The sequence below is a fragment of the Streptomyces albireticuli genome (assembly GCF_021228125.1).
Lineage (GTDB): Bacteria > Actinomycetota > Actinomycetes > Streptomycetales > Streptomycetaceae > Streptomyces > Streptomyces albireticuli.
In genome coordinates this window covers 57672-173014 of the sequence record NZ_JAJQQS010000008.1, presented here as the reverse complement: position 1 = coordinate 173014, position 115343 = coordinate 57672, and the positions used below count along the sequence as shown (strand labels likewise).

Annotated in this window: 41 protein-coding genes and 1 pseudogene (2 of these 42 cut by a window edge); 18 read left to right on the top strand and 24 right to left on the bottom strand. The window is 74.0% G+C overall.

The window, feature by feature from the left end:
* The 5 genes and pseudogenes from LUZ64_RS37160 to LUZ64_RS17035 all read right to left on the bottom strand — a co-directional run.
* Positions 1-53: pseudogene (locus LUZ64_RS37160) on the bottom strand (type I polyketide synthase); its annotated part reaches 4708 nt to the left of the window's first position; the annotation flags it as partial.
* A 98-nt stretch (positions 54-151) separates the two neighbouring features.
* Positions 152-11791: a type I polyketide synthase gene (locus LUZ64_RS17050; protein ID WP_232389827.1), complete on the bottom strand. Its 11640-nt coding sequence runs from the start codon at positions 11789-11791 to the stop codon at positions 152-154.
* A 157-nt stretch (positions 11792-11948) separates the two neighbouring features.
* Complete coding sequence (locus LUZ64_RS17045; RefSeq protein ID WP_232389828.1) at positions 11949-17918, bottom strand: type I polyketide synthase; 5970 nt, start codon at positions 17916-17918, stop codon at positions 11949-11951.
* A gap of 46 nt (positions 17919-17964) precedes the next feature.
* On the bottom strand, positions 17965-31089 hold the full coding sequence (locus LUZ64_RS17040; protein WP_443728957.1) for an SDR family NAD(P)-dependent oxidoreductase: 13125 nt from the start codon (positions 31087-31089) through the stop codon (positions 17965-17967).
* A 305-nt stretch (positions 31090-31394) separates the two neighbouring features.
* Entirely contained in the window at positions 31395-32453 is a 1059-nt protein-coding gene (locus tag LUZ64_RS17035) for an NAD-dependent epimerase/dehydratase family protein (RefSeq protein ID WP_095582810.1), read from the bottom strand.
* Between the two features lie 411 nt (positions 32454-32864).
* On the opposite strand from LUZ64_RS17035, the gene LUZ64_RS17030 reads away from it, so the two are divergent.
* From LUZ64_RS17030 to LUZ64_RS17000, 7 genes are all read left to right on the top strand, one after another.
* Positions 32865-34073, top strand: coding sequence for a cytochrome P450 (locus tag LUZ64_RS17030; protein ID WP_095582809.1), 1209 nt, complete (start codon positions 32865-32867; stop codon positions 34071-34073).
* Positions 34064-34663, top strand: coding sequence for a sugar 3,4-ketoisomerase (locus LUZ64_RS17025; RefSeq protein WP_267897189.1), 600 nt, complete (start codon positions 34064-34066; stop codon positions 34661-34663). The genes LUZ64_RS17030 and LUZ64_RS17025 overlap by 10 nt, the downstream gene beginning before the upstream one ends.
* Positions 34660-35823 carry a DegT/DnrJ/EryC1/StrS family aminotransferase gene (locus tag LUZ64_RS17020; protein WP_095582808.1) on the top strand — a complete coding sequence of 388 codons (1164 nt, stop codon included), beginning with the start codon at positions 34660-34662 and terminating at the stop codon, positions 35821-35823. The genes LUZ64_RS17025 and LUZ64_RS17020 overlap by 4 nt, the downstream gene beginning before the upstream one ends.
* Before the next feature lie 26 nt (positions 35824-35849).
* Positions 35850-36728 carry a glucose-1-phosphate thymidylyltransferase RfbA gene (gene rfbA, locus LUZ64_RS17015; protein ID WP_095582814.1) on the top strand — a complete coding sequence of 293 codons (879 nt, stop codon included), beginning with the start codon at positions 35850-35852 and terminating at the stop codon, positions 36726-36728.
* Positions 36712-37743: a dTDP-glucose 4,6-dehydratase gene (gene rfbB / locus LUZ64_RS17010; RefSeq protein ID WP_095582807.1), complete on the top strand. Its 1032-nt coding sequence runs from the start codon at positions 36712-36714 to the stop codon at positions 37741-37743. Before rfbA ends, rfbB begins: the two co-directional genes overlap by 17 nt.
* Positions 37744-37824: 81 nt before the next feature.
* The gene (locus LUZ64_RS17005; protein ID WP_095582806.1) at positions 37825-39255 is read left to right on the top strand and encodes an NDP-hexose 2,3-dehydratase family protein; all 1431 of its coding nucleotides are present in this window, start codon (positions 37825-37827) and stop codon (positions 39253-39255) included.
* A gap of 168 nt (positions 39256-39423) precedes the next feature.
* Positions 39424-39816: an SgcJ/EcaC family oxidoreductase gene (locus LUZ64_RS17000; protein WP_232389831.1), complete on the top strand. Its 393-nt coding sequence runs from the start codon at positions 39424-39426 to the stop codon at positions 39814-39816.
* 88 nt (positions 39817-39904) lie between these two features.
* Here the strand turns inward: LUZ64_RS17000 and LUZ64_RS16995 are convergent, their stop codons facing one another.
* Entirely contained in the window at positions 39905-41038 is a 1134-nt protein-coding gene (locus tag LUZ64_RS16995) for an acyltransferase family protein (protein WP_170116839.1), read from the bottom strand.
* Between the two features lie 413 nt (positions 41039-41451).
* Between LUZ64_RS16995 and LUZ64_RS37800 the strand changes: the two genes are divergently transcribed.
* On the top strand, positions 41452-42606 hold the full coding sequence (locus LUZ64_RS37800; protein ID WP_095582804.1) for an IS701 family transposase: 1155 nt from the start codon (positions 41452-41454) through the stop codon (positions 42604-42606).
* Positions 42607-42713: 107 nt separating this feature from the next.
* Here LUZ64_RS37800 and LUZ64_RS16980 read toward each other — a convergent pair whose 3' ends face one another.
* From LUZ64_RS16980 to LUZ64_RS16965, 4 genes are all read right to left on the bottom strand, one after another.
* Positions 42714-44666: a helix-turn-helix domain-containing protein gene (locus LUZ64_RS16980; RefSeq protein WP_095582803.1), complete on the bottom strand. Its 1953-nt coding sequence runs from the start codon at positions 44664-44666 to the stop codon at positions 42714-42716.
* A gap of 240 nt (positions 44667-44906) precedes the next feature.
* Complete coding sequence (locus LUZ64_RS16975; RefSeq protein ID WP_095582802.1) at positions 44907-45989, bottom strand: transaldolase family protein; 1083 nt, start codon at positions 45987-45989, stop codon at positions 44907-44909.
* Between the two features lie 52 nt (positions 45990-46041).
* A complete protein-coding gene (locus LUZ64_RS16970; RefSeq protein ID WP_095582801.1) occupies positions 46042-46650 on the bottom strand; it encodes a dTDP-4-dehydrorhamnose 3,5-epimerase family protein in 609 nt (202 codons plus the stop codon).
* A 103-nt stretch (positions 46651-46753) separates the two neighbouring features.
* Complete coding sequence (locus tag LUZ64_RS16965) at positions 46754-47968, bottom strand: macrolide family glycosyltransferase (protein WP_170116838.1); 1215 nt, start codon at positions 47966-47968, stop codon at positions 46754-46756.
* Positions 47969-48299: 331 nt separating this feature from the next.
* Here LUZ64_RS16965 and LUZ64_RS16960 point away from each other — a divergent pair, with 331 nt between their 5' ends.
* From LUZ64_RS16960 to LUZ64_RS16940, 5 genes are read left to right on the top strand one after another with little or no spacing between them, the layout of a single operon-like run.
* A complete protein-coding gene (locus LUZ64_RS16960; RefSeq protein WP_308251409.1) occupies positions 48300-49184 on the top strand; it encodes a 3-hydroxyacyl-CoA dehydrogenase family protein in 885 nt (294 codons plus the stop codon).
* The gene (locus LUZ64_RS16955; RefSeq protein WP_095582799.1) at positions 49181-49504 is read left to right on the top strand and encodes an acyl carrier protein; all 324 of its coding nucleotides are present in this window, start codon (positions 49181-49183) and stop codon (positions 49502-49504) included. Before LUZ64_RS16960 ends, LUZ64_RS16955 begins: the two co-directional genes overlap by 4 nt.
* A 40-nt stretch (positions 49505-49544) precedes the next feature.
* Positions 49545-50624 (top strand): acyl-CoA dehydrogenase family protein, encoded by a 1080-nt coding sequence (locus LUZ64_RS16950; protein WP_095582811.1) that lies wholly within the window; start codon positions 49545-49547, stop codon positions 50622-50624.
* A gap of 47 nt (positions 50625-50671) precedes the next feature.
* On the top strand, positions 50672-51796 hold the full coding sequence (locus LUZ64_RS16945; RefSeq protein ID WP_232389832.1) for an HAD-IIIC family phosphatase: 1125 nt from the start codon (positions 50672-50674) through the stop codon (positions 51794-51796).
* Complete coding sequence (locus LUZ64_RS16940; protein WP_095582797.1) at positions 51793-53025, top strand: class I SAM-dependent methyltransferase; 1233 nt, start codon at positions 51793-51795, stop codon at positions 53023-53025. Before LUZ64_RS16945 ends, LUZ64_RS16940 begins: the two co-directional genes overlap by 4 nt.
* 338 nt (positions 53026-53363) lie before the next feature.
* Here the strand turns inward: LUZ64_RS16940 and LUZ64_RS16935 are convergent, their stop codons facing one another.
* Together LUZ64_RS16935 and LUZ64_RS16930 are read right to left on the bottom strand one after the other, a co-directional pair.
* Entirely contained in the window at positions 53364-54362 is a 999-nt protein-coding gene (locus tag LUZ64_RS16935; RefSeq protein WP_232389833.1) for an aldo/keto reductase, read from the bottom strand.
* A complete protein-coding gene (locus LUZ64_RS16930) occupies positions 54359-55354 on the bottom strand; it encodes an NAD-dependent epimerase/dehydratase family protein (RefSeq protein ID WP_232389834.1) in 996 nt (331 codons plus the stop codon). Before LUZ64_RS16930 ends, LUZ64_RS16935 begins: the two co-directional genes overlap by 4 nt.
* Positions 55355-55686: 332 nt before the next feature.
* Between LUZ64_RS16930 and LUZ64_RS16925 the strand changes: the two genes are divergently transcribed.
* A complete protein-coding gene (locus tag LUZ64_RS16925; protein ID WP_095583258.1) occupies positions 55687-56055 on the top strand; it encodes a nuclear transport factor 2 family protein in 369 nt (122 codons plus the stop codon).
* On the opposite strand, the gene LUZ64_RS16920 is transcribed toward LUZ64_RS16925, so the two are convergent.
* Positions 56045-56857, bottom strand: coding sequence for a helix-turn-helix transcriptional regulator (locus tag LUZ64_RS16920; protein WP_095583259.1), 813 nt, complete (start codon positions 56855-56857; stop codon positions 56045-56047). The two genes, LUZ64_RS16925 and LUZ64_RS16920, sit on opposite strands and share 11 nt — an antisense overlap.
* A gap of 310 nt (positions 56858-57167) precedes the next feature.
* Positions 57168-59834 (bottom strand): FAD/NAD(P)-binding protein, encoded by a 2667-nt coding sequence (locus LUZ64_RS16915; RefSeq protein ID WP_095583260.1) that lies wholly within the window; start codon positions 59832-59834, stop codon positions 57168-57170.
* A 154-nt stretch (positions 59835-59988) separates the two neighbouring features.
* On the opposite strand from LUZ64_RS16915, the gene LUZ64_RS16910 reads away from it, so the two are divergent.
* Positions 59989-60456, top strand: coding sequence for an RrF2 family transcriptional regulator (locus tag LUZ64_RS16910; protein ID WP_095583261.1), 468 nt, complete (start codon positions 59989-59991; stop codon positions 60454-60456).
* 115 nt (positions 60457-60571) lie between these two features.
* On the opposite strand, the gene cysN is transcribed toward LUZ64_RS16910, so the two are convergent.
* Genes cysN through LUZ64_RS16890 form a run of 3 tightly spaced genes read right to left on the bottom strand, consistent with a single transcriptional unit; the run spans position 60572 to position 64208 of the window.
* Complete coding sequence (gene cysN / locus LUZ64_RS16900) at positions 60572-62479, bottom strand: sulfate adenylyltransferase subunit CysN (protein WP_095583262.1); 1908 nt, start codon at positions 62477-62479, stop codon at positions 60572-60574.
* Positions 62479-63414 (bottom strand): sulfate adenylyltransferase subunit CysD, encoded by a 936-nt coding sequence (cysD, locus tag LUZ64_RS16895; RefSeq protein ID WP_267897198.1) that lies wholly within the window; start codon positions 63412-63414, stop codon positions 62479-62481. The genes cysN and cysD overlap by 1 nt, the downstream gene beginning before the upstream one ends.
* Complete coding sequence (locus LUZ64_RS16890) at positions 63411-64208, bottom strand: 3'(2'),5'-bisphosphate nucleotidase CysQ (RefSeq protein WP_232389835.1); 798 nt, start codon at positions 64206-64208, stop codon at positions 63411-63413. The genes cysD and LUZ64_RS16890 overlap by 4 nt, the downstream gene beginning before the upstream one ends.
* Before the next feature lie 348 nt (positions 64209-64556).
* Between LUZ64_RS16890 and LUZ64_RS16885 the strand changes: the two genes are divergently transcribed.
* Together LUZ64_RS16885 and LUZ64_RS16880 are read left to right on the top strand one after the other, a co-directional pair.
* The gene (locus LUZ64_RS16885) at positions 64557-65348 is read left to right on the top strand and encodes a thioesterase II family protein (protein ID WP_095583263.1); all 792 of its coding nucleotides are present in this window, start codon (positions 64557-64559) and stop codon (positions 65346-65348) included.
* Between the two features lie 8 nt (positions 65349-65356).
* Entirely contained in the window at positions 65357-66403 is a 1047-nt protein-coding gene (locus LUZ64_RS16880) for a sulfotransferase family protein (RefSeq protein WP_095583264.1), read from the top strand.
* 77 nt (positions 66404-66480) lie between these two features.
* On the opposite strand, the gene LUZ64_RS16875 is transcribed toward LUZ64_RS16880, so the two are convergent.
* The 5 genes from LUZ64_RS16875 to LUZ64_RS16850 form a co-directional block, all read right to left on the bottom strand.
* Positions 66481-77460 (bottom strand): SDR family NAD(P)-dependent oxidoreductase, encoded by a 10980-nt coding sequence (locus tag LUZ64_RS16875; RefSeq protein ID WP_372471953.1) that lies wholly within the window; start codon positions 77458-77460, stop codon positions 66481-66483.
* Between the two features lie 414 nt (positions 77461-77874).
* The gene (locus LUZ64_RS16870; RefSeq protein WP_095583402.1) at positions 77875-79134 is read right to left on the bottom strand and encodes an alanine racemase; all 1260 of its coding nucleotides are present in this window, start codon (positions 79132-79134) and stop codon (positions 77875-77877) included.
* Positions 79131-82259 (bottom strand): AMP-binding protein, encoded by a 3129-nt coding sequence (locus LUZ64_RS36895; protein WP_248288545.1) that lies wholly within the window; start codon positions 82257-82259, stop codon positions 79131-79133. Before LUZ64_RS36895 ends, LUZ64_RS16870 begins: the two co-directional genes overlap by 4 nt.
* Positions 82260-82304: 45 nt before the next feature.
* A complete protein-coding gene (locus LUZ64_RS16855; protein ID WP_095583401.1) occupies positions 82305-82565 on the bottom strand; it encodes a phosphopantetheine-binding protein in 261 nt (86 codons plus the stop codon).
* Positions 82566-82615: 50 nt separating this feature from the next.
* A complete protein-coding gene (locus tag LUZ64_RS16850; protein WP_211305114.1) occupies positions 82616-83503 on the bottom strand; it encodes an ACP S-malonyltransferase in 888 nt (295 codons plus the stop codon).
* Positions 83504-83733: 230 nt separating this feature from the next.
* On the opposite strand from LUZ64_RS16850, the gene LUZ64_RS16845 reads away from it, so the two are divergent.
* Positions 83734-84633 (top strand): proline iminopeptidase-family hydrolase, encoded by a 900-nt coding sequence (locus LUZ64_RS16845; RefSeq protein ID WP_232389836.1) that lies wholly within the window; start codon positions 83734-83736, stop codon positions 84631-84633.
* Positions 84634-84750: 117 nt separating this feature from the next.
* Here the strand turns inward: LUZ64_RS16845 and LUZ64_RS38090 are convergent, their stop codons facing one another.
* Positions 84751-99477, bottom strand: coding sequence for a type I polyketide synthase (locus LUZ64_RS38090; RefSeq protein ID WP_095583398.1), 14727 nt, complete (start codon positions 99475-99477; stop codon positions 84751-84753).
* Positions 99478-99607: 130 nt separating this feature from the next.
* On the bottom strand, positions 99608-115343 hold the 3' portion of the coding sequence (locus tag LUZ64_RS16835) for a type I polyketide synthase (protein ID WP_232389837.1). It continues 10079 nt past the right edge of the window; 15736 of the gene's 25815 nt are visible here — the last part of the coding sequence; its start codon lies off the right edge, out of view; its stop codon occupies positions 99608-99610.

Genomic DNA, 115343 nt, shown 5'->3' with positions numbered 1-115343 from the left:
CGGTCCTCGACGGCGCGCAGCCGCTCGGTGGCCCGGTGCAGCTCGGCCGTCACGTGCTTGAGGTAGGCGCGCAGTTTCTCTTCATCCGCCACAGTGGTTCTTCCCTTCGGGGACGGCGCGGTTCCGGGGCGATCCGGTTCCGGCCGGAGGTTCAGGAGGTGCCGTAGCGCTCGTCGATGAACGCGAAGATCTCGTCGTCGTCCGCGCCCCGGAGGGCGTCGGCGATGTCCTCGGCGGGCCCGTCGTCCGGGTCCCCGGGGCCGCCGGGGGCCGCCGCCGGGTCGTGGAGGCCGCGCCAGCGGTCGGCGAGGGCGTCCAGGCGCCGGGCGACGCCGGACCAGCCGTCGTCGCCGTCCGGTGCCGGCGCGGTGGTCGCGAGGGCGTCCGGGGTGAGGGCGGCCAGGGCCGCCTCGATCCGGTCGAGTTCGGCGAGCAGCGGTGCCGCGGCGCTCGGCCGGGCGGCCGTCAGGAGGCCGTCGAGGTGACCGGCCATGGCGGCCGGGGTGGGGTGGTCGAAGACCAGGGTCGCGGGGAGCCTGAGCCCGGTGGCGGCGCCCACGCGGTTGCGCATCTCGACGGCGGTCAGCGAGTCGAAGCCCGCGTCCTTGAAGGGCCGGTCGGAGCGGATCCCGTCGGCGGAGTCGTGGCCCAGGACGGCGGCGACGTGCTCGCGCACGAGGTCGAGGAGCCGGTCGTGGCGCTCCTCCGGGGAGAGCGCGGCGAGGCGCGCGGCGAGCTCCTCGCCGGTGCCGGCGCCCGGGCCCGTACCGCCGGCGCGGGCTCCGGCCCGGTCCGCGGGGGCGGCGGTGACCAGCTCGGACAGCAGGGGCGGGACGGTTCCGGCGGCGCGCAGCGCGGCCGGGTCGAGGCGCATGGGGACCTGCACGGCCTCGTCGAGGGCCAGGGCGGCGTCGAGGAGGGCGGTGCCCTGACCCGCGGACATGGGCGGGAAGCCGTTGCGGGCGAAGCGGCGGCGCAGGTTCTCCTGATCGAGGGTGCCGGCCATCCGGCTGGTGTCGGACCACAGGCCCCAGGCGAGGGAGACGGCCGGGAGGCCGGCGGCGCGGCGGCGGGACGCGAGGGCGTCGAGCGCGGCGTTGGCCGCCGCGTAGTTGCCCTGGGCGGGGCTGCCGAGCAGGCCGGAGCTGGAGGAGAAGAGGACGAAGGCGGTGAGGTCGAGGTCGCGGGTGAGCGCGTCCAGGTGTGCCGCCGCGTCGAGCTTGGGTGCCAGGGCGCGGCGCATCCGGTCGGGGGTGAGGGCGGTCAGGACGCCGTCGTCGAGGACGCCCGCGCTGTGCACGACCGCGGTCAGCGGGTGTGCGGCGGGTACGGACGCGAGGAGGCGGCGGAGCGCGCCGGGGTCGGCGACGTCGCACGCGGCGACGGTCGCGGAGGCGCCCATCGTGGTGAGCTCCTCGACGAGTTCGGGGGCGCCGGCGCCGTCCGGGCCGCCCCGGGAGGCGAGCAGGAGGTGGCGGACGCCGTGCCGGGCGACGAGGTGCCGGGCGATACGGGCGCCGAGGGTGCCGGTGCCGCCGGTGACGAGGACGGTGCCGTACGGGCCGAAGGCGGGCGGCATGGTCAGGACGAGCTTGCCGACGTGCCGGGCCTGGCTGATCGTCCGCAGGGCCTCGGGGGCGCGGCGGACGTCGTGCGGGGTGACCGGGAGGGGGTGCAGCGCACCCCGGGCGAAGAGGTCCATCAGTTCGGTGAGCATCCGGCCGAGCGCCTCGGGTCCGGCCTCGTTGAGGTCGAACGCCCGGTAGCGGACGCCAGGGTGGTCCTCGGCGACGCGCGCGGGGTCGCGGACGTCGGTCTTACCGAGCTCCAGGAACCGGCCGCCGGGGGCGAGCAGTCCGAGGGAGGCGTCGGTGAACTCCTTGGTGAGCGAGTTGAGGACGACGTCGGCGCCGGCCGCGCCGTTCGTACCGGCGAAGGCGGTGGCGAAGTCGAGGGTGCGGGAGGAGGCGAGGCGCTCGGCGGGAACGCCCAGGCCGCGCAGCGTCTCCCACTTGCCGGGGCTCGCCGTCGCCAGTACCTCGGCACCGAGGTGGCGGGCGATCTGGAGGGCGGCCATGCCGACGCCGCCGGCGGCGGCGTGCACCAGGACGGTCTCCCCGGCGCGCAGCCCGGCCAGGGTGACCAGGCCGTAGTAGGCGCTGAGGAACACGGCGGGCACGGACGCGGCGGTGGCGAACGTCCAGCCGTCCGGTACGGGTGCGAGGAGCCGGTGGTCGGCCACGCACACCGGGCCGAAGCCGCCGTCCCACATGCCGAGGACGCGGTCGCCGGGGGCGAACCGGGTGACGCCGGGGCCGGTTTCGGTGACGATGCCGGCGCCTTCGGTGCCCATCTCGGCCTCGCCGGGGTACATGCCGAGGGCGATGAGGGCGTCGCGGAAGTTCACCCCGGTGGCGCGGACGGCGACGCGCACCTGGCCGGGTTCCAGCGGGGCGTCCGCGTCGGGGGCGGGGACGAGCGCGAGGCCGTCGAGGGTGGCGTCGGCGCCGCGCCGGAGCCGCCACGCGCCGGGCCCGTCGGGCGGGGTGAGGGACCCCGACGGTGTGCGGCCGGGTCCACCGGGGCGGGTCAGCCGGGGGACGTGGACGGTGCCGGCGCGGACGGCGGTCTGGGGTTCGCCGGTCGCGAGGGCGGCGGGCAGGGCCCGTACGGAGGCCGGGTCGTCGTCCAGGTCGACGAGGACGAACCGGCCGGGCTCCTCGGCCTGCGCGGAGCGCAGCAGGCCCCAGACGGCGGCGGCGGCCGGGTCGGTGACATCGGCGTCGCCGCGTACGGCCACGGCGCCGCGGGTGGCGACGACGAGGCGGGTGCGCTCCGGCGCCGAGGGGCTGCCGAGCCAGTGCTGGACGGCTTCGAGGGTCCGGGAGACGACGGCGCCGACGCCGTCGGCGAGGGCCCGCGCGTCCCGCTCGGGGTCCCCGGTGGGGTCGATGGCGCCCGCGGGCACGCCGAACACGACGGCGTCCGGGGCGGGTCCGTCGGCGAACGCCCGCGCGTCCCGCTCGGGGTCCCCGGCGGTGTCGCCGTGCCCGTCGGGCGCACCGGGCACCACGGCGCCCGGGACGGACACGCCGGCGGTCTCGGGCGCGGGCTCGCCGGGTGCGGTGAGCAGGCCGGGCAGGTGCGCGTCGGCGGACCCGGCGAGGCCCAGGGCGTCCGGCCCGGCGAGGATCCAGCGGGCGGGCGGGGTGGTGGTGCCGGGCAGCGCCCGCCAGGCGACGTGGAACAGCGCGTCGGCGCTCACCGGGCGGCCGTCCAGGAGCTGTTCGGCCTCGACGGTCCGCATGAGGATGGAGCCGATCTCGGCGACCGGCCGGCCGTCGGGGTCGGCGCACTCGACGCGCACCGCGTCCTCGGCGACGGGCGAGATCCGTACGTGGAGCCGGTCCGCGCCGGTGCGGTGCAGCCGTACGTCCCGCAGCGCGAACGGCATCCGGACGCGGCCGTCCTCGGGGAAGAACCCGCCCAGGCTCATGGCCTGGAGGGCGGCGTCCAGCAGGGCCGGGTGGAGGCCGAAGCGGGCGGCGTCGGCGCGGGCCCGTTCGGGCAGGGCGACCTCGGCGTGGAGGTCGGCGCCGGAGCGGTGCGCGGACACGAGGCCGCGGAAGTACGGGCCGTAGCCGTAGCCCAGTTCGGCGAAGCGTTCGTAGAAGTCGCCGGTGTCCAGGGGTTCGGCACCGGGCGGCGGGGCGATCCCCGTGCCGTCCGCGTCCGCCGTGCCGTCGTCGCCGGTCAGCAGGCCCTCGGCGTGCAGGGTCCAGGCGGCGGCACCCTCGGCGCGGCCGTGCACGGTGAAGCGGCGGGCGTCGTCGGCGCCCGGGGCGCCGACGGTCAGCCGCAGCCGGCGGCCGCCGGTGCCGGGCACCACCAGGGGCGCGGCGAGGGTGAGTTCCTCGATCCGGCCGGTGCCCGCCTGGCGGCCGGCCCACAGGGCGAGGTCGGCGAAGGCGGCGCCGGGCAGCAGCACCGACCCCATGAGCGCGTGGTCGGCGAGCCAGGGCGCGCCGTCGACGCCGACACGTGCGGTGTAGACGTGCTCGCCGGAGCCGGGGAGTTCCACTCCCCCGCCGAGCAGGGGGTGGTCGGCGACGTCCAGGCCGAGGGAGGCCGGGTCGCCGCCCCGGGCCGTGGGGCTGTACCAGTAGCGCTCGCGCTGGAAGGGGTAGGTGGGCAGGGTGACCTGGCGGGAGTCGGGGCCGAAGACCGCTTCGGCGTCGATCTCCACGCCGTGCGTGTAGGCGCGGCAGACGGCGGCGCCCAGCCAGCGCGGCCCGCCCTGGCCGCGGCGCAGGGTGCCGAGTACGGCGGCGGAGGCGCCGGCGTCGGTGATGGTCTCCTGGAGCGAGACGGCCAGCATGGGGTGCGGGGCGGTCTCCAGGAACGCGTCGTGGCCGTCCTCCAGGAGGGCGCGGGTGGCCTGCTCGAACTCCACGGGTTCGCGCATGTTGCGGTACCAGTAGTCGGCGTCGAGCTTCGCGGTGTCGAGGAGTCCGCCGGTGACGGTCGAGTAGAAGGGGATCGCGGAGGACCGGGGCGCGACGGGGGCCAGGACCTCCAGCAGGTGGTCCTGGAGGGCGTCGACGTGCGGCGAGTGGCCGGCGGTGTCGACGCCGGGGATCGGGCGGGCGTGCACGCCCTCGGCGGTCAGCTCGGCGACGAGTCCGGCCAGGGCGTCGGGGTCGCCCGCGACGGCGCACGTCTCGGGGCTGTTGACGGCGGCGACGGCGAGCCGGTCGCCCCAGGCCGCGAGCCTGGTCCGCAGGTCGGCGGCGCGCATCGGCACGGCGACCATGCCGCCCTTGCCGGCCAGCCGCAGCCATGCCCGGCTGCGCAGGGCGACGATCCGCGCCGCGTCGTCCAGGGAGAGGCCGCCGGCGACGTAGGCCGCGGCGATCTCGCCCTGGGAGTGGCCGACGACGGCGGCCGGTTCGACGCCCAGGGAGCGCCAGGTCGCGGCGAGCGAGACCATCATGGTGAACAGCACGGGCTGGACGACGTCGACGCGTTCGAGCGAGGGGGCGCCGGGCTCCCGGTCCAGGACGTCCAGCACGGACCAGCCGAGGTACGGGCGCAGGGCGGCGTCGCAGGCGCGCACGCTCTCCCGGAACGCCCGGGAGCGGTCGGCCAGTCCGTCGGCCATCTCGGCCCACTGCGAGCCCTGGCCGGGGAAGACGAAGACGACATGGTCGGCGGTGCCGCCGGCGGTGCCCTTCATCACGAGCGGGTGCGGGCGGCCCTCCACGAGGTCGTCGAGCGCGGCGATCAGCTCGGTGAAGTTCTCGCCGACGACGGCGGCCCGCTGCTCGAACCGGCTGCGGGTGGTGATGAGGGTGTAGCCGACGTCGGCGGGGTGCAGTTCGGGGTGGGCGAGCAGGTCCGCGCGCAACCGCCGCGCCTGGTCGCGGAGTGCCGCCTCGTTGTGCGCGGACATCATCAGCGGCACGGTCACCCCGTGCCACCACTCCTCGGACCACACGTCACCGGCGGTGTCGGGGGCGGGCGGGAGGAGTCCGGGGGCGGTGGGCGCGGGCGGTTCCTCGACGACGACGTGGGCGTTGGTGCCGCTGATGCCGAAGGAGGAGACGCCGGCCCGGCGCGGGCGGTCGTCCCGGGCGGGCCACGGCCGGGCCTCCGTCAGCAGCTCGACGGCGCCCGCGTCCCAGTCCACGCGGGACGAGGGGGCGTCGACGTGCAGCGTCCGGGGCAGGAGGCCGTGCCGCATGGCGAGGACCATCTTGATGACGCCGGCGACCCCGGCGGCGGCCTGGGTGTGGCCGATGTTCGACTTCACGGACCCGAGCCACAGCGGGTCGCCCTCGCGCTCGCCGCCGTATGTGGCGAGGAGGGCGCCGGCCTCGATGGGGTCGCCGAGGGAGGTGCCGGTGCCGTGCGCCTCGACGGCGTCGACGTCGGCCGGGGTCAGCCCGGCGTCGGCCAGCGCCTCCCGGATGACCTTCTGCTGGGCGGGGCCGCTGGGCGCGGTCAGGCCGTTGCTGGCACCGTCCTGGTTGACGGCGGTGCCGCGGACGACGGCGAGCACCGGGTGGCCCTTCTCCTGGGCCTCGGACAGCCGCTCGACGAGGAGCACGCCCGCGCCCTCGGCCAGGCCGACGCCGTCGGCGGCCTCGGCGAACGCCTTGGAGCGGCCGTCCGGGGAGATCGCCCGCTGCCGGCCGAACTCGACGAGCATCTCCGGCGTGGACATCACCGTGGCGCCGCTGACCAGCGCCATGTCGCACTCGCCGCGGCGCAGCGACTGCACGGCGAGGTGCAGGGCGGCGAGCGAGGCCGAGCACGCGGTGTCGACGGTGACGGCGGGGCCTTCGAGGCCGAAGACGTACGAGAGCCGGCCGGACATCACGCTGGCCGAGTTGCCGGTGGCGATGTAGCCGTCGAAGCTGTCGTCGCCGTCCTGGAGCAGCGGCACGTAGTGCTGCCCGTTGGTGCCGACGAACACGCCGGTGCGGCTGCCGCGCAGTTCCACCGGGTCGATGCCGGCCCGCTCGAAGGACTCCCAGGCGGTCTCCAGGACCAGGCGCTGCTGCGGGTCCATGGCGAGGGCCTCGCGCGGGCTGATCCCGAAGAAGCCGGGGTCGAACTCGGCGGCGTCGTGCAGGAACCCGCCCTCGCGCACGTAGGTGTGGTGGCCCGGGGAGTCGGGGTCGGGGTCGTAGAGGGCGTCGTTGTTCCAGCCGCGGTCGGTGGGGAAGGGCGTGATGGCGTCGGTCTCGCCGGTCAGCAGGTCCCAGAGGTCCTCCGGTGACCGGACGCCGCCGGGCAGCCGGCAGGCCATGCCGATGATGGCGACGGGCTCGTCGGCGCGGGCCGGGGCGGTGGGGCCGGTGGCGGCGGTGTCGCCGCGGCCGAGGAGCTCCTCGCCGAGGTGGCGGGCGAGAGCGGCCGGGTTGGAGTGGTCGAAGACCAGGGAGGCGGGCAGGGTCAGGCCGGTCGCGGCGGCGAGCCGGTCCCGGAGCTCGACGGCCGTCAGCGAGTCGAAGCCGAGGTCGCGGAAGGCCCGCGCGCTGTTCACCGCCTCGCCGGAGTCCTGGCCGAGGACGGCGGCGGCGTGGGTGCGGACCAGCCGCAGCAGGGTGGCGTGCCGCTTGTGGCCGGACTGCGCGGACAGTTCGCGGACGAGCTCGGAGGTGGACGGGTCGGCGCCGGCCGCGGCGCGTTCGGCGGCCCGCAGCCGGCGGACGTCGGGGATGTCGTCGAAGAGGACGGCCGGGCGCACGGAGGTGTAGGAGGCGGCGAAGCGGTTCCAGTCGACGTCGGCGACCGCGCCGGTGGCACTGCCGCGCTCCAGCGCGCGGCGCAGCGCGCGGACGGCGGCACCGGGGTCGAGCGGAGCCAGGCCGCGCCGGTTCATGAACGCGGCGTCGGCCCCCTGGGCGGGCACGGCGCCCGCCCACGGACTCCAGGCAACCGAGACGGCGTGCAGCCCTTGGGCGCGGGCGCGTTCGGCGAGCGCGTCGAGGTGCGCGGTGGCGGCGGCGTAGCACCCCTGGGAGGCGCCGCCCCAGACGCCGGAGACGGAGGAGAAGAGGACGAGGGTGGGGAGGGGGGAGGGGAGGGGGGTGGCGTCTTGGGGGTCGGGCGAGCCGGCGGCGCCGATGGTTCCGGCCGGTCCGGCGGGGTCGGCGGCCTCGGTGAGCAAGTCGGTCAGGTGGTCGGCGGTTGTCGTTTTGGTGGCTACGGCGGCGGCGATGTCGGCCGGCGTCGTGGCGGTGAGGGGTGTCAGGGGCACGAGGGGCGGGGCGTGCATGACGACGGTGGGCGCGTACGTGTCGAGGAGTCCGGCTAGGGCGGCCCGGTCGGTGACGTCGCACCGGACCGGCACGACGGTGTCCGTACCGGCGATCCCGGCCGCCTCGACGGCCTCCGCGTCGGCCTCCGGTCCGGCGAGCACCACGCGTTCGGCGCCGTCCTCCAGCAGCGAGCGGACGAGCGCACCGGGCACTGTCGTGAGGTCGCCGGCGACGAGGACGGTGCCGCGGGCACGCCAGGCGGGCCGGTCCGGCCCGGCCGGGGTCCGCAGGACCCGGCGGCCGAAGACGCCGGACGTCCTGATGGCGATCTGGTCCTCGGCGCCGGGGTCGGCGAGGACGCCCGCGAGCCGTTCGTAGACCCGCGCGTCGGGGCGCTCCGGCAGGTCGACGAGGCCGCCCCACCGGTCGGGCAGTTCGAGGGCGGCCACCCGGCCGAGGCCCCACAGCTGGGCTCCCGCGGTGGACGGCACCTCGTCGGGCGAGGTGGCGACGGCGCCCCGGGTGACGGTCCACAGCGGTGCGGTGCCGCCGAGGCCGGCCAGCGCCTGGACCAGGGCGAGGGTCGCGGCGACGCCGGTGGCCACGGCGGGGTGGCCGGGGTGGGCGTCCGCGCACAGGCCGAGCAGGGACACGGCGCCGGTCACGGCGGTGTCGCCGTTGACGGCGGGTTCGATCAGGGTGCGCAGGTCGTCACGGGTGGCGCGGGCGGCGTCCACGGTGACGCGGCGGACGGTGCCGCCGAAGGAGGCGATGGCCTCCTCCACGGCGTCGGCGACCGCCGTGTGGGCGCCACCGGCCGGTACGACCAGGAGGCGGAGCCCGGGGCGCCAGCCGCCGGTGGCGGGGCGCAGGCCCTTCCAGGCGACGTGGTAGCCGAGGCGGTCGTCGGCGGTGGCGGGCGGCTCGGGGGTTGCGCCTGTGGACGTGAGGGCATCCGTAAGGGCCTCAGCGGCGGCGGAACGTTCGGGCGCCGGGGCGGCGTCGTGGTCCGCCGGCGCGACCCAGTAGCGCTCGCGCTGGAAGGCGTACGTCGGCAGGTCCACCACGCGTCCGCCGGGGTGGAGCGCGGACCAGTCGACGGGTACGCCCGCGACCTGGGCCTCCGCGGCGGAGGTGAGGAAGCGCCGCAGGCCGCCCTCGCCACGGCGCAGGGAGCCGACGGCCGGTACGGCGGGGGCGTCAGCGGGGCCGTCGACGACGGTAGTGGTTCGGGCCCCGGTTCCGGTTCCGGTCTTGCTTCCCGCTCCGGTCCCGGTTCCCGTTCCGGCTCCGGCTCCGGTTCCAGCTCCGGCTCCGGTTCCGGCTCCTGCCGCCGGGCTCTCCACCGTCTGGCGGATCCCGACCGTGAGCACGGGGTGCGGTGAGCACTCGACGAACGCGTCGACCCCGTCGGCGAGCATCGCCCGCACCGCGGGCTCGAACCGCACCGTGCGGCGCAGGTTGCGGTACCAGTAGGCGGCGTCGAGCGTGGCCGTGTCGACAGGTGCCGCGTCGACGGTGGAGTAGAAGGGGACGTCGGCGCGGCGCGGCCGGACGGGGGCGAGCGCGGCCAGGACCTCGTCCTGGATCCGCTCGACGTAGTGGGAGTGCGAGGCGTAGTCGACGTCGATGCGGCGGACCCGGGCCCCTTCGGCCTCCAGGGCGCGCAGCAGCGCGTCCAGGGCCTCGGGCTCCCCGCAGACGACGGTGGACTCCGGGCCGTTGACGGCGGCGATCTCGACGCCTGCGAGCTCGGCGGCCCCGGCGGACAGCCGTGCCTCGACGTCGGCGGCGGGGAGTGCCACGGAGGCCATGCCGCCGCGGCCCGCGAGCTCCCGGGCGATGATCCGGGAGCGCAGGGCCACCACGCGGGCGGCGTCGTCCAGGGAGAGCGCACCGGCGACGCAGGCCGCGGCGATCTCGCCCTGGGAGTGGCCGACGACGGCGGCCGGTTCGACGCCGAGGGAGCGCCAGAGCGAGGTGAGCGCCACCATGACGGCGAAGGTCGCGGGCTGTACGACGTCGACGCGGTCGAGACCGGGCGCGCCGGGGACGCCCCGCAGGACGTCGGTGAGCGACCAGTCCACGTAGGGGGCGAGCGCGGCCGCGCAGCGTTCCAGCTCCGCCGCGAAGGCGGGGACGGTGTCGAGGAGTTCGGCGCCCATGCCGGCCCACTGCGAGCCCTGGCCGGGGTAGACGAAGGCGACCCGGCGTACGTCGGCGGCGGTGCCGGTGACGGCGTCCGGGGTGATCTCCCCGGCGGCCAGGGCGGCGAGGGCGTCCACAGGGGCTCCGTGGCTCCGGTCGCCGAGCAGCACGGCCCGGTGGGCGAGCGCGGCGCGTCCGGTGGCCAGGGAGCGGCCGATGTCGGCGGGCGGGACGCCGGGCGTGCGCCGGAGGTGGGCGCGGAGGCGGGCTGCCTGCGCCCGGAGGGCGGGGGCGGTGGCGGCGGACAGAGGCCACGCGACGACGGAAGGGGCCTCGGCGAAAGGCGTGAAAGGTGCGAAGGGGGCGGACGGGGCGCCGGAGGCGGGGGCTTCCGGTGCCCCCGGTGCTACCGGCGCTGCCGGTGCCGCCGGCGCCTCCGCTGTCCCCACTGTCCCCGCCGTCCCCGCGGCAGGTGCCCCCACCGCGGGCGCCTCCTCGATGACCACATGGGCGTTCGTCCCGCTGACGCCGAAGGCCGAGACCGCGGCCCGGCGCGGCCGGTCCGCCCGCTCCGCCCACGGCTGATCCTCCGTCAGCAGCCGTACGGCGCCGGAGTCCCAGTCCACCTTGGCGGACGGGGCGTCGACGTGCAGGGTGCGGGGCAGCAGGCCGTGCCGCATGGCCTGCACCATCTTGATGACGCCGGCGGCGCCGGCGGCGGCCTGGGTGTGACCGATGTTCGACTTCAGCGAGCCGAGCCACAGGGGCTCGCCCTCGCGCTCACGCCCGTACGTCGCCAGCAGGGCGCCCGCCTCGATCGGATCGCCCAACGGCGTCCCGGTGCCGTGCGCCTCGACGGCGTCGACGTCGGCCGGGGTCAGCCCGGCGTCGGCCAGCGCGTCCTGGATGACCTTCCGCTGGGCGGGACCGCTGGGCGCGGTCAGCCCGTTGCTGGCACCGTCCTGGTTGACGGCGGTACCCCGTACGACCGCCAGGACCCGGTGACCGTTGCGGCGGGCGTCCGAGAGCCGCTCCACCAGCAGCACCCCGGCGCCCTCGGACCACGCCGTGCCGTCGGCGCCCTCCGCGAACGCCTTGCACCGCCCGTCCGCGGCCAGGCCGCGCTGGCGGGAGAACTCGACGAAGACCGTCGGCGACGCCATGACCGTGACGCCGCCGGCGAGGGCGAGGTCGCACTCGCCGCGGCGCAGCGACTGGACGGCGAGGTGCAGGGTGACCAGGGAGGACGAGCAGGCCGTGTCCACGGTGATCGCGGGCCCCTGGAGGCCCAGCGTGTAGGCGACGCGGCCGGAGGCGACGCTGCCCGCGGTGCCGAGGCCGAGCTGGCCACTGGGGTCGGCGGCGCTGCCGACCTGGTGGCTGCCGTAGTCGTGGTACATCACACCGGTGAAGACTCCGGTGCGGGTGCCGCGCAGCGACTCCGGCACGATCCCGGCCCGTTCCAGCGCCTCCCAGGAGGTCTCCAGGAGCAGCCGCTGCTGGGGGTCGGTCGCGGCGGCCTCGCGCGGGCTGATCCCGAAGAAGCCGGGGTCGAACTCGGCCGCCTCGTGCAGGAATCCGCCCTGGCGCACATAGCTCTTGCCGGGTACGCCCGGGTCCGGGTCGTAGAGCCCGTCGGCGTCCCAGCCCCGGTCCGTGGGGAACGGGGAGATCGCGTCGGTGCCGGCGGCGACCAGGCCCCACAGGTCCTCGGGCGAGGCCACCCCGCCGGGGTACCGGCACGCCATGCCCACGATGGCGATCGGCTCCCGGTCGGCCGACTCGGCCTCGCGCAGCCGCTCGCGGGTGCTGTGCAGGTCGGCCATCGCGCGCCGGAGGTACTCCCGCAGCTTCTCCTCGTTGGTTGCGGACACGGTTCTCCTCTGGGTCGTTCTCGTGGTGATCAGGGCTGGGCGGGACCGGCCGGGGCCGGGTGGTGCGGGTACGGCTACCGCGGGTCGTACGGACGATCCGGGGTGGAGCAGCAGCGGTCCGGTGGCGGCGGGCCGCCCGCGGGCGGCGCGGCGCGGCTCAACGGAAGTCGCTGTCGAACAAGTCGAAGAGTTCGTCGTCGGAGGCGGACCGGAGCCGGTCGGCGACGAGTTCGCCGCCGGGAGCGACTGCCGGGGCCTCGGTGCCCGGCGCGGGGCGGCCGGACGGGTGGGGCGGGGAGGGCGGGGAGGCGGGGGCCGCGGTGAGCCCGGCGAGCAGGCCGCGCAGCCGTTCGGCGGCGCGGGCCCGGCCGGGGGCGTCGTCGGGGGCGGCCGTGAGACTGCGCTCCAGCCGGTCGAGGGCGGTGGTCAGGTCGTCGGCCGGGCCGGTGGAGCCCGCGCCGGTGACGGCCGGGGCCGCCTCGTCCAGCTCGGCGAGCAGGAGTTCGGCGAGGGCCAGCGGGGTCGGGTGGTCGAAGACGAGGGTGGCGGGGAGCCGGAGGCCGGTGCGCGCGCCGAGCCGGTTGCGGAGGTCCACGGCGGTGAGGGAGTCGAACCCGGCGTCCTTGAAGGACCGTCCGGCGCCCACCGCGCTCCGGTCGCCGTGCCCCAGCACGGCGGCCACCTCGGTGCGGACCAGGTCGAGCAGGAGGGCCGTCCGCTCGGCGGCGGAGCGGTGCGCGAGGCGCTCCGCGAGGGCCGCGGCCGGGTCGGCGGGCACGGGGGACGGCAGGTGGCCGTCGGCGCCCGGTTCCGGGCGGGCCGCCGTCGCCGCGGTGGCGTCCGGTTCCCCGGCCAGGTCGCGCAGGACCTCCGGAGGCGCCACGCCGTCACGGGCGGCGGAGCGCAGGGCGGGCAGGTCCAGGCGTACGGGCAGCAGCGCGGGCTCCGGCCGGGTGAGCGCCCGGTCGAGGAGGTCCAGGGCGGTGCGGGTGTCGACCGGGGCGACGCCGGAGCGCCGGATCCGGGCGGCGTCCGCGCCGTCGAGCCCGGTGGCCATGCCGGCACCGGTCCACCAGCCCCATCCGAGCGAGAGGGCGTGGTGGCCGTCGGCGCGGCGCCGGGCGGCCAGGGCGTCCAGGAACGCGTTCGCCGCCGCGTACCCGGCCTGGCCCGCGCTCCCGAGGACCCCGGAGACTGAGGAGAACAGCACCAGCGACACGGGGGACCCCGGCTCGCGCGTCAACGCGTCCAAGTGGACGGCGGCGTCGGCCTTGGGCCGCAGCACGGCGTCGATCCGCTCGGGCGTCTGCGCGGGGAGCACACCGTCGTCCAGGACGCCGGCGGTGTGCACCACGCAGGTCAGCGGGTGCTCGCCGGGTATCCCCGCGAGCAGCCGGCGGACGGCGTCGCGGTCGGCGACGTCGCAGGCCCGGATCTCGGCCTCGGCCCCGAGGCCGGCGAGTTCGGCGGCCAGGGCGGCGGCGCCCGGCGCGTCCGGGCCGCGCCTGCTGACGAGCAGGAGGCGCCGTGCGCCGTGCCGTGCCACCAGGTGCCGGGCCGTCTCAGCGGCGAGCGCGCCGGTGCCACCGGTGATCAGCACCGTGCCGTCCGGGGCCGGCGGCCACGCCGCCCCTTCGCCGACGGGACTTCCGGGGTGCGCGGGTTCGCCGGTGACCCGTACGAGGCGGGGCACGGTGGCGCGGCCGGCACGTACCGCGATCTGCGTGGCGCCGGTGGCGAGGAGACCGGGCAGGGCACGGAGCGACTCCGGCCGGTCGTCGACGTCGACCAGGACGAACCGGCCGGGCTGCTCGGTCTGCGCGGTACGGACCAGCCCCCAGGCGACGGCCGCCGCGGGGTCGGTGACCGGGGTGGCTGCGGGGGAGGCCGCGGGGGCGGTGACCGGGGTGGCTGCGGCGGAGGCCGCGGGGGCGGCGCCGGCAGCTCGGGCACCGGCGGGTCCGGCGAGCGCGGCAGAACCGGCGCGTCCGGCGGGGCCGACGGGGCCGGCAGGCCCGGCCGCGCCCCGGGTGAGGACCACGAGCCGTGGCGCGTCGGCGGTGTCGGCCGCCCCGCCCGCCGGAGGTGACTGCACCGCGTGCAGCACCCGGCCCACGACCGTACGGACGCGGTCGACGAGTTCCTGGGGCGATTCCCCGTTCGGGGGCGGGGCTGTCAGGTCGAGGACGGCGACGTCGACGGGCGGCTCCGTGGACAGGGCCTCGTGCGACGCGCTCGCCCCTCCGTCCCTCGGGAGGACGCGTACGTCCACACCGGCGGCCCGCAGCCCGGTGAGCGTGGCGGCGGCCACGGGCCCGGTGACTGCCCAGTTCCCCCCGACGGCGGCGGCCGTGGTCGCGGTCACCAGGAGGGGCTTCCAGTCCACGCGGTGGAGCGGGGCGGCGGGGGCGGCGGGAAGCCGGTCGGCGGCGATACGGCGCAGCGCCAGCGAGCGGACGGTGAGGACGGGGGTGCCGTCGCGGTCGGCGGCCGTGATCGACACGGTCCCGCCGTCGCCGCCGTCGCCGCCACCACCCTCGGCCTCGCCCGCCACGACGCGTACACGCAGGGCGTGTCCGGCACCGGACGCCTGATGGCGCACCACGTCGGTCCAGGAGAACGGCAGCAGGCCGTGCCCGCCGCCGGCGCCCGGGCCGAGGAGCGCGATCGGGTGGAGCACGGCGTCGAGCAGCGCCGGATGCAGCCCGTAGAGGGCGGCGTCGGCGGCGGACTCGTCGGGCAGCCGCACCTCGGCGAAGACCTCGGCGCCGCGCCGCCACGCCGCGCGCAGCCCGCGGAAGGCGCCTTCGTACCCGACCCCGGCGGCGGCGAAAAGGGCGTACTGACCGGAGACGTCGACGGGGTCGGCACCGACGGGGGGCCAGGACCCGGTGAGGTCGGCGAAGGCCGCGTCGTCGGGGCGGTCGTCGCCGGGGCCGTCGCCGCCGGTGGGCGGGGCAAGCAGGCCGGAAGCGTGCCGGACCCAAGGGGCGCCGGTGCCCGCGCCCTGGGCGCCGCCCGCGCCGGGTTCCGGGCGGGCGTGGAGGGTGACTTCACGGGCTCCTCCGGCACCGGGGGCGCCCACGACGACCCGGAGCTGCGCCGGGACGTCAGGGTTCCAGACCAGCGGGGTCTCCAGGACCAGCTCGGCGACTCGTGGCAGGCCGATGCCCGTACCGACATGCAGGACGGTCTCCAGCAGGGCCCCTCCGGGAACGACTCCTCGGTCCCACACCAGGTGGCCCGCGAGCCAGGGAAGTTCCGAGGGCGCGAGCCTGCCGGTCCAGACGGTCGTGTCGGCACCGGGGAGTTCCACGGCGGCGGCGAGCAGAGGGTGCGCGACGGCGGTGAGACCGGCGGCCGGGAGGTCGCCGCCCGTGACGGGCTCCGGCGGAGCGGCCAGCCAGTACCGGTCCCGCTGGAAGGGGTAGGTCGGCAGATCGAGGCGGGGGCCGTAGGGGGCGTCCGGGACGGGAGGGAGAAGGGATATCCGGTGGCCACGGGTGTGGAGGGTAGCGAGGGCGGTGGCGAGGGCCTCCGGCTCGGGGTGGTCGCGACGAAGGGCCGGTACGAGCAGGGGGGCTTCGGGCTCGTCGTCGAAGCAGTGACCGGCCATGCCGGACAGGACCGCCTGCGGGCCCACCTCCACGAACACGTCCGCACCGGCGGCACGGACCGCACGTAAGCCGTCGGCGAAACGGACCGCCTCACGGGCGTGACGCACCCAGTAGCCGGGGGTACGGAGCTCGCCGGGAGCGGCGACTTCACCGGTCAGGTTCGAGACCACGGCCAGACGCGGCTCATGGAACTCCACCGTCGAGGCGATCTCGCGGAAATCGTCCAGCATCGGGTCCATCAACGCGGAATGGAAAGCGTGGGAGACCGGCAGCCAAGTGCACTTCACCCCACGATCGGCAAGGTGCCCGGCCATCGCTTCCAGGGCTTCCTTCTCGCCCGACAGGACCACCGAGGAAGGGCCGTTGACGGCTGCTGTCGACACACCGGCCGGAAGATCGGGCAGATCGCCTTCCGCCGCCCGCACCGACAGCATCGCCCCACCGGACGGCAACGCACCCATCAACCGGCCACGCGCCACCACCAACCGCGCCGCATCCCCCAACGAGAACACACCGGCCACACACGCAGCGGCGATCTCCCCCACGGAGTGACCCATGACCACATCAGCCCGGAGCCCGCGCGCTTCCATGGCCTTGAACAGGGCCGTTTCCAGGGCGAACAAGGCGGGCTGGGTGAACTCGGTGCGGTCCAGCAACCCCGCGTCATCCCCGAACATCACATCCCGGAGCGAACGACCGCCCACCGGACCCAGCTCACCGCACACCTCGTCCAACGCCGTCGCGAACACCGGATCCGAGGCGTACAACTCCCGCCCCATGCCCGCACGCTGAGCGCCCTGCCCCGTGAACAGGACAGCGATACGGCTTCCCCGCACGACCGTCCCCCGCACGACACCGTGCGTCTCATCACCGGCGGCGAGCACGTCCAGTCCCGCCAGCAACTCCCCGCCGTCGCGCCCCAGCACCACCGCCCGCTCTCCGAACGACGCACGCGTGGCGACCAGCGCGTGACCGACGTCGAGGGGCGAGAAGGACGAGAGCCCTTCGAGGTGTTCGCGCAGTCGCACCGCCTGGGCCCGTAGGGCCGGTGCGGTTCGCGCCGACAGCGGCCAGGCGAGCACGGCGGGCGGTCCGGCGTCGGGAGCCTCGGCGGCTTCCTCGACCGGCGGCTCTTCGACGATGACATGGGCATTCGTCCCACTGACGCCGAACGCCGAGACCCCCGCCCGGCGCGGCCGGTCCGCCCGCGCCTCCCACGGCCGGGGCTCACGCAACAGCTCCACCGCGCCCGAGGCCCAGTCCACTCGGGACGAGGGGGAATCGGCGTGCAGGGTGCGGGGCAGCAGGCCGTGCCGCATCGCCTGCACCATCTTGATCACACCACCCACACCCGCCGCGGCCTGCGCATGCCCGATGTTCGACTTCAACGACCCCAGCCACAACGGATCACCCACACGCTCCCGCCCGTACGTCGCCAGCAGCGCCCCCGCCTCGATCGGATCACCCAACGCCGTACCCGTACCGTGCGCCTCCACCGCATCGACATCGGCCGCGGACACACCCGCATCGGCCAGCGCCTCACGAATCACCCGCTGCTGAGCAGGGCCACTCGGCGCCGTCAGCCCATTACTGGCACCGTCCTGATTCACCGCCGTCCCCCGCACGACCGCCAGAACTCGATGCCCATTACGCCGCGCATCCGACAACCGCTCCACCAACAACACCCCGGCACCCTCCGCCCACGCCGTACCATCCGCACCCTCCGCGAACGCCTTGCACCTCCCATCCACCGCCAACCCACGCTGACGCGAGAACTCAACAAAAACCGTCGGCGACGCCAACACCGTCACCCCACCCGCCAACGCCAGATCACACTCACCCCGACGCAACGACTGCACCGCCAAATGCAACGCCACCAACGACGACGAACACGCCGTATCCACCGTCAAAGCAGGCCCCTGCAACCCCAACGTGTAAGCCACCCGACCCGAGGCGATGCTGCCCGCGCTGCCGTTCACCAGGTAGCCCTCGAACTCGGCGGGCGGCGGGGCGAACCTGGCCCCGTATTCGTCGTACATCACGCCGGTGAAGACTCCGGTGCGGGTGCCGCGCAGCGACTCCGGCACGATCCCGGCCCGTTCCAGCGCCTCCCAGGACGTCTCCAGGAGCAGCCGCTGCTGGGGGTCGACCGCGGTCGCCTCTCGCGGGGACATGCCGAAGAACTCCGGGTCGAACCGGGCCACGTCGTGCAGGAACCCGCCCTCGCGCACGTAGCTCTTCCCCGTCGCGTCCGGGTCCGGGTCGTAGAGCCCGTCCACGTCCCAGCCCCGGTCCGCCGGGAACGGGGAGATCGCGTCGGTGCCGGCGGCGACCAGGCCCCACAGGTCCTCGGGCGAGGCCACCCCGCCGGGGTACCGGCACGCCATGCCCACGATCGCGATCGGCTCCCGGCCGGCCGCTTCCAGTTCGGCCAGCCGGGACTTGGTCCGGTGGAGTTCGGTGGTGGCACGCTTCAGGTAGCTGCGGATCTTGTCGTTCTCGGTGCTCATCGCTGCCACTCACTCCTCGGCGTGCGGTCGTCGGTCCACGGGGCGGTCACAGCTGCTCGTCCAGGAAGGCGAAGATCTCGTCGTCGGTCGCCTCGTCGATCCGGTCCGCGACGGTCACGGGTGCCCCGTCGGCCCCGGTGTCCGAGGAGGCTCGGGCCGCCACCGCCGTCGGCCGCGGTGCGTCGAACGCGGCCAGCAGGCCGGCGAGCCGTTCGCGCACGTCGGTGCGCAGTCCGTCGTCCGCGTCCATAAGGGCCACGGTCCGCGCCAGCCGCTCGATGTCGGACAGCAGGGATCCGGTAGCGGGTGGTGCCGCGGGGGCGGTGATCCGGGGCAGTTCGCCGTCGATCCACTCCGCCGTCTCCTTCGGCGTGGGGCGGTCGAAGACGAGCGTGGTCGGCAGCCTGAGGCCGACGAGGCGGCCGAGCCGGTTGCGGAGTTCCACGGCCGCCAGGGAGTCGAAGCCGATCTCCCGGAAGGAACGTTCCGGGTCGACCTCGGCGGCCGACGCGTGGCCGAGGACGTCGGCGACCTGTCCGGTGACGAGTTCCAGCAGCGCGGCCGCCCGCTCCTCGGCGGGCAGGGCGGCGACGCGCGCCGCCTCCCCGGCCCCGTCGTGACCGGCGGCCCCGCTCCCGGCCCCGCTCCCGCCCGTCGGCGCCGCGTCCGTCCGGCGGGGGCCGGCCGGGACGAGGGCCCGCAGCAGGGGCGGGACCGCGCCCGGGCCCCGCTCGGCGGCCAGGCGGCGCAGCGCGGGCCGGTCCAGCAGCAGCGGTACGAGGACGGCGGGGCCGTCGCCGTCCCGGTGCGCGGCCAGGGCCCGGTCGAGCAGGCCGAGGCCCTGCGCCGGCGGCATGGGCGCGATGCCCTCGCGGCGCAGCCGGTGGCGGGCCACGTCGTCCAGTCCCCCGGCCATGCCGTCCCGTTCGTCCCACAGCCCCCAGGCCAGGGACACCGCCGGGAGCCCGGCGGCCCGCCGGGTCCGGGCGAACGCGTCGAGGACGCCGTTGGCGGCCGCGTAGGACGCCTGCCCCGGGCGGCCGAGCAGCCCGGCGGCGGCGGAGAACAGGACGAACGCGCGCAGCGGCAGGCCCGCGGTGGCCTCGTGCAGATTGCGGACGGCGTCGGCCTTGGACCGCAGGACGGTGTCGATCCGTTCCGGGGTCAGACCGGCGAGCGCGCCGTCATCGAGGACGCCGGCCGTGTGCACGACGGCGGTCAGCGGGTGCTCGGGCGGCACGGCGGCGACCGTCTTCGCGACTTCGGCCGGGTCGGCCAGGTCGCACGCGGCGAAGGTGACGGAGACGCCCAGTTCCGTCAGCTCCCGCTCCAGGGCGGCGGCTCCGGGGGCGTCCGGGCCGCGCCTGCTGACGAGCAGCAGGCGGCGGACTCCGTGGTGCCGGGCGAGGTGCGGGGCGACGCGGCGCCCGAGGGCGCCGGTGCAGCCGGTGAGCAGGACGGTGCCCTCGGGGTCGAAGGCCGCGCCGGGCCCGGTGGCGGCGCCCGTCACCGGCGGGAGTGCGGGCAGCGGTACGAGCGCGGGTGCGAGCAGGGCGCCCGCGCGCAGCGCGAGCTGGGGCTCGCCCGATGCCAGGGCCACGGGCAGCGCGGACCGGGACGCCGGGGACCCGTCGAGGTCGACGAGGGTGAAGCGGTCCGGGTACTCGGCCTGGGCGGAGCGCAGCAGCCCCCACAGGGCGGCGCCCGCGAGGTCGGGCACATCGGAGTCCCCGGCCTCGACGGCGTCCCGGGTGAGGACGACCAGCCGAGCGCCCGCCAGGCGTTCGTCCCCGGCCCACTCCTGGACGAGGGACAGGCCGCGGTGGAGGCAAGTCCGTACGGGATCGAGGCCGACGTCCGGGCCGGGACCGGTGCCGAAGAACGGGAGGACGACCACATCGGGTACGGGCGCTCCCCCGTCCAGCGCCTCGCGGAGGGCACCGAGACACGCGTACGGGACGGTGTCCGCGCCCGGCAGCGCCCGCAGGGCCGCCGCCGTTCCGTCGGTACCGGCCCCTACGATCGCCCAGGCGCGGGCCGCCGCACCGGCACCGGGCACCGGTGGCACCGGCCGCCAGCCGACGCGGTACACGGGGGCGGGCCCGGCCGCGTCCGGGGCCGGGGCGACCGGGCGCAGCGTGAGCGCGTCCAGGGCGAGGACGGGCGCTCCGGCCCCGTCGGCGGCGTGCACCGAGAAGGCGCCGCCGTCCCGCGCCGGGGCCAGCCGGACGCGCAGGGCGTCGGAACCGGTCGCGTACAGGGAGAGGCCCTGCCACGAGAACGGTACGAGGGTGCCGTCGTCCTCCGCGCCGGGCAGCGGCCCGCCCGCGCGCCAGGGGTGCAGGGCGGCGTCGAACAGCGCGGGGTGGATGCCGAACCCGCCCGTGCCGCCGGCCGCGTCCGGCAGCCGCACCTCGGCGAAGAGCTCCGTACCCCGGCGCCACACCCCTGTCAGCCCGGTGAACGCCGGACCATAGCCGTAGCCCCCGGCCGCGAACCCCTCGTACAGCTCCTCCACGTCGACCCGCTCGGCGAGCGGCGGCGGCCAGGCGCCCGCGGCCCACTCCGCCCACGCGGCCCCGGGCGCGGCGGGCCGCACGGGCGTGAGGACACCGCCCGCGTGCTCGGTCCACTCCGGCTCCTCGCCGTACGGGCCCGGTCGGTCCGGGCGCGCGGCGACGGTGACGGCCCGCAGCCCGCCCTCGTCCGGGGCGTCGACCAGCACCTGCACCTGTGTCACACCGTGTTCGGGAAGCACCAGGGGCGCGCGGAGGTCGAACTCCTCGACGGCGCCCGTGCCCACCTCTTCGGCGACGCGCAGCAGCAGGTCGGCGAAGGCGGTGCCGGGGAGCAGCACCGAGCCGGACACGGCGTGGTCGGCCAGCCAGGGGTGGTCGGCGAGCGACAGCCTGCCGGTGAACAGCGTCGCGCCGGAGCCCGCGACGGGGGTCTCGCCGGTGAGGAACGGGTGGTCCTTCCAAGCCAGCCCGAAGTGGGCCGCGGCGGCGGTGCCGATGCCGGAGGCCGGGCCGGAAGCCCAGTATGTGCGGTGCTGGAAGGCGTACGTCGGCAGGGGCACCCGGCGGGCGCCGGAGTGCCCGTACACGGCGGCACCGTCGAGCTCGGCGACACGGGTGTGGAGGGTGGCGAGGGCGGTGGCGAGGGCCTCCGGCTCGGGGTGGTCGCGACGAAGGGCCGGTATGAGCAGGGGGGCTTCGGGCTCGTCGTCGAAGCAGTGACCGGCCATGCCGGACAGGACGGCCTGCGGGCCTATCTCCAGGAAGACGTCGGCGCCGGCCGCGCGGGCGGCACGTAACCCGTCGGCGAAGCGGACGGCCTCACGGGCGTGACGCACCCAGTAGCCGGGGGTGCGGAGATCATCGCCGGAAGCCAGCTCACCGGTCAGGTTCGAGACCACGGCCAGACGCGGCTCATGGAACTCCACCGTCGAGGCGATCTCGCGGAAATCGTCCAGCATCGGGTCCATCAACGCGGAATGGAAAGCGTGGGAGACCGGCAGCCAAGTGCACTTCACCCCACGATCGGCAAGGTGCCCGGCCATCGCTTCCAGGGCTTCCTTCTCGCCCGACAGGACCACCGAGGAAGGGCCGTTGACGGCTGCTGTCGACACACCGGCCGGAAGATCAGGAAGATCGGCTTCCGCCACCCGCACCGACAGCATCGCCCCACCGGACGGCAACGCACCCATCAACCGGCCACGCGCCACCACCAACCGCGCCGCATCCCCCAACGAGAACACACCGGCCACGCAGGCAGCGGCGATCTCCCCCACGGAGTGCCCCATGACCACATCGGCACGCACACCACGCGCCTCCACGGCCCTGAACAGCGCCACCTCCAGGGCGAACAAGGCGGGCTGGGTGAATTCGGTGCGGTCCAGCAGCCCCGGGTCATCCCCGAACATCACGTCGCGCACGGAGTGCCCGTCCACCGGACCCAGTTCCGCGCACACCTCGTCCAACGCCGCCGCGAACACCGCATCCGAGGCATACAACTCCCGCCCCATCCCCACACGCTGCGCACCCTGACCCGTGAACAGGACAGCGATACGGCTTCCCCCCACGGCCGTCCCCCGCACCACCGCACCAGGCGCCTGACCACCGGCGGCGAGCACGTCCAGTCCCGCCAGCAACTCCCCACCGTCACGCCCCAGCACCACCGCCCGCTCACCGAACGACGCACGCGCGACGGCCAGCGAGTGGCCGATGTCCCGGGGGTCGGCGTCCGTGTGCTCCAGGTGCTCGCGCAGCCGGGCCGCCTGGGCCCGTAGGGCCGGGGCCGTACGGGCAGACAGCGGCCAGGCGAGCACGGCGGGCGGTCCGGCGTCGGGAGCCTCGGCGGACGCTTCTGCGAGCGCCTCGGCGGGCGGTTCCTCGACGATGACATGGGCATTCGTCCCACTGACGCCGAACGCCGAGACCCCCGCCCGGCGCGGCCGGTCCGCCCGCACCTCCCACGGCCGGGGCTCGGTCAGCAGGCGCAGCGAGCCCGTGGACCAGTCGACGCGGGACGAAGGGGCGTCCACGTGCAGGGTGCGGGGCAGCAGCCCGTGCCGCATCGCCTGCACCATCTTGATCACACCACCCACACCCGCCGCGGCCTGCGCATGCCCGATGTTCGACTTCAACGACCCCAGCCACAACGGATCACCCACACGCTCCCGCCCGTACGTCGCCAGCAGCGCCCCCGCCTCGATCGGATCACCCAACGCCGTCCCCGTACCGTGCGCCTCCACCGCATCGACCTCACCCGCGGACACACCCGCATCGGCCAGCGCCTCACGAATCACCCGCTGCTGAGCAGGACCACTCGGCGCCGTCAGCCCATTACTCGCACCGTCCTGATTCACCGCCGTCCCCCGCACGACCGCCAGAACCCGATGCCCATTACGCCGCGCATCCGACAACCGCTCCACCAACAACACCCCGGCACCCTCAGCCCACGCCGTACCATCCGCACCCTCCGCGAACGCCTTGCACCTCCCATCCACCGCCAACCCACGCTGACGCGAGAACTCAACAAAAACCGTCGGCGACGCCAACACCGTCACCCCACCCGCCAACGCCAGATCACACTCACCCCGACGCAACGACTGCACCGCCAAATGCAACGCCACCAACGACGACGAACACGCCGTATCCACCGTCAAAGCAGGCCCCTGCAACCCCAACGTGTAAGCCACCCGACCCGAGATCACGCTCGCCAGGGTGCCGGTGAGCATGTGGCCGCCGTACTTGTCGGCGGAGTCGTGCATCCGCCCGGCGTAGTCCTGCTGGGAGATGCCGGCGAAGACGCCCGTACGGGTGCCGCGCAGCGAATCCGGCACGATCCCGGCGTCCTCCAGGACCTCCCAGGACGTCTCCAGGAGCAGCCGCTGCTGGGGGTCCATCGCGGCGGCCTCGCGCGGGCCGATCCCGAAGAACTCCGCGTCGAAGTCGCCCGCGTCGTGCAGGAATCCGCCCTGGGTCACGTACGTCTTCCCCGGCGCGTCCGGGTCCGGGTCGTGCACCCCGTCCACGTCCCAGCCGCGGCCGGACGGGAAGGGGGAGATCACGTCGGTCCCGGTGGCGAGCAGGTCCCACAGGGCGTCCGGTGTGGCGGCGCCGCCGGGGTAGCGGCACGCCATGCCGACGATGGCGATCGGCTCGTCCGCACCGGCCCCGGGCCGGTGCGCCGTGCCGTTCGCTCCCGGTGCCCCGCCCGTACCCGTGTCCGTTCCGGCGCCGAAGAGTTCGTCGTGCAGGTGCCGGGCCAGGGAGGTGGGGTCGGGATAGTCGAACAGCAGGCTGCTGGGCAGGGCGAGGCCGGTGGCGGCGGTGAGCCGGTTGCGCAGTTCCAGGACGGTGAGCGAGTCGAATCCGCCGGCCTTGAACGCGGCCCTCGGGTCGACGGACGCCGCCGACTCCCGCCGGAGCACCAAGGCGGCCTCCGTACGCACCAGGTCGAGCAGTTCCCGCCGACGTTCCGTCTCCGAAAGCCTCCCCGGAAGCCTCTCCGACAGCCAGGCGTCTGCCGCGCCTCGTTCGCCTTCCAGGCCCCGCACGGCCGGGGCGGTGCCGCGCGCCGTACGGGCCGTCCCCGCGGCGGCTGAACGGGCGGCGCGGACCGCCGGGATCCCGTCGAACAGCGCCCAGGAGCCCCGGGGCGCCGACGGTCCGGCGAAGGCCGCCCAGTCCACCGCGGCGACGATCACCGAGGTCTCGTCGGCGCGTACCGCCCGGTCCAGCGCGTCGAGTGCGCGCTCCGGGTCCAGCGCCTCGACGCCGTCCCGGGCGAAGGCCGCGGCCGCTCCGGCACCGGCCGCCATCCCGGCTCCGGCCCACGGCCCCCAGGCGAGGGACGTGGCGCGCAGCCCTCGTGCCCGGCGCCGGTGGGCGAGCGCGTCGAGGGCTGCGTTGGCCGCCGCGTACGACGCCTGTCCGCCGTTGCCCCACACCCCGACGATCGAGGAGAACAGCACGAAGGCGTCGAGGTCGAGCCCGGCGGTGAGGTCGTCCAGGTGGGTGGCGGCGGTGACCTTCGCTCGCAGGACGGCGTCGATCCGCCGGGGGGTGAGCGCGTCGAGCACGCCGTCGTCGAGGACCCCGGCCGCGTGCAGCACGGCGATGAGCGGGCGGTCTCCGGGGATGCCGGCGAGGAGCGCGGCGAGTTGTTCGCGGTCCGCGACGTCGCAGGCGGCCACGGTGACGCCGGCGCCGAGCGCGGTCAGCTCCTCGGCCAGCGCGGCCGCGCCGGGGGCGTCCGGGCCGCGGCGGCCGGTCAGGAGCAGGTGCGGCGCCCCGGCGCGGGCGAGCCTGCGCGCCACCCGGGCGCCGAGCGCGCCGGTGCCGCCGGTGATCAGGAAGGTGCCGGAGGGGGTCCGGTCGTGCCGGACGGCCGGTGCGGGGGCGGGTACCACCCGTCGGACGTGCAGGCCGGAGGCGCGTACCGCGATCTGGTTCTCCGGGGCGTCGGCGCCCGTGGGCGTGTCCGCGGCGACCGCCCGGCCGAGGGTGCGGAGGACGGCGGGTGTGGGGTCGGCGGGCAGGTCCACGAGGCCGCCCCAGCGGTGGCCGAGTTCGACCGCCGCGACCTGTCCCAGCCCCCAGAGCCGTGCCCCGGCGGGCGACGGGGACTCGCCTGGCGTGACGGCCGCCGCGCCACGCGTGGCGATCCACAGGGGGGCGGCGTGCGGCCCGGCCTCGCCCAGGGCCTGGAGGAGCGCCACGGCGTCGGCCGTGCCGGGCTCGGCGGGGGCCTGCCACAGGACGCGCGCGCATCGCGCGGCCGCGTCACCGGCCTCGCGCAGCAGCCGGACGAACGTGTCCCGGTCGGCGCCCCCGGGGAGCAGGAGAGTGTGGACGTCCGCTCCCCGTACGGCGAGCTCGCGCGCGACACCGGCGGTAAGGCCCGCGTCGGCGGGGTCGTCCGGGGCGAGCAGCAGCCACGGCCCCGGCGGGCGTGCGGGCTCGGTGGGACCGGAGGCGGCGGGGTGCCAGGTGACGCGGTACCACAGGTCGTCCGCCTCCCGGCCGGTTTCCGCGCCCGTACGCGCGTCGGCCCGGGAGCCGGAGGCGGGGGTGCCCAGCCAGTAGCGGGTGCGCTGGAAGGCGTACGTCGGCAGGTCGATCCGCCGCGCGCCGCTTCCCTCGTGGAGCGCGGCCCAGTCGACGTCGACGCCCCGGACACCGAGGGCGGCGAGGGCCTCGATCACGGTGTCGGTCTCGGGCCGGTCGCGGCGCAAGGCGGGTACGAGGAAGGGGGCTTCGGGGTCGCCGTCGAAGCAGTGGCCGGCCATGCCGGACAGGACGGCCTGCGGGCCTATCTCCAGGAACACACTCGCACCGGCCGCGCGGGCGGCACGGACACCGTCGGCGAAACGGACGGCCTCACGGGCATGACGCACCCAGTAATCGGCGGTGCGGAGATCATCACCGGAAGCCAGCTCACCGGTCAGGTTCGAGACCACGGCCAGACGCGGCGCGCGGAACTCCACCGCCGACGCGACCCGGCGGAACTCCTCCAGCATCGGATCCATCAACTTGGAATGGAAAGCGTGCGAGACCGGCAGCCAGGACGTCCGCACCTCACGGCCGGCCAGGTCCGAAGCCAGGTCCTCCAGAGCGGTCTTCTCCCCGGACAGGACGACCGAGGAAGGGCCGTTGACGGCGGCGACCGACACACCGGCCGGAAGATCGGGCAGATCACCTTCCGCCACCCGCACCGACAGCATCGCCCCGCCGGACGGCAAGGACCCCATCAACCGGCCACGCGCCACCACCAACCGCGCCGCGTCCGCCAACGAGAACACACCCGCCGCACAAGCGGCGGCGATCTCCCCCACCGAATGCCCCAGGACCACATCAGCACGCACACCACGCGCCTCCACAGCCCGGAACAGCGCCACCTCCAGCGCGAACAACGCAGGCTGCGTGAACTCCGTACGGTCCAGCAACCCCGCTTCGGCGAACATCACATCGCGTATCGAGTGCCCGCCCACCGAACCAAGTTCCGCGCACACCTCGTCCAACGCCGCCGCGAACACCGCGTCGGAGACGTAGAGTTCCCGCCCCATTCCGACGCGCTGCGCGCCCTGCCCCGTGAACAGCATCGCCACCCCGGTCCCCGGGTCGGCCGTGCCCCTGACCACCTGGGGCGCCCGGTCCCCGGCGGCGAGCGCGTCGAGACCGGTCAGCAGTTCCCCGCGGTCGCGGCCCAGCACGACCGCCCGTTCGCCGAAGGAGGAGCGGGTGGCGGCGAGCGAATGGGCGGTGTCCAGCGGATCGGCCCCGGTGCGCTCCAGGTGCTCGCGCAGCCGGGCCGCCTGGGCGCGCAGAGCCGTTCCGGAGCGGGCCGACACCGGCCACGCCATGACCGCGGGGGGTTCGAAGTGCTCGTCGGCGACCCGCTCCCCGGCAGGTTCGGCGGGCGGCTCTTCAAGGATCACGTGGGCGTTGGTGCCGCTGATACCGAAGGAGGAGACGCCCGCCCGGCGCGGGCGGCCGTCGCGTACGGGCCAGGGGCGCTCCTCGGCCAGCAGTTCGACGGCGCCCGACGCCCAGTCGACGTGCGGGCTGGGGGTGGCGGCGTGGAGCGTGCGCGGCAGTACGCCGTGCCGCATCGCCTGGAGCATCTTGATGACGCCGCCGGCTCCGGCGGCCGCCTGGGCGTGCCCGATGTTCGACTTCAGCGACCCCAGCCACAACGGGTCGCCGCTCCGGCCCCGGCCGTACGTGGCCAGCAGCGCGTCCGCCTCGATGGGGTCACCCAGCGCGGTGCCGGTGCCGTGCGCCTCGACGGTGTCGACGTCGTCCGGTGCCAGGCCCGCGTCGGCCAGCGCCCGCCGGATGACGTCCTCCTGCGCCGGGCCGCTGGGCGCCGTCAGGCCGTTGCTGGCGCCGTCCTGGTTCACCGCCGTGCCCCGCACGACCGCCAGTACCCGGTGGCCGTCGCGCCGCGCGTCCGAGAGCCGTTCGAGCGCGAGCACGGCGACGCCCTCGGACCAGGCCGTGCCGTCGGCGGCCTCGGCGAAGGGCTTGCACCGGCCGTCCGGGGCCAGGCCCAGCTGGCGGGAGAACTCCACGAACATGCCGGGCCCGGACATCACCGTGGCGCCGCCGGCCAGGGCCAGCGCGCATTCGCCCCGGCGCAGCGCCTGTACGGCGAGGTGCATCGCGACCAGCGACGACGAGCAGGCGGTGTCCACGGTCATGGCCGGGCCGCGGGCCCCGAGGACGTAGGCGATGCGTCCCGAGGCCACGCTCGGTGTGGTGCCGGTGAGCAGGTAACCCGCGTATTCGTCGTCCCCTTCGTGGAGCCTGGGCCCGTACTCGGGGGCGACGGCGCCGATGAACACCCCGGTGTCGCCGCCGCGCAGTGACGCCGGGTCGATCCCGGCGTCCTCCAGGGCCTCCCAGGACGTCTCCAGCAGCAGCCGCTGCTGGGGGTCCATCGCGAGGGCCTCGCGCGGGCTGATCCCGAAGAAGTCGGAGTCGAACTCGGCGGCCCCGTGGAGGAACCCGCCCTGGCGCACGTAGGTCCTGCCCGGCGCCCCGGGGTCGGCGTCGTACAGGGCGTCGAGGTCCCAGCCGCGGTCGGTGGGGAAGGAGGAGATCGCGTCGGTGCCCGTGGACACCAGGTCCCACAGGCCGGCGGGCGAGTCCACGCCGCCGGGGAGGCGGCAGCCGGCGCCGACGATGACGACGGGGTCGTCGTCCTCCGCGGTGTGGCGCGTCACGGCCGGAGCGGCGGCGGGCGCGGTGGCCGGGTCCGCCGCCGGCACGCCGAGCTGGGCTCCGGCCAGGTGATCGGCCACGGCGCGCGGGGTGGGCAGGTTGTAGACGAGGCCGGGGGCGAGGGGCACGCCGGTGGCGGCGCTCAGCAGGTCGCGGAGTTCGACCGCCGTCACCGAGTCCATCCCCTGCGAGGTGAAGGGGCGGTCGAGCGCGATCCCGGCGGGGTCGTCGTGGCCGAGGACGGTCGCGGCGGTCTCGCGGACGAGCCGGAGCAGCCGGCCGCGCGACATCGGATCGGCCGTCGGGCGGGGGCCGGGGGCCGGTGTCTCCCGGACCGTCTCCGCGGCGTCGGGTGCCCGCGGCACGGCGGGGGCGGGCTGCCGGGGGTCGAGCCCCTTCGCCCAGTGGGTGCGGCGCTGGAAGGCGTACGTCGGCAGGGGCACCCGGCGGGCGCCGGAGTCCCGGTACGCGCCCGCGAGGTCGAGGCGGGGGACGCGCGTGTGGAGTGCGTCCACGGCCGAGGAGAAGGCTTCGGCTTCGGGACGGTCGCGGCGCAGGGCCGGTACGAGGAGGAGGGCGGGGTCGTCGTCGAGGCAGTGACCGGCCATGCCGGACAGGACCGCCTGCGGGCCTATCTCCAGGAACACACTCGCACCAGCCGCGCGAGCGGCGCGGACTCCGTCGGCGAAACGGACGGCCTCACGGGCGTGCCGCACCCAGTAATCGGCGGTGCGGAGTTCAGCCGGGGTGGCGAGCTCACCGGTCAGGTTCGAGACCACGGGCAGACGCGGCTCATGGAACTCCACCGCCGAAGCGATCTCGCGGAACTCCTCCAGCATCGGATCCATCAACGCGGAATGGAAAGCGTGCGAGACCGACAGCCACGCGCACTTCACCCCACGGGCGGAGAGGACCGGCTCCAGGCTCTCCAGGGCCTCCCTCTCGCCCGAGAGGACCACCGAGGAAGGGCCGTTGACGGCCGCGATCGACACACCGGCCGGAAGATCGGGCAGCTCACCTTCCGCCGCCCGCACCGACAACATCGCCCCACCGGACGGCAACGCACCCATCAACCGCCCACGCGCCACCACCAACCGCGCCGCATCCCCCAACGAGAACACACCCGCCACACACGCAGCGGCAATCTCCCCCACCGAATGCCCCAGAACAACATCGGCACGCACACCACGCGCCTCCACAGCCCTGAACAGCGCCACCTCCAACGCGAACAACGCAGGCTGCGTGAACTCCGTACGGTCCAGCAACCCCGCTTCGGCGAACATCACATCGCGTATCGAGTGCCCGCCCACCGAACCAAGTTCCGCGCACACCTCGTCCAACGCCGCCGCGAACACCACGTCCGAGGCGTACAACTCCCGCCCCATGCCCGCACGCTGAGCGCCCTGACCCGTGAACAGCATCGCCACCCCGGCGCCCGGCTCGGCGGTGCCGGTCCGTACGCCCGCCGGTGTCACGCCGTGGGCGAGCCGGTCGAGCCGGGCGGTGAGTTCCTCGCGGTCGTCGCAGCGCAGGGCGGCGCGGTGCTCGAAGAGGGTGCGTGTGGTGGCGAGGGAGTAGGCGACGTCGAGCGGTTCGGCCCCGGTGCGCTCCAGGTGGTCGCGCAGCCTCGCGGCCTGGGCCCGTAGCGCCTGTTCGGAGCGGCCCGAGAGCACCAGCGGGACTCCCACCGGCTTCGCGGTCCGTGTTTCGCGTACGCGTTCGCGTCCCGCGTCCGGTGCCGCCTCCAGCACCACATGGCAGTTGGTGCCGCCCATGCCGAACGAGCTGACGCCGGCCGGCAGCGGTGCTCCGTCCCGCACGGGGCGGAGCTCGGTGCGGGACGTCGCCACCTTGAGCCGGAGCCGGTCCAGTGGGATGGCCGGGTTGGGGGTGGTGAAGTTGAGGGAGGCCGGGAGGGTTCCCTCCCGGAGGCACAGCGCGGCCTTGACCAGGCCCGCGATGCCCGCCGCGCCTTCCAGGTGGCCGATGTTGGTCTTCACGGAGCCCACGAGCAGCGGGTCGTCGGCGGGCCGTTCCCGGCCGTACACCGCGCCGAGGGCGTGGGCCTCGACGGGGTCGCCGACCGGGGTGCCCGTGCCGTGCAGTTCGACGAACCGCACGTCCGCGGGGCGGACCCCCGCCTGCGCGCAGGCCGCCCTGATGACGGCCTCCTGGCCTTCGCGGTCGGGGGCGGTGAGCCCGGGTCCGCCGCCGTCGTTGCCGAGGGCGGCGCCGCGTACGACGCAGTGCACGCGGTCGCCGTCGGCCAGGGCGTCGGCGAGGGGCTTGAGGACGACCGCGGCGCCGCCCTCGCCCCGTACGTAGCCGTTGGCGCGGGCATCGAAGGTGTGGCAGCGGCCGTCGGGCGACAGGGCGCCGAGCCGTTCCATGGCGGCCGAGCCGTCGTCGGCCAGGATCAGGCTGACGCCGCCGGCGACGGCCAGGCGCGAGGTGCCGTTGCGGAGGCTCTCCACGGCGAGAGTCACCGCCGCCAGCGAGGACGACTGCGCGGTGTCGACGACCAGGCTGGGGCCGCGGGTGCCGAGGAAGTAGGAGAGGCGGTTGGCGAGCATGGCGCGCTGGAGGCCGGTGGCCGTGTGCGCGCCGACGGGGGCTCCGGTGCGGTGCAGCAGGGTGGCGTAGTCGTCGCTCATGGCGCCGATGAACACGCCCGCCCGCGTGCCGCGCAGGCTCTCCGGGAGGATCCCGGCGTCCTCCAGGGCCTCCCAGCCGAGTTCGAGGACGAGGCGCTGCTGGGGGTCGGTGTCCGCGGCCTCGCGCGGTGACATGCCGAAGAAGGCCGCGTCGAAGTCGGCGACACCGTCGACGGTGCCGCGGCGGCGGCCGTCGGCGGCCCGGCGGACGGCTTCCGTCCCGGTGCTCAGCAGCTCCCAGAACGCGTCGAGGCCGGGTGCGCCGGGGAAGCGGCAGGCCATGCCGACGACGGCGATCGCATCGGCGGTCAAGGCCTCGGCCGTCATTGCGTCGACGGCGGTCCCCGCCGGGGCGGGTACGGAGGAATCGGCTCGGCCGTCGTTCCGGTCGCCGCTTTTCGAAATCGCGAGATCTTCAGACACCAGCATTCCCCATGTGCTCGCCGTGCCATGTCATGTGAATTCCTGATTCCCCAAGATCGTACAGCGGGGCAGCACTCGGCCGGCGAAACGGTCAACAACCGAGAAGTAATTGTGTCAGGTCAGGAATACGTGAATTGATTTCCGGAATTCGCCCGGGAATTGTGTCAGGTCCGCCTTGCCGGCGCGTCGGGCCGCCGCCGGGCGTCCCAGGCGGCGAGCAGTTCGCGCTCCCGCTCGGTGGCGAGGCCGCTGAGGTGGCCGTGGGTGTTGGCCAGGGGCGGTTCGGGGGCGGGGCGGTCGCGAAGGACGGCCCAGGTGTCGCGCACCGTCTCGGCGGGCGGGCGGCAGACGAGGCCCGCGGCCTCGGCCCGGGTGGCGGGGGTGGCCCACATGCACGTGTGTTCCGGGGCGTCGGGGATCCACATCGGCAGGTCGGTCCAGGGCGTCACACCGTGGTCGAGGAGGAAGGCGTCGTCGACCCACTCCAGTTCGGGGTCGGTGCCGGTGGCCGCGGCGCACGCGGCGAGCCACCGGCCGTAGGTGGTGTGGCCCTCGGGGGCGGCGACCACGAACGGGCCGGTGCGGCGCGCGTCGAGGCAGCGCAGGCCGAACGCGGCGATGTCCCGGGCGTCGATCACGCGCATGGCGAGGTCCGGGTTGCCGGGCGCGAGGACGCGCCGGCGCTCGCCCCCGGCCGCGTGGAGGCGCCACAGCCAGGCGTCCAGCTGGCCGACGTTGTCGTACGGGCCGGTGATCACCCCGGCCCGGAAGAGCAGGGTGCGGCCGTCGAAGTGGCGGGTGACGGCCCGTTCGCAGCCGGCCTTGAGGACGCCGTAGTCGCCGTCGTCGGGGCCGGCGTCCGGGGCGCAGTCGTGGGCGGGGGAATCGTCGTCGACCGACGGGGCGGTGCCCCAGTCGCGTAGGGCCGCGAGGCTCGACACGTAGAGGTAGGCGTCGGCGTGGCCGGACAGGACGCGGGCCCCCTCGCCGACGACGCGGGGCACGTATCCGCAGGTGTCCACGACCGCGTCCCAGTGCCGGCCGGCGACGAGCCGTTCGAGGTCGGCGGTCACCTGGCGGTCGCCGCGGACCGCCTCGACGCCGGCGAGGTCGGCGGCGCTGACCCCCCTGTTGAAGGTGGTGACCTCGTGGCCGCGGGCCAGGGCCTCGGTGACGAAGGCGCGTCCCACGAACTGTGAGCCGCCGATGACAAGGATCTTCACGGTGTACGTCCTCCTGTGGTCCCGGAGAAGCCGTGGCCGGGGCGGGCCCCCGGCCCGGGGAGGGGCGGCGCGGCTTCGACGGCCGGCGCTCTCGCGCGCCGCGCGCGGTGCGCTCGGCCTCCCCCGGTTCTCGCCGGGAGACGCCCCCGGCGGGGCCGGGATCCCGCCCGCCCGGCGGAAAGGAGACCTGCGGTCCGTGCCCGGCGCACGCCTCGCCGCCGCGGCCCGAACAGCGAATTGAACAGGACCGGGATTTCCGGGGCAATGATCCTCCCGGCATTGTGTCAAGTTCTCGCGGACCGGTGGATTTCGCGCCGAATGCATGGTGTGTCAGGTCCGCCTTGTCGGCGATCTTGGCGATTCGTAGGGTCGGCCGGCGTCGCACCACTACTTTCCCAAGGAGAATGGCCGATGACCGAGGCCGTGACAGAGCCGTTGGAGCTCAGCAAGGAGGCCGACGCCCAGGAGCTGCTGGCCTGGTTCGCCTTCAACCGGGCCCACCACCCGGTCTTCTGGGACGAGGGCCGGCAGGCGTGGCAGGTCTTCCGCTACGACGACTACCTGACCGTCTCGACCCATCCGGAGTTCTTCTCCTCCGACTTCAACCAGGTCATGCCGACCCCGCCCGAGCTGGAGATGATCATCGGGCCGGGCACCATCGGCGCCCTCGACCCGCCGGCCCACGGGCCGATGCGCAAGCTGGTCAGCCAGGCGTTCACGCCCAAGCGGATGGCCGCCCTGGAGCCCCGGATCCGGGAGATCAACCAGGAGCTGCTGGACCAGGTGCGGGGCCGGGAGACGATCGACGTCGTCGGCGACCTCTCGTACGCGCTGCCGGTCATCGTGATCGCCGAGCTGCTGGGCATCCCGGCCTCGGACCGCGATGTGTTCCGCGAGTGGGTCGACACGCTGCTGACCAACGAGGGGCTGGAATACCCGAACCTGCCCGACAACTTCAGCGAGACGATCGGCCCGGCCCTCCAGGAGATGACCGACTACCTCCTGGAGCAGATCCGGAACAAGCGCGAGAACCCGGCCGACGACCTGATCACCGGCCTGGTCCAGGCCGAGCAGGACGGTGTCCGGCTCACCGACGTGGAGATCGTCAACATCGTCGCGCTGCTGCTGACCGCCGGGCACGTGTCGTCCAGCACCCTGCTCAGCAACCTCTTCCTGGTGCTGGAGGAGAACCCGCAGGCCCTGGCCGACCTGCGCGCCGACCGGGAGCTGGCGGCGGGCGCGATCGAGGAGACGCTGCGCTACCGCAGCCCGTTCAACAACATCTTCCGGTTCCTCAAGGAGGACACGGACATCCTCGGCCCGGTCATGAAGAAGGGCGAGATGGTCATCGCGTGGAGCCAGTCGGCCAACCGCGACCCCGGGCACTTCCCCGACCCGGACACCTTCGACATCCGGCGCACGGGCACCCGGCACATGGCCTTCGGGCACGGCATCCACCACTGCCTGGGCGCCTTCCTGGCCCGGCTGGAGGGCAAGGTGCTGCTGGAGCTGCTGCTGGACCAGGTCGGCTCGTTCCGGATCGACCACGACAACACCCTCTACTACGAGGCCGACCAGCTGACGGCCAAGTACCTGCCCGTCCACGTCGAGTGGAGCTGACCGGGCCGCCGGCCCCGGGTTCCGCGGTCCGCGCCGGCCGCGGAGCCGCGCCCCGTCCCGAGAGGAGCGCCGCCATCGCCGAGAACACCGCCGGGCAGCCGGCCGAGGCCCCGGACCACGAGAACGCCCCCGGCCCGGCCGGGGCCGCCGGTGCCCCGGACCCCGGCCCCGTCGGCCGGGTCAAGCCGTGCCGGCTGATCCGGCTCGAACAGCACATCGACCCGCGCGGCAGCCTCTCCGTGGTCGAGTCGGGCATGACCGTGGACTTCGCCATCGAGCGGGTCTACTACATGCACGGCCAGGCCGCGTCCTCGCCGCCGCGCGGGCTGCACGGGCACCGCACCCTGGAACAGCTCGTCATCGCCGTGCACGGCGGCTTCTCGATCAGCCTGGACGACGGGTTCCGGCGGGCCACGTACCGGCTGGACGAGCCGGGCGCCGGGCTCTACATCGGGCCGATGGTGTGGCGGGTGCTGAAGGACTTCGCGCCGGACTCCGTCGCCCTGGTCCTCGCGTCCCGGCACTACGAGGAGTCCGACTACTACCGGGACTACGACACCTTCCTGCGCGACGCCCGGAGCCTGACGTGAACGTGCCCTTCCTCGACCTGAAGGCCCCCTACCGGGAGCTGCGGGCCGACATCGACGCCGCGCTCGGCCGGGTCGCCGCGTCGGGCCGCTACCTCCTCGGCCCGGAACTCGACGCGTTCGAGGCGGAGTTCGCGGCATACTGCGGCAACGAGCACTGCGTCGCCGTCGGCAGCGGCTGCGACGCGCTGGAGCTGGCGCTGCGCGCCCTGGGCATCGGCCCCGGCGACGAGGTGGTGGTGCCCGCGCACACCTTCATCGCCACCTGGCTGGCCGTGTCCGCGACCGGGGCCCGGCCGGTGCCCGTGGACCCGTCGCCGGACGGGCATTCCATGGACCTCGGGCTGGTCGAGGCGGCCCTGACGCCGCGCACCCGGGCCGTGCTGCCCGTCCATCTGTACGGCCACCCGGCCGACATGGACCCGCTGCTGGCACTCGCCGCCCGGCACGGCCTCGCGGTCGTGGAGGACGCGGCGCAGGCGCACGGCGCCCGCTACCGGGGCCGCCGGACCGGCTCCGGGCACGTGGTCGCCTTCAGCTTCTACCCGGGCAAGAACCTGGGCGCGATGGGCGACGGCGGGGCGGTCGTCACCTCCGACGCCGCCGTCGCCGAACGGGTGCGGCTGCTGCGCAACTTCGGGTCCCGGGAGAAGTACCGGCACGAGGTGCGCGCCGGCAACTCCCGGCTCGACGAGTTCCAGGCCGCGGTGCTGCGCGCCAAGCTGCCGCGCCTCGACGCCTGGAACGCCCGCCGGGCCGCGGTGGCCGCCCGCTACGGGAAGGCGCTGGCCGGGGTGCCGGGCATCGTCCTCCCGGAGGCCGCCCCCTGGGCCGACCCGGTGTGGCACCTGTATGTGATCCGCGGCGCGGAGCGCGACGCGCTCCGCCGTGAGCTGGACCGGGCGGGGGTGGCGACGCTGATCCACTACCCCGTGCCGCCGCACCGCTCCCCGGCCTACGCGGACGACCCGGCCGGCGCGCCGGAGGGCGCCCACCCGCGCACCGAACGCCTGGCGGCGGAGGCGCTCAGCCTGCCCCTCGGACCCCATCTCGGCGACGACGAGGCCGACGCCGTGGTGGCGGCCGTCGTGGCGGCGGTGGCGGCCACCGGCGGCGCGGCGGGGGCCGGCCGCCGTCTTCCTCAACCGACGGAGAAACGATGACCCAGACGACACCGGGGCGGCCGCCGATGAAGGGGATCATCCTCGCCGGCGGCGGGGGCACCCGGCTGCGGCCCCTGACCGGGACGCTCTCCAAGCAGCTACTGCCGGTCTACAACAAACCGATGATCTACTACCCGCTCGCGATGCTCATGCTGGGCGGCATCCGCGAGATCCAGGTCATCTCCTCGCCCCAGCACATCCCGCTGTTCCGGCGGGTGCTGGGCGACGGCTCCCGGCTGGGCCTGGAGATCACCTACGCGGAGCAGGCCGAGCCCCAGGGCATCGCCCAGGCGCTCACCATCGGCGCCGGGCACATCGGGGACTCCCCGGTGGCGCTGATCCTGGGCGACAACATCTTCCACGGGCCCGGGTTCTCCTCCGTGCTCCAGGGCAGCATCCGGCACCTGGACGGCTGTGTGCTGTTCGGCTACCCGGTGAGCGATCCGCGGCGCTACGGCGTCGGCGAGATCGACGAGGACGGGCTGCTGCTCTCCCTGGAGGAGAAGCCCGAGCGGCCGCGCTCGAACCTGGCCGTCACCGGGCTCTACCTGTACGACAACGACGTCGTCGACATCGCCAAGAACATCCGGCCCTCCGCGCGCGGCGAGCTGGAGATCACCGACGTCAACAAGGTGTACCTGGAGCAGCGCCGGGCCCGGCTGATCGAGCTGGGCCACGGCTTCGCCTGGCTGGACATGGGCACGCACGACTCCCTGTTGCAGGCCAGCCAGTACGTGCAGCTGCTGGAGCAGCGGCAGGGCGTGCGGATCGCCTGCATCGAGGAGATCGCCCTGCGCATGGGGTTCATCGACGCGGAGGCCGTGTACCGGCTGGGCCGTGAGCTCGGCGCGTCGGGGTACGGCGCCTATCTGATGGAGGTGGCGACCCATGCCGGAGCTGCCTGACCCGGCGCGTCCGGCGCCCGCCGCGGCGCGGCGCTTCCGGCGGGTCCTGGTGACGGGCGGTGCCGGCTTCATAGGTTCGCGCTTCGTGACCGCGCTGCTGGACGGTTCCCTGCCGGGGTTCGGCGAACCCGAGGTGGTGGTCCTGGACGCGCTGACGTACGCGGGCAACCTCGCCAATCTGGACGAGGTCGGCGACTCGCCCCGGCTGCGCGTCGTCACCGGGGACATCTGCGACGGTGCCGCGGTCGCCGGGGCCATGGCGGGTGCCGACCTGGTGGTGCACTTCGCGGCCGAGTCGCACGTGGACCGGTCCATCGAGGACGCCGGGGCGTTCGTCCGCACCAATGTGCTGGGTACCCACACCCTGCTGCGGGAGGCGCTGGAGGTCGGACCCGAGCGGTTCGTGCACGTGTCGACGGACGAGGTGTACGGGTCGATCGAGGAGGGGTCCTGGCCGGAGGACCAGCCGCTCAGCCCCAACTCGCCCTACGCCGCGTCCAAGGCCGCGTCGGACATGCTGGCGCTGGCGTTCCACCGCACGCACGGGCTGCCGGTGTGCGTGACCCGCTGCTCCAACAACTACGGCCCGTACCAGTACCCCGAGAAGGTCGTCCCGCTGTTCACGGGCAGCCTCCTCGACGGCGGGACCGTCCCGCTGTACGGCGACGGGGGCAACCGGCGCGACTGGCTGCACGTCGACGACCACTGCCGGGGCATCGCGCTGGTGGCCCTGGGCGGCCGGCCGGGCGAGGTCTACAACATCGGCGGCGGCACCGAACTGTCCAACACCGAGCTGACGGAACGCCTGCTGGAGCTGTGCGGGGCGGACTGGTCGGCGGTGCGGCGGGTGCCCGACCGCAAGGGCCACGACCGGCGCTACTCGGTCGACTTCGCCAAGATCTCCGCCGAGCTGGGTTACGCGCCGCGGGTCGGTGTCGACGAGGGCCTGGCGGAGACCGTGCGCTGGTATCGCGAGAACCGCGCGTGGTGGGAGCCCCTCATGAAAGGACGATGACCTCCGTGTCCGCAACTGAAGTGCCGCCCGGCCCGTACGCGCGGCGGCGCGGCCCTCGCCCGTACGGTCCCAGGGGGAGCCATGCGTCCTGAACCGGGGTCCGTGGCCGAGGCCGACTACGCCGACCGCCGGCTCACGGCCGGGCGGGTGCGGCTCTCGGCCGGCACGCCCGACAGCCGGGTCACGCCCACGGCGGACGTGCCCGGCTGGCTGGCCGCCTACGGGCGGGCGCACCACTTCCGGGCCGAGCCGATCCCGTTCGCCGGTCTGCGGCGGTGGTACTTCGAGCCCGGCACCGGCGACCTGCGGCACGAGACGGGCCGGTTCTTCTCCATCGAGGGGCTGCGCACCAGCTCGGACGCCGATCCCGTGGACCGGGTGCAGCCGATCATCGTGCAGCCCGAGGTGGGGCTGCTGGGCGTGCTGGCCCGGGAGTTCGACGGGGTGCTGCACTTCCTGATGCAGGCCAAACCGGAGCCCGGCAACGTCAACGGGCTCCAGCTCTCCCCCACCGTGCAGGCCACCCGGAGCAATTTCGACGAGGTGCACCACGGCCGCGCGACGCCGTTCCTGGACCACTTCATCCAGCACCCGCGCCGGCGCGTCCTGGTGGACGCCATCCAGTCCGAGCAGGCCGACTGGTTCCTGCACAAGCGCAACCGCAACATGGTCGTGGAGATCGACGCGGAGGTGCCGACGGACGACTCCTTCCGCTGGCTGACCCTCGGTCAGATTCGTGGACTGCTGCGGCTCGACGACCTCGTCAACATGGACACCCGTTCCGTGCTGGCCTGTCTGCCGACGGCGCACGGCGCGGACGACGGCGACGGCGACGGCTTCGGGGCCGCGCTCCGGCGGTCCTTCTACGGTGACCCCACGCCGCGGCACGACCTGCACGCGGTCACCAGCTGCCTCACCGACGTCCAGGCGCTGCGGGTGCTGCGGCAGCAGAGCGTGCCGCTGGAGCGCGCGTACGAGGACGGGTGGCGGCGGGACGGGAGCGCGATCCGGCACCGCAGCGGCCGCCGCTTCGAGATCATGGCGGTGGGTGTCACGGCGGAGCGGCGCGAGGTGGCGTCGTGGACCCAGCCGCTGCTACGGCCCTGCTCGCAGGGGCTGGCCGCGCTGGTGGTGCGGCGGATCGGCGGGGTGCTGCACGCCCTGGTGGCGGCGCGCTCGGACGTCGGGACGCTGAACGTGGCGGAGTTCGGTCCGACCGTCCAGCACCGTGCGGCCGGGCCGGACGCCGCGGCCGTCCCGTACCTGGACTACGTGCGCGCCGGCGGCCCGGACCGGATCCGCTACGACGCGGTCCAGTCGGAGGAGGGCGGCCGCTTCTACCACGCGCGGACCCGCTACCTGGTGGTCGAGGCGGGCCCGGAGCTGCCGGTGGACTGCCCGCCGGGGTTCCGCTGGGCGACGTTCGGGCAGCTCACGGAGCTGCTCGCGCACGGCCACTACCTCAATGTGGAGCTCCGTACGCTGATCGCCTGCGCGCACGCCGCGTACTGACCGCCGACCGCCGCTGTCACCTACTGACGGTTCGGTCACATCCTCTTGACCTCGATCTTGGTCGAGGTTGTCGAATGGGCGGTGCCGGAACCGGGAGCGGGGTCGGCGGAACGTATCAGTCGACGGAGAGCGGTGGTCCTCATGTCAGTTGCCGGCAACACGGAGAGCGTGCTCACTTCCGAGGTCGAGACGGCCGTGCGCGGCGTCGTGCAGGCGCTGGAGGACGCCTTCAACGCGCACGACGCCGACGCCCTGGGCGAGACGTACGCGCGGAACGCCACGTGGACCAATGCCATGGGCCACGTCAGCCAGGGCCGGGAGGCCATCACCGAGGCCGCGCGGCGCGCGCTGCCGATGCTGGCCGAGCAGTTCGTCCGCTACGAGGTGACCGGCCTGCTGCCCGTCCGGCCCGACGTCATCGCCGTCAACGTCGTGCAGAGCCCGGTCACCGAGGCCGGCGAGCCCGTCGAGGGCCCCAAGGGCGCCCCGCTGTACGTCGTCTCCCGGGAGGACGAGGGCTGGCGGATCATCGCGGGGTCGAACACCTTCCGCAACAGCTGAACCCGGCCCGTAGGCGGGGAACGACCTGTGGGGGGTGCGCCGTCGGCGCACCCCCCACAGGTCGTTCCCGTTCCGCGTCTTCCGTCCGCTACTTCGCGGCGGGTGCCGTCGGGTCCGACTGCGGGGCCGGGCCGGGGGCGGGCCGGGCCGGGCGCCGCGGCCGGCCGATGGTCCGCATGACGGGCTTCTCCACGAAGAAGTGGAGGAGGGCGGCGAGGCCGAGGCTGAGCGCGAAGGCGAGCACCGTGAGGCCGGTCGCGGCCGGGGTGTCCCACTGGCGGTAGTAGCTCAGCTCACCGCCGAGGAAGCGGTGCCCGTACTGGATGACCAGGTAGTGCACGAGGTAGAAGGCGAAGGTGAGTTCGCCCAGCAGGACCATCGTCTTCGAGGCCAGGGGCGAGCGGGCGCCGCGCACGTCGCCCGCGGCGAGCGAGCCGAGCAGCAGGGCGACGGCCGGGACCGCCAGGCTGCGGCCCAGCCAGTCGGGCAGCGCGAACGAGAGCGCGTACAGCGCGCCGAACGTCAGGGCGCAGACCAGGGGCTTGGGCCCGGCCCAGCGGCCGTTCTTCACGATCAGCGCCATGACGATGCCGAGCGTGAACTCCATGAGCCGGACGGGCGGGAACACGTAGATGAACCAGTACTGCATCTCCGGCATCTTCGCGTCCCAGGGCAGCGCCGGGTCGGTGGGCATCAGCAGGGCGACGGAGGGCACCGCGACCACGGCGACGGCCAGGCAGACGGCCCATTTCCACAGCCGCTCGACGCGCACCTTGGTGAGTGCCGCGAAGAGGAAGGGGAACACGGCGTAGAACAGCATCTCGGCGGAGAGCGACCATGCCACCGGATTCATGCTGGCGTATTCGTGGAAGTCCGGGAACCACGCCTGCACCAGGAAGAGATTGGTCAGGAATCCGTCCCACACGGAACGGCCCATGCTCGGTTCCTGGAGCCACAGCACGATCGCCAGCGTCACCAGGAGCATGGGCAGGTGCAGTGAGAACGCGCGGGTCACCCGGCGCCGCCAGAAGGCGGTCAGGGATTTGTCGGGCAGGCCGGCCCAGGTGAGGACGAACCCGCTGAGCATGAAGAAGAACGAGACCGCGTAGGGACCCAGGACGTTCAGCGGTACCTGTGCCGTGGAATTGATCTCGGAGTTCCGGAAGATGGGCTGCGCGGCGATATGCGCGGTGAACACCGTCAGGGCCGCGATGAAACGCATCCCACCGAGTGACGGCAGGTGTTTCGGCAAGGGCATGGGGATCCTCGGGACGGGCGAAAGCGTGGATGGTCGGGGATTTCTAGGCCATGGACACCGGGGCCGACAAGGCATAGCTGACACAGTGGCGGCGTTATCCGCCGGGCCGTTCCCGCGCACCGCCCGCAATCACCGAACGTAGCGCCGGGATGGCACGGCGCAGCGCGATGTGGTGGGCGATCACCTCCTACGGCCGGTAACCGGTGGGCTCCCCACCGGGTTTCGTGCCCCCGGACAGGTCTCCGGGCCGAACGGTCGGTCCTGGCCGGAAGGGGCGGGGAAGAGTGTGATCCGCTTATCTGGGAGCGCGCCGGGAATTCCGCAAGGCTGCTCCACAGCTCTTTACCGGGAAATTCACAGCGCTGTGGGGGATCTCGATGATCACTGCTCCGTTCGGCCCGAAACCCTCGGTTTCCCCGGCCGGTCCCCTCGGGGACGCGGACTTCGATTCGCTCGTCACCGGTACCTGCGCGGAGCTGCTGGGTTCGCTGCGCCGCGCCGACCAGCGCAGGAGGGGTGAGCAGTACGTCCGCGGGCTGCTCACCGCCAGTGGCCGCAAGACGGCCCGCAACCTCGCCAGCTTCGTGGGCGAGGGGGCGGCGGCGCAGAGCCTGCACCACTTCGTGGCCGCCTCGACCTGGGACTGGCGGCCGGTGCGCGCCGCGCTGGCCCGTTACGCGGACGACTTCCTGCGCCCGGACGCCTGGGTGGTCCGGCCGATGGTGGTGTCGAAGACCGGGGCGAACTCGGTGGGTGTGCGGCGGCGGTTCGTCCCGGACCTGGGCCGGGTGATGACCTGCCAGCGCAGCCACGGGTTATGGCTGGCCTCCGACGCGCTGTCGGCGCCCGTGAGCTGGCACCTGACGCTGGGCGGGGCACCGGACGGCGATCCGGACCGGCCGCTGGGCACGCGCGGCGAGGAGGAGGAACTCGTCCACCTGGTGGCGGAGATCGCACAGGAGACCCGTACGGTGGCCCGGCCGGTGGTGATGGACGCACGGGCGGCCCCGCCGCTCGCGCTGGTGCGCACGCTGACCTCGGCGGGCCTGCCGTTCATGCTGCGGGTGGGGGCCGAGTTGCCGCTGGCGCCCGCCGCCGGCCGGGTGCAGGTCGACCGGCGGCCCGCGACGTCCCCCGCGCAGGCGCTGATGGAGCAGGTGAAGCGGCTGAGCCACCCGGTGGAGTGCCATGGTTCGGTCAGTTTCGTCACCCCGCTGCCCGTGGTGCTGCCCGGTCTGCTGCCGCAGCGGACCCTGTTGCTGATGGGGGTGTGGCGGGCCAACCGGCGCCGCCCCGCGGACCTGTGGCTGACCGACCTCACCTCGTGGGGGCGGGGCCCGCTGCTGCGGCTGGCCATGCTGACCGACCGGGTGGACGCCGATTTCGGGGCGGTGAGCGTGGGGGTGGGGATGCGTGACTTCGAGGGACGTTCGTTCCAGGGGTGGCACCGGCATGTGACGCTGGCGTCGATCGCGCACGCGCTGCGGCTGTCGCAGGGCGTGGGCCGTCTCCGCGAGCCGGTCGCCGTCTGACGCCCGGCGGGGCGCCCGTACGCCCGGCGGGGCGCCCGTACGCCCGGCGGGGCGCCCGGCGTACGGGCGCCCCGGGCCGGCTCCGGGCCGGTCGGGAGTCGGCCGGGTCAGTCGGGCAGTGCCCGGAAGGCGCGGCGCGAGGACAGCGCGGAGCGCACCTGGTAGAGCCGCAGGGCGAGCTGGATGTCGAGCACCCGCTCGGGGTTCTGCCACTCCTCGCCCAGGAGCTGGGTGATGCGCTCCAGCCGGCGCGACACCGTGTTGGGGTGGACGCGCAGGGTCTCCGCGGCCCGGGTGGGGCTCCGGCCCGCCTCCAGGTACACCCGGAGGGTGGGGATGAGGTCGGTGAAGCGGTGGGTGTCGTAGTCGACGACGGGGCCGATGGTCTGGTCGATGTAGCCCGGGATGTCGTTCTCCTCGGCCAGGAGCATGCCGAGGAAGCCCAGGTCGGAGGCGCAGGCGGTGCCGCCGTCACCACCCAGGGCGCGGAGCGTCTCCAGGCACTGCGCGGCCTCGCGGTGGGCGTCGGCGATGGCGTCGACGGTGGTGGCGGGTCCGGCGGCGCCGACGGTCACCGGGTGCCCCAGCAGTGTGGAGAGCTCCTCGGTGGCGGTCTGCCCCACGGCCACGGGGTCGTCACCGGGGATCAGCAGGGCGACGGAGCCGTCGCGCACGCTGCACAGTCCCTCGCGCTCCTGGGCGTAGGCCGAGGCGTGGGCCTCGACCAGGGCCCGGAGGCGCTTGGGGCCGGAGGCGACCAGGACGACGTGCGGGCGGCGGAAGCGCAGGGAGAACATCAGGGCGCGCTCGCGCAGGAGTTCCGGGGAGCGCGGGGCGCCGACCAGATCGTCGAAGAACTCCTGGCAGCCGCGGTCCTTGGGGGCCTCGCTGCGCTGCATCCGCAGGTGCAGGGCGCAGGCGCGGGAGACGACGAGGAGCATCGGGACGGCGCCGTGGCCGGCCTCGCGGCCGAGGTCCGCCAGCAGGAAGCCGGCGTCCCGGGCCCCCGGCTGGAGCGGGACCACCCAGAAGCCGGTCTGCACGGGTACGGGCCGGCCGGTGTCGGCGGCCGTGCGGCAGGCGGAGCGCACATCGGCGCGGGCGAGGGGGCGGAGCCGCCCGTGCTCGGCGAGGGGTTCGCCGAGGGGGCCGCAGACGCCCGCGCCGCCGCCGAGGGCTCCGGCGGCCGTCGACAACAGGGCGTCCAGTCCGCGGCCGTTGAGCACGAGGGCGAGCAGGTGGGACTGGAGCTCCGAGGCCCTCCGGGTGTCGGCGAGGGCCGTGCGGGCCTCCCACGCTTCTTCGCGGAGGCGGCCGTTGTCCTCGCGGAGCCGGTCGTTCTGGCGTATGCGCGAAAGGGAGGCGGCGGCGAGGTCGGCGAGCGAGCACAGGAGCGTCACCTCGTTGGGCGTGAGGTGGCGGACCTGGCGGTCGGCGGCGTAGAGGACGCCCATGTGGTCCTCGCCCACCCGCAGCGGGGCGCCCAGTATGGCGCGTAAGCCCTCGGCGCGGACGAGGTCGTCGATCGCCTCGTCGTGCGGGATGCTGGGGTCGGCCAGGTAGTCGGAGGTCCAGAACGGGGCGCGGCGGGCGCGCACCATGCTGCCCAGGCCGCCGCCGGAGGGGACCCGGAAGCCCACGGTGAGGGCGTCGGCGGCGCCGTCGGCGCTCTGCACGACCGTGTCGTCCTCGCCGTCCTTGTGCAGGCTGATGTAGGCGACGTCCAGTTTGAGGAGGAGCCGGGCGCGGCGGGTGACGGAATCGAGCAGCTCCCGGTCGTTTCGGGCGCCGACGAATTCATGCGCGGCGTCGACGAGGGCGGCGAGCTCGGCCTCGCGGTCACGGCGGTACTCGATCATCGACTGGGCGGTGAGGGCAAGCCGGTTGAACCGCTCCAGGCGGCGCATCCGCGCCTCGCTGGCGCCTTCGCGCTCCGCCCGTGCCATGAGCCGGTCGTATTCGCCTCGGGGGGCGGTCCGGGCGACGAATTCGAGGAAGGCGAGAGCATCCTCCGCCTGTTTTTCCCCGTCCGCCTCGTCACGAGAATCCAGGCCGCTCATGCCGTAGAGTGCCCCCGTCCCGCAGACTTTACGAATTCCAGAACAGGTTATTACACCCCCGGCGGATGCGTCCAGCGCAATTTGCCACCGCACACGAGCCGTTGATAACCGGTCCGTAAACCGGTTTTTACCTTCCCCTCGCCTCTCCCCTGCCCACCGCCACCCTTTCCCGCCGAATTCTCCTCGCCCTTTCGTCCCCTTCGCCCGCCTTCGCGCGGCACGCCGCGCCGGAAAAATCCGTCAGACGTACTTCAGCGCGGCCTCGACCGTCCTGTGCAGCTCTGTCCACTCGGCGCGGGCCGCCGCGAGCTGTGTCTCCTGCAACTCGGCGCCCAGGGCCCGGATGTCGACGCCCGCGCGGCCGAGCGCGGCCAGCACATCCCGGGAGGCCGCCTCCATGCCGCTGACGGTGTCGCCGCGCAGCGCGGCGCGGCTGCCCAGCGCGCGCAGCACGTCGAGCCCGGCCGAGGAGACGCTGTTCCAGGCCACCAACTCCTCGATGTACCGCACGCCTTCCGGCACCGGAGCGCCGTAGGAGGACCACACGAAGTGCAGCGGCCGGGCCCCCGCCCTGGTCAGGGCGCGCCAGCGGGGGCCGGCCATCAGCTCCTCGCGGCGGTGGTGCGCCAGCCGAGCGACCGCCACCGCCCAGTCCCGCCGCCGGGCCGCGGCACCGATCCGGCCGGCGATCGTCTCGTCCAGCACGCGCAGCGGGAACGAGACCGCGCAGTGGATCCCGGAGAGGTCGTGCCCGTCGTCCCGGGCCCGCTCCAGGCCGGTCAGGTACATCGCGAAGACGGTGTCGAACTGTTCGGGCGAGAACACCGACCGCACGTCGACGCCGATGCCCCGGGCCAGCAGATCGCCGATCAGCCCCGCCCCGCCGGCCGCGAGATGGGTGCCGAGCACCAGGTTGGGGCGGTCCACCGCCCAGCGCGTGGCCGCGGCCTCCGCCACCGCGCGCCCGCCCCCGGCGTACGGGTCCAGGGGCACGAACACCCAGCCGTAGCGGCCGCCGCTCTCCCGGTGCAGCGCCAGCAGGGAGTCGCAGGCGGCCCGCGCGTCCCGGTTCAGCAGGCCGCGCACGGCCTCGCCGACGGGCACCTGACGTACCGCCAGGTCGGCCAGGTGCGCGCCGTAGGCCCCGCCCTTGCGGACGCCCTCGGTGACGGCCGCGAGCCGGGAGGAGGCGCCGCACAGGCCGGTCTCCGCCATCAGCTCCGCCAGCCGTCCGGGGCACTCCGGCTCCCGGGTCAGTCCCTCCGCGCACAGGGAGACCCCCTCGGCCTCCAGCATGGCGGCGGGCCGGGTCCGGTGTCTCATGCCTTCGCCTCCGGTCGGGTCCGTTCGAGCCTTGGGTCGGGTGCGGTGACGCTCAGCCCGAGGGGGGCGACGGATCCCGGTACGCCCGCAGGCACTGCTCGTACGTGGGCAGGATCCCGGCCGCCGCGGCGGCGGCCAGGGTCGGCGCGGCCGCGTCCCTGGCCGACCGCACCGGGGGTTCCGTCAGGCCCCAGGGCAGCGCCAGCGCGGGGTCGAGGGCGTCGACGTCGATGATGGTGCCGTGCACGTACTCCTCCGTGCACAGGTAGTTCATGCAGGTGTCGTCGGTGAGCGCGACGTAGCCGAGGCCGAGGCCGTCGGGCACGTACACGGCGGTGCCCGAGCCGGCGTCCTGCCGGAGCGTGTCGTGGTGCCCGAAGGTGGGCGAGCCCACCCTGAGGTCGACGACCGCGGTGAGCGCGGCGCCCCGCACACAGGTGAGGACCTTCCCCTGACCCGGCGGCATCGTGGTGCCGTGGATGCCGCGCAGCACATTGCGCCCGGAGACGGTGAAGTTGACCTGCCGGACGCGGAAGTCGTGGCCGGTGGCCGCCCGCAGCGCGCTGTGGCGGAGTCCCTCGTGGAAGGTGCCCCGGTGGTCGGAGATCGGCTCCGGCTCGATGCGGTACGCGTCGCGGACGGCCGTTTCGGTGATGCGCATGATGGCGTGTGTCGTCCCGGTGCTCGGAGGGGCGGGCGAAGGGCGCGGTGGAGGGAGACCGTACGGGCGGCGGTTACGGACGCCCGTACGCCCTGTCCGCTCCTCAGGACCCGGCCGGCAGCAGCCCCTCGACGGCCGTGGCCGCCGCGGCCGCGCCGCCGGCCTCCTTGATCCGCTCCCCCATCGCACGCAGCCGGTCGTGGATCCCGGGGTCGGCCAGCACCCGGCGCGCGGTGTCCCGCAGGGTCTGTGCGGTCACCTCGGAGGTGAGCAGCCGTGCGCCGAGCCCGAGTTCGGTGATCCGGCGCGCCGTGGCCCGCGGCTCGGGCATCACGGGCACCGCCAGCACGGGGACGCCGTGCGAGAAGGCGTCCATGGCCGTGCTCATCCCGCCGTGGTTCACCACGAGGGACGCGTGCGGCAGGACGTCGCCGTGCGGGACGAAGTCGCGCACCTGGACGTTGTCCGGCACCGGGCCGAGCTGCTCCGGGGTGAGGCCGCCGCCGAGCACCAGGACGATGTTCCACGGCTCGTCGCGGAACGCCTCGACACAGGTGCGGAAGAACTCCGGGCGCTCGTTGTAGAGCGTGCCGAGGCTCACCATGACCAGCGGCCTGTCGTCGCCCGGCGGCTCCCACGTGCCGTGGAAGGCGGCCTTGGGCGAGCACGGGCCGACGAAGTGGTGCAGGTCGTCGAAGGTGTCGCCCGCGTACTGGAAGGAGCGCGGCATGTAGAGCAGGGCGGGCCCGCCGTGGAGCACCTCGGTGAAGGCGGCGAGGTCGCCCTTGGCGCCCTCCTCCTCCAGCAGCCGCCCGATCCGCGCGAGCAGGTCGTGCAGCTCGGGGTCGTCCGGCGGCTCGGCCGAGTCGACGGGCGGATGCAGCGACCAGTGCTCGTTGGCCGCGTAGGTCGGGGTGCTGCGGATGACGGGGATGTCCCAGCGGTCGGCGAGCAGCCGGCCCGTCCACAGCGAGGACGGGTCGTTGACGATCACGTCGGGGCGGTCCGCGGCGAAGTGCGGCTCCAGCAGCGGCATCGTCACGCGGGTCATGTCCAGCAGCCACTCCAGGACGCTGAGGAACTCGCCCTCGTCCGTATAGGCGTCGGCGTCCTGCCGGGGCACCATCTGCGCCAGGAACCGCTCCTTGTCCAGGGGGTACGTGACGACGTCGGCGCCCACGCGCACGGCGCGGTCCGCGATCCCCTCGGGCAGCGCGTAGGTCACCCGGTGCCCGCGGGCGACCAGCTCCTCGGCCACGCCCAGCGTCGGATTCACATGCCCGGCGACAGGGAGGATGAAGAAAGCGATATGAGCCATGCGAAACCCTTCATAGGGTGCGGTCCACGTGAATGACGCCCAGGCGGGGTCGGAGGGGCGCACGCTAAGCGGCGGCCAGCGAATACGGCAAGCGTGAGATGACATAGTTCCCGGCCGCCGAGCAAATCCCGTACAACCTCCTCGCATTGCATTCCCGAGGGGCTCCGCCACCGCCTTCGCCATGAGATGACACAGTCCCTTCCGGATTCATGGATCACGCGAATGCCCCGGGAGAGAATCCCGAATTGTTGCTGTGAATGGCGCCCGGAAGAGGGCACTGGCCGGAGGCGCCCCATTTTCCCGTCGGCGCCCCGGGGAACAGGGAGGTCCGGTGACCGACAACACCGACAGCACCGACAACATCGCGAAGGACCCGCTCGTCGTGGTGGGCGCGGGCGTCATGGGCACGGCCATCGCCGCGCTCGCCGTCGGCCACGGCCACCCGGTCAGACTGATCGACCACTCCCCCGAGGCGTGCGCCACCGCCCCCGAGCGGATCGGGCTGCACCTGCGCACGGCCCGGATGATGGGCGCGCTGCCCGCCGGGGTGAGCCCCGGCGAGCTGACCACCGCGGGCACGCCGGGCGCCGCCGCCGGGGCGGCCGCCGTGATCGAGGCGGTCACCGAGGACCCGAAGGAGAAGGCCGCGGTGCTCGCGGAGCTCGCGGCGGCGGTGCGCCCCGGCACCCTTCTGGTGAGCAACACCTCGGGGGTGCCCATCGAGGAGATGGCCGACGCCGTGCCGCACCCCGGGGACCTCGTCGGTGTGCACTTCATGAACCCGGCGTACCTGATCCGGACGGTGGAGGTGATCCTCGGCCCGCGCAGCGGCGCCGGGGCCGCCACGGCCGTCCGGGAGCTGCTCGCCGGGCTGGGCCGCGAGGGCATCGTCGTCGGCGACGGCCCCGGCTTCGTCACCAGCCGGCTGCTGCACCGGATGCTCAACGACGCCATCGAGGTGGTGCGTGAGGGCCGCGCCGGGCCGGAGACCGTGGACGCGCTGATGCGCCACTGCATCGGTCACCGCACCGGCCCGCTGGCCACCGCGGACCTGATCGGCCTGGACAACCTCGCCGACTCGCTCCGGGTGCTGCACGAGAGGACCGGCGACGCGGCCTTCCGCCCGAGCGAACTGCTGCTGGACAAGGTCCGGCGGGGCGAGCTCGGCCGCAAGAGCGGCCGGGGATTCTACGAATACGAGGAGATCACGCCATGACCAAGACCTCCGACCAGGCGGGCGCCGCCACCGGCCCGGGCGCGGCCGGCGCCGGCATCGCCGACGAGCTGCTCGGCTTCCTCGCCGCCCGCACGAAGACGACGTGGGAGCACGACCAGGACCTGTTCGCCGTCGGCGGGATGTCGTCGCTGTTCGCCATGCAGCTCGTCGTGCACCTGGAGAAGACCTACGGGATCACCATCAGCGGCGCCGACCTGATGCTCGACAACTTCCGCACCGTGGACGCGATGGTCCGGCTCGTCCACAAGCTGGGCGGGGACCGGGCCGCCGCCGCGGCCGGGACCACGGCCGGTGAGTGAGGCGACGGCGGCCGGCGGGACGGAGCCGTGGCCCGAGGAGCTGTTCACCGACCTGGTCGGGGACCGGGCCGCGGAGTGGGACCGCACGGGCCGGATACCGCTCGACACCCTGCGGGGCCTCGGCGCCAAGGGCCTGCTGTGCGCCCAGGCGCCGGCGGCCCACGGCGGCCTCGCCTTCTCCAGCAGGCGCAACGGTGAACTCACCGCCCACGTGGGCGCGCTGTGCAGCTCCCTGCGCAGCGTCATGACCTCGCAGGGCATGGCCGCCTGGACACTGCGCCGGCTGGCCGGCCCCGGGCAGCAGGCCGCGCTCGTCCCCCGGCTCACCGGCGGGGAACTGGCCGCCGTCGCCTTCAGCGAGGCCGGGGCGGGCAGCGACCTGTCCGCCCTGCGGACGCGCATCACCCGCGACGGCGACGAGGTCGTCGTCGACGGCGCCAAGGTGTGGACCACCAACGCCGCCTACGCCGACCTGCTCGTGGTGTTCGGCCGCACGGAGGACGGCGCGGGCGCCGTGGTGGTCCCCGTGTCCGCGCCCGGCGTGCGGATCGAGCGGATCGAGGACCCGCTCGGCTGCCGCGCGGCCGGCCACGCCGACATCCGGCTGGACGGGGTCCGGCTGCCCGCCGACGCCCTGCTCCAGGGGGTGGACCGCACCCCCGCCCTGCTCGTGACCACGGCGCTGGCCTACGGGCGGATGTCCGTGGCCTGGGGCTGTACGGGCATCCTGCGCGGCTGCCTGACCGCCGCCGCCCGGCACGCGAAGGCGCGCGAGCAGTTCGGCGTCAGGCTGGCCGACCACCAGCTCGTGGCCCGGCACCTCGCCGGACTGCTCGTCGCCGAGCAGAGCGCCCGCCGGGCGTGCGAGCACGCGAGCGACCTGTGGGACGAGGGCAGCCCGGACATGGTGACCGCCGCCGTCCTCGCCAAGCACGTCGCCGCCACCGGCGCCGCGCGCGGCGCGGCCAGGGCGGTGCAGGTGCTGGCCTCCGCGGGTTCCCGCGACGGCCACACGGTGGCGCGGGCGCTCCGCGACGCCAAGCTCATGGAGATCATCGAGGGCAGCAGCGAGATCTGCGAACTGATGCTGGCCCAGCACGCGTTGGCGACCGCGGGATGACGCCCGGCCGCGTTCCGGCGCGGCCGCACGACGAGGAGGGAACGACTGTGCACCGGGAAAACCCCGCCCCTGCCACGGTGAAGTGCCTGGTCTGGGATCTCGACAACACCCTCTGGCAGGGCACCCTGCTGGAGGACGGCGAGGTGCGGCTGCGGCCGGGCCTGCGCGAGACGGTCGCCGAGCTGGACTCGCGCGGCATCCTCAACTCCGTGGCGAGCAAGAATGACCACGACCACGCCTGGGCGCGCCTTACGGAGCTCGGCCTGGCCGAGTACTTCGTGCTGCCGAGGATCGGCTGGGGGCCGAAGTCCACGTCGGTCCGGGCGATCGCCGAGGACCTGAACTTCGCGCTCGGCACCGTCGCCTTCATCGACGACCAGCCCTTCGAGCGCGCCGAGGTCCTCCACTCGCTGCCGGAGGTCCGCGCCTACACCGCCGAGCAGGCCGCGGAGCTGACCTCGCTGCCGGAGTTCAGCCCGGCCACGGTCACGGTCGACTCGCGCCGCCGCCGCTCGATGTACCAGGCGTCGTTCCGGCGGGACGCCGAGCGCGCCGGGTTCGACGGGCCGGACGCGGACTTCCTGCGCTCGCTGGACATCCGGATGCGGGTCGCCCGCGCCACCCCGGCCGAGCTGTCCCGGGTCGAGGAACTCACCCTGCGCACCAGCCAGATGAACGCGACGGGCGTGCACTACTCCGAGGCCGACCTGCTCGCCCTGATCGACGACCCGGACCACGAGGTGCTGGTCACCACGGTCACCGACCGCTTCGGCCCGTACGGCGCGGTCGGCGTCGTCCTGGTCCACCGCACCCCCGTCAGCTGGCGGATCAAGCTGCTCGCCACCTCGTGCCGGGTGGTGTCGCTGGGCGCCGGCACCGCGCTCCTGCGCTGGCTGACCGGGCAGGCGCACCGGGCGGGCGTGCACCTGACCGCCGACTTCCGGCCCACCGAGCGCAACCGGATGATGGAAGTCGCGTACCGCTTCGCCGGGTTCACCGGCGCCGAGGAGGACCCCTGCCCGTGCCTGACGGGCCCGGACGCCTCCGACGCGGGCCACCGGCCGGACGACTCCGGCCCCCCGGTCGGCCGGCTGCATCTGGTCCCGTCCGCCCAGCCCGACCCCGACACCCTCCATCTGGAGGCCCCTGACCTTTCCGAGAGGACCCGATGATCATCACCGCGTGCCGCGTCTGCGCCAACCACGAACTGCTTCCGGTACTGGACCTGGGGGAGCAGGCGCTCACCGGGGTGTTCCCGGCCCGCCGCGACGAGCCCGTCCCCTCGGTCCCCCTGGAACTCGTCAGGTGCTCCCCCGCCGGGTGCGGCCTGGTGCAGCTGCGCCACACCCCTGACCCCGACCTGATGTACGGGGAGGGCTACGGCTACCGCTCCGGCATCCGGCCGTTCATGATCAATCACCTGCACGGGAAGGTGGCGGCGCTCCGGGAGCTCGTCGAGCTCGGTCCGCGGGACCTGGTCCTCGACATCGGCAGCAACGACTCGACGCTGCTGCGCGGCTACCCGGCGGACGGCCCGCGCCTGGTCGGCATGGACCCGACGGGTGGAAAGTTCCGCGAGCTGTACCCGCCGCACGTGGAGCTCGTCGTCGACTACTTCTCGCGGGAGGCGTTCGTGGAGCGCTTCGGCTCCGCGCGCGCGAAGGTCGTCACGTCGATCGCGATGTTCTACGACCTGCCGGACCCGCTGCGCTTCATGCGGGACGTCCACGACGTCCTCGCCGACGACGGCGTCTGGATGCTGGAGCAGAGCTATATGCCGGCCATGCTGGAGGCCGACGCCTACGACGTGGTGTGCCACGAGCACCTGGAGTACTACGCGCTCCGGCAGATCGAGTGGATGGCGGAGCGGGCGGGCCTGACGGTGCTGAAGGCCGAGCTCACGGACGTCTACGGCGGCAGCCTCTGCGCGACCCTGGCCAGGAAGGGGTCCCCCTACCCGGTGGACGAGGCGGGCCTGGCCCGGATCCGGGCCCGCGAGGCGGCGGCCGGCCTCGACACGATGGCGCCCTTCGACGCCTTCGCCCGGCGCGTCCGGGACCAGCGGGACGCCCTCGTCGCCTTCCTGGCCCGCTCCCGCGAGGCGGGCATGCTGACCCTCGGGTACGGGGCCTCGACGAAGGGCAATGTGATCCTCCAGTACTGCGGGCTCACCGAGCGGGACCTGCCGTGCATCGGCGAGGTCAGCGAGGAGAAGGCCGGCCGCTTCACGCCCGGGACGGGCATCCCCATCGTCTCCGAGGAGGAGGCCAGGTCGCAGAAGCCGGACCAGCTGCTGGTGCTGCCCTGGATCTACCGCGAGGGGTTCCTGGAGCGCGAGCGGGACTTCCGGGACCGGGGCGGGAAGCTGGTGTTCCCGCTGCCGAGGCTGAGCGTGGTGTGAGGCGCGGGGCGGGAAGGACGCCGGGCGGGCCGGAGGTTCCGGCCCGCCCGGCGTGCGTCGCGGCCGTCCGGCCGGGGGCGTCGCCCGGCGGTGGCCGGGAGGCACAGGGCGTGGGCAGGGGAAGGGGAAGGGGAAGGCACTGGGCAGCGGCCGGGAAGCACGGGGCGTGGGCAGGAATAGGGCCGAGTACCTCCCCGGACCAGCCGGGAGGCACTCGGGCGGCCGGGGGAACTCACCCGGCCCAGGGGGCCGGGGGCTCGGAGGCCCGGGCCCGGGGCCCGGCCGGAGGAAGCCTCACCCCGCCCAGGCGCCGCCCCCTGGGGCCCGCCAGGGAAAACTCACCCCGCCCAGGCCCCGGGCGCCGCCCCGCCGCCCCCCACCGGGGGGAAGATCGCGTCCAGCTCGGCCAGTTCCTCCCCGGACAGCTCGACGTCGAGCGCCCGCACCGCGGAGTCGAGCTGCTCGACCGTGCGGGGCCCGATGACCGCCCCGCTCACCCCCGGCCGGGACAGCACCCAGGCCAGTCCCACCTCCGCCGGGTCCCGTCCGACGCGCCCGCAGAACCGCTCGTACGCCTCGACGCGCGGCCGCGTCTCGGGCAGCAGCTTCTGGGCCCGGCCCTGCGCGGATTTCACCGCCGTGCCGGCCGCCAGCTTCGCGAGCGCCCCGCTGAGCAGTCCGCCGTGCAGCGGCGACCAGGCGAAGACGCCGAGGCCGTAGGCCCGGGCGGCGGGGAGCAGCTCCAGATCGGCGTGGCGGACGGCCAGGTTGTACAGGCACTGCTCGGAGACCAGCCCGAACGACTGACGGCGGGCGGCGCTCTCCTGCGCGGCGGCGATGTTCCAGCCGGCGAAGTTCGACGAGCCGACGTAGCCGACCTTGCCACTGGCGACCAGCCGGTCCATGGCCTGCCAGATCTCGTCCCACGGGGCGGCCGGGTCGACGCGGTGCATCTGGTACAGGTCGATGTGGTCGACGCCGAGGCGGCGCAGGGACCGCTCGCAGGCGGCGATGATGTGCCGGGCGGACAGCCCGCCGTCGTTGAGGCGCTCGCTCATGTCCTCGCCGACCTTGGTCGCGATGAGGACGTCCTCGCGCCGGGCGCCGGAGCGGGCCAGCCAGCGGCCGACGAGCTCCTCGGTGTGGCCCTTGTAGAGGCGCCAGCCGTAGATGTCGGCCGTGTCCACGCAGTTGAGGCCGCGGTCGAGCGCCGCGTCCATGAGCCGCATGGCGTCGTCGTCCTCGACCCGCCCGCTGAAGTTCACCGTGCCCAGCCAGAGCCGGCTGACCAGGGTCGCGCTGCGCCCGAGGCGTACGTGCGTCCGGTTACCGCTCACTTCTCGCCACCGCCCTTCGTCGCGGCCATCGCCGTCACCATGTCGTCGATCCCCTCGCGCAGGGGCACCCCGGCCCGCCAGCCGGTCACCGCGTGGAAGGCGGCGGGGTCGGACTCCGGGGTGTGGAAGTCGCCGGCCTCCGCGTAGTCGGGGGGCGGCACGGAGAGGACCGGGACGGCGGGCTTCCCGGTGTGCGCCGCGACGGCGCCGGAGAGGGCGGCGAAGACGTCGCCGAGGCGTTCCAGGCGCCCGGACCCGACGACCCAGTGGCCGCCCTGGAGCTCGTCCACGTGGCGCAGGGCGGCGGTGAACGCGGCGGCCGCGTCCCGGACATGGAGGAAGTCGCGTTCGACGGAGCCGTCGTGCCACATGGTGAGGGGTTCGCCGCCGAGGGCCCGCGCGGCCATCGTGGCGAGGACGCCCCGGCCGGTGGCCCCGGAGAGCGGGCTGCGGCCGTACACGGTCGCCAGGCGCAGGACGACGCCGCGTACGGTGCCGTCGGCGGTGGCCTCGCGCAGGATCGCCTCGGCGGCGGTCTTCTGCGCCGCGTACGAGCCGGGAACCGGGGCGGTGGCCGAGCCGGTCTGGAGCGTCCCCGCGAAGATCACCGCGGGCGGGGGGCCCGGACGGCCCCGGAAGGCTTCCACGAGGTCGCGCACGATGCCGATGTTCACGCGCTCGGAGCGCTCGTCCGTGGTCCGCCAGGACTGCTGCCCCCCGATGTGAGCGGCGAGGTGGACGACGGCGTCGGCGCCCTCGACGGCCTCGGCGACGGCGCCCGGCAGGGCCAGGTCCGCCCGCCGCACCTCGATGCCGGCCTCCGCCGCCACGGGCACCACGCCGGCCCCGCGCGCCACGGCCCGTAACCGCACCGGCAGCCGGGCCAGTTCGGCGACCACCGCGGACCCGACGAACCCGGAGGCCCCGAGCACCACGACCGACGGCCCGCGCGGATCGTCCGACCCGTCGAGCAACCCGGCGATGTCCTTCACACGGCCTCCCGCACAGCGCACACGATCGAAGTCCCCTGGATTCAACGTCATCGCCACGGGGCGCGGGCCGGTGGGGCGCGATCGGACGGGGGACTTCGTCAGGTCCCGGCGCGGAGCGATCGCCCATTACTTCGGAAGTAATCGCGCCCTTCCCCACCCCCCGGCAAGCTGAGTCCAAGCGGATCCCGGGCCGGCGCACTCCGGCCGGGGGTCCGTGAGGGGGATCGTCTTCGGGCCCGGACAGGGGGGCCGGGGCACGGGGGACCGAAGGCGGGAACAGGCCGCCGGGGACAGGCCGGTGACACCGGCCTCAGGACGCATAGGAGCGCATCATGTCGCAGTACGAGACCGCCGTCACCCGCTACTTCGAGGCGTGGAACGCCACCGGCGGGGACGCGCTGGCCGAGGCCGTCGCCGCCGCGTGGAGTGAGGACGGGTCCTTCACCGACCCGCTGTCCCGGGTCCGAGGGCACGCGGACGTCGCCGCCGTGATCGCCGGGGTGCACGAGCAGTTCCCCGGCTTCGAGTTCCGGCGGACGGGTGAGGTCGACGGGCACCACGACACCGCGCGCTTCGGCTGGGAGCTGGTGTCCCCGGCCGACGGGTCCGCGCCGGTGGCCGGGTTCGACGTCATCACGCTGGCCGAGGACGGCCGGATCCGGTCGGTGCTCGGGTTCCTGGACCGGGTGCCTACGGCGTGAGGAGCTGACGCTCGCGCAGGTGCCGGGCCGTCTCCGGGTCGGCGGGGAGGAACGTCTCCATCGCCAGCTCGGAGACGGTGACGTCCATCGGGGTGTTGAACGTCGTGATGGTCGAGACGAACGACAGCGTACGGCCGTCGTGTTCGACGACCATGGGGAGCGCGTACGGCGCCCTGACGGTGTCGTCCGGTGGCCCGGCGGCGGCGCCGTCGGGCAGGGGGTAGGCGCTGACCTCCTCGTAGAGGGCGCGCAGCGGGGCGGAGCGCACCAGGGCCAGCTGGCGTTCCATCTGGTGGAGGAGATGGCCGCGCCACTCCCGGAAGTTGAGGATCCGGGGGGCGAGGCCCTGGGGGTGCAGGGTGACGCGCATGGCGTTCAGCGGGGCTTCGAGCAGGGGTTCCGCGACGCCCTGGAGCAGCGTTCCGATGCCGCGGTTGGCGGCCACCACGTCGTACGCGCCGTCGACGATCAGCGCCGGGTAGGGCTCGTGGCCGCGCAGCAGGGCGTCCAGGCCCTCCCGGAGGCCGGTCAGGGCCGGGTCGTCCAGAGGGCGTTCGGGGAAGCGCGGGGCGTAACCGGCCGCGAGGAGAAGGGCGTTCTGGTCGCGCACGGGCACGTCGAGCCGGTCGGCGAGGCGCAGCACCATCTCCTGGCTGGGCCGGGCGCGGCCGGTCTCGATGAAGCTGATGTGGCGGGCGGACGAATCGGCCCGGAGCGCCAGTTCCAACTGGCTGACCCGGCGCCGCTCCCGCCACTCGCGCAACAGCGCGCCCACTCCGGTGGCCACCGCGACAGTCGTCATGCCCCGACCGTAACGCGTCGCCGCCCGGCGGCCGCGGCCGGGCCGGGGACGCGGCTGGAATACCCGGAAACCGTGGAAACCGCCGATGGTGCGGCCCTCTTGATCAGAGCGTGATTCCGGCCATGGCACACCCGCACCCGCACCCGCCGACCACCGGAGCAGCCGTCGTCGCGATCCGTGCCATCGCGGACGAACACGACGGAGCGCGGGGCCCGGAGCCTCGGCGCGGAGCCGCCGCGCACCCGGGGCCCGGAGCCTCGGCGCGGCGCCGCCGCGCACCCGGGGCCCGCCGCCCCGCGCCCGCCCCTCGTCAGGAAGCCGGCTCCAGGCTCCCCCGCCGCAGCCGGTCCAGCGGTGACGGCCTGCGGTCCAGGCGGGCGTCCAGCAGGGCAGCCGCCTCCGTGTGCCGGCCCGCCGAGACCAAGGCGAACAGCAGCGTCTCCTCCACCACGTCGCGCTGGGCCGCGCTGCCGCCGAGCTCCGGGATCCGGGGCGCCAGGGCGCGCAGCGCGGGCAGGGCCGCCGCCCAGTCCTCCTCCACGACCGCCGTGAGAGCGGCGCACAGCGGGGCGACGACCTCGCGGAAGACCGGGTCCCCGTGTGCTCCGGCGCGGGCGCGCAGGCTCCGCAGCGCGGCGCTGTCACCGGCCGCCGCGAGGGTGACGGCGGTGTGCAGGGCCGCGAACGGGGTCGGCGGCTCGGTACACCACCTCTCCGGCGCCCCGGCGAGGACGGCCTCGGCGGGCAGCGGCCCGTCCCAGGCACCGGTCACCAGGCAGCGCCACAGGAGCGAACCGGAGTCCACCAGGGCGCGGGCGCCGGTGACCGTGGGCGGCGCGAGCTGGGCGAGGTAGCGGGCGCGTACGGCGTCGGTGTCGCCCGTCGCCAGTTCGTGCAGGGCGGCGTGCCAGCTGAAGTGGGCGCGGTTGTTCGCCCGCCGGCCCTCCGCGTCGATCCAGCGGTCGATCCAGGCCAGGCCCTCGGTGTGCCGGCCGGTCTCGTAGAAGACGTGGGTCCGCGCGTGGACGGCGTGGCCGGAGCCCGGTTCGGCGGCCAGGGCGCGGACCGTCAGCTCCTCGGCCTCGTCCCAGCGTTCCTGTTCCTGGCGGACGAAGGCGAGCTGGCCCTGGTACCACCAGTCGTCCCCGTAGGCGGGGGCGAGCCGCTCGACCAGGTCCCAGGTCTGTTCGCCGCACGTCACGCCGCCGAAGGCGATGGTCGGCACGGCCAGGCTCACGGCGAGGGCGTCGCGCGGATGGGCGTCGATGTGGCGCAGCAGCGCGGAGGAACCGCCCGCCACGGCGCTCGCCGCCGCGGCGACGAAGCTGCGCTCCCGCTCGTCGCAGCCCCGGGAGGCCGCGTCGGCCGCGGCGGCCAGGGCCGCGGGCACGTCCACGTCGGCGCCCCATTCGTGGCCGAGGAGGGCGAGGGCGGCGTGCCCGAGGGCGAAGCCGGGGTCGGCGGCGACGGCCTCCTTCAGATTCTCCTCGGCGCCGCAGGTCACGCGCAGGATGCTGTCGAGCGCCCGGTTGTACGCGGCGGCCGCGTCCAGGGTGGTGGTGAGCCGGAGCCCGTAGCGGTCGGCGGGCGTGCGGCGGCGGGTGGCCGGGGCCGCGCCGAGCGCCTCGACGACGGCGGCGGCCACGGCGACCGCCTGGGCGCGGATCTCGGGGACGGCGGTGGTCTCCCACAGCTCGCCTCGGCGGGGCGCGCCCAGCGTCCACATCCGCACGTCCGGCCGGCCGCCGCGCAGGCGTCCGTCGGGGCCGGTGCCCAGCCCGAGGCCGTGCGGGCCGGGGCGGGCCAGGTCGCCGTCGAGCAGGGAGTCCAGGAGGGGATCACCGGCGGAGCGCGCGTCGTTCCGGGGGCCGGTGCAGTTGACGACGGCTCCGACGGTGACCGTGTCGCCGTCGGCGAACTCCACGCGCAGCAGGTCACCGTCGGGCGCGGTGGCGGCCACCTCGGCGGCCCGGACCGCGAGCCGGCCGCTCCGCCGCGCCTCGGCGATCCGGGCGGCGACGGCGGCGGGCATGCGGTGCCGGTGCACCTCCCACTGTCGCAGGTCGTCGGCGAGGAAGCGGGCGCGGTCCGCGGCGGGGAGCCCCTGCCACAGGGCGGTGGTGTGCGGGCGCAGGCTGTCGAGGGCGGGCCGCCAGTCGCCGTGCGTGCGCCGGGTGCGGGCGACGTGGCGCAGGACGGCGGCGCGCAGGGCGGGGAGGCCGGTCACTCCGGTGAGGTCGGGGGCGGGCACCGGGCCGGCGGCGGGCGCCGGGGCGTGCTCCTGGGGCAGCAGCCCGTTGCGGGAGACCGCGTGGACGGTGCGGTCCGGGCGTGCGAGGGTCACGGCCACGTCGGCCATCGTCAGGCCCGTGCCGACGAGGAGGACGTCCGCGCCCTCCGGTACGTCCGCGAGCGCGCCGGGCGCCCAGGGGTCGGCGACGAACCGGGCCGAACCACGCAGTTCCTCCGGCGCCCAGCCGGTGCCGGGCGCGTGGGCGCCCGTGGCCAGGACGACCGCCTCGGCGGTGAGTCCGCCGCCGGAGGCCAGCCGGAGGGTCACCCGGCCGTCCGGGAGCGCGGCGGCGTGGACGACGCGGTCGCGCAGGCGGCGCAGCCGGCTGTCGGCGGCCCGCCGCGCGCTGTGCCGCAGGTGGTCGGCGAGGTAGGCGCCGTAGTGCGCGCGTGGCGCGAACGTGCCCTTCGTGGTGGCCGGTTCGCGGCCGCGGAGCCAGTCGAGGAAGTCCTCGGGTCGGCCGGGGTCCGCGCTCATGCGCTCGGCGGGGACGTTCAGCAGGTGCCGGGTGTCGGTGGTGGAGTAGGCGGGGCCCCGCCCGTTCTCCGCGGCCGGGTCGATCAGCACCACCTCCAGGGGGAGGCGTGCGGTGGTGGCGGCGTCGAGCAGCCGGGCGGCGGTCAGCGTGCCGGCCGCACCGGCCCCGACCACCGCGACGGTGCAGAATGGATGTACCCCAGCCATAGAGCGAGAACCCCCCGCAGCACATTGTCTACTTTATCGATGGACATAGTTGTCTCGGTCCATCCAAGACTCTCGCACCGCCGGGCGCCAGGGATCCCCGGATATACCCTTAGACACCCCCTAGTTCATCCCGAAAGGCCCGAGAGGACCCCGCGTGAGGATCTCAGCCAAGTCCGACTACGCGCTGCGCGCCATGGCGCAGCTCGCCCGCGACGGCGCGGACGGCTCCCCGGTCAAGGCGGTCCGGCTCGCGTCCGAGCAGGACATCCCGCTGAAGTTCCTCCAGGGCGTGCTCTCCGAGCTCAGGCGCGCCCGGCTGGTGCACAGCACCCGGGGCCCCGAGGGCGGCTTCGTGCTGGCCCGCCCGGCGGCGGAGATCACGCTCGCCGACGTCTACCGCGCGATCGACGGGCCGCTGATCAACGTCCGTGACACCCGGCTGTCCGACATCGGGTACACCGGCCCCGCCGAGCCGCTGCGCGAGCTGTGGATGGCCGCGCGCAGCAGTCTCCGCAACGTCCTGGAGCAGGTCACCCTGGCCGACCTCGACGCCGGTGCGCTGCCGGCCGCGGTCACCGAACTCGCCGAGCAGTACCGGCGCGACGTGCGCACGTACTCCTGACGCGGCGGCACCCGCCCAAAGGTGAGGGCGGGGCCGGGGATCCCTCCCCGGCCCCGCCCTCGCCCACGCCCGGTGGTGGTACGGGCCCGGGCCCGTACCACCACCGGGGCGTCGCCTACAGCACGCCCATCTCCCCCAGCTTCGCGACCAGGACCTCCACCGCCTCCTCCGGCGCGCACGCCGTCGTGTCGATCCGGACGTCCGGCCGGGTGGGCGCCTCGTAGGGGGAGTCGATGCCCGTGAAGTCACGGATCTCGCCCGCGCGGGCCCGCCGGTAGAGGCCCTTGGGGTCACGGGCCTCCGCCACGGCCAGCGGGGTGTCCACGTACACCTCGCAGAACTCGTCCGCCGCCACCCGGCCGCGCGCGAAGTCCCGCTCCGCGCGGAACGGCGAGATGAAGGAGACGACCGTGATCAGGCCCGCGTCGGTCATGAGGGCCGCGACCTCGGCGACCCGCCGGATGTTCTCGGCCCGGTCGGCCTCGCCGAAGCCCAGGTCGCGGCAGAGGCCGTGGCGAACGTTGTCGCCGTCCAGCAGGTACGTGCGCTTGCCCAGGGCGTGCAGGCGCTTCTCCAGGAGGTTGGCGATCGTCGACTTCCCCGACCCGGAGAGCCCCGTCAGCCACACCACGCACGGCCGGTGCCCGTTGCGCGCGGCGCGCTCCGCCTTGCCGACGTCGACGGCCTGCCAGTGCAGGTCGCCCGCGGCCCGCAGCGGCGCGCGGAGCATGCCGGCGCCCACGGTCGTCCGGGTGAGGCGGTCGATGACGATGAAGCCGCCGGTGTGGCGGTTGTCGTCGTACGGGTCGTGGGCGATCGGCTGGTCGAGGACGAGCTCGCAGTGGCCGATGGCGTTGAGGCCCAGCTCGGTGCCCGGCCCGCGCTCCAGGGTGTTGACGTCGACGACGTGGTCGATACGGGCGACCGTGGCGCCGACCGTGCGGGTGCCGCTCTTGACGAGGTACGGGCGGCCGGGGACCAGCGGCGCCTCGGCCATCCACACCAGGTGCGCGGCGAACCGGTCGGCGACGGCGGCGGGTTCGCGGGCGGCGCACAGCAGGTCGCCGCGGCTGGCGTCGATCTCGTCGGTGAGGGTGAGGGTGACGGCCTGTCCGGTGACCGCCTCGTCGAGGTCGCGGTCCCAGCCGACGACGCGGTCGACGGTGCTGGTGGTGCCGGCGGGCAGGACGCGCACCGGGTCGCCGGGCCGCACGGTGCCGCCCGCGACGGTGCCGGAGAAGCCCCGGAAGTCGGAGTCGGGGCGGTTGACGTACTGCACGGGCATCCGGAAGGGGCCCTCGGCGGCGGCCGTCTCTCCCCCGGCGGGGACGACCGTCTCCAGGTGGCCCATGAGGGTGGGGCCGGTGTACCAGGGCGTGTGCGGGCTGCGGTCGACGATGTTGTCGCCGTTGAGGGCCGACGTCGGCACACAGGTGACGTCCGTGAGGCCGAGCTCGGCGGCGAACTCCCGGTACTCGCGGCAGATGCCGTCGAAGACGCCCTGGTCGTAGCCGACGAGATCCAGCTTGTTCACCGCGAGGACGACGCTGCGGATACCGAGCAGGGACACCAGATAGCTGTGGCGGCGGGTCTGGGTGAGGACGCCCTTGCGGGCGTCGACGAGGATCACGGCGAGATCCGCGGTGGACGCGCCGGTGACCATGTTGCGGGTGTACTGCTCGTGGCCGGGGGTGTCGGCGACGATGAACTTCCGCTTGTCGGTGGTGAAGAAGCGGTACGCCACGTCGATGGTGATGCCCTGCTCGCGCTCGGCGGCCAAGCCGTCCACCAGCAGCGCGAGGTCCAGGTCACCGCCCCGGGTGCCGGACCGCGCCGAGTCGGCCTCCAGGGCGGCGAGCTGGTCCTCGAAGACGAGGTGCGACTCGTAGAGCAGCCTGCCGATGAGGGTGCTCTTCCCGTCGTCGACGCTGCCGCAGGTGATCAGCCGCAACAGGTCCTTGCGCTCGTGCCCGCGCAGGTACTCCTCGATGTCGCCCAGCGCGGCGCTCGTGGGGGTGGCCATCAGAAGTAGCCCTCCTGCTTCTTGCGTTCCATGGAGGCCGACGAGTCGTGGTCGATCATCCGGCCCTGCCGCTCGGAGGTCGTCGCCAGGAGCATCTCCCGGATCACGGCCGGCAGGGTGCCGGCGGTGCTCTCCACGGCTCCCGTGAGGGGGTAGCAGCCCAGGGTGCGGAAGCGGACGTCCCGCAGCTCGGGCCGCTCGCCCGGGCGCAGCGGGAAGCGGTCGTCGTCGACCATGACCAGGGTGCCGTCGCGCTCGACCACCGGCCGGGGCGCCGCCAGGTACAGCGGCACGATCGGCAGGTTCTCGCGGTGGATGTAGAGCCAGATGTCCAGCTCGGTCCAGTTGGACAGCGGGAAGACGCGGACGCTCTCACCGGGCGCCGTACGGGCGTTGTAGAGCCGCCACAGCTCGGGGCGCTGCCGCTTGGGGTCCCAGCGGTGCTGGGCGGAGCGGATGGAGAACACCCGCTCCTTGGCCCGCGACTTCTCCTCGTCCCGGCGGGCCCCGCCGAAGGCCAGGTCGAAGCCGTGGGCGTCCAGGGCCTGCTTGAGGCCCTGGGTCTTCCACATGTCGGTGTGCACCGACGAGCCGTGCGTGAACGGGTCGATGCCCAGCTCGACGCACTCCGGGTTCCGGTGGACCAGCAGCTCCACGTCCAGCTCGCGGGCCGTGCGGTCGCGGAACTCGATCATCTCGCGGAACTTCCAGGTGGTGTCCACGTGGAGCAGCGGGAACGGCAGCCGCCCCGGGTGGAACGCCTTCCGGGCGAGGTGCAGCATCACCGTGCTGTCCTTGCCCATCGAGTAGAGCATCACCGGGCGGTCGCTCTCGGCCACCGCCTCCCGCAGGATGTGGATGCTCTCCGCCTCGAGGCGTTCGAGGTGACCGATCGCGGCTCCGCGCCCGGTCCGTGTGCTGATGTCGGCCGTCACCGTATGTCCCGTTCCCCCGTGCCGGTCCCGCCGGCGGTCGTCCTCAGTGCGTCGAGCAGTTCCCCGGCCAGCTCCGGCCGGCAGACCAGCAGGTCCGGCAGGTACGGGTCGGGGCGGTTGTAGCGCAGCGGCGACCCGTCGAGCCGGGACACGTGCAGCCCGGCGGCGGCCGCCACCCCGGCCGGGGCGGCGGAGTCCCACTCGTACTGCCCGCCCGCGTGCACGTAGGCGTGCGCCTCGCCGGCCAGGACCGCCATGGCCTTGGCGCCCGCCGAACCCATCGGCACCAGCTCCGCGCCGAGCAGCCCGGCGGCCGCCGTCGCCGCGGCGGGCGGCCGGCTGCGGCTCACCAGGATGCGCGACGGCCCCTCGGGGGCCGGGGCGAGCGGCTCGGGCCGGCCGGTGGCACGCACGGCCTCCCGGTCCGGCAGCGCCACCGCCGCGGCGACGGGAACGCCGTCCACGGCCAGGCACACGTGCACCGCCCAGTCGGCGCGCCCCTCGGCGTACTCGCGGGTGCCGTCCAGCGGATCGACGATCCACACCCGGCTCGCCGCCAGGCGCGCGGGGTCCGCCACGCCCTCCTCCGACAGCAGCGCGTCACCCGGCCGGTGCGCGGCCAGCGCGCGGGCCAGCCACTGGTGGGCGACCGCGTCCCCGGCCGCGCCCAGCGCGGCGCCGGACAGCGCCCGTTCCGCGCGCACCGCCAGCAGCAGCCGGCCGGCGCCGGCGGCCAGCTCCGCCGCCAGCCGGTGATCGTCCACCGGTGTTCCGAACTCCTCGGGCACGTCCACTCGGGATCCCAAACTGTCGATGTCCTCAGGAACACGGCCCCGGTGGTTCGAAATCGCCCGGCGTACCGCGTACTTATCGAAAATTCCCGGCCAATGCTATGCGGCGACGGCCCGTGCGGTCGAGCGGGGCATTACCCGGCAGATATCGCCGCCCGCGCTTAGGGGGACCTTAGGGGCGGCCTAGGGGTTGGTGACCCGCGGGACATCTGACAGCGTCAATGCCGGAAATATAGGCTTCACTTGGACAACGGCCGGACCGACCAGTGTTCCCAGGGGATGGTAACCCGGTATCCGACCACCGACCCGGATACGGCGCTGGTTCCCGTCTCGGAAGGACACCAGCCAACAATGTCAGCAACACCTGTGGACAGCGGCACCTGGGTACGCCGGTTCCATCCCTCACCGGACGCCGGTGCCCGCCTGGTCTGCTTCCCGCACGCCGGCGGCTCCGCGAGCTACTACTTCCCGGTCTCGGCCGCCATGTCGCCCTCCATAGAGGTGCTGGCGCTGCAGTACCCCGGGCGGCAGGACCGGCGCACGGACCCGCTGATCGAGAGCCTCCCCGAGCTCGCCGACCAGATCTTCACCGCCCTGCGGCCCTTCGCCGACCGGCCCCTGACGCTCTTCGGCCACAGCATGGGCGCGACCCTCGCCTTCGAGGTCGCCACCCGCTTCGAGCAGGTCGGCGCCCCCGTCTCCGGCCTCTTCGTGTCCGGCCGGCGCGCCCCGTCCACCCACCGCTCCGAGACCGTGCACCTGCGCTCCGACGACGGCATCGTGAGCGAGCTGCACCAGCTCAACGGCACCGACAGCGGCCTCCTCGGCGACGAGGAACTGCTGCGCATGGTCCTGCCCGCGATCCGCGGCGACTACAAGGCCATCGAGACCTACCGCTACGAGCCGGGCCCCCCGCTCTCCTGCCCGGTGCACGCCATGGTCGGCGACGCCGACCCCAAGGCCACCCTCGACGAGGTCCGCGCCTGGCGCGACCACACCACCGGCCCCTTCGAATTCGAGGCGCTGCCCGGCGGCCATTTCTACCTCAACCAGTACCAGAAGGAGATCGTCAACCGGATCTCCGACCACATTGCCTGCGCGGCACAGCCCGAGAGTTTTCCGAGCACCCGGACCGGAAGGTAAATGCAGCGATGTCCGACCAGCGGCGCGAATCCGCCCCCGGCACATTCGTCATCTGTAGTGGGCGGTGCGGTTCCACTCTGATCGCCGACCTGCTCGCCGAACACCCCGATATGACACCCCTGCTGGAGTTCTTCGGCTCCCAGTACCAGGCGGGCATGGCACAGAAGCCCATGACCGGGCAGGAATTCTGGGAACTGCTCACCGCGCCGTGGATCTCCATGAACACCGCACTGCGCATCGGCCGGGTCCCCAAGGAGGTCCGCTACGACGTCACGGGCCTGGACCCGGAGACCGAGCTGAGCGGCCTCCTCGGCTTCACCCTCCCCGCGCTCTCCGAGGACCCCGACCGGCTCCTGGAGGAGCTCTCCCAGGTCGTACCGGGCTGGGAGACCCAGCCCCTCGGCGCGCACTACCAGCGGTTCTTCACCCTCCTCACCCGGCACGCCGGGCGCCCCCGCTGGGTCGAGAAGTCCGCCACCTCCGGCGTCTTCGTCCACGACCTGCTGGAGATGTTCCCGGACGCCCGGTTCGTCTACCTGACGCGTGACGTCGTGGACGTCTCCGTCTCCATGACCGGGCACCCCATGTTCCTGATGGCCGACCTCAGCATCGCCTTCCAGCAGCGCTGCGGCGTCGACCCGTACCAGGCGGGCGGCGTCCCCGAGGGCTTCGAGGCACCGGCCGACATGGACCACCTGATGCCCGGCAACCTCTCCCCGTTCGTCCTCGACTACCGCTCCGGCAGCGTGGACTCCCTGATGAACCTCACCGGGCTCCAGGCCATGATGGCCAAGTACACGGACGACGCCCTGAGCGGCCTCCCGGACGGCCGGGTGCACCGCATGGTCTACGAGGACCTCCTCGCCGACCCCCGGGGCGAACTCGACGCCCTGGGCCGCTTCCTGGAGCTGGACGACGCCGGGGAGTGGGCGCGGCGGTCCGCGACCCGCGTCGCCACCCCGCGCGCCAAGGACCTCCAGGTGGACGAGGCCGGCCGCGCCCAGCTGAAGGCGCTGTACGACGAGGTGTACGCCACCACCGAAGTGACGCGCTGACGCTGCGGCGGGACACACAGCACGAAAGGCGGGAGCCCGCCGGTCCGCGGACCGGCGGGCTCCCGCCCTTCCCGCACTCAGCCGTCCAGGTCCGGCGACTCCAGCTCACCGTCGAGGATGTCGAACAGCTCGTCCGCCGTCACGGCCTCCAGCGAGCGCTCCTCCACGGGCGGCGCGCCCAGCGCCTGCCAGGCCGACGCCAGCGCGCGCAGCCGGGCCGCGATCCGGGAGTGCTCCTCCGCGTCGGGCCGCTCGGCCGCCACCACCGTCTCCAGGCGCAGCAGCTCCTCCTCCAGCGACAGTTTCCGCGTCTCCTCCGCCGGGGCCAGCAGGGAGTCCAGGTACTCCGCGAGCGCCTGCGCCGTCGGGTAGTCGAAGACCAGCGTGGCCGGGAGCCGCAGCCCCGCCGCCGTCTGCAGACGGTTGCGCAGCTCGACGGCCGAGAGCGAGTCGAAGCCCAGCTGCCCGAAGGCGCGGCCCGGTTCGACGGCCTCGGGCCCCGGGTGCCCGAGCACCACGGCCACCTCGGTCCGGACCAGCTCCAGCACCGCCCGTTCCCGCTCGGCCCGGGACAGCCCGGCCACCCGCTCCGCGAACGGCCGCTCCGCACCGGACACCGCGGCGGCGGCCGAACGCCTGGCGGGCACCCGGACGAGCCCGCGCAGCAGATGCGGGACCGGGTCGGTGCCGGCGTGGGCGCGCACGGCGGACACGTCCAGCCGCATCGGCACCAGGACCGGCCTGCCCGCCGGGTCCAGGGCGGCGTCGAGCCCCGCCAGGCCGTCCTCCTCGGACAGCGGCAGCATCCCGGAGCGCGACATACGGCGCAGATCGGCGGCGCCGAGGTCGGCGCCCATGCCGTTCGGGCCGCCCCACAGCCCCCAGGCGAGGGAGACGGCGGGGAGGCCGAGGGTCCGGCGGTGGACGGCGAGCGCGTCGAGGAAGGCGTTGGCCGCCGCGTAGTTGCCCTGACCGGAAGCGTCGAAGACACCCGCCACGGAGGAGAACAGCACGAACGCGGACAGCTCCATCCCCACCGTGAGCTCGTGCAGATGCCAGGCGGCATCGACCTTCGGCCGGAACACCGCCTCCAGACGCTCGGGAGTCAGCGAACTGATCACACCGTCGTCGAGCACGCCGGCGGTGTGCACCACCGCCGACAACTCCACACCCTCCAGCAGCTTCTCCAGAGCCGAACGGTCGGCCACATCACAGGCCGCGACGGTCACCTCGGCGCCGAGCGCCGTGAGCTCGTCACGGAGCTCCACGGCACCGGGCGCGCCCAGACCGCGGCGGCTCGTCAGCAGCAGACCACGCACACCGTGCTCGGCCACCAGATGACGGGCCACCAGCGCGCCCAGACCACCCGTACCACCCGTGACCAGCACCACCCCCTCACCGAACCGGCCGGGAACGGCGGGCGCGGCATCGACGGTACGCGCCAGGCGGGGTACGAGCAGCGAGCCTCCGCGCAGGGCGAATTCGGGCTCGTCGGAGGCGAGGACGGAAGCCAGGACGGAGGCAAGGGGGGAGGCAAGGGCGGAGGCCGAGGCGTTGTCCTCCCCGTGCGACCCATCCGATCCATCCGAGCCGTCCGAGCCGTCCGAGCCGTCCGAGCCGTCCAGATCGATCAGCACGATCCTGCCCGGCTGCTCGGCCTGGGCCGCGCGCACCAGGCCGCGGACGGCGGCACCGGCCGGATCGACGGTCCCTTCGGCGGGGTGGGCGGTGGAGACCGCTCCCCGGGTGACGACCACGAGCCGGGCGGCGGCCCAGCGGTCGTCGGTCAGCCAGGTCCGCAGCGCGCCGAGGACGGGTGCCGTGGCGGCGCGGACGGCCTCGGGCAGACCGTTGGCGTCGTGACGGGTACGGGCGTCGAGGATCACGACGTCGGGGAGCGGACGGTCCGCGTCGGGCGCCGAGAGGCCGGCGAGCGTCCCGGCCCGCAGGGCGGAGGCGAGGGACTGCTCGCCCTCGCCCAGGACCGCCAGGACGCCGTGGGGCGGAGCGGGCACGGCGCCGTCGGGCGCGGCGGCGGTCCACTCGACGTGGAACAGGCTGTCCCGGCCCGCCGGCACCGGCCCGGCCTCGGCCGGTCGGAGCGACAGGGACCCCACGGACGCCACGGGCGCGCCCGACACGTCCGCGGCCTCCAGGGACACGCCGCCCGGCGCGGGCGCGATCCGCACCCGGAGCGCGGTGGCGCCGGTCGCGTGGAGGGTCACTCCCGACCAGGCGAAGGGCAGTTCGGCACGGCTGTCGTCCGACCCCAGGCCGATGGCGTGCAGGGCGGAGTCCAGCAGCGCCGGATGCAGCCCGAACGCACCGGCGTCCGCACCCTCGGGCAGGGCGACCTCGGCGTAGACCTCGTCGGTGCCGCTCGCGCTCCAGGCGGCCGTCAGGCCCTGGAACACGGGCCCGTAATCCAGCCCGAGGGAAGCGAAGCGGTCGTAGACGTCCTCGACGGCCAGGGGCTCGGCCCCGGCGGGCGGCCACTCGGAGAACGCGAACGCGGGCTGCCCGGCCTCCGGGGTCAGCGCGCCGGAGGCGTGCCGCACCCAGGTGTCGTCGCCCTCGCGCCGGGAGTGGACCGCCAGCGAACGGCGGCCGTCCGGCCCGGGCGCGCCGACGGAGACGCGCAGCTGCACGCCGTCGCGCTCGGGAAGGACGAGGGGCGCTTCGAGGGTCAGCTCGTCGACGGTGGAGCAGGCGCAGTCGTCGGCGGCCCGGACGGCGAGCTCGACGAAGGCCGTACCGGGAAGGATGACCACACCGCCGACCGCGTGATCGGCCAGCCACGGATGCGTACGCAGCGACAGGCGACCCGTGAACAGCTGCTGCCCCTCCGGCATCTCGACCGCCGCACCGAGCAGCGGATGCCCGGCCGCCCCGAGACCGGCCGCTGTGACGTCACCGGGCTCGGTCTCGAACGCGCTGAGCCAGAAGTGCTGGTGCTGGAAGGGGTAGGTGGGGAGGTCGGTGAGGCGGGCGCCGGTACCGGCGAAGAAAGCGGACCAGTCGACGCGGGCGCCCGTGATGTGGAGACGACCGAGAGCGGTGACGAGGGTGGCCGGTTCCGGATGATCCTTACGGAGAGCGGGAACGAAGGCGACGTCGTCGGAGGCGTCCGGCAGGCACTCCTGGGCCATGGCCGACAGCACACCGTCCGGACCGAGCTCCAGGAACGTACGGACGCCCTGGTCGTGGAGGTTCTGGATGCCGTCGGCGAAGCGGACCGCCTCACGGACGTGACGCACCCAGTACTCGGGCGAGGTCAGCTCCTCGGCCAGGACACCGGTGACGTTCGAGACGACCGGGATCGCCGGGGCGGTGTACGTCAGCGACTCCGCGACCGCGCGGAACTCCGCCAGCATCCCGTCCATGCGCTGCGAGTGGAACGCGTGCGACACGTTCAGACGACGGGACTTCTCGAAACCACCGGCCACCTGCTCAACAGCGGCCTCATCACCCGAGATCACCACGGACGACGGACCGTTCACCGCAGCGATATCCACACCGTCGACCAACGCGGCACGGACCTCCGCCTCGGTCGCACGCAGCGACACCATCGCACCACCGGCCGGCAGCGCCTGCATCAACGCCGCACGAGCGGCGACGAGCTTGCCCGCGTCCTCCAGCGAGAACACACCCGCCACATGCGCCGCAGCAATCTCGCCGATCGAATGACCTGCGACGTAGTCCGGACGGACGCCCCACGACTCGGCCAGACGGTAAAGAGCCACCTCGACGGCAAACAACGCGGGCTGCGTGTTCTCCGTACGAGCCAACAGCTCCACGTCATCCAGAACAGCCGGGTCCAGACCCAACGCGGCACAAGCAGCGTCAAACGCCTCCGCGAACACCGGATAGGCCGCGTACAACTCACGCCCCATCCCCGCCCGCTGAGCACCCTGACCCGTGAACAGCGCGGCAACCTTCCCGCCCAGCACACGGCCCGACACGACCTGCTCGCCGTCCACCACCACAGCCCGGTGATCGAACTGCGCACGCGCCGTTGCCAGCGTGAAGCCGACGTCCCTCGGGTCGAGGTCTGCCGCGGCCCGCTGCACCTGGGCGAGCTGTTCGGCGAGGGCCTCGGCCGTCCGGCCGGACACCGGCCACGGGACGGCCGGCAGCGGCCGGGCGTCGGCGGCCGGCCCGTTCTCGGCCCGCGCCGCCTGCTCGATGATGACGTGGGCATTGGTGCCGCTGATGCCGAACGACGAGACGCCCGCACGGCGCGGACGCCCTTCCGCCGCCGTCCACTCACGCGCTTCCGTCAGCAGTTCCACCGCGCCCGCCGCCCAGTCGACCTGCTGCGACGGCTCGTCGACGTGCAACGTCTTCGGCAGGACGCCGTTGCGCATCGCCATGACCATCTTGATCACACCACCGACACCCGCGGCGGCCTGCGCGTGCCCGATGTTCGACTTCAGCGACCCCAGCCACAGCGGCCGCTCGTCGGCGCGCTCCTGACCGTACGTAGCGAGCAACGCCTGCGCCTCGATCGGATCACCCAGCACCGTGCCGGTGCCATGGCCCTCAACAGCGTCGACATCAGCGGCCGACAGACCGGCCGTAGCCAACGCCTGCCGGATCACCCGCTGCTGCGACGGACCATTAGGCGCCGTCAGACCATTGCTCGCGCCGTCCTGGTTCACCGCCGAACCCCGCACCACCGCGAGGACCTGGTGCCCGTTACGGCGCGCGTCCGACAACCGCTCCACGAGCAGCATGCCCACGCCCTCGGCCCAGCCCGTACCGTCCGCACCCGCCGCGAACGCCTTACAACGACCATCCGCCGCAAGCCCACGCTGACGCGAGAAATCCACGAACGTGTCCGGCGTCGTCATCACCGTCACACCACCGGCCAACGCCAGCGAACACTCACCCGAACGCAACGCCTGAATCGCCCAATGCAACGCCACCAGCGACGACGAACACGCCGTATCCACCGTCACCGCAGGACCCTCGAGCCCGAACGTGTAAGCCACGCGGCCCGACGCGACGCTGCCCAGACCGCCGTTGCCGAGGAATCCTTCCAGACCTTCCGGAACCGACCGCAGCCGCGGCGCGAAGTCGTGGTACATCACGCCCGCGAAAACACCCGTACGCGAACCCCGCAACGAAGAAGGCTCGATACCGGCCCGCTCGAACGCCTCCCACGACGCCTCCAGCAGCAATCGCTGCTGCGGGTCCATCGCCAGCGCCTCACGCGGACTGATACCGAAGAAATCCGGATCGAACTCCCCCGCGTCGTGCAGGAAGCCGCCCTCGACCGTGTACGTACGGCCCGCCGCGTCCGGGTCGGGGTCGTACAGCCCCTCGACGTCCCAGCCGCGGTTCTCCGGGAAGCGCGACACACCGTCCCGGCCACCGGCGACAAGGTCCCACAGACCCTCGGGCGACGTCACCCCGCCCGGATAACGGCAGCTCATGCCGACAATCGCGATCAGATCGCCGTCGCCCGCCGGGTCGGCTGCGGGCGTAGCGGCGGCTGACGTCCCGGCCTCGTCCGGTGCCAAGACGACCCCCAGCGCCTCCAGCAGGTATTCGCCGAGGGCTTCCGAGGTCGGGTAGTCGAAGATCAGTGTGGCCGGCAGGCGCAGGCCGGTCGCGGTGTTGAGGCGGTTGCGGAGCTCCACGGCGGCGAGGGAGTCGAAGCCGATGGCGCTGAACGCGCGGTCGGTGGCGACGGCCTCGGGGCCGGCGTGGCCGAGGACGAGGGCGACCTGGGTGCGGACCAGGTCCAGGACCGCTTCCGTCCGCTCCGGTGCGGCGAGGGCCGCCAGGCGGCGGCGCAGGGCGTCGTCCGCCGCGTCGGACCCGGCCGACGCCGCCGCGCGTGCCTGCCGGCGGGTCGGCCGCGCCCCCGGCCGTACGACGTCGCGCAGCGTCCACGGCACTCCGCCCGCGCGGGCGCGCAGGGCTGTGGCGTCGAGCCGCATGGGCAGCAGGACGGGTTCGCCGGTGGACATGGCGGCGTCGAAGAGGGCCAGGGCGTCCCGCGTGGTGAGGGCGGGCAGGCCGGAGCGGGCGACGCGGCGCAGGGCGGCCTCGTCGAGGCGGCCCGCCATGCCGCCGCTCTCCGCCCAGAGGGTCCAGGCGAGGGCGGTGGCCGGGAGTCCCTCGGCGTGGCGCTGCCGGGCCAGGGCGTCGAGGGCGGCGTTGGCGGCGGCGTAGTTGCCCTGGCCCGCGCCGTCGAGGGTGGCGGCGGCCGAGGAGAAGAGGACGAACGCCGTCAGCTCGGTGTCGCGCGTCAGCTCGTGCAGGTGCCGCGCGGCGTCCGCCTTGGGGCCGGCGACTCCGGCGAGGCGGTCGGCGGTGAGCGTGGTGACCGTGCCGTCGTCGAGGACGCCGGCCGCGTGGACGACCGCGGTGAGCGGGTGCGCGTCGGGTACGGAGGCGAGCAGCACGGCCAGCGCGTCGCGGTCGGCGACGTCGCAGGCGGCGAGGGTCACGGTGGCGCCCAGCGCCTCCAGTTCGTCGCGGAGGGCGCCCGCGCCGGGGGCGTCGGCCCCGCGGCGGCTGGTGAGCAGCAGGTGCCGTGCGCCGTGCTCGGCGGTCAGGTGCCGGGCGAGGACGGCGCCGAGGCCCCCGGTGCCGCCGGTGATCAGGACGGTGCCGTCCCCGGACCAGTCCGGTCCGTGGCCGTCCGCGACAGGCACGCGGGCCAGGCGGGGCACGGCGAGGGCGCCGGCGGTCACGACCAGTTCCGGTTCACCGGTGGCGAGGGCGTGGCCGAGGGCGGCGGGGAGGGCGGCCTCGGACTCCTCGGTGCCGTCCGTCCCGACCAGCACGAAGCGGTCCGGGTGCTCGGCCTGCGCGGAGCGGATCAGTCCGTGTACGGGCGCGTGCGCGGCACCGGCGGCGGTGCCGGCCCCGGTGTCGACGACCACGGCCAGCCGGTGCCCGGCGGGGTGGTCGCCGGCCAGCCATTCCTGTACGAGCGCCAGGGCGCCGGCCGCGGTCGAGGGCCGGACGAGTACGCACGCGGAGGCGGCGCCGGGCCCGGCGAGCGGTGCGCCGGGGGCGGGCTCGACGACGGTGGCCGCCGTTCCGCCCGGTTCCCGTACGGGGGACAGGTCCGGGCGGAACAGCGAGTCGTGGTGGGCGGCGGCGAGCCGCTCGCCCGAGACGGGGCGCAGCACGAGGGAGCCGATGCCGGCGACCGGTGCGCCCGTGCCGTCGGCGACGGCCAGGGTGACGCCCGAGGCGGTGGGGGCGATCCGGACGCGCAGTCCGGCGGCGCCGACGGCGTGCACGGTGACGCCGGTCCAGGCGAAGGGCAGTTCGGCCGTCTCGGAGGGGATGGCGTGCAGGGCGGCGTCGAGGAGCGCCGGGTGGAGGAGGAAGGCCCCGGCGTCGTCGGTCCGTTCCGTGGCGACCTCGGCGAAGATCTCCTCGCCGCGCCGCCAGACCGCGCGCAGTCCCTGGAAGGCGGGCCCGTAGTCGTAGCCCTGGCGGGCCAGTTCGGTGTAGTGGTCGCCGAGTTCGACGGGTTCGGCGCCCTGGGGCGGCCAGACGGTGAGGCCGTTGTCGGCCGGGTCGGCGGCCGTGGGTTCCAGGGCGCCGGTGGCGTGCCGCGTCCACGCCTCTTCGGTGTCGTCGGCCGGCTCGGCGCGTGAGTGGATCTCCAGGGTGCGGCGGCCGGTGGCGTCCGGGCCGGAGACGGTCAGCTGGAGGCGGACGGCCTCGTGCGCGGGCAGCGGCAGGGGCGCTTCGAGGGTGAGTTCGGCGAGGAGCGCGCATCCGGTGCGCTCACCGGCCTGGAGGGCCAGTTCGACGAAGGCGGTGCCGGGCAGGAGGACCGTGCCCGCCACGGCGTGGTCGGCGAGCCAGGGGTGGGTGCGGAGGGAGATCCGGCCGGTGAGGACCAGGCCGCCCGCTTCGGCGAGGCCGAGTTCGGCGGCGAGGAGCGGGTGCGCGACGGGTACGAGGCCGAGCCCGGCGGCGGCGCCGCGGGCGGCGGGGGTGTCCAGCCAGTAGCGGCGGCGCTGGAAGGGGTAGGTGGGCAGGTCGGCGGGGGCGGGCGTACGGCCCGGGAGGCGGGCGGCGAAGTACGCCGCCCAGTCCACGTCGGTCCCGCGCGTGTGCAGGGCGGCCAGGGCGGCGGTGACCTCCGCCGGTTCCGGCCGGTCGCGGCGCAGGGCGGCGACGAACGCCACCCCGTCGGCGTCCGGCAGGCAGCCGCTCGCCATCGCGGCGAGCACGGCGTCCGGGCCGAGTTCGAGGTAGGTGCGGACGCCCTGCTCGTCCAGGGTCCGGATGCCGTCGGCGAACCGGACGGTCCGGCGTACGTGGTCCACCCAGTAGTCCGGGGAGCACAGTTCCTCGGTCGTGGCGAGGCGTCCGGTGACGTTGGAGACGACGGGGATGCGCGGGGGCGCGTAGTCGAGGATGCTCGCGAAGTCGGCGAACTCGGCCAGCGTCCCGTCCATGTGCGCGGAGTGGAAGGCGTGCGAGACGTTGAGCCGCTTCGCCGTCGCGAAGCCGGCCGCGACGCGCTCGACCGCCTCCTCGTCGCCGGAGATCACCACGGCGGACGGGCCGTTGACGGCGGCGATGTCGACGCCGTCGACGAGGGCGGCCCGCACCTCGTCCTCGGTGGCGCGCAGCGACACCATCGCGCCGCCCGCCGGGGCCTCCTGCATCAGCCGGCCGCGGGCGCCGACGAGCAGGGCGGCGTCCTCCAGGGTCAGCACGCCGGCGACGTGGGCGGCGGTGAGCTCGCCGACGGAGTGCCCGGCGACGAAGTCCGGGGTGACGCCCCAGGACTCGGTCAGGCGGAACAGCGCGACCTCGACGGCGAACAGCGCGGCCTGGGTGTACCGGGTGCGGTGCAGCAGCGCCGCCTCGGGCGTGCCGGGCTCGGCGAACAGCACGTCGCGCAGCGGGTGGTCGAGCTGGAGGTCGAGGTGGCCGCACGCCTCGTCGAGGGCGGCGGCGTAGACGGGGAACGCCTCGTAGAGTTCGCGGCCCATGGCGGTGCGCTGGGCGCCCTGCCCGGTGAAGAGGACGGCGAGCTTGCCGGGCCGGGCGGTGCCGGTGACCAGGCCGGGCGCGTCCTCGCCCGCGGCGAGCGCGGCCAGGGCGGCGAGGGTGTCCTGCCCGGGCCCGCCCGCACCGGACTCGGTGAGGAGGACGGCCCGCTGCTCGTGAGCGGTGCGGGTGGTGGCGAGGGCGTACGCGATGCCGGCGGCGTCCCCCGGGGCGCCCGGCTCGCGCTCGGCGAGGTGGGAGCGCAGGCGGTCGGCCTGCGCGGCGAGCGCCTCGGGGGTACGGGCGGAGACGAGCCAGGGGAGGGTGACGCGTTCCGTGGGGGCGGTGCCCGGCGACACGGCCGGGGCCCTGTCGGCCGTCCCCGCCGGGGCCGGAGGCGGCACGTCCGCGGCCGGGTCCTCGGCCCGGTCTCCCTCCGCCGGGGCGTCGAGCTCCGGGTCCGGTTCCGGCCCGGCGGGGGCGTCGTCGACCGGCAGCGGCAGCCCGGGGGCCTCTTCGATGATCGTGTGGGCGTTGGTGCCGCTGATGCCGAAGGACGACACGCCGGCCCGGCGCGGCCGGCCCTCCGTCGCCGGCCAGTCCCGGGCCTCCGTCAGGAGTTCCACCGTGCCCGCCGACCAGTCGACGAACGGCGTGGGCTCCTGGACGTGCAGGGTCCGGGGCAGGGTGCCGGCCCGCAGCGCCATGACCATCTTGATCACGCCGCCGACGCCGGCGGCGGCCTGCGCGTGCCCGATGTTGGACTTCAGCGAGCCGAGCCACAGCGGCCGGTCGCCGGGGCGCTCCCGCCCGTAGGTGGCGAGGAGCGCCTGGGCCTCGATGGGGTCGCCGAGCCGGGTGCCGGTGCCGTGGGCCTCGACGGCGTCGACGTCGGCGGGGGTCAGTCCGGCGTCGCCGAGCGCGTGGTGGATGACGCGCTGCTGGGCGAGGCCGTTGGGCGCGGTGAGGCCGTTGCTGGCGCCGTCCTGGTTGATGGCGGTGCCGCGGACGACGGCGAGGACGCGGTGGCCGTTGCGGCGGGCGTCCGAGAGGCGTTCGACGACGAGCACGCCGACGCCCTCGGCCCAGCCGGTGCCGTCGGCGTCGGCGGAGAACGCCTTGCAGCGGCCGTCGGTGGCCAGGCCGCGCTGCCTGCTGAACGCGGTGAACGTGCCGGGGCCGGCCATCACGGCCACACCGCCGGTCAGGGCGAGGTCGCATTCGCCGCGCCGCAGGGAGGCCACGGCCAGGTGCAGGGCGACCAGCGAGCCGGAGCAGGCCGTGTCCACGGTCAGCGTGGGGCCTTCGAGGCCGAGGGCGTAGGCGACGCGCCCGGAGACGACGCTGGTGGCGTTGCCGGTGAGGAGGTAGCCCTCCAGGCCGTCGGGGGCCTCGTGCAGGCGGGGCCCGTACTCCTGGGGCTCAGCGCCGATGAAGACGCCGGTGCCGGAGCCGCGTACGGAGCCGGGGGCGATCCCGGCCCGCTCCAGGGCCTCCCACGAGGTCTCCAGGAGCAGCCGCTGCTGGGGGTCCATGGCGGTCGCCTCGCGGGGCGAGATGCCGAAGAACTCCGCGTCGAACTCGGCGGCGTCGTGCAGGAAGCCGCCGCTGCGGACGTAGCTGGTGCCGGGCCGGTCCGGGTCGGTGTCGAACAGCGCCTCCAGGTCCCAGCCGCGGTCCTCCGGAAGCCCCGAGATCGCGTCCCGCTCCCCCGCGACGAGCCGCCACAGGTCCTCGGGCGAGCGGACGTCGCCCGGGTAGCGGCAGGCCATGCCGACGATGGCGACGGGCTCGTCGTCGGCCGGGCGCGGCGCGGGCCGGCCGGGCGCCGCGTCCTCGGTGCCGCCGGTGCCGCCGGTGAGCAGTTCGTGCAGGTGGCGGGCGAGGGCTGCGGGGGTGGGGTGGTCGAAGACGAGGGTGACGGGGAGGGTGAGGCCGGTCCCGTCGGTGAGGCGGCGGTGCATGTCGACCGCCGCGAGGGAGTCGAAGCCGAGGTCCTGGAAGGGGCGGTTCGGGGCGACGGCGTCGACGTCCCGGCCGGCTCGCCGTAGCACTGCCGTGGCCGTCTCGGTCACGAGGTCGAGGACGTGTCCGCCAGTCATGTTGCTCAATTCGCCGATCTGTTCAGGGGTCGGGGTGGGGGTGGGGCGCGGGGCCGGTGCGGCGAGTCGCCGCTGCGCGGGGCCTTTCCCCAGCCCCGCCCCTTCCCGTAACCGGGGAGACCCCCGGGCCCCGTTCCGCGCTGACGCGCGGTGGCCTCAAACGCCGGCCAGGCTGGATTTCGCCCCTGTCCGAGGTCGGCTCTCCGCGTGCTGAGAGTCGCTCCCCCGCTTCACGGGCGGGCTGTCCCGCCCGGCTCCGAGCAGCGACTCAGCCCGTCCGTGGGCACCTCCCGGCGGTAGCCGGGGGGCGAGGACACCGCGCGTCAGCGCGAAACGGGGGCCCGGGGACCTCCCCGGTTACGGGAAGGGGCGGGGCTGGGGAAAGAATCAGCCCGTCAACACACTCCGCACGGAGTCCAGCCGCGTCGCCGACACGACCTCCCCGCCCGAGACGACCACCTCACCCGGCGCCGGACGGCTCAAGAAGTGCAGCAGGCTCGCCGTCACCCCGTACGCCCCCGCGTTGGGGATCGTCACCACGTCGCCCTCCGTGAGCGCGGGGACGCGTACGTTGCGGCCGAGGACGTCACCGGGCGTGCACAGCGGGCCGACCAGGCTCACCGTCTCCGCCGGGCTCACCGGGGCCGCCGGGTCCGCCGCGTCTCCCGGCGCCGCCGCGTCGACGTCGATGGCCAGCGGCAGCAGCCGGCCCAGGCCGGCCATGCCGCCGAAGGTGTTGATGCCGGCGTCGAGGATGACGAACTTCCGGCCCCGGCTCTCCTTGATGTTCGTGACGGTGGTGCGCAGCTCGCCGCAGCCGCCGACCAGGTAGCGCCCGGACTCGCAGGCGATCTCCACGGAGCCCTCGCGCCAGCCGGGGAAGTGCAGATCGAGGGCGCTCTCCAGCTCGTGGCGGAGCTTTTCGTACACGGGCCGGGGGCCGGGGGTGGCGTAGGGCGCGGCGAAGCCGCCGCCGATGTCCAGGAAGCGCATGGGCAGGCCGAGTTCGTCGCGGAGCCGGGCCGCGGTCTCGATGCTCTGCCGGAACTCGGAGATCAGGTTCTCCTCGTCCCGGGAGTTGCTCAGCGGGAAGAAGTGGGCGCCCACGACCCGGGTGCCCGGCACGGACAGCAGGTCGGTGGCGCTGTCCGCGAGGGTCTCGGCGTCGATGCCGAACTGCGAGGGGGTGCCCGTCATGCGGATGCTGGTGGAGGCGCCGCCCGCCTCGCTGTTGACGCGCAGCAGGCAGTCGGCGACGGTGTCGTGCGCCTCGGCGACCGCGCCCACGCGCCGCAGGTCCGTCAGCGACTCGACGGAGAACTGGCGCACCCCGCACCCGATGGCCTCGTGCAGTTCCCCGGTGGTCTTGCCGGGGCCGGAGTAGAGGATCTCCGCGGCGGGGAAGCCCGCCCGGAGTGCCGAGGCCAGCTCGCCGGTGGAGCTGACCTCCGCGCGGCAGGCGCCCTCGCCCTCGCCCAGCGCGCGGGCCAGTTCGGGGTGCGGGTTGGCCTTGAGGGAGTAGAACAGCGTGAACTCCGGCGGCAGCGCGGCCCGCAGCGCGCGCCGTGCCTCCCGCAGCCGGTCCAGGTCGTAGACGTACAGCGGCGAACCGAAGCGCTCGGTCAGCTCTGTCGATGTGCGGCTCACGCCGTGCCCTCCTTGCCCTCGCCGGCGGGGACGCCGGCCGGCCGCCCGGGGTTCGTCGACCCTTCGAGCAGCGCGATGAGTTGCTTCTTCTCGCTCTTGCCGTTGAGCGTCAGCGGGACGTCGGCGAGCACCCGGACGTCGGCCGGGACCTTCGCCGGTTCCAGCCGCTTGGCCAGCTCCCGCCGGATCTCCTGCGGGGTGAGGTCGCCCGCCACGCACAGGGTCAGGTCGCGTCCGGCGCTCGGGACGAGCGCGGCGGCCGCCCGTACGCCGGGGACGTCCATGGCGGCGGCCTCGATCTCGACCGTGCTCATCCGGACGCCGTGGCGCTTGAACATGTCGTCGCGGCGACCCTCGAAGTAGAGGTAGCCGTCGGCGTCGAGGTGCCCGTAGTCGCCGGTGTGCAGGCGGGTGCCGCCGGTGGCCGGGTCCGGGCGGAACGTACGGGCGGTGATCTCGGGGGCGCGCCAGTAGCCGGCCATGACGTGCGGGCCGGTGACGGTGATCTCGCCGACCTCGCCGGGCGGCAGCACGCCGCCGTCCTCGCCGAGGATCTCCACGCGGGTCCCGGGCAGCGGGCGGCCCACCGACTCGGGGCGTTCCCGCTCCTGGTCCGGGGGCATGATCGAGATGCGCTTGCACTCGGTGATGCCGAACATCCTGACCACCCGGGCGCCGGGGAAGTCCTCCCGCAGCCCCGCGATGGTGGTCTGCTGGAGGGCGGCCCCGGTGTTGGTGAACAGGCGCAGCCGGGTGTCGCCGGGGGCGCGGGCGACGAGCCGGAGGAGGATCGCGGCCAGTGACGGGACGACCGGGAAGACGGTCGCGCCGCACTCGCGGATCTCGTTGAGGAGCTTGACCTCGGGCTGGGCCCCGGCCAGCACCAGTTCGGCGCCGGCCAGCGCCGACAGCAGGATCTGGAAGAGGCCGTAGTCGAAGGAGAGCGGCAGCCGGCAGTACACGACGTCGTCGGCGCGGTAGCCCAGCTCCTCCTGGATGGCGCGGGCCGCGAAGGCCATCCGCTCCTGCGGGCACACCACGCCCTTGGGGGCGGCGGTGCTGCCGGAGGTGTAGATCAGCACACCGATGTCGCCGGGCCGGGCGGCGGGCGCGGGTTCGGGCAGGCCGCGCAGGGCCGCGGCCTCGTCGCGCACGCCGGACAGGGCGTGGACGGGCACCCCGGCACCGGCACCGCGCAGCAGTCCGGCGTTCTCGTCGGCGGTGACGGCCAGCGCCGGCTCGCAGTCGGCGAGTACCTGCCGGAGCGCGTACTCCTTCATGCCGGGGTTGAGCGGCACCATGGTCACACCGCGCCGGGCGCAGGCGTGGAACAGGGCGACCAGATCGGCGGTGTTGGGCAGCTGGACGACGACGCGGTCGCCGCGTACGACGCCCTGGCGCTCCAGCCAGTGGCCGGCGGCCGCGGCCTCGGCGGCGAGTTCCGCGTACGTCCACGAGACGCGCCCGTCCCGGAGGGCCGGCGCGTCGGGGCGGGCCGCCACGGCCGAGGCGAGGATGTCGTGCGGGAGCTCCGGAGGGGCGGGGTGTGCCGGCGCGGGGGCGGCGTCCCGTACGGGCTCTCCGGCGCTGCCGAAGTCCCGGACGGCCCGGGCCTTGAGACCGGCCCGGTCGATCTTGCGGTTGGCGTTCAACGGCAACACGTCCAAGTGCTGGAAGCGGCGGGGTACGAGGCCCTGCGGCAGCGCCGCCCGGAGCCCTCTGGCCAGCTCGACGGGGGTGGCGCGGCGGCCGGTGTAGTAGACGACGAGTTCTTCGCCGTCCCCGCCCAGGGGGGCCGTCACGGCCGCCGCGTCCTCGACGCCCACGCAGTGGGTGCGCACGGCGTGCGCGATCTCCGACAGCTGGACGCGCCAGCCCTGCAACTGCACCTGGTCGTCGACCCGGCCCAGGAAGGTGAGTTCGCCGTCGGGGTGCCGGCGCACCCGGTCGCCCGTGCGGTACCAGCGCTTGCCGTCGCGTTCCAGGAAGCGGCCGGCGTCGTCGGCGGGGTCGAGGTAGCCGGCGCAGGTCTGCGGTCCGGCCACGCACAGCTCGCCCTCGGTGTCGTGGGGCGTGCCGTCGTCGTCCCGCAGGAAGACGTCGAGGCCGGGGTGCGGGGCGCCGATCGGGACGACGCCGTTGACCGCGCGGCCGGGCGAGGTGCCGGGCGACCAGCGGTGGACGGTGCAGGTGATGGTCAGCTCGGTGGGCCCGTATAGGTTCTCCACCGCCGAGCCGGGGGCCGCGGCCTGCCACCGCGCGGCGTCCGCGTCCATGAGCGGCTCTCCGGCGAAGAGGCTCCACCGCAGCCCCGGCAGCGCGCCGGGGGTGAGGGCGCCGGTCCGGCGGGTCAGCGCGATGCTGTTCGGGGTGGCGAACCACACCGTCACACCCTGCTCCGCGAGGTACTCCGGCAGCGCGCGGTAGGCGGGGCCGGGCACGGGCTGCACCCGGGCACCGGCGCCCCAGGCGCAGAACAGGTCGAAGACGGCGCAGTCGAAGGTGAGGTCGAAGGTCTGCGAGAAGACGTCGTCGGGGGTGAAGTCGTAGCGCGCGTCGAGGGTGGCGAAGTACCGGGCCGCGCTGCCGTGGCTCACCGGGACGCCCTTGGGGCGGCCGGTGGAGCCCGAGGTGAACATGACGTACGCGGGGTCGTCCGGGCCGACGGGCCGGGGGGCGGCGAGGGCGAGCCCGGGGTCGGGGCGCAGGCCCCGCCCGCCGTCCCCGTCGACCAGCACGGGAAGCTCCCGGCCGGGCGGCAGGATCTCCTCGAGGAGCCCGGCCCCCCGCTCGTCGGTGATGACGGCCCGCACGCCGGCGTCGGCCATCGCCTGCCGGGTGCGCGCGGCGGGGAAGTCGGGGTGCAGGGGCACGACCGCGGCACCGGTGTACAGCGCGGCGAGCACGCCGAGGTAGGCCGTGGCGCTCTTGTTGGCGAGCACACCGATCGCGCGCGGCGGGCCGTCCACCGCGTCCAGCAGGGTGCCCGCCCAGGTCAGCGCGGTGGCGTGGGCGTCCGCGTAGGTGACGCCGCGCTCCCCGGCCCGGAACGCGTCCCGGTCCCCGGCCACGGACAGTCCCCTCAGGAACCGTCCGTGCAGCGTGTTCTCCAAGTCGGGCCCCATGCCCCTCGCCCCCTCCGTGTGCGTGGTTCGGTCGGTCCGTGCGGGTCAGGCCGCCGGCAGCGGGCCGGCGCCGGTCAGCGAGGAGAGCGTCGCCCACAGCCCGGCGGGCGTGGCGAAGGTCTCCCGGGACAGCGACTCGTCACGGAACTGCACGCCGTAGGTGCCCTCCAGGTCCATCAGGAGATCGACGATGCCGAGGGAGTCGAGCCCGTAGTCCCGCAGTTCCAGGTCGGCGAGGATCGTCTCCCCGGGCTCCATGTACGGCAGGGCGCGGCGCAGAATTTCCTCGAACTGCTGGTCCCACATACCGGTCGTCTCCTCTTTCACGGTTCGTTGTGCTTCGGGCGTGCGTTGCCTCAGGTACGGGGGCGCATCGCGCGGACCGGATCGGCGGCCAGCACCTCGAAATTGCTGACGGTGCAGTCGACCCGGCCGAACAGCTTGTCCGGCCCGGCGACACACACCTTGGTGACGCCGAGTTCCTTGAACGTCGCGACGACGGAGGGCCAGCGGACGGCCGTCACATAGCCGTCCAGCAGCATGTCCCGGATCCCGTCGCCGGTTCGTACGACCGAGCCGTCCGAGTCGGCGACCACGGGAATCTCCGGGTCGTTGAAACGGAACTCCCCGAGCACCTCGTCCGCGACCTTCTTCCGGAGTCCGGAGAAGAGCGAGGAGTGCATCGGCGGGCGCATCGTGTAGAGCGGGAGTCCGCCGATCGACCGAATGCGCCGTTCGAACTCCTCGACGGCCTGCGCGCGCAGGGTGAGCATGTAGAAGCCGTCGTCGAGGTAGCAGGAGAAGTCGTGCCACTCGCCGCGCTCGGTGAGCTCCTCCAGCAGCGGCGCGAGGGCGTCCCACGGTGCCCGTACGAACGACAGGGTCACGAGGTCCCGGTGCTCGGTCGCGAAGTACTCCTCCGTGCGGCGGGCGAGCAGCGCGGTCAGGCGGGCCGCGTCCTCGAACGGCAGCGCGCCGGTGAACGCCGTCAGCGCCTTCTGCCCGAAGCTCGGCCCGGCGCACAGCGCCGGCTCCAGTCCGTACCGCTCGCGCGCCCACTCCGCCAGCGCCACGCAATTCACGAAGAACGCGACCTGGGCGGCCTCGGAGTAGTCGTCCTCGGAATCCCTGAACCTGTTCATGACGGAATACCCGACGGCATCGGAGGCGGCCGCGAGCAGCCGCCTCGCCGAGGGGTTGACCATCATGAATTTCGCCGCGTCGGCGAATCGGTTCGGTCCCATTCCGGGAAATACAACAGCCGTACTCATCCAGTAACCTGTCGTCGTCGGTGAGCGATACCGAGTGATATCGAGTGATACCTCAGGCAACACATCAAATGGTCGGCTCCACGGGGCCCTTCGCGATACCCCTACCGGCCCGGATCCAGCCCCTATCGGGGTGGCCGGGCGGGCGGCCGTGGAGGCACTCTGAAGTGCACGTCGCAGCACTATCAGATGGGGTGTCTCCAGCTTTGTTCGCAACTCCCAGCGCCACCGGAACCGTTCCGTTCGGCGAGCACCGGACGTGGTACCGCGTCACCGGTGAACTCGACTCGGGCAACCCCCCGCTGGTCGTCATGCACGGCGGCCCCGGCAGCACCCACGACTATCTGCTGTCCCTGACGGAACTGGCCGCACAGGGCTGGCCGGTCATCCACTACGACCAGCTGGGCAACGGCGCCTCGACCCACCTGCCCGACCGGGGCGCCGACTTCTGGACGGTGGACCTCTTCCTCCGCGAGCTCGACAACCTCCTCGGCCACCTCGGCGTCGCCGACGACTACATCCTCTTCGGCCAGTCCTGGGGCGGCATGCTCGCCGCCGAGCACGCCGTGCGGCGGCCCGCCGGCCTGCGCGGCATGGTGATCGCCAACTCGCCCGCGTCGATGCCGCTGTGGCGCGCGGAGGCGCTGCGGCTGCGCGCCGGACTGCCGGAGGCCCTCCAGGAAGCGCTCACCCGGCACGAGGCCACCGGGTCGTTCGACGACCCGGAGTACCAGCACGCCATGTACGCCTACTACCAGCGTCACGTCTGCCGCGCCGACCCCATCCCGCCGGAGGTCATGCGCACCCTGATGGCGCTCGGCAGCGACCCGACCGTCTACGGCACGATGAACGGCCCCAACGACTTCACGGTCGTCGGGACCCTCCGCGACTGGTCCGTCATCGACCGGCTGCACGCGGTCGAGGTGCCGACGCTGCTCGTCAGCGGGCGGTACGACGAGGCGACCCCGGCGACGGTGCAGCCGTTCTACGACGAGATACCGGACGTGAGCTGGGAGATCCTGGAGAAGTCCAGCCACATGCCGCACGTCGAGGAACCGGAGAGGTTCCTCGAGGTGATGACGGAGTACCTGGGGTCGCTGGGCTGACGGCCCCCGCCCCGGGGCGGGGGCACGGGGCGGAAGGCCCCCTGGCGGAAAGGGTCCCGGGGCGGGCGGGGAATCCTCGCCCGCCCGCCCCGGGACCTCCTGCTTCTCCGGCCGGTTCTACAGCCCCATCTCCTCCGCCATGTCCTCCAGCTCCTCCAGCAGGAACTCGCAGACGTCGTAGATGGTCCGGTGGTCGTAGACCAGCGTCGCCGGCAGTTCGAGACCGGTGATCCGCTCCAGCCTGTTGCGGAGCTCCACCGCGGTCAGCGACGTGAACCCCATGTTGAGCAGGTCCGCGTCCTCGTCGATCTCGTCCAGGTCGTCGAGGCCGAGCACGGCCGCCGTCTCCCGGATCAGGATCTCGCAGAGGAGGTCGAGCCGGTCCGCCTCCGGCAGGTGGCCCACGCGCTCGTAGAAGGCGCGCAGGTCACCCACCGGGCCCTCCGGAGCGGACTCCCCGTGGGGGGCCGCCGGAGCTGCCGGGACGGACTCCCCGTAGGGGGCCGGAGGCGCCGACACCCCGTGCGGCGCCGCGGGGGCCGCGGGCGCCGCGGGGGCCGCGGGGGCCGACGTGCCGTAGGGCGCCGCCGGAGCGGACCTCCCGGACCGGCGCGGCGCGGGCAGGTCCTCGGCGGGGTACGCCTCCGCCCGGTGCGTACGGGCCGGGTACTCGTCGGCCGGGTACGCCTCGGCCGGGTACGCCTCGACCGGAACCGTTCGCACAGGTGCCTCCGTACGGGGTGACTCGACATGGGCTTCGCGGCGAGGTGCCTCGGCACGAGGGGACTCCGCCCGGGCCGGCTCCACCCGGGGCGCCCCGTCTTGAGGCGTCTCGGCGGCCCGGGGCCCGGTCTCCCCGGCCCCGGCCGCCGCACCGGAACCGTTGCGCGCGCGCCACGACGCCAGCGACGGCAGCAGACCCGCGAGGGCGTTCAGGTCCTGCCGCTCGACCGCCGCCCAGAACTCCGCGTCGAGCGTCCCGAGCGACGCCCCGCCCTCGGCGTCGCCGCCGACGGCGTCCGGAGCGCCTTCCAGCCAGTAGTGACGGCGCTGGAAGGGGTACGTCGGCAGCTCGACGCGGCGCGCGCCGGTGCCGGCGAAGAACGCCTCCCAGTCGACGCGGCCGCCCGCGACGTGCAGCTTGCCGAGGGCGGTGACGACCGCCTGCGCCTCGGCGCGGTCCCGCCGCTGCGCCGGGACGAACGCGAGGTTGCGGGCGCCCGGCAGGCATTCCTGTGCCATCGCGGACAGCACCGCGTCCGGGCCGATCTCCAGGAACACCCGCACGCCCTGGTCGTGCAGCGTACGGACGCCGTCCCCGAACCGGACCGTGCCCCGCACGTGCCGCACCCAGTACTCCGGCGAGCACAGCTCCTGCGCGGTGGCGAGGTGACCGGTGAGGTTGGAGACGACCGGGAGGGAGGGGACGGTGTAGGTCAGCGACTCGGCGACCGTACGGAACTCCGCGAGCATCCCGTCCATGCGGTACGAGTGGAACGCGTGCGAGACGTCGAGACGACGGGCCTTCCCGAAGTGCGCGGCGACCTCCTCGACCGCGGCCTCGTCACCCGAGATCACCACGGACGACGGACCGTTGATCGCGGCGATGTCGACCCCGGCCACGAGCGCGGCCCGGGCGCGGACCTCGGCCTCCGTGGCCCGCAGCGACACCATCGCGCCACCGGCGGGCAGCGCCTGCATCAGCGCCGCACGGGCGGCGACGAGCTTGCCCGCGTCCTCCAGCGAGAACACCCCGGCGACGTGCGCGGCGGCGATCTCACCGATGGAGTGACCCGCGACGTAGTCCGGACGCACACCCCACGACTCGGCCAGACGGAACAGCGCCACCTCGACGGCGAACAGCGCGGGCTGCGTGTTCTCCGTACGCGCCAGCGCCTCCGCGTCGTCCAGAACGGCCGGGTCCAGCCCCAGCGCCGCACACACGGCGTCGAACGCCTCCGCGAAGACGGGGAACGCCGCGTACAGCTCACGGCCCATCCCCGCCCGCTGGGCGCCCTGGCCGGTGAACAGCGCCGCGAGCTTTCCGCCCACCGCCTTGCCGGTCGCCGACTCGGTGCCCACCACCACGGCCCGGTGGTCGAAGTGCGCCCGCGCCGTCGCCAGCGTAAGGCCGACGTCGCGCAGGTCGCGCCCGGCGGCGGCCGCGCGGATCCGGGCCACCTGAGCGGCCAGGGCCTTCTCGCTCTTGGCGCTCATCACGAGCGGCACGACGGGCAGTTCCCGCCCGGCGGAGACCTCGACGGTCTCCGCCACCGGCGCCTGCTCGACGATGACGTGCGCGTTCGTACCGCTGAAGCCGAACGACGACACGCCCGCCCGGCGCGGGCGGCCGGTCTCCGGCCAGTCGCGGTTCTCGGTCAGCAGCTCGACGTCGCCGTCGGCCCAGTCGACGTGCCGGGAGGGCTCGTCGACGTGCAGGGTCCGGGGCAGCACGCCGTGGCGCATCGCCATGACCATCTTGATCACGCCGCCGACGCCCGCGGCCGCCTGCGTGTGGCCGATGTTGGACTTCAGGGAGCCGAGCCACAGCGGCTCGTCGGCCGCCCGCTCCTGGCCGTAGGTGGCGAGCAGTGCCTGTGCCTCGATCGGGTCGCCCAGCGTCGTACCGGTGCCGTGCGCCTCGACGGCGTCGACGTCGGCGGCCGACAGACCGGCCGTGGCCAGGGCCTGGCGGATCACCCGCTGCTGGGACGGGCCGTTGGGGGCGGTCAGGCCGTTGCTGGCACCGTCCTGGTTGATCGCGGTGCCCCGGACGATGCCCAGGACCGGGTGACCGTTGCGGCGCGCGTCCGACAGCCGTTCCACCATCAGCATGCCGATGCCCTCGCCCCAGCCGGTGCCGTCGGCCGCCGACGCGAACGCCTTGCAGCGCCCGTCCTTGGCGAGCCCGCCCTGGCGCGAGAAGTCGACGAAGGCGTTGGGGGTGGACATCACCGTGACACCGCCGGCGAGCGCGAGGTCGCACTCGCCGGAGCGCAGGGCCTGGACGGCCATGTGCAGCGCGACCAGCGAGGACGAGCACGCCGTGTCGACGGTGACGGCCGGGCCCTCCAGGCCGAGCGCGTACGAGACACGGCCGGACATGACACCGCCGGAGGTGCCGGTGCCCAGGAAGCCGCCGACCTCGTCGGGCACGGAGCCGCCGAGGCGCGAGGCGTAGTCGAAGTGGATGGCGCCCGCGTAGACGCCGGTGCGGCTGCCGCGCAGCGTCGTCGGGTCGATGCCCGCCCCTTCGATGGTCTCCCAGCTGGTCTCCAGCAGCAGGCGCTGCTGCGGGTCCATCGCGAGGGCCTCGCGCGGCGAGATGCCGAAGAAGGCGGCGTCGAACTCGGTCGCCTCGTGCAGGAATCCGCCGTCACGGGTGTACGAGGTACCCGGGCGCTCACCGGTCGGGTCGTAGAGCCGCTCGGGGTTCCAGCCGCGGTCGGTCGGGAAGGTGGTCATCGCGTCGCCGCCGGAGACCACGAGGTCCCAGAGCAGGTCCGGGGAGCTCGCGCCGCCGGGGAAGCGGCAGCCCATGCCGACGATCGCGATCGGGTCGTCGTCCACCGCCTTCACAGGCGCGGCGGACGCGGCGGCCTGTGCGGCGAGACCGCCGGCCAGCTCGTCCCGCACGTACTCCATCAGCACGCGGGGCGTCGGGTAGTCGAAGACCAGCGTCACCGGCAGACGCAGACCCGTCCCCGCGTTGAGACGGTTACGGAGCTCTACGGCCGTCAGGGAGTCGAACCCGCTCTCCTTGAACGACCGCTCCGGATCCACCGCCTCAGGACCGGCATGACCCAGAACAGTCGCGACGTCAGCCCGGATCAGATCCAGGATCGCTTCCTCACGCTCGGGCCCGCCCAGACCCGCCAGCCGCTGCCGCAGCCCCTCGGCCGCGACCGACGAACGCGCGGCGGCACGGCGCGCCCGCGTCCGCACCAACCCGCTGAGCAGCGGCGGAAGCTGCTCGCCCGCGGCGGCCGCGAGGGTCGCCATGTCGAGCTGTACGGGCACGAGGGTGCCGAGGCCCAGGGTCTGCGCCGTGTCGAAGAGGGCGAGGCCCGCCTCCGTGGACAGCGGCGGCATGCCCGAACGGTTCATCCGCTCCAGGTCCACGGCCGACAGCTCGCCGCCCATGCCGCTCGCCCCGGCCCACAGGCCCCACGCCAGCGACAGACCCGGCAGACCCGCCGTGCGGCGGCGCTGGGCCAGGGCGTCGATGAACGCGTTGGCCGAGGCGTAGTTGGCCTGGCCCGGGTTGCCGAAGACGCCGGCGACGGACGAGAAGAGGACGAACGCCGAGAGGTCGAGGTCCTTGGTCAGCTCGTGGAGGTTGACCGCGGCGTCGACCTTGGCGCCGAAGACCGTGTCGATCTGCTCGGGCGTGAGGGAGGACACGGTCGCGTCGTCGAGGACGCCTGCGGTGTGGACGACGCCGGTGAGCGGGTTCCCTGCGGGTACGGACGCGAGCAGGGCGGCCAGCGCGTCGCGGTCCGCGGCGTCGCAGGCGGCGACGGTCACCTCGGCGCCGAGCGCCGTGAGCTCGTCGCGCAGCTCGGCGGCCCCGGGCGCGCCGAGACCGCGGCGGCTGGTCAGCAGCAGGTGCCGCACCCCGTGCTCCGCCACCAGGTGACGGGCGAAGAGCGCGCCCAGCGCACCCGTACCACCGGTGATCAGAACCGTGCCGTCGGTGTCCCACGGGCGCGGCACGGTCAGGACGACCTTGCCGACATTGCGGGCCTGGCCCAGGTAGCGGAACGCCTCGGGGGCCCGGCGCACGTCCCACGCGGTCACCGGGAGGGCCTTGAGGACACCGGCGTCGACGAGCGCCACCAGCGCCACGAGCATCTCCTGGATGCGGTCCGGGCCCGCCTCCATCATGTCGAACGCCTGGTAGGCGACGCCCTGGTGGGCGGCGGCGACCTCGGCGGCATCGCGGATGTCCGTTTTGCCCATCTCGACGAACCGGCCGCCGCGCGGCAGCATCCGCAGCGAGGCGTCGACGAACTCACCGGCCAGGCAGTCCAGCACCACGTCCATGCCACGACCGCCGGTGGCGGTCATGAACGCGTCGTGGAACGCGAGGTCGCGGGACGAGGCCGTGTGCGCGTCGTCCAGGCCGAAGGCCCGCAGCGTCGGCCACTTGCGCGGGCTGGCCGTGCCGTACACCTCGGCGCCCAGGTGGCGGGCGAGCTGCATGGCGGCCGTGCCCACGCCGCCGGCGGCCGCGTGGATGAGGATCGACTCGCCCGTGCGCAGACCGGCGAGGTCGACGAGCGCGTAGTAGGCCGTCAGGTAGACGACGGGGGCGGCCGCGGCCTGGGCGAACGTCCAGCCCTCCGGCATCCGGACGACGAGCCGCCGGTCCGTCACGCTGTACGGGCCGAAGGAGGCCGACAGCAGGCCCATCACCCTGTCCCCGACCGCCAGGTCCGTCACGCCCGGCCCGGTCTCCACGACGACGCCCGCGCCCTCCATGCCCAGCTCGCCGGCGTCGCCCGGGTACATGTCCAGGACGTTGAGCACGTCACGGAAGTTCAGGCCGCTCGCCCGCACCGAGAGCCGGACCTGGCCCGGCTCCAGCGGTGCCAGGTTGGGCGCGGCGGGCACGAAGCCGAGGCCCTGGAAGGTCCCCTTCGCGGTGATGTCGAGCCGCCAGGAGTCGGAGGTGTCGGCGGGCAGCGCCAGCACCTCACCCGCGGACGCCCGGGCCAGCCGGGGCACGAACGCCTCGCCGTCCCGCAGCGCCAGCTGGTGCTCACCGGTGGCGAGGGCGCGCGCGAGCACCTCGCGCGACTCCTCCGACCCGTCGGTGTCGACGAGCACGAAGCGGCCCGGGTTCTCGGACTGCGCGGACTTCACCAGGCCCCAGACGGCAGCCTGCGCCAGGTCCGCGACCGGCTCGGACGCCTCGACGGACGCTCCGCCGCGCGTCAGCAGGACGAGCCGCGACTCGGCGAACCGGTCGTCGTCCAGCCACCGCTGCACCAGGGCGAGGGTCCGGTGGGCGGCGGTGTGGGCCGCCCCTGCGGAGTACCGGTCGTCGGCGGGGTACGCGCCGTCGGCGGAGTGCGGGCCCTCGGTCGCGGGGGCCGGGACGAGGACGAACTCGGGGATCCCTGCGCCCGTCCCGGATAGGTCGAGGTCGGCCAGGTGGGCGAGTTCCGCCTCCTCCGGTACGTCCGTCGCGAGGGCCTTCCACTCGGTCCGGAAGAGGGAGTCGTCGTGGGCGGCACCCGCGCTCAGCTGATCGGCGGAGACGGTGCGCAGCACGAGCGACCCGACCGTGGCCACCCGGGCGCCCGTGGAGTCACCGAGGCTCAGCGTGACGCCGCCGTCGTCGGTACGGCCCAGGCGGACGCGGACGGCGGTGGCGCCGCCGGCGTGCAGGGTGACCCCCGACCACGCGAACGGCAGCTGCGGCCCCGCCGCGCCGTCGGCGGTGAAGTCGCCGAACGCCATGGTGTGCAGCGTCGCGTCCAGGAGCGCCGGGTGGAGACCGAACCTCGCGGCGTCGGCGTCCCCGGGGAGTGCGACCTCGGCGCAGACGTCGCCGCCCACGCGCCAGGCGGCGGTCACGCCCCGGAACGCCGGGCCGTACTCCAGCCCGATGCCCGCGAGCCCCTCGTAGAGGTCACCGACGGCCACCGGCTCGGCGCCCTCGGGCGGCCAGACGGCGAAGGGCGCGGTGGCCCCGTCCTCGGCCGCCGGGGCGAGGAGGCCGGAGGCGTGCCGGAGCCAGAGCGCGTCCTCGTGGGCGCCCTCGGCCCGGGAGTGGATGGCGACGGAGCGGCGGCCGGTGTCGTCCGGTTCGCCCACGGTCACGCGCAGCTGGACACCGCCGTTGCCGTGCAGCACCAGAGGCGCTTCCAACGTCAGCTCGTCCACGGTCGCGCAACCCGCCTCGTCACCGGCACGGATCGCCAAGTCGACGAACGCGGTGCCCGGAAGGAGGACCGTACCCATGACCGCGTGATCCGTGAGCCACGGGTGACTCTGCAGAGACACCCGGCCCGTGAGCAGCAGACCCTCGGAATCCGGCAGGGCGACCACCGCACCCAGCAGCGAGTGGTCCGCCGGCCCCTGGCCGACGGCGGCGGGATCACCGGCACCCGCCACGCTGCCGAGCCAGAAGTTCTCGTGCTGGAAGGGGTAGGTGGGGAGGTCGGTGAGGCGGGCGCCGGTACCGGCGAAGAAAGCCGACCAGTCGACACGGGCGCCGGTGATGTGGAGACGGCCGAGAGCGGTGACGAGGGTGGCAGGCTCCGGGCGGTCCTTACGGAGCGCCGGGACGAACGCGACGTCGTCGGAGGCGTCCGGCAGGCACTCCTGGGCCATGGCCGACAGGACACCGTCGGGGCCGAGTTCCAGGAACGTACGGACACCCTGGTCGTGGAGGGTCTGGATGCCGTCGGCGAAGCGGACGGCCTCACGGACGTGCCGCGCCCAGTACTCGGGGGAAGTGAGCTCTGTGGCCAGGACACCGGTGACGTTGGAGACGACCGGGACGGCAGGGACGCTATAGGTGAGGGACTCGGCGACCTTACGGAAGCCGTCCAGCATCCCGTCCATGCGGTGCGAGTGGAAGGCGTGCGAGACGTTCAGACGGCGGGACTTCTCGAAACGCCCGGCGACCTGCTCGACCGCGGCCTCGTCACCCGAGATCACCACGGAGGACGGGCCGTTGACCGCGGCGATGTCGACACCGTCGACGAGGGCCTCACGGACCTCGGCCTCGGTCGCGCGCAGGGAGACCATCGCGCCACCGGCGGGCAGCACCTGCATCAGACGGGCACGGGCGGCGACGAGCTTGCCCGCGTCCTCCAACGAGAACACCCCGGCGACGTGCGCGGCGGCGATCTCACCGATCGAATGACCCGCGACGTAGTCCGGACGGACGCCCCAGGACTCGGCCAGACGGTAGAGCGCGACCTCGACCGCGAACAGCGCGGGCTGCGTGTTCTCCGTACGCGCCAGCGCCTCCGCATCGTCCAGAACGGCCGGGTCGAGCCCCAGCGCGGCGCAGGAAGCGTCGAAAGCCTCGGCGAACACCGGATAGGCCGCGTACAGCTCACGGCCCATTCCGGCCCGCTGGGCGCCCTGACCGGTGAAGAGCGCGGCGACCTTCCCGTTCAGCACGCGGCCCTTGACCGTCTGCTCACCCACCACGACGGCCCGGTGGTCGAACCGCGCGCGCGAAGTGGCCAGCGTGAAGCCGACACCCACCGGATCCAGACCGGCGGCGGCGTCGACCACCTGGGCGACCTGGGCGTCCAGTGCCTCGGGCGACTTGGCCGACAGCACCCACGGCACCACCGGCAGCTCGACGGCGTCACCGGCGGCGGTCTCGGACACCGCCGGAGCCTGCTCGATGATCACGTGGGCGTTGGTACCGCTGAAGCCGAACGACGAGATGCCCGCGCGGCGCGGACGCCCCGCCTCCGGCCAGTCACGCGCCTCGGTGAGGAGCTCGACGGCGCCTTCGGACCAGTCGATGTGCGGCGACGGCGCGTCCACGTGGAGGGTCTTGGGCAGGACGCCGTGACGCATGGCCATGAGCATCTTGATGATCCCGCCGACACCGGCGGCGGCCTGCGCGTGCCCGATGTTGGACTTGAACGAGCCGAGCCACAGCGGCTCGTCACCGGCCCGCTCCTGACCGTAGGTGGCGAGGAGCGCCTGTGCCTCGATCGGGTCGCCCAGCGTCGTACCGGTGCCGTGCGCCTCGACGGCGTCGACGTCGGCGGCCGAGAGACCGGCCACGGCGAGGGCCTGGCGGATGACGCGCTGCTGGGACGGGCCGTTGGGAGCCGTCAGACCGTTGCTGGCACCGTCCTGGTTGACGGCCGAGCCCCGGACGATGCCCAGGACCGGGTGACCGTTGCGGCGCGCGTCGGACAACCGCTCGACGAGCAGCATGCCGACGCCCTCGGCCCAGCCGGTACCGTCCGCGCCCGCCGCGAACGCCTTGCACCGGCCGTCCGTGGCCAGGCCGCGCTGACGGGAGAACTCCATGAACGAGCTGGGCGTGGCCATGACGGTCACACCGCCGGCCAGGGCGAGTTCGCACTCACCGGCCCGCAGGGCCTGGACGGCCAGATGCAGGGCGACCAGCGACGACGAGCACGCCGTGTCCACCGTCACCGCCGGGCCCTCCAGCCCGAAGACGTAGGAGAGACGGCCGGAGACCACGCTGCCGGAGGTACCGGTGCCCAGGAAGCCGTCGACGCCCTCGGGGACGGACGTACCGATGCCGGACGCGTAGTCGTGGTACATCGCGCCGGCGAAGACGCCGGTGCGGCTGCCACGCAGGGCCGTCGGGTCGATGCCCGCCCGCTCGACGGCCTCCCAGGTGGTCTCCAACAGCAGACGCTGCTGCGGATCCATGGCGAGGGCCTCGCGCGGCGAGATCCCGAAGAAGCCGGGGTCGAACGCGGCGGCCTCGTGGAGGAACCCGCCGTGGCGCGTGTACGAGGTACCCGGGCGCTCGCCGGTCGGGTCGTAGAGGTTCTCCAGGTCCCAGCCACGGTCGTCGGGAAAGGCGGACACCCCGTCCCGCCCGCCGACGACCAGGTCCCACAGGTCCTCGGGCGAGGACACACCGCCCGGGTAGCGGCAGGCCATGCCGACGATCGCGATCGGGTCGTCGTCGGCACGGGCCGTACGCACGGGGACGGCCAGGGCGGCGGCCTGCGACAGGCCGCCGGCGAGCTCGTCGCGCACGTAATCCGTCAGGACGCGGGTCGTCGGGTAGTCGAAGATCAGCGTCGCGGGCAGGCGGAGGCCCGTCGCGGCGTTGAGGCGGTTACGGAACTCGACGGCGGTGAGGGAGTCGAAGCCCAGCTCGGTGAACGCCCGGTCCGGCTCGACGGCCGCGCCGGAGGTGTGGCCGAGGACCCCGGCGACCTCGTCGCGCACCAGCTCCAGCAGTGCTTCGGTCCGCTCGGACTCGGGAAGGGTGAGCAGGCGCTGCCGCAGGGAGTCGGCCTGGCGGGCGTCGACCGTACGGCGCGCGGGCACGCGCACCAGGCCGCGCATCAGCGGCAGAAGCGGGTGCGTCGCCGCGCTCGCCCGCAGGACGGCGAGGTCGAGCGGTGCGGGGACGAGCAGGGCCTCGCCCGATGCCACGGCGGCGTCGAGGATCTCCAGGCCCTGCCGGGGCGAGAGCGCGACCACACCGCTGCCGCCCATACGGGAAGCGTGCGCGGCGTCGAGCTCGCTCGCCATGCCGTCGGCGTCCTGCCAGAGGCCCCAGGCGAGGCTGGTGGCGGGGAGACCGGCGGCGGCACGCTGCTGGGCGAGAGCGTCCAGGTAGGCGTTGGCTGCGGCGTAGTTGGCCTGGCCCGCGTTGCCGAAGACACCGGCGGCGGAAGAGAACAGGACGAACGCCGTCAGGTCCATCCCGGCGGTCAGCTCGTGCAGGTACCGGGCCGCGTCCGCCTTCGGAGCGAAGACCGCGTCCAGACGCTCGGGCGAGAGAGAGCCGATCACACCGTCGTCGAGAACACCGGCCGTGTGAACCACGGCCGTGACCGGATGAGCGGCAAGGAGGTCCGCCAGGGAGGAACGGTCGGCTACGTCGCACGCGGCGACGGTCACCTCGGCACCGAGCGAGATGAGTTCATCGCGAAGCTCGGCGGCGCCGGGGGCGTCGATACCGCGACGGCTGGTGAGCAGGAGACCACGCACACCGTGCTCCGCCACCAGATGACGAGCGACGAGAGCACCCAGCGAGCCCGTACCACCAGTGATCAGAACCGTGCCCTCGGCGTCCCACTGCGGCCGGGCCCCGGAGACAACGGTCGCACGGGCGAGACGCGGCGCGAAGACCGCTCCCCCACGCACCGCGATCTGGTGCTCGTCCCCCGCGTCGGCGGCGGTGACAGCGGCGGCGAAGGCTTCCGGACCGGCCTCGATGTCGGCGCCGAGGTCGACGAGGACCAGGCGGCCGGGGTTCTCCGACTGCGCCGAACGCACCAGACCCCAGACAGCGGCCTGTACGGGATCGACGTCCGTGTCACCCGGGAGCGCGACCGCGCCCCGGGTCACCAGGACGAGGCGGGAATCGGCGAACCGTTCCTCCGCCAGCCACTCCTGGACCAGCGCGAGCACGCCGTGCATGACCTCGCGCACCGCACCGGACTGACACGGCACGACGGTGACGGCGGGCAGGGGCGCGCCGGCGTCCACGGCGGCGCGCAGCGCGGCGAGGTCGGCGTGGTCCGTGCCCAGGACGATCATGGACGCGGCGTCGGCGCGGCCCGCGACCGGTACCCAGTCCACGCGGAACAGCGCGTCCCGCATGCCCTGGTCGGCCGCGCGCAGTTGGTCGGTGGCGAACGGCCGCACGACGAGCGACTCCACCGAAGCGACCGCCATGCCCGCGGCGTCGGCGAGCTCCAGCGTCGCGCCGTCGCCCGAGGTCGTGACCTTGACCCGCAGCGCACCGGCCCCGGTCGCCCGCAGGGTCACTCCGCGCCACGCGAACGGCAGCTTGACGCCGCCCTCTCCGGACGACGAGCCCCCGCCACGTATGTGGGCGGAGAGGGGGATGGTGTGCAGGGTGGCGTCCAGCAGGGCGGGGTGGAGGCCGTACGACGCCACGTCCGTGCCCTCGGGCAGGGAGACCTCGGCGTAGATGTCGTCGCCCTTGCTCCACGCGGCGGTGACGCCCTGGAAGACCGGGCCGTACTCCAGGCCGGCGGCGGCGAGACCCTCGTAGAGCCCGTCGACGTCGACGGGCTCGGCGCCCGCCGGCGGCCAGGTGATGAGGTCGACGGCGTAGGCCGGGGCCTCGGCGGTGAGCGTTCCGGAGGCGTTCCGCAGCCAGGGGGCGTCATCGGGGGCGCCCTCCGCACGGGAGTGGACGGTCAGCTCGCGCCGGCCCGCCGCCTCGGGGGCGCCGACGGTGACGCGGAGCTGGACGGCGCCCTCTTCGGGCAGGATCAGCGGGGCCTCGAGGGTGAGTTCCTCGACGGTGGTGCAGCCGACCTGGTCGCCCGCGCGGATCGCGAGCTCGACGAATGCCGTACCGGGCAGCAGCACGCTGCCGCCCACGACGTGGTCCGCGAGCCACGCGTGCGTACGCAGCGACAGGCGGCCCGCGAAGACGAAGCCGTCGGAGCCGGGCAGGGCCACGACCGCGCCGAGCAGCGGATGCTCGGCCGCGCCGAGACCGGCGGCCTGCACGTCGCCGTACGCGGGACCGCCCTCCAGCCAGTAGCGCTCGTGCTGGAAGGGGTAGGTGGGGAGGTCGGTGAGGCGGGCGCCGGTACCGGCGAAGAAAGCGGACCAGTCGACGCGGGCGCCGGTGACGTGTAGACGACCGAGGGCGGTGACGAGCGACACCGGCTCCGGACGATCCTTACGGAGGGCCGGAACGAACGCTACGTCCTCGGCGTCCGGCAGGCACTCCTGGGCCATGGCCGACAGGACACCGTCGGGGCCGAGTTCCAGGAAGGTACGGACGCCTTCGGCGTGGAGGGTTCGGATGCCATCGGAGAAGCGGACGGCGTCACGGACGTGACGCACCCAGTACTCGGGCGAGGCCAGGTCATCCGCCAGAGCACCGGTGACGTTCGAGACGACCGGGATCGCCGGGACGTTGTAGGTCAGGGACTCTGCGACCTTACGGAAGCCGTCCAGCATTCCGTCCATGCGGTGCGAGTGGAACGCGTGCGACACGTTCAGGCGACGGGACTTCTCGAAGCCCTCGGCCACCTGCTCAACAGCGGCCTCGTCACCCGAGATCACCACGGAGGACGGGCCGTTGACCGCGGCGATGTCCACACCGTCGACGAGGGCCTCACGGACCTCCGCCTCGGTCGCACGCAGGGACACCATCGCGCCACCGGCCGGGAGCGCCTGCATCAGACGGGCGCGGGCCGCCACAAGCTTGCCCGCGTCCTCCAGCGAAAACACACCCGCCACATGCGCCGCAGCAATCTCACCAATGGAGTGACCAGCCAGGAAGTCGGGACGAACTCCCCACGACTCGGCCAGACGATAAAGAGCCACCTCGACCGCGAACAGCGCGGGCTGCGTGTTCTCCGTACGCGCCAACAGCTCCGCGTCATCCAGAACAGCCGCGTCGAGACCCAGCGCGGCACAGGAAGCGTCAAACGCCTCCGCGAACACCGGATAGGCCGCGTACAACTCACGCCCCATCCCCGCCCGCTGAGCACCCTGACCCGTGAACAGCGCCGCGACCTTCCCGCCCAGCACACGGCCCTTGACCGTCCGCTCACCCACCACCACAGCCCGGTGCTCGAACTGCGCACGCGCCGTAGCCAACGTGAAACCCACACCGACCGGGTCCAGACCGGCAGCAGCGTCGACCACCTGGGCGACCTGTGCGTCCAGCGCCTCCGCCGTCTTACCCGACACCACCCACGGCACCACCGGAAGCTCCCGATCAACGGAAACCTCGACAGCCTCCTCCACCGGAGCCTGCTCCACGATCACGTGCGCGTTCGTACCACTGAACCCGAACGACGACACACCCGCACGACGCGGACGCCCACCCTCCGGCCACTCACGCGCCTCCGTCAGCAGTTCGACGGCGCCCGCCGACCAGTCCACCTTCCGTGACGGCTCGTCGACGTGCAGCGTCTTCGGGAGGACGCCGTGGCGCATCGCGAGGACCATCTTCATGACGGCGCCGACACCGGCGGCCGCCTGGGTGTGGCCCAGGTTCGACTTCAGCGAGCCGAGCCAGAGGGGCCGGTCGGCGGAACGTTCCTGCCCGTAGGTGGCGATGAGGGCCTGCGCCTCGATGGGGTCACCGAGCGTCGTACCCGTGCCGTGCGCCTCGACGGCGTCGATGTCGCCCGGCTCCAGCCGCGCGTTGGCCAGGGCCTGGCGGATGACGCGCTGCTGGGACGGACCGTTGGGGGCCGTCAGGCCGTTGCTGGCGCCGTCCTGGTTGACGGCCGAGCCGCGGACCACGGCCAGGACGGGGTGGCCGTTGCGGCGGGCGTCGGAGAGGCGCTCGACGAGGAGCACGCCGACGCCCTCGCTGAGCGACGTGCCGTCGGCGGCCTCGGCGAACGGCTTGCAGCGCGCGTCGGCCGCGAGCGCGCCCTGCTGGCTGAACTCGCGGTAGGTGTCGGGGGTGACGGCGACGGTCACACCGCCCGCGAGAGCGAGCTCGCACTCGCCCTGGCGCAGGGCCTGGACGGCCAGGTGCAGAGCCACCAGCGACGACGAGCAGGCCGTGTCGATGGTCATGGCGGGGCCCTCGAGGCCGAGGGCGTACGAGACGCGGCCGGAGACGACGCTGTTGGACGTGCCGGTGCCGAGGAAGGCGTCGATCTCCTCGGGTACGACGGTCAGGTCTCCCGCGTACTCCTTGTACATCACGCCGGCGTAGACGCCGGTGCGGCTGCCGCGCAGCGTCGTCGGGTCGATGCCGGCCCGCTCGAACGCCTCCCAGGACGCCTCCAGCAGCAGGCGCTGCTGCGGGTCCATCGCCATGGCCTCGCGGGGCGAGATGCCGAAGAAGCCCGGGTCGAAGCCGGCGGCGTCGTCGACGAAGCCGCCCTCGCGGACGTACGAGGTGCCGCGGCGGGGGTTCTCCCGATCGGGGTCGTAGAGCGACTCCAGGTCCCAGCCGCGGTCGGCGGGGAAGGGGCCGACGCAGTCGGCGCCCTCGACGAGGCGCTGCCACAACTTCTCGGGGCCGTCGATACCGCCGGGGAGCGCGCAGGCCATGCCGACGATGGCGATCGGCTCGTGGGCCTTCGCCTCGGCGGTCTGGAGCCGCTGCCGGTAGTCGTGGAGGTCGGCCGCCGCCTTCTTGAGATAGTCGCGGAGCTTGTCCTCGTTAGCGTGAGCCATGTCCTGTGTCGTCTCTTCCTTCGGGGCGTGCTTGGGGAATCCGGCCGGGCCGGGAAGTCTGGGGATGGGGGCCCGGTGCGGGCCGGGCGCGGGGTGCGCGCCCGGCCCGCTCACGGGCTGGATCCAGGCGTCAGTCGAGGCCGAATCCGTCGAGGAGGTCGAAGATCTCGTCGTCGCTCGCTGAATCGATCTTGTCCCTCATCGTTTCCTGTTCGGTCTCCGCCGCCGTGTCCGTGCCGCCGCCGGGGGCCGCGGTGAGCCGGGCCAGGACGTCGGCCAGCCGGATCGCGATCCGCTCGCGCGCCGTGGCGCCACTGCCCTCACCGACGGCACTCGCGGCGCTGTCGGTTCCCGCGGCCTCCTCGGCCCGTGCGGCGACGGCCGTGAGGACGGCCTCCAGCCTGTCGATCTCGGCGATCACCGACTGGACGGCGGCCTCCTGGCTGCCCGCGCCGCTGAGCTCGGAGCCCAGGTGGTCGACGAGGGCGGCCGGGGTCGGGTGGTCGAACACCAGGGTGGCCGGGAGCCGCAGGCCGGTGGCCGCGTTGAGGCGGTTGCGGAGTTCGAGCGCGGTCAGCGAGTCGAATCCGGTCTCGCGGAACGCCCGCTCCGCGTCCACCGCGTCCGCCGAGGCGTGGCCGAGCACCGCCGCCACCTGGCCGGTGACCAGGTCGAGCAGCAGCGCCGTCCGCTCCGCCTCGGGCGCGGCCTGCACCCGCTCGCGGAACGCCCGCGCCGCCGCCGAGCCGCCGCCCGAGCCGGAGCGCGCGCCGCGCCGGGCCGGTGTCCGGACCAGGCCGCGCAGGACGGGCGGCAGGCCGCCGTCGCGGGCCGACTCGCGCAGGGCCGTGAGGTCGACGCGGATCGGTACGAGCACCGCCTCGTCGCGCGCCACGGCCGTGTCGAACAGGGCGAGCCCCTCGTCGGAGCCCATCGCCTCGACGCCGCCCCGGGAGAGGCGGGAGACGTCCCCGTCGCCGAGGCCGCCCGTCATGTCGCTGCTCTCCTCCCACAGGCCCCACGCCAGCGAGGTCGCCGGCAGGCCCGCGGCGCGCCGCCACTGGGCGAGCGCGTCGAGGAAGGCGTTGGCGGCCGCGTAGTTGGCCTGGCCGGGGTTGCCGAAGACGCCGGCCGCCGAGGAGAACAGCACGAAGGCCGAGAGACCGAGGTCCTTGGTCGCCTCGTGCAGGTTCCAGGCGGCGTCGGCCTTCGGGCGCAGCACCCGGTCGGCCTGTTCGGCGGTCATGGCCGCCACCACGCCGTCGTCCAGCACGCCCGCGGCGTGCACGACGGCGGTCAGCGGGTGCGCGGCCGGTACGGACGCGAGCAGCGCGGCGAGCGCGTCGCGGTCGGCGGCGTCGCACGCCGCGACCGTGACGTGCGCGCCGAGCCCGGTGAGCTCGTCGCGCAGCGCCGCGGCACCGGGGGCGGTGAGGCCCCGGCGGCCCGTCAGCACCAGGTGGCGCACGCCGCGTTCGGTGACGAGGTGCCGGGCCAGCAGTGCGCCGAGGGTGCCGGTGCCACCGGTGACCAGGACCGTGCCGTCGGGGTTCCACGCCGCGGACGCGTCCGGGGCGGTGCCGGTGCGGGCCAGGCGGGGCACGAAGGCCTCGCCCCGGCGGAGGACCAGCTGGTCCTCGTCGCCGCCGACGGCGTCGGCGAACGCCTGGAGCGTCGCGTCGTGCTCGTCCAGGTCCACGAGCGTGAAGCGGTCCGGGTTCTCCGACTGCGCGGAGCGCACCAGGCCCCACACGGCCGCGCCGGCCATGTCGGTGACGGCCTCGCCGCCGGGGCCCGCCATCGCGCCGCGCGTCACCAGCACCAGGCGGGAGCCGGCGAAGCGGTCGTCGGCGAGCCATGCCCGTACGAGCTCCAGGGCTCCGTGCACGGCCTCACGGGCGGCGTCCGCCGGGGACGCCGCTCCGGCACCGGGTGCGGTGGCGGAGGGCGCACCGGAGGGCGTGCCGGAGGTGTCGGCGTGCTTCACGACGGTGCCGAGGGTGCCGAGGGTGCCGAGGGTGTCGAGGGTGTCGACGCATGTCACGACGGTGCCGGGGACGGTGCCCGCGGCCAGGGACGGCAGGTCCGCGGGGAAGCCGACGGCCCGCGAGCCGAGCGCCGGTCCCAGCTTGAGGACGTCCTCGCCGAGGACCGCCCAGGTGGCCGTCCCCTCCGCCGTGCCGGCGGCGGTGGCGGGGGCGGGTGCCCACTCCACCCGGAAGAGGGAGTGCTGTCCCTCCTCGCCGCCGTCGGCCGCCGCGAGCTGCTCGGGCGAGACGGGGCGCACGGCGAGCGACTCCACCGAGGCGACGGGGGCGCCGTCCTCGCCGGTCAGCCACAGGCCGACCGCGCCGGAGCCGGCCGGTGCCACCCGTACCCGGAGCACCGAGGCGCCGGGCGTGCGGACCGTGACACCGGACCAGGCGAAGGGAAGCGCGGCGCCGCCGCCCCGCTCCTCGCCCATACCGGCGAAGCCGCCGACGCCGATGACGTGCAGCGCGGAGTCCAGCAGCGCCGGGTGCACCCCGAACGCGCCGGCCTGTGCCCGCGTCTCCTCCGCCAGCTCGATCTCCGCGAACACCTCGGAGTCGCCGCGCCAGGCGGCCCGTACGCCCTGGAACACCGGGCCGTACTCCAGTCCGGCCACGCCGAGCTCGTCGTAGAGCGCGGTCACGTCGACCTCTTCGGCCGCGAGCGGCGGCCAGGGCGAGGCGGCGGTGACGGGCTCCTCCGGGGCCTCCTCCGACAGGGTTCCGACCGCGTGGCGCGTCCACTCCTGGTCCGGCCCGGCGCTCTCCCGGCGCGAGTGGATGGCGACGGAGCGGCGGCCGGTGTCGTCCGGTTCGCCCACGGTCACGCGCAGCTGGACACCGCCGTTGCCGCGCAGCACCAGAGGCGCTTCCAGCGTCAGCTCGTCCACGGTCGCGCAACCGGCCTCGTCACCGGCTCGGATCGCCAGGTCGACGAACGCGGTGCCCGGAAGGAGGACGGTACCCATGACGGCGTGATCCGCGAGCCACGGGTGACTCTGCAGAGACACCCGGCCAGTAAGCAGCAGACCCTCGGAATCCGGCAGGGCGACCACCGCACCCAGCAGCGGGTGACCGGTCGCGCCCTGGCCGACGGCGGCGGCGTCACCACCGGCCGCGGTGGCCTCCAGCCAGAAGGACTCGTGCTGGAAGGGGTAGGTGGGCAGGTCGACGACGCGGGCACCGGTACCGGCGAAGAACGCCGGCCAGTCGACCCGGACGCCCGCGACGTGGAGCCGGCCCAGAGCCGTGACCAGGGCCCCCGGCTCGGGACGGTCCTTGCGCAGCACCGGGACGAACGCCATGTCGTCGGTCTCCGGCAGGCACTCCTGCGCCAGCGCCGACAGCACGCCGTCGGGACCCAGCTCCAGGAACGTACGTACGCCCTGGTCGTGGAGGGTCTGGACGCCGTCGGAGAAGCGGACGGCCTCGCGGACGTGCCGCGCCCAGTAGTCGGCGGAGCACAGCTCCCCGGGCTCGGCGACCCGGCCCGTCACATTGGAGACGACCGGGATCACCGGCTCGTGCAGCGTGATGCTCTCGACGACGGCCCGGAGGCCGTCCAGCATGCCGTCCATCCGGTGGGAGTGGGCGGCGTGCGAGATGTTCAGGCGCTTGGTGGTCGCGAACAGCGCGGCCACCGCCAGCGTCGCCTCCTCGTCACCGGAGAGGACGACCGACGTAGGACCGTTGACCGCGGCGATGTCGACGCCGTCGAGCAGCACCGCCTCCACCTCGGCCTCGGAGGCGCGGACCGCGACCATCGCACCGCCCTCGGGCAGCGACTGCATGAGCGCGGCACGGGCGGCGACGAGCTTGCCCGCGTCCTTCAGCGAGAACACCCCGGCGACGTGCGCCGCGGCCAGCTCGCCGACGGAGTGACCGGCGACGAAGTCGGGCCGGACGCCGAGGGACTCGACGAGGCGGAACAGCGCGACCTCGATGGCGAACAGCGCGGGCTGCGTGTTCTCCGTACGGCCCAGCAGCGCGGCGTCGTCGAGGATCGCCCGGTCCAGGCCGACCGCCTCGCAGGCGGCGTCGAACGCCTCGGCGAACACCGGGAACGCGGCGTGCAGCTCACGCCCCATGCCCACCCGCTGCGCGCCCTGGCCGGTGAACAGCGCGGCGGTGGCACCGCCGAGCACCCGTCCGGTGAGCGCCTGGGACCCGCCGTCCACGACGACGGCGCGGTGCTCGAACTGCGCGCGGGCCGTCGCGAGGGTGAAGCCGACGCCGAGGGCGTCGAGGCCGGCCCCGGCCGTACGGACCCGGTCGATCTGCGCGTCGAGCGCCTCCGGAGTCCTGCCGGAGACGAGCCACGGGACCGCCGGCAGAACGGCGTCGGCGGCGACCGCGGCGGCGGTCGGCTCCGCCGCCTGCTCGATGATCACGTGGGCGTTGGTGCCGCTGTAGCCGAAGGACGAGATGCCCGCGCGGCGCGGCCGGCCCTCGGCCGACATCCACTCCCGGGCCTCGGTGAGGAGCTCGACAGCCCCTTCGGACCAGTCGATGTGCGGCGACGGCTCGTCCGCGTGCAGCGTCTTGGGCAGCACGCCATGACGCATCGCCATGACCATCTTGATGATCCCGCCGACACCGGCGGCGGCCTGGCTGTGACCGATGTTCGACTTGAGGGAGCCGAGCCACAGCGGCTCGTCGGCCGCGCGCTCCTGGCCGTAGGTGGCGAGGAGCGCCTGCGCCTCGATGGGGTCGCCCAGCGTCGTACCGGTGCCGTGCGCCTCGACGGCGTCGACGTCGGCGGCCGAGAGACCGGCCACGGCGAGGGCCTGGCGGATGACGCGCTGCTGCGACGGGCCGTTGGGAGCCGTCAGACCGTTGCTGGCACCGTCCTGGTTGATCGCCGTGCCGCGCACCACCGCGAGGACGCGGTGACCGTTGCGGCGGGCGTCGGAGAGCCGCTCGACGAGCAGCATGCCGACGCCCTCGGCCCAGCCGGTGCCGTCGGCCCCGGCGCCGAACGCCTTGCAGCGCCCGTCCGCGGCGAGCCCGCGCTGGCGGGAGAACTCCATGAAGGAACCCGGCGTCGACATGACGGTCACACCACCGGCGAGCGCCATGTCGCACTCACCGCCGCGCAGGGCCTGGACGGCCATGTGCAGGGCCACCAGCGACGACGAGCAGGCGGTGTCGACGGTGACGGCCGGGCCCTCCAGCCCGAAGACGTAGGAGAGGCGGCCGGAGACCACGCTGCCGGAGGTGCCGGTTCCGAGGAAGCCGTCGACGCCCTCGGGAGCCGTGGCTCCGACGCCGGACGCGTAGTCGTGGTACATCGCACCGGCGAAGACACCGGTCCGGCTGCCGCGCAGCGTGGACGGGTCGATGCCCGCACGCTCGATCGTCTCCCACGTGGTCTCCAGCAGCAGACGCTGCTGCGGGTCCATCGCCAGGGCCTCGCGCGGGGAGATCCCGAAGAAGCCGGGGTCGAAGTCGGCGGCGTCGTGGAGGAACCCGCCGTGGCGCGTGTACGAGCTCCCCGGGCGCTCACCGGTCGGGTCGTAGAGGTTCTCCACGTCCCAGCCGCGGTCGTCCGGGAAGGGGGAGATGCCGTCGCGGCCGTCGCGGACGAGGTTCCACAGGTCCTCGGGCGAGGTCACGCCGCCGGGGTAGCGGCAGGCCATGCCCACGATCGCGATCGGCTCGTCGGCGGCCACCACCGTGGTGACTGGCGCCGTCTCCTCCCGCGCGCCGAGCAGCGCCTCGCCGAGGTGACCGGCGAGGGCGGCGGCGGTGGGGTAGTCGAAGACAAGCGTGGCGGGGAGCCGGTGACCGGTCACCGCGTTGAGGCGGTTGCGGAGTTCGACGGCGGTGAGGGAGTCGAACCCGAGCTCCGTGAACGCACGGTCCGGCTCGACGGCCGCGTCGGAGGCGTGGCCGAGGACCCCGGCCACCTCCGTACGGACCAGGTCGAGCAGCAGGCCCGCACGCTCGTGCTCCGGGAGGGAGAGGATCCGCCGGCGCAGGGAGTCCGCCTGACGGGCGTCGGCGGTCCGGCGCACCGGGCCACGGACGAGCCCGCGCAGCAGTGCCGGTATCTCGCCGCCGCCACGGGCCATGGCCCGCAGATCGAGCGGGGCGGGCACGAGCAGCGTCTCGCCCGACGCCACGGCGGCGTCGAGGAGGGCGAGGCCCTGGGCGGGGGTGAGGGCGATGACACCGTCCTGTTCCATGCGCGAGGCATGGGTGGAGTCGAGCCCGGCGCCCATGCCGTCGGTGTCCTGCCAGAGGCCCCAGGCGAGGGAGGTGGCGGGGAGACCAGCGGCAGCACGCTGCTGGGCGAGAGCGTCCAGGTAGGCGTTGGCTGCGGCGTAGTTGGCCTGGCCCGCGTTGCCGAAGACACCGGCGGCGGAGGAGAAGAGGACGAAGGCCGTCAGGTCCATGCCTGCGGTCAGCTCGTGCAGGTACCGGGCCGCGTCCGCCTTCGGAGCGAAGACGGCGTCCAGGCGGTCGGTCGAGAGGGAGCCGATCACACCGTCGTCGAGAACACCGGCCGTGTGAACGACGGCGGTGACCGGGTGAGCGGCGAGGAGGTCCGCCAGGGAGGAACGGTCGGCGACGTCGCACGCGGCGACGGTCACCTCGGCACCGAGCGAGATGAGTTCATCGCGAAGCTCGGCGGCACCGGGAGCGTCGATACCACGACGGCTGGTGAGCAGGAGACCACGCACACCGTGCTCCGCCACCAGGTGACGAGCGACGAGAGCACCCAGAGAGCCCGTACCACCGGTGATCAGAACCCTACCCTCGGCGTCCCACGCGGGCACCGATTCGGCGGCGACCGAAGCACGGGCGAGACGCGGCGCGAAGACCGCTCCCCCACGCACCGCCACCTGCGGCTCATCACCGACCAGGGCCAGAGCCTCCGAAGAGACCTCACCATCCAGGTCGAGGAGGACGAAACGGCCGGGGTTCTCCGACTGCGCCGAACGCACCAGACCCCAGACAGCGGCCTGCTCCGGGTCGACGTCCGTGTCACCCGGGAGCGCCACCGCGCCCCGGGTCACCAGGACAAGGCGGGAATCGGCGAACCGCTCCTCCGCCAGCCACCCCTGAACCAGCGCGAGCACACCACGAACATCGGAAGCGACAGCGGCAACCAGCGCCGGAACCCCCGCGACACCCGCCAGACCCTCACGATCCAGCAACGCCACCGCAACATCCGAAACAGACGCCGCGACCGGCACCCACTCCACACGGAACAGCGCATCCCGCAGAACCCGGTCACCGGCAGCCAGCTCATCAGCGGCCACCGGACGCACCACCAGCGACTCCACCGACGCCACAGCGACACCAGCGGCATCCGCCATCTCCAGCGCGAAGCCCTCCGCGCCCGGAACCAGCCGCACCCGCAGCCGGGAGGCGCCGGCGGCCGCCAGCGACACCCCGCGCCACGCGAACGGCAACTCGGGCCGGTCCGAACCCTCGCCCGTGTTCAGTGCGTTGACGTGCAGCGCGGCGTCGAACAGCGCGGGGTGCAGACCGAACGCCGTGACGTCCGTACCCTCCGGCAGCGCTACCTCGGCGAACACCTCGTCGCCACGGCGCCAGGCTGCGGTCACGCCCTGGAAGACCGGACCGTACTCCAGCCCCGCCTCGGCGAGGCCCGCGTAGAGCCCGTCGACATCGACGGCCTCGGCACCGGCCGGCGGCCACTCGGTGAGGTCCGCACCACCGGTAGCGGCGGCCACGGACAGGAAACCGGACGCGTGCCGCGTCCACAGCTCATCGCCCTCGGGGCGGGAGTGGATGGACAGGCTCCGGCGCCCCTCGGCGTCGGGCTCGCCCACCGCGACCCGCAGCTGGACCCCGCCCTGCTCGGCGAGCGCCAACGGCGCCTCCAGCGTCAGCTCGTCCAGCGCGGCGCAGCCGACCTCGTCGCCCGCGCGGATCGCGAGCTCCACGAAGGCAGTGCCGGGGAGGAGGACCGTCCCCATGACCGCGTGCTCGGCGAGCCACGGGTGGCTCTTGAGCGACACACGGCCGGTGAGGAGGAACTCCTCCGAATCGGGCGCACCGACGACGGCACCCAGCAGCGAGTGGCTCACCGCGTCCTGCCCCACAGAGCTGACGTCACCGCCGCCCGCCACCGCTTCGAGCCAGTAGGACTGGCGCTGGAAGGCATACGTCGGCAGGTCGACACGACGAGCACTGGTACCGGCGAAGAAGGCCGACCAATCGACACGGGCGCCGGTGATGTGGAGACGGCCGAGAGCGGTGACGAGCGACACCGGCTCCGGACGATCCTTACGAAGCGCCGGGACGAACGCGACGTCGTCGGACACGTCGGCCAGGCACTCCTGCGCCATCGCCGACAGCACACCGTCGGGGCCGAGTTCCAGGAAGGTACGGACGCCTTCGGCGTGGAGGGTGCGGATGCCGTCGGAGAAGCGGACCGCCTCGCGGACGTGCCGCACCCAGTACTCGGGCGAGGTCAGCTCCTCGGCCAGGACACCGGTGACGTTCGAGACAACCGGAATCGCCGGAGCGGCATACGTCAAGGACTCGGCGACCTTACGGAAGCCGTCCAGCATCCCGTCCATACGGTGCGAGTGGAACGCGTGCGAGACATTCAGGCGACGGGACTTCTCGAAGCGTCCCGCAACCTGCTCAACAGCGGCCTCGTCACCCGAGATCACCACGGACGACGGGCCATTGACCGCAGCGATGTCCACACCCTCGACGAGGGCCTCACGGGCCTCGGCCTCGGTCGCGCGCAGGGAGACCATCGCGCCACCGGCGGGCAGCGCCTGCATCAGCGCCGCACGGGCGGCGACGAGCTTGCCCGCGTCCTCCAGCGAGAACACACCAGCCACATGCGCGGCAGCAATCTCACCGATCGAATGACCGGCGACGTAGTCCGGACGGACGCCCCAGGACTCGGCCAGACGATAAAGAGCCACCTCGACCGCGAACAGCGCGGGCTGCGTGTTCTCCGTACGAGCCAGCAGCTCGCCATCGTCCAGAACAGCCGGGTCCAGACCCAGCGCCCCACACGCAGCATCGAAGGCGGCAGCGAACACCGGATATGCCGCGTACAACTCACGGCCCATACCGGCCCGCTGAGCACCCTGACCCGTGAACAACGCGGCAACCTTGCCACCCAGCACACGGCCCTTGACTGTCTGCTCACCCACTACAACGGCCCGGTGCTCGAACTGCGCACGCGAGGTCGCCAGCGTGAAGCCGACACCCACCGGGTCGAGCCCGGCAGCAGCGTCGACCACCTGGGCGACCTGGGCATCCAGCGCCTCGGACGACTTGCCCGAGACCACCCACGGAACCACCGGCGGAACGACCTCACCGGTGACCGGAGCGGACTCGGCCGCCGGCGCCTGCTCAAGGATGACGTGCGCGTTCGTACCGCTGAAGCCGAAGGACGAGACACCCGCACGGCGCGGACGGCCGGTCTCCGGCCACTCGCGCGCCTCACCCAGGAGCTCGACAGCGCCCTCGGACCAGTCGATGTGCGGCGACGGCTCATCGGCGTGCAGCGTCTTGGGCAGCACGCCATGACACATCGCCATGACCATCTTGATGATCCCGCCGACACCCGCAGCCGCCTGGCTATGACCGATGTTCGACTTCAACGAGCCGAGCCACAACGGCTCGTCGCCCGAACGCTCCTGGCCGTATGTGGCCAGCAGCGCCTGCGCCTCGATCGGGTCACCCAGCGTCGTACCCGTGCCATGCGCCTCAACAGCGTCCACATCCGCAGCCGACAAACCAGCCGTAGCCAGCGCCTGCCGGATCACCCGCTGCTGCGACGGACCGTTCGGCGCCGTCAGACCATTGCTCGCACCATCCTGGTTGATCGCCGAACCACGCACGACACCCAGCACCTGATGGCCCTTACGACGGGCATCCGACAGCCGCTCAACAAGCAGCATGCCCACACCCTCAGCCCAACCCGTACCATCCGCACCCGCACCGAACGCCTTACAACGACCATCCGCCGCAAGACCCCGCTGACGCGAGAAATCGATAAACGCACCCGGCGTCGACATCACGGTCACACCACCGGCCAGGGCGAGTTCGCACTCACCGGCGCGCAGGGCCTGGACGGCCAGATGCAGAGCGACCAGCGAGGACGAGCACGCCGTGTCGACCGTCACCGCCGGGCCCTCCAGCCCGAACAGGTACGACACACGGCCAGAGGCCACGCTGCCCGCCGTGCCCGTACCGACGAAGGCGTCCACGCCCTCGGGCTCATCGCCCGTGATTCCGGTGGCGTAGTCGTGGTACATCACACCGGCGAAGACACCGGTCCGGCTGCCGCGCAGCGTGGACGGGTCGATACCGGCGCGCTCGACGGCCTCCCACGTGGTCTCCAGCAGGAGACGCTGCTGCGGATCCATCGCCAGCGCCTCGCGCGGCGAGATCCCGAAGAACGCCGGGTCGAACTCGTCAGCGTCGTGCAGGAAGCCACCCTCACGGGCGTAGCTCTTGCCCGGCAGGCCGGGCTCGGGGTCGTAGAGGTCCTCCAGGTCCCAGCCGCGGTTGGCCGGGAAGGGGGTGACACCATCGCGATCGTTGAGGACGAGGTCCCACAAGCCCTCGGGCGAGGAGACCCCACCCGGGTAACGGCAGGCCATGCCCACGATCGCGATCGGGTCGTCCGCCGCGACCACAGTGGTGGCGGCGGGCACGGCATCGTCGTCGTCCGTGCCGACGACCGTCTCTCCGAGGTATCCGGCGATGGCCGCGGCGGTGGGGTAGTCGAAGACGAGCGTCGCGGGCAGCCGGAGCCCGGTCGCCGTGTTGAGGCGGTTGCGCAGCTCGACGGCGGTCAGCGAGTCGAACCCGAGCTCGGTGAATGCCCGGCCCGGCTCGACGGCCGCGTTCGAGGCGTGGCCGAGGACGCCGGCGACCTCCGTACGGACCAGGTCGAGCAGCAGACCAGCGCGCTCCCCCTCGGGCAGCCCGAGGATGCGGCGGCGCAGCGAGTCCGCCTGACGGGCATCGACGGTCCGACGCACCGGCACCCGCACCAGGCCCCGGAGCATCGACGGCAGATCGCCGCCGCCACGGGCCATGGCCCGCAGGTCCATCGGCGCGGGCACGAGGACGGGCTCGCCCGACGCCACCGCGGCGTCGAAGAGGGCGAGACCGGTGTCGTGCGTCAGGGCGAGCATGCCGTTGCCGCCCATGCGCGAGGTGTGCGCCGTGTCCAGCGCACCACCCATACCGTCGGCGCCGTCCCACAGGCCCCACGCGAGGCTGCTGGCAGGGAGGCCGGCGGAGACGCGCTGCTGGGCGAGAGCGTCCAGGTAGGCGTTGGCTGCGGCGTAGTTGCCCTGACCAGCGGCACCGAGGGTTCCTGCCACGGAGGAGAAGAGGACGAAGGCCGTCAGGTCCATGCCTGCGGTCAGCTCGTGCAGGTACCGGGCCGCGTCCGCCTTCGGAGCGAAGACAGCGTCCAGGCGGTCGGTCGAGAGGGAACCGATCACACCGTCGTCGAGAACACCGGCCGTGTGAACCACGGCCGTGACCGGATGAGCGGCCAGAAGCTCCGCCAGGGAGGAACGGTCAGCGACGTCACACGCGGCAACGGTCACCTCGGCACCCAGAGCGGCGAGTTCATCACGCAGCTCCACAGCGCCCGGGGCTTCCAGGCCACGACGGCTGGTCAGCAGCAGACCACGCACACCGTGCTCCACCACCAGATGACGCGCGACAAGGGCACCCAGAGAGCCCGTACCACCCGTGATCAGGACCGTGCCGTCGGCATTCCACTGCGGCTGAGCCTCCGGGGCGACCGAAGCGCGGGCGAGACGCGGTGCGAAGACCGCTCCTCCACGCACCGCCACCTGCGGCTCATCATCGACAAGAGCCAGAACCTCGGCGGACAGCTCCTGATCGATATCAAGGAGCACAAACCGGTCGGGGTTCTCCGACTGCGCCGAACGCACCAGACCCCACACCGCGGCCTGCTCCGGGTCGACGTCCGTGTCACCGGCCACCGCCACGGCGCTACGCGTCACCAGGACGAGGCGGGAATCGGCGAACCGCTCCTCCGCCAGCCACCCCTGAACCAGCGCGAGCACACCACGAACATCGGAAGCGACAGCGGCAACCAGCGGCGGAACCCCCGCGACACCCGCCAGGCCCTCACGATCCAGCAACGCCACCGCAACATCCGAAACAGACGCCGCGACCGGCACCCACTCCACACGGAACAGCGCATCCCGCAGAACCCGGTCACCGGCAGCCAGCTCATCAGCGGCCACCGGACGCACCACCAGCGACTCCACCGACGCCACAGCGACACCAGCGGCATCCGTCATCTCCAGCGCCACACCATTGCCATCGGCCGTGCCACGCATGCGTACACGAAGGGCCGAAGCCCCACTGGCGTGCAGGTTCACTCCCGACCAGGCGAACGGCAGCTGCGGGCCGTCCTGGCCCGCGTCAGAACCACCCAGCACGATGGAGTGCAGCGCGGCGTCGAACAGCGCGGGGTGCAGCCCGTACGACGTGACGTCCGTACCTTCCGGCAGCGCGACCTCGGCGAAGATCTCGTCGCCACGACGCCAGGCTGCGGTCACGCCCTGGAAGGCGGGCCCGTACTCCAGCCCGGACTCGGCGAGGCCCGCGTAGAGCCCGTCGACATCGACGACCTCGGCACCGGCCGGCGGCCACTCGGTGAGGTCCGCACCACCGGTAGCGGCGGCCACGGACAGGAAACCGGACGCGTGCCGCGTCCACGCCTCATCCTCCGGCACGCCCTCCGGCCGCGAGTACACGGCCAGGGCCCGACGACCCGACCCCTCCAGCTCACCCACCAGAACACGCAGCTGAACACCGTCGCGCTCCGCGAGCACGAGGGGAACCTCCAACGTCAGCTCGTCGACGGCCGTGCAACCGGCCTCGTCGCCGGCACGGACCGCCAGGTCCACGAACGCCGTGCCCGGCAGCACGACGCTGCCCGAGACCGCGTGGTCCTTCAGCCACGGATGCGTGCGAAGCGACAACCGCCCGCTGAAGGCATATCCGCCCGAGTCGGGCAGCGCGAGGACGGCACCGAGCATCGCGTGCCCGGTCGCACCAAGACCGGCGGACTCGACATCGCCCTGCCCGGGGCGGCCTTCGAGCCAGTAGGACTGGTGCTGGAAGGCGTACGTCGGCAGGTCGACACGGCGAGCACTAGTACCGGCGAAGAACGCCGACCAATCGACACGGGCGCCGGTGATGTGGAGACGACCGAGAGCGGTGACGAACGCGGCAGGCTCCGGACGATCCTTACGAAGCGCCGGGACGAACGCGACGTCGTCGGAGGCATCGGCCAGGCACTCCTGCGCCATCGCCGACAGCACACCGTCCGGACCGAGTTCCAGGAACGTACGAACACCCTGGTCGTGGAGGGTCTGGATGCCATCGGAGAAGCGAACGGCATCACGGACGTGCCGCACCCAGTACTCGGGCGAGGTCAGGTCATCCGCCAGAGCACCGGTGACGTTCGAGACAACCGGGATCGCGGGGGCGTTGTAGGTGAGGGACTCGGCGACCTTACGGAAATCGGCCAGCATCCCGTCCATACGGTACGAGTGGAACGCGTGCGAAACGTTCAGACGGCGGGACTTCTCGAAACCACCGGCCACCTGCTCAACAGCGGCCTCGTCACCCGAGATCACCACGGACGACGGACCATTGACCGCAGCAATGTCCACACCCTCGACCAGCGCCGCACGGACCTCGGCCTCGGTGGCCCGCAGCGACACCATCGCGCCACCGGCGGGCAGCGCCTGCATCAGCGCGGCACGAGCGGCGACGAGCTTGCCCGCGTCCTCCAGCGAGAACACACCCGCCACATGCGCAGCAGCAATCTCACCAATGGAGTGACCAGCCAGGAAGTCGGGACGAACGCCCCACGACTCGGCCAGACGGTAAAGGGCCACCTCGACAGCGAACAGCGCGGGCTGCGTGTTCTCCGTACGCGCCAGCGCCTCCGCATCGTCCAGAACAGCCGCGTCGAGACCCAGCGCGGCACAGGAAGCGTCAAACGCCTCGGCGAACACCGGGTAGGCGGCGTACAGCTCGCGGCCCATACCGGCCCGCTGAGCACCCTGACCCGTGAACAGCACGGCAAGCTTCCCGCCCAGCACACGGCCCGACACGACCTGCTCGCCGTCCACCACCACAGCCCGGTGCTCGAACTGCGCACGCGAGGTCGCCAGCGTGAAACCGACACCCACCGCGTCAAGACCAGCAGCAGCGCCCACAACCTGAGCGACCTGCGCGTCCAGCGCCTCCGCCGTCTTGCCCGACACAACCCACGGCACCACGGGCAGCGTCAGGTTCTCAGTGCCGGCGGCCTCGACAGCTGCCGGTGCCTGCTCGATGATCACGTGGGCGTTCGTACCGCTGAAGCCGAAGGACGAGACACCCGCACGGCGCGGACGGCCGGTCTCCGGCCACTCGCGCGCCTCACCCAGGAGCTCGACAGCGCCCTCGGACCAGTCGATGTGCGACGACGGCTCATCCACGTGCAGCGTCTTGGGCAGCACGCCGTGACGCATCGCCATGACCATCTTGATGATCCCGCCGACACCGGCAGCCGCCTGGCTGTGACCGATGTTCGACTTCAGCGAGCCGAGCCACAACGGCTCGTCACCGGCCCGCTCCTGGCCGTACGTAGCCAGCAGCGCCTGAGCCTCGATCGGGTCACCAAGCGTCGTACCCGTACCGTGCGCTTCCACCGTGTCGATCTGGTCTGCGGACAGCCCGGCCGACGCCAGCGCCTGGCGGATCACCCGCTGCTGCGACGGACCGTTGGGCGCCGTCAGGCCGTTGCTCGCACCGTCCTGGTTGATCGCGGTGCCCCGGACGACACCCAGCACCTGATGGCCCTTACGACGGGCATCCGACAGCCGCTCAACAAGCAGCATGCCCACACCCTCAGCCCAACCCGTACCATCCGCACCCGCACCGAACGCCTTACAACGACCATCCGCCGACAACCCCCGCTGACGCGAGAAATCGATAAACGCGGCCGGAGTCGACATGACCGTCACACCACCGGCAAGCGCCATATCGCACTCACCGGCACGCAGCGCCTGCACCGCCATGTGCAGAGCCACCAGCGACGACGAACACGCCGTGTCCACCGTCACCGCCGGGCCCTCCAGCCCGAACAGATACGACACACGGCCGGACGCGATGCTGCCCGCCGTGCCGGTACCGATGAAGCCGTCGATGCCCTCGGGAAGCGCGCCGGTGAGGTCGGTGGCGTAGTCGTGGTACATGACGCCCGCGAACACGCCCGTACGGCTGCCGCGCAGCGCGGACGGCTCGATGCCCGCCCGCTCGATCGTCTCCCACGTGGTCTCCAGCAGCAAGCGCTGCTGCGGGTCCATCGCCATGGCTTCGCGCGGGCTGATGCCGAAGAACGCCGGGTCGAACTTGTCGGCGTCGTGGAGGAAGCCGCCCTCGCGGGTGTACGAGGAGCCGGGACGCTCGCCGGTCGGGTCGTAGAGGTTCTCCAGGTCCCAGCCGCGGTTGACCGGGAACTCGGACACCCCGTCCCGCCCACCGGCGACCAGGTCCCACAGATCCTCGGGCGAGGAGACCCCACCCGGGTAACGGCAGGCCATGCCCACGATCGCGATCGGGTCGTCGGAGGCGACGACGGTCGCCCTGGCCTCCGGCGCGCCGTCGTCCCCGGTGCCGAGGACGGTCTGGTCGAGGTATCCGGCGATGGCCGCGGCGGTGGGGTAGTCGAAGACGAGCGTCGCGGGCAACCGGAGCCCGGTCGCCGTGTTGAGACGGTTGCGCAGCTCGACGGCGGTCAGCGAGTCGAACCCGAGCTCCGTGAACGCACGG

Excerpts from the sequence above, each read along its gene's own strand:
- LUZ64_RS16855 (WP_095583401.1), bottom strand. The coding sequence starts at position 82,565 with ATGTGGGACCAGCAGTTCGAGGAAATTCTGCGCCGCGCCCTGCCGTAC.
- LUZ64_RS16980 (WP_095582803.1), bottom strand. The coding sequence starts at position 44,666 with ATGAGCGGCCTGGATTCTCGTGACGAGGCGGACGGGGAAAAACAGGCG.
- cysN (WP_095583262.1), bottom strand. The coding sequence starts at position 62,479 with ATGGCCACCCCCACGAGCGCCGCGCTGGGCGACATCGAGGAGTACCTG.
- rfbA (WP_095582814.1), top strand. The coding sequence starts at position 35,850 with ATGAAGGGGATCATCCTCGCCGGCGGCGGGGGCACCCGGCTGCGGCCC.
- LUZ64_RS17030 (WP_095582809.1), top strand. The coding sequence starts at position 32,865 with ATGACCGAGGCCGTGACAGAGCCGTTGGAGCTCAGCAAGGAGGCCGAC.
- LUZ64_RS16940 (WP_095582797.1), top strand. The coding sequence starts at position 51,793 with ATGATCATCACCGCGTGCCGCGTCTGCGCCAACCACGAACTGCTTCCG.
- LUZ64_RS38090 (WP_095583398.1), bottom strand. The coding sequence starts at position 99,477 with ATGGCTCACGCTAACGAGGACAAGCTCCGCGACTATCTCAAGAAGGCG.
- LUZ64_RS16965 (WP_170116838.1), bottom strand. The coding sequence starts at position 47,968 with ATGGCTCATATCGCTTTCTTCATCCTCCCTGTCGCCGGGCATGTGAAT.
- rfbB (WP_095582807.1), top strand. The coding sequence starts at position 36,712 with ATGCCGGAGCTGCCTGACCCGGCGCGTCCGGCGCCCGCCGCGGCGCGG.
- LUZ64_RS37800 (WP_095582804.1), top strand. The coding sequence starts at position 41,452 with ATGATCACTGCTCCGTTCGGCCCGAAACCCTCGGTTTCCCCGGCCGGT.
- LUZ64_RS16970 (WP_095582801.1), bottom strand. The coding sequence starts at position 46,650 with ATGCGCATCACCGAAACGGCCGTCCGCGACGCGTACCGCATCGAGCCG.
- LUZ64_RS17040 (WP_443728957.1), bottom strand. The coding sequence starts at position 31,089 with ATGGCCTGCCGCTTCCCCGGCGCACCCGGCCTCGACGCGTTCTGGGAG.
- LUZ64_RS16880 (WP_095583264.1), top strand. The coding sequence starts at position 65,357 with ATGTCCGACCAGCGGCGCGAATCCGCCCCCGGCACATTCGTCATCTGT.
- LUZ64_RS16975 (WP_095582802.1), bottom strand. The coding sequence starts at position 45,989 with ATGAGACACCGGACCCGGCCCGCCGCCATGCTGGAGGCCGAGGGGGTC.
- LUZ64_RS16995 (WP_170116839.1), bottom strand. The coding sequence starts at position 41,038 with ATGCGTTTCATCGCGGCCCTGACGGTGTTCACCGCGCATATCGCCGCG.
- LUZ64_RS16915 (WP_095583260.1), bottom strand. The coding sequence starts at position 59,834 with ATGGCTGGGGTACATCCATTCTGCACCGTCGCGGTGGTCGGGGCCGGT.
- LUZ64_RS16955 (WP_095582799.1), top strand. The coding sequence starts at position 49,181 with ATGACCAAGACCTCCGACCAGGCGGGCGCCGCCACCGGCCCGGGCGCG.
- LUZ64_RS16885 (WP_095583263.1), top strand. The coding sequence starts at position 64,557 with ATGTCAGCAACACCTGTGGACAGCGGCACCTGGGTACGCCGGTTCCAT.
- LUZ64_RS17045 (WP_232389828.1), bottom strand. The coding sequence starts at position 17,918 with ATGAGCACCGAGAACGACAAGATCCGCAGCTACCTGAAGCGTGCCACC.
- LUZ64_RS17005 (WP_095582806.1), top strand. The coding sequence starts at position 37,825 with ATGCGTCCTGAACCGGGGTCCGTGGCCGAGGCCGACTACGCCGACCGC.
- LUZ64_RS16920 (WP_095583259.1), bottom strand. The coding sequence starts at position 56,857 with ATGACGACTGTCGCGGTGGCCACCGGAGTGGGCGCGCTGTTGCGCGAG.
- LUZ64_RS16850 (WP_211305114.1), bottom strand. The coding sequence starts at position 83,503 with ATGGGACCGAACCGATTCGCCGACGCGGCGAAATTCATGATGGTCAAC.
- LUZ64_RS16925 (WP_095583258.1), top strand. The coding sequence starts at position 55,687 with ATGTCGCAGTACGAGACCGCCGTCACCCGCTACTTCGAGGCGTGGAAC.
- LUZ64_RS36895 (WP_248288545.1), bottom strand. The coding sequence starts at position 82,259 with ATGGGGCCCGACTTGGAGAACACGCTGCACGGACGGTTCCTGAGGGGA.